Here is a 112,209-nt window from a genome sequence, read left to right as displayed (position 1 = left end):
CCACTACACCAGGGCTTACATCCACCACCTGTTCAAGGCGAAGGAGATGCTGGCGTCCACGTTGTGCACGATTCACAACGAGCGCTTCACGATTCGCCTGGTCGATCAGATTCGCGACAGCATCGACGGCGGTTACTTCGACGAGCTGGAACGAGAGACGCTAGCGCGCTTCTACTAGTGCGGCTATGCCACAGGTGAGCGTTTAGTTGGTGCCTGGACCAATTAAGCGCTCACCTGCGCCGGCGGCGCATACGTTGGTTCGCGCTTCTTGATGTAGGCGATGACTCGGTAGGTGATCGGCATGACCATCACCTCGACGAGGGTCTTCCAGACGAAGCCGACGATCACGTAGTTCACGAAATCGCGCCAGGTGCTGATGCCGATGGCACCGGCAGCGATCGAGCAGAAGATCAGCGTGTCCGCGAACTCGCCGACGACCGTCGAACCGACCAGTCGCATCCACAGGTGCTTCTCCGCTGTGCGTTCCTTGATCAGCACCAACGTCTTGGAGTTGAGCAGCTGGCCGACCAGATACGCCACCAAACCCGCCGTGACGAGACGAGGCACCACGCCGACCACCGACTGGAACGCCGGTTGATTGTCGTAGAACTGCGCGGACGGCAGTTCGGTCGCAATCCAGAAGCAGAATGCGCCCATAAGTAGCGCGCCGAAGCCCAGGTAGATGGCGCGTTGGGTTGCCTTGAAGCCGTACACCTCGCTGAGGACGTCGCCGCATACGTAAGCGAGGGGAAAGAGGAAGAACGCGCCGTCGGTGTTGATGGGCAGGACCTGCAGTGGTCCGAGCGACACGTCGAAGCCGCCGAGAAATGCCACGCCCTTGGTGGCGCACACGTTCGAGATCAGCAACGTGGCGGTGAACAGCGACACGATCGCCGGGTAATAGCCCCGACCGATGTGCGCGTACGCAGCCTGTTCGGTCCTGTCTTCCAACTCTTTCGACTCTGTCACGCGCTACATCCAAGCAGGTCTGCTCCCCGCGCCGACGCGGTGGCGGCTGCTTTACGCTTGCAGGCATGACCAATCCGGACGATCCGTACAGCCAATATCCGGCCCACCCCGGCGGCGAATCGGGCCCGATTCCGCCGTATCAGGGTCAGTATCAACAGCCGGGTGGGTATCAACAGCCGGGTTTTGAGCAGCAGGGTTATCAACAGCCCAGCTACCAGCAGCCCGGCGGATACTCGGTTCCGCCCTATCCGCAACAGCAGTACGGCTATGGCTACGGGGGCTACCCGCAACCGGTAGGTACCAACGGCCTTGCCATCGGTTCGCTGATCGCGTCCATTGCCGGCCTGCTGTGCGGGGTCGGATTCATCGTGGGGATCGTGCTCGGTGTGATCGCCCTCGGTCAGATCAAGACCACGGGGGAGCAAGGCAAGGGGATGGCGATCGCCGGCGTGGCGATCGGCGGTGTTGCGGTGGCCGCGATCGTGATCGTGGTGATCATCGCCGCTGCGGCAGGAGCGTTCGCCAACTAGCCGCGCACGATCCACGGTTCTCGCGGCAGCGCAGTCGGATCGAACGACGCGAGCAGGTCGTGCGGTGAATCGCCTTGCAGGCAGAGCGATTGCGCCAGCATCTTCAGTACGTCGACGGCGGTGTTGCCCTGCGCGAGCTGATCGGCCAGCGTGACGGCACCGTCGCGTTTGGCGAGTCGCTTGCCGTCGGTATTCAGCGCGAGCGGCACATGAGCGTAGTGAGGGATCGGAATGTTCAGTAGCGTCGCGAGGTAGGCCTGTCGGGGACTCGACGACAGCAGGTCGTCGCCGCGGACCACCTGATCGATACCTTGGGCGCCGTCGTCGACGACGACGGCAAGGTTGTAGGCAGGAATCCCGTCGGAGCGGCGGAGGACGAGATCGTCGACGACACCGGTGTAGTCGCCCAGCAGGGTGTCGGTGACGGTGAACTCCACGACGTCCGCGCGCAGCCTGATCGCGGGATCCCTACCTGTGCTGCGCCTTTCGGCTCGTTGGTTCGGCGTCAGGTCCCGGCAGGTTCCCGGATACGCACCCTGAGGAGCGTGCGGTGCCGAGGCGGCGTTCAGGATTTCCTTTCGAGTGCAGAAGCATTCGTAGGTGCGACCGGCGTCGGTGAGATCCTGGATCACCCTGTCGTACAGCGGGATCCGCTGCGACTGGTGGACTACGTCCCCGTCCCAGTCCAGCCTGATCGCAGCGAGGTCGGATAGCTGGGTGGCTTCCGCTCCCGGTCGTACCCGGTCGAGATCCTCGACGCGCATGAGAAACGCGCGATCGGTCGACCGGGCGAACAGCCAGGCCAGGAGCGCGGTTCGCAGGTTGCCGAGGTGGAGTTCGCCGGATGGGCTGGGTGCGAACCGTCCTGCGCCGTCAGTCATTTCCGATCACCAGCCGAATCTGCTCGGTGAGCGCGTCGGTCAGTTGCGCGGCGTCGTAGAGACCGGAACTGCTGAGTGCGTCGAGCGTCAGCCCATCGACAATGGCCAGCAGCAATGTGGCGCGCAGCTCTGGCTTCGCAATGCGCGCAGCGCGCAGGATGTCGGTGAGCTCGGCTCGGATGGCCGCCAGTGTGTCGCGTTGGACGCTGCCGAGCGTGTCGGAATTCGCTGCCCGAACCGCGAAGGCGGTCATCACCCGGGCTTCGCGATCGCGTTCGTCGTCGAGTGGCAGCAGCTGAGACAGGGCGTCCGTGAGACGGTCTGTGAGCGTGCCGGTGCTGTTCCCGGTGTCGATGCGTGCCCGCACCCGATCGACCACGTGGGTGAAGGCGAACAGGAACATGTCGTCCTTGGTGGCGAAGTGGTGTTGCACCGCGCCGATGGAAACGCCTGCGCCCGTGGCGACTTCGCGCACGCTGGCCGCGTCGAGCCCTCGCGTGGCGGCAATATCGAAGAGGGACTCGGCCAGCTGCTCCCTGCTGGTCGACGAATATTTCCGCGTGCTCACCTGGCGAACAATACACTCGTATGGAACAATACGATCGTATGGAAACCTTGAGCAGTGTTCGCCGTCGGGCGGTCGTGACGGGCTCGATCGGCGCAGCAGTCCTGTCATGGCTGCTGTGGCGGATCGATCCGACGGCGGGCAATTCGCCGGTGCAGCCGATGGTTGTCTCGGCGCTGCTGGTCGCGAATGTCGTGCTTACCGTTGTGCGGCCGGACCTCAAGCGTGCGGTGGTTGCCGCGGTGCAGCGGGCGGTGGTGAATCCGATCGTGGGTGCGTTGTTTCGGATCGGCGTCGTACCGTTCGGTTACGCATTGCTCGAGACGACGGGACGTAAGTCGGGGCTGCCGCGTCGTATTCCAGTCGGAAACGGGCTGTGCGGCAACACTTTCTGGATCGTCGCCGAGCACGGTATCGATGCCGGTTACGTACGGAATCTGATCGCCGATCCGCATGTTCGGGTGAAGCTGCGACGCGGCCTGCGGTTCGTCTGGGTCGACGGCGTCGCAACGATGACTTCCGACGACCCGTTGCGGCGGCAGCGAGAGCTGTGCGGATGGCATCCGCTGCGATGGCTGAACGCGATCACGGTGCGAACTCTCGGTACCGATCTGGTCGCTGTTCGCGTCGACCTTCAGACGCTGCGACCGAGGTAGGCGAGCAACTTGGTCTGGTCGTCGGCGTCGGCCGTGGTCTCGACCTCGGGTCCGAACGCTCCAGGACCGCGCATCATGTCGGCGATCCCCTCGATGAAATTGGAGACGAACGCGATGTCGTCGGGTGGGATGGTCTCGTCGCCGCCGGTGGCGCGGGCGATGTCCCAGCCGTGGACTACCAGGTCGACGCAGAAGAACGAGCCGATACTGGCGCCGAGGGTGCTCTTGCCCATGCCGCCGTCGTACTCGATCTCCGATTTGGCTGGGTCGTCGAGGATGGCCTGAATGGTCGTGCGGGTGTACTCCCAGGCGGCAACCGGATCGTCGTCGACGGACGGGCCTTTCGGTAGCTCGATGCCGACCTTGCTGGGGAATTCCAGTTGGCCGTCGACCACGTGTCGCAGGACTTCGCGCGCTGTCCATTCCGAGCAGGGCGACTGGGCGTCCCAGCTGTCGGCGGGAACGGCGGCGACGCGCTCCGAGAATCCGGTTGCGAGGCGACGGTAGCGATCAGCGATTTCTGTTGTATTCATGCCGTCAACTTTCCTCGGTAGGCGGGTCGGCGGATTGAAGGTTTCGGACAAGTCGGGGCTTCAGGTCGTCGGGGGAGGGCGTACTGCCGCTCGTCAGGTCGGTGATCAGGCCGTCGGCGTAGGTGACCAGGCCCTTCGCGTCGATGTCGTAGGGCGCCGAGGACCCGATGCGTTTGGCTGCGCGTTCCAGCAGCGTCAATGCGCCCTTGGGGTTGCCGCGCTGGATGTGGGTGATGCCGACGGCCAGTTGCGCGAGTCCCTGCCACAGCGCGCGCTCGTCGTCGGGACAGCTCTTCCATGCTCCTTCGAGCACTTCGTGAGCGTTGAATGCCAGCCCGCGATCGAGCAGGTCCTGCGCCCAGGCCAGCGATTCGGCGGGCGGCAGATCGAGGTCTTCGGGTATCCGTTCGACGCCGACGCTGCCCATCGGCAGCGGTCTGCCGAGTTCGTCGCGGGGGCGGGAATTGCGCGCGCGGCCATCCTCATCGCGATCCCGCTCGATGTCCGCCATCGCCCGATCCTCCCACCGCCCGCTTTGGCGGAGTGAATGTACCGTTCGTTCGGCTGAACGCAACGAACGTGCCGTTCACCCATCGCGAGTGCGGAAACCCTCGCACTCGCTCTAGCCACTATTCGTCGGCCGGCGGGTTCCCGAGCAAATCATGCAGAGCCTTCTTGGCAGTGACTGCGTCTGGATCGCTCGTATAGGGGCGAGCAGCTTCGTCCGCTTTGCGACGTGCTTCGCCTTGTGCACGTTGGATCGTCTCGAGCATTACCTGGCTGAGTCGTGCGTCGCCGACGCGCAGTCCTTGTGGGGTCAGCCGGACGTTCGTGACGTTGCCCTGTCCATCGACCGTTACGCCTATTTCGCCATTGGGTGAAGTAGTACGGACTTCGATGGCGGCAAGTGCGGTTCGCAGATCCGCATTCTTGCGCCGCCACTTAATCGCCAACTCGCGCTGCTCGGCGTTCCAGTCGTCCAGGTAGTCCACGAGTCCTCCAGTGGGTGCTTGAATTACTCGGCAAGCTTGATATCGGCGTCGCCGAGTGTGAGCAATGCGAGTGTCGAGCCGTCAGCAGCAACGAATTCCACTTCATATTCGTGGTTTGACTCATCTCCGTAAGCCGCTACGACCGCGCCGATCAGTCCGCTGTGCAGAGGTCCACTCGGCGTGCCAGGCCATCGAGTCCCTGTTTCGGCGGGAATGTCGTGGACGAGTGCGACGATGTCGTGTTCGTGAAGCATTGTCCTCTATTGGCTGTGTTGGATCGTTTGGTCGCACCCGGACTTTTCGAATTCGGGTTTGTATCCGCGAATCGCCTTCCATTCCTACGCTTCGATGTCCGCTAACGGGCGCTCGTTCACAAAGTTGGCCCGCTTTTCGTCGAGCAGCCAACGAACCAGCTCAGCGAACACTGGATACTTTGATGTTTCGGTCACCTAATCTGCGAGGAGTGCCACCTCGTAATCGAGCGAAGGCTCCAGAACTGTTTCGTCATCGATGAAGGCTGCAAAAGCGGCGAGTTTGTCTACGGGTACATCATGTTGGCCGTACTCGACGGGGAAATCGCTTTCGTCGACGTCGATAATCTTTTTCAGAGTGCTAGCGTCCATTCCGCGCAACAAGAATTGACCGATGCCGAGTTTGGTCGATCTGTCGAAAGATTCCAAGTACCACATTATCGTCCCTCTGGTTTACGTGTTGGATTGGGTGGTTTGTGTGCCAGTGTTCGCATCGAACACGCCCTGGTTCTTTCCGCTTTGCTGCATCTTTCAACGGTACGTGTGCGACTCGCCGATCAAGACTGATCGCAGTGCACCTTGTGTTGCCAAATGAACTACTGCTCCCGGTAGAAATCGATCTGGTAAAGGAAGCCAAGGTTTACAACGACGGGATCGCTGACGTATGCAGCGATGATCGGTACGTCGTCGATGGAAACGTCGCAGCCATATTGCTCGATCGCTGGATCTATTTTAATCAATTCTTTTAATGCTGCGAGTTCAATTCCCTCAATTAGGTAGTCACTAACGAGTTGTTCCGACGCCCTGTCGAATACCTCCAGGTACATGAGCGTTACCTTCCTGGCTTGCGGCCGGCTACCGGCGGTTTAGTCTGCGTCCCGGTGCTCGGGTCGTACTCACCGAGGTGCTTGTCGTTTTTGCTGTATTTCTCCACAGTGCCGTGCTGGTAGTCCCATTCGTATAAGTTGCCGTCGCTGTCTTTCCATCGCGCCCGATATCGTGGCCCGACTTTAGGAGCATTGCGTGTCCCTGGAATCCCCGGGAGGTCTTTTGGTGGAGTGACGTAATGATGGTCGCCACCACCGCCGCCCGAATTCGCATTGAACGTCGTTGGGGTCGATTCGAGGAGAGGCTGCAAATCCGTCGCGACGCCGGCTGCTGCAACCCCGGCAGCAGCGGTTGCTCCGACCGCAACAGCGGCTGCCCCGTCGAAAGCAATAAGCACTGTGACGATGCTCGCCCCCGCAGCACTTCCTGCTGCACCGGCAGCAGCGACGGCGCCCGTCCCAGCGGTGAAGAATCCGGCTATACCGCCGATGATCAATCCCGCACCGAGAGCGCCCGCAAGGATGTGCAATATCTTGCGGTGCGCATCCTCGATCTGGCCTGCCCATTCGTCGCATGCAGCGGCCAGACTTTCGTACTGGGTGGCGACGGTCTCGACGTCTGTGAACACCAAGTCCATTTGTGCAAGCACCTGTGGCATTTCACCCGAGACGATGTCCTCGAGGCTCAACCATGCCGGACCCGTCCCGGCGCTCGCGTCTCGGAGTCCCTTGGCTGCGGCTCGCCAACCGGTGCCGAGTGCTCGCAGTTTGTCGGGATCGCCGTTGGGCCACGTGTGTCCTTGAAGCCAGCTGCTGACCAAACTCCATCCGAACGGCTCGTCGGTGTCGCCGCCGAATGCGCCCTTGAAAGGGGGCAACGTGGCGGCTGCTAGCTGCGCCGGTGCCGCGTCCGGTGCTTCGGGCGGATTCTTGTTGGACTTCTCTGTGTTCGAGTGGTTGACCGACGTGGCCGCGAGAAGGTCGTGCATCTTGGCGAACGAGTTGGTGATATTGGTTCCCGCGCGAACGGCTTCGAAGGCGGCCGGGTCGTAGCTGTCGGCCCATTTCTTTCCAGCGCTGTCCGAACCGGCGCAGCCCCAGTTTGCATCGAGGACTCCGGCAAGGGTCTTGATGACACCGTCGCCCGCCGATTGGGCGGTGCCGTACGGGGTCGCTGCGCCAGTGAGCACCGCCGGATCCATCGTGATCGGAGCCATTACGGCCACATCCCCACGTTGTGTTCGACGTTCGCTACGTAGCGATCGTGGGCACCCTTCGCCGCGTTGCTCAGCTCGGACAGAGCAGACCGCATGTCACCCATCTCGCGAGTCCAAGTCTCGTGGTTGGCTCGATGTGCGTCCGCAGCGCTGCCTTCCCAGTCCACTTGCAGCGCAGCTACTTCGCGTTCGACCTCGGCAATTCGTTCCTCGATCTGCCGGCCGATCTGGGCCGCCCGCTCGACGAAAGCAAGGATCTGATCGGTATTCGCAACGTAGCGCGACCTCACATGTCCAGTCGAATGTCGGAAATGGCGTCGGCCGACCCATCGTCGGTGGCGGTATAGCTGTCCGCAGCCTGGTGCAGCAATCCGGCGTCGTTGCTCAACGCGGTGGTGACTTGGCGAGCCGAATCGACCCACTCCGCCCACAATGCTGCGTGCGTGTTCGCTGCATCGCCCGTCCAATCGGACTGCATCAGTTGTTCGGCGTCGCGCCTGAGGGTCTCGACGTCATTCCAGAAGTCGTCGGACAGGGCCGCAGTTCGGTCTGCTGTGGCATGGATCTGGTGTGGATTCCCACGCATCACGCCCCCTCGCGCAAGCATTGGTAAGAGTCGAGCCCCCGATCAGCTTTGCACTGATCAGGGGCTCGATCTCCTGGCGGAGGATAGGGGATTTGAACCCCTGAGGGCGTTAACCCAACCCGCGTTCCAGGCGAGCGCCATAGGCCACTAGGCGAATCCTCCGTGGGTGAGCATACCGGCCGACCCCCACCGCCCAGCAAATCGCGTCCGGCTACACTCGTCCATGGATCCCGCGCGGCGCGCATCCTGTGAACTCCCCCAGGGCCGGAAGGCAGCAAGGGTCAACGGGCTCTGCCGGGTGCGCGGGGTCCCCTTAATCCAGCGGTTTCGCCGCAAAATGCAATGTCGCGTTCAGCAGGCCGCCGGGTAACGTCTCTCCCCGAGACTCCCGTCGAAAGGCCGCCGAAGGATGCCAAGTCAAACTCAGCTCGGATTGATGAGCCACGATGAGCTCACCGCCGAACATGAGCGTCAGTCCGAGAACTATCGACGACTGAAGACCGAGAAGCTGACCCTCGACCTCACCCGCGGCAAGCCCTCGCCCGAGCAGCTCGATCTGTCCAACCGCCTGCTCGATCTGCCCGGCGCCGACGACTTTCGCGACGCCAACGGCACCGACTGCCGCAACTACGGCGGGCTGACCGGCCTGCCCGAGCTGCGCGCCATTTTCGGTGAGCTACTGGGTATTCCGGTGGACAACCTCCTCGCCGCGAACAACGCGAGCCTCGAGATCATGCACGACCTGCTGGTCTACTCCGTGCTGTTCGGCAACGTCGACTCGGACCAGCCGTGGTCGGCCAAACCGGTGAAGTTCCTCTGCCCCAGCCCCGGCTACGACCGGCACTTCGCAATCACCGAGGCCCTCGGTTTCGAGATGATCGCGGTTCCGATGGGACCTGAGGGCCCGGACGTCCACGCGATCGAGGAGCTGGCGAAAGATCCGCAGGTCAAGGGTTTGTGGGCGGTTCCCAACTACTCCAATCCCACCGGCGCTGTGTACTCCGAGGCGGTGACGCGGGCCTTGGTCACCATGCCGACCGCCGCCGCCGACTTCCGCATCTTCTGGGACAACGCCTACGCCGTGCACCCCATCGTGGAGCAGGCCGCGCCGATTCACGACGTGCTCGGCTGGGCCGCGGAAGCGGGAAACCCGAACCGCCCCTTCGTCTTCGCGTCGACGTCGAAGATCACCTTCGCCGGCGCGGGGGTCAGTTTCTTCGGCAGCTCGACTGCGAACCTGAAGTGGTATCAAGGCCACGCCGCGCAGAAGAGCATCGGCCCCGACAAGGTCAACCAGCTTCGGCACGTCCGCTTCTTCGGCAACGCCGACGGCGTGCGCGCGCACATGGCGAAGCATCGTGAGTTGATCGCACCGAAATTCGCGCTCGTTCTGCAGATCCTCGAAGACCGGCTCGGCGCGTCGAAGGTGGCGTCGTGGACAGAGCCGAAGGGCGGCTACTTCATCAGCCTCGACGTGCTGGAGGGAACTGCCGCTCGGGTGATCGGCCTGGCGAAGGATGCGGGTATCGCGTTGACCGCCGCCGGATCGGCCTTCCCGTATGGCAAGGATCCTGAGGATCAGAACATTCGCATCGCGCCGACTTTCCCGTCGACCGACGACCTCGGCAAGGCCATGGACGGCGTCGCGACCTGCGTGTTGCTTGCGGCCAGCGAAAAGCTGCTCGCGGAGTAGCCAACCAGCGCACAATGAGCCCATGATCCTCGGCATCGACGTCATCGGCCTCATTCCGGCACTGATTCCGCTGCTACCGGATGCGCTGAGGGGCTTCATCCCCGCGCTGTTCGGCGGCGTCGGCGAGTGGGGTGGGTGCGTCGCGCAGAACGGTCTGCTCGCGGCGCAGTGCCAGGGCTTGTAAAACCGAGCCTGTAACTAAGCTGTTTCCATGGCGCTCACACTCAACCTTGTCGGTGAAAAAGAGGCGGACAAGCTGCTCGCCGACGACCCGTTGGCACTGCTGATCGGAATGCTGCTCGATCAGCAAGTGCCGATGGAGACCGCGTTCCTCGGCCCGAAGAAGATCGCCGATCGCATGGACGGCCTCGACGTCCATCGCATCGCCGAAGCGAACGAGGAGGAATTCCTCGCGCTCTGCACCAAAACACCTGCCGTGCACAGATTTCCTGGCTCGATGGGCAAGCGCATCCAGTCGCTGTGCCAATACATCGTCGAAAAGTACGACGGCAGAACCGAATCCATATGGCTCGAGGGTGATCCCGACGGGCGCGAGGTGCTGAAGCGGCTCAAGGCGCTGCCCGGCTACGGCGATCAGAAGGCGCGGATCTTCTTGGCGCTGCTGGGTAAACAGATCGGCGTGCAACCCGACGGCTGGCGTGAGGCCGCGGGTGCCTACGGCGACGACGGGTCACGACGTTCCATCGCCGACGTGGTCGACGGCGAATCTTTGCTGCAGGTGCGGGAATTCAAGAAGCAAGCAAAGGCTGCAGCGAAAGCAGACAAGCCCTGACCCGTGGTCGGATCGTGACGTGACTATGTTCGCCGATTGATCAACAACGTCTGCGTCGATCGGCCAACCGGCCCCTGCTGATCGAACACCGCCGCTTCCGTCATTCCGATTCCGTGTGGCTGCGGGTACGTCACCGCGTCGAGGCACACCCATTCGCCGACTGGATGACGATGCAGCGTGACGGTGAGATCGGTATTGATGAAGATGTACTCGTTCCAGTCGAGTGTTGCGCTCACGCCGCTCGACGAGTCAGCGGCCGCCATCGTCCGTTCCAGCGGGCTGGGATCGGTGCCGGCGACAATCGGATGCTTCAGTCGAATCCAACACACTGCCGGACCCGGCTCGGTGAACGAACCTTCGACGAACCGGTATTCGATGGCGGTATGGAAACCGACCTTCTGCGTCGTCGGGAAGTTCACATCGGCCGATGCCAACTCCGGTCCGGGGCGGGTGCCGGTCGGCAGTATCGAGTCGGGTAGCTCGAGCGGCGGATCGGCGAGATGTATCCGCCAAGCGGTCGCCTTCATCACCGGCCCACGGTCGCTGCTGAGCTGTGCCTCGATCATCTCGACGTTGCGTCCGGGCCGAGCCACCTTTGCCTCGACCGTCAGCGGGGCAAGCGGAACGGGGCCCAGAATCTCCACCGATACCCGACCCACCTGGAAACCGTCGCGCGGTTCGCAGCGTTCGATGGCATGGGCGAGCAGGCCTGCAGGCGGACCGCCGTGCTGCGCATCGGGGGACCAGGGACCGCGAGTCAGTTCGGTCGACTCGAAACGGTTCGGATTCGACGGGTCGGGAAGGTAGAAGGCGTCCACGGATCGACCCTAGCCCGGTGCCATGCCCGCCAACCATGTGACGAACTGTGCGGGCGTCGGATCGCCGAGTCTGTCCGTCACGGCGTGCCCGACGGCGGCCGACCGCAGTACTCGATCGGCAATGTCGTCCGGGTTTCCCCACGGCAGGAACGGCTTGGAAATCTGCAGTGACGCAACACCGTGCGCGGCCGCCCAGAATTCCAACGCGATCGGTAGCGGGTCACCGGCCACGAAGATCTGTGCCTCGATGCAGTCCTGAATGCTCTGCGCGAAATCCGTGAATGCGCCGGAGCCTAGTACATGATCGACGTCCATTGCTGCCGACGACGGTTGCGTGGTGGCGAGCCGATACTGCTCCGGATGCTCGCGGGCGAACCGGACGTAGGCGAGTCCTTGCTGTCGCAGTCGTTCCAGCGGGGCGTCGATACCGGCTGCAACGGAATGCATCTCGTCACCGAGCTGGCTGAACACGTCGGCGACGACGGCGTCGATCAGCGCCTGCTTGTCCGCGAAGTGGCGGTAGATCGACGGCGCTGTCACGCCGACCTTGTGGGCGACCGCACGGATGGAGACGCCGTCCTCGCTGCCGGTGTCGGCCAACAAACCCTTTGCCGCATCGACTATTTCGGTCCTCAGCACGTCGCCGGAACCGCGTGCGGATCGGGTACGACGAGCCATCACGTACGCGCCGGGACTCTGTCGTCGGGTGCCTCTTCGAGCCCGATCTTCTCGTGCAGCAACCGAAGCGGTCGCGGTGCCCACCAGTTGAATCGCCCCATCAGTCGCATGATCGACGGCACCAGCAGGCAGCGGATCAGTGTCGCGTCGACAAGCACCGTGATCGCGAGTCCGACACCGAACAGTTGGATGAACGACACCTTCGAAATCGCAAGTCCACCAAGCACGATGGCCATCAGAATCGCGGCGGCGGTGACGATGGGGCCGGTGCGGGTCAGGCCCATCGCCACCGCGTGGGAGTTGGCGTTCGTCGTTCTGTCCGACGCCAACCATTCCTCGCGGATGCGAGACAACAGAAACACCTCGTAGTCCATGGACAGACCGAAGGCGAGGCAGAACATCAGGATCGGCATGTTCGCGACCAGGTACCCGGACGAGGTGAAACCGAGCAGGCCGGACAGATGCCCGTCCTGGAAGATCCACACCATGGCCCCGAATGCCGCGCTCAACGACAACGTGTTGACCACCAACGCTTTCAGCGGCAGCACAACGCTTCCGGTGAACAGGAAGAGCAGGACCAGCGTGGTGACGGCGATGAGGATTCCTGCTAGTGGCAACTTGTTGCCCAGCCCGCTCAGCAGGTCGTCGTTCTGGGCGACAGCACCGGTGAACAATGCCGGTCCAGGCTTCGCGACGTCGCGCAACTCGCGCAACTGGTCGGATCCGCGGTCGGAGAACGGGTCGACCTGGGTGGCGATTCGTAGCGCCGCGCCGGATTGGTTGTTCATGCCGGGAATCGCGGGTCCTACTTGCTGACCCTTCACGAACACGCCTGAGCCGGACAGCACCGCGGCAACGTCGTCCACCTTGGACAGTGCGGCGCCGTACTCGGCGACAGTGCGCGGATCGCCCCGGAAGTCCGGGAGGACGACGGAGACTCCGCCACCGGCGTTCTGGTCGAAGTCGGTACGCAACGTGTCGCCGACTTGCCTGCTTTCCGCCACCGACGCTTGGATCACGCGGTCGTCGGGATAGCCGAATTTCACGCCCAGGAACGGCGATCCCAGGAAGAGCAAGAAGATGACGACGGCGATCGCGATGGGAACCGCGCGGCGCGTGACGTACGAGACCATCCGATACCAACCGCGGGCTTCTGCAGCGACGGCGACGCGCGGCGGACGTCCGAGCATGCGTCGAATCGGGGCGCGTAGGTCCAGCGAATTGATCCGGGTTCCCAGCAGGATCAGTATTGCGGGCAACACCAGAATGGACGCGAGCGCAGCCGCCGCGACGACCGCGACTCCGGCGTAGGCGAAGGACTTCAAGAAGAACATCGGGAAGACCAACATCGCCGAGAGCGACAGGGCGACCGTGATGGCCGAGAAGAGCACCGTTCGCCCGGCTGTCTGCACGGTGCGGATCACCGCAGCCTCGATGTCGAGACCTCTACCCAATTCTTCGCGGAACCGGCTGACGATGAACAGGCTGTAGTCGATCGCCAACGCCAGCCCCAGAGCGGTCGTCATGTTCAACGCGAAGATCGACACGTCCGTCACCAACGTCAATGCGCGCAGGATGGCGAGGGTCGCGACTATCGCGAAGAGGCCGATGGCGAGCGGTAGGCCCGCGGCGATGACACTGCCGAACACCACGATCAGCACAAGGCCCGATATCGGAACAGCGACGGCCTCGGAGATCGTCAGGTCTTTGGTGATCTGGTCGTTGATCTGCGAAATCGCCGCCGCACCACCGCCTTGCTTGATGATCACGCCGTTCGGATGGGGAAGCGATTCCGCGATCGACGCCGCAACCTTCTGGGTCTCGCTGTCGTCGCCCTTCGCGACGGCGACGACGAGTCCGCTCTTCTTGTCCCGGCTGGCGAACCCGGCCTTGAGCCCATCCGGAACGGTCCAATACGACTGGATTCCTTCGACGTCGCCGCGCGACTCCAACAGCGCAACGACGCTCTCGCCCGCGTCCTTCGCCTGCGTGCTAGCGACGCCGTCCGGGGCTGTGACCAGGAAGATCAAGTTCGGCTGGGTGCCGCCGAACTTGTCGTTGAGCAGGTTGTCCGCGCGCGTCGACTCGGCGTCCGATGCGACGAACCCACCGCCCTTGAGGTGACCCGCAACCGGTGCGCCGAAAATCCCGCAAACTACAGCAAGCAAGAGCGTGGCGGCCAAGATCGCCCGAGGGTGACCGACAGCGAATCGAGCGATACGTAGCAGCATTCCGGGCCCCCGATGGCTTGAGTAACGCCGTTATCGTAACGACGTTACCTTAGCTGGCGCAAGCCCCTGTTTCAGTGCAGTCCGAAGCCGGGCTGCCCCGGGCGTTTCGGCGAATGTCCGTGCACACCTTCGGAGTACGCGGTCTCGGCGTGTTGGGCGAAGTCGATGCCCGCGGTCTCGTCCTCAGCGGTGACGCGGAATCCGATGGTCTTGTCGATGAGCTTGCCCAGCAGGAACGAGACGCCGAATGCATAGCCGGCAACCACGGGAACCGCCACCAACTGCTTGCCGAGCTGGCCCAATCCGCCGCCGTAGAACAGGCCCTGCGGTCCGCCGGTCATGATGTCGGCCGCAAAGAACCCGATCAACAGCGTCCCCACCACGCCGCCGACGAAGTGCACGCCGACCACGTCGAGCGAGTCGTCGTAGCCGAACCGGAACTTCCAGCCGATCGCGAACGAGCAGACCAGGCCTGCCAGCAACCCGACCACCAGCGCGCCGAGAATGTTGACGGTGCCACACGACGGCGTGATCGCGACCAAGCCTGCGACGACTCCGGAGGCCGCACCGAAAGTGGTCGGCCGTCCGTCGCGCACCTGCTCCACCACCAACCAGCCGAGCATGCCCAGGCAGCCGGCGATCAGGGTGTTGAGGAAGATCGCTGACGCCTTGCCGTCCGCCGCGAGCGCCGATCCCGCGTTGAAGCCGAACCAACCGAACCACAGCAGTCCGACACCGAGGAGAACGAACGGCAGGTTGTGGGGGCGCATCACGTCGTTCTTGAAGCCGAGACGCGGCCCGAGCACCAATGCGAGCGCGAGAGCCGATGCGCCGGAGACGATTTCGACGACCAGGCCGCCCGCGTAGTCGAGGACGCCCATATCGGCGAGCCAGCCGCCCGGTCCCCAGACCCAGTGCGCGACCGGTGCGTAGACCACCAACGCCCACAGCGGAACGAAGACCATCCACGCGGAGAACTTGGCGCGGTCGGCGATGGCACCGCTGATCAGGGCGGCAGTGATGATCGCAAACGTCAATTGGAAGGTCGCGAAGAGCATCTCGGGTACCGAGCCGTGTGCGGTGTTCGGGTCGATGCCCGCCATGCCGAAGTGGCTCAGCCCGCCGATCACGCCGGAGCCCTCGGTGAACGCCAGGCTGTAGCCGGCGAGGAGCCAGGTGATGGTGACCAATGGGATCGAGATGAAGCTCATCATGATCATGTTGAGGACACCGGTGGACCGGACCATGCCGCCGTAGAAAATGGCCAGACCGGGAGTCATCAGCAGGACGAGAGCGGTACTCGCGAGCAGCCAAGCAGTGGCTGCGGGATCGATCGCGTGAGGCACGTCGGGCTCCTTCTTGGCCCCGGCGGGGGCTTGGGGGTGCTCGGACGAGAATGTCCGCACTCCGTTTCTACTGCTATGCGCTTGTGTTTCGGATTTGTTTCGTGTTTCCGCCGCGTTACTGGAATCTCACGAAGATCCAGGCCGAAAAGTGGTTGTCGGGATGTCGGTGCACGACCGTAGGCTGCCGAGAATGACGACCGGTGTACGGGTGGGGACCGATTGGCGGGCGCTGGCAGCGGTGTCGACGACGGTGCTGGCCTGGGCGTCGGCGTTCGTTGCGATCAGGTGGGTGGGGGAGAGTTTCTCGGCGGCGCCGCTGGCGGCCGGACGGCTGATCGTCGGGAGTGTGCTGCTGGGCGCGGCGTTGGTGTTGAAAGGCAGGTGGGTAGCACCGACCAGACGGGAGTGGGCGCTGCTCGCGGTCTGCGGATTGGCCTGGTTCGCCGTCTACAACGTGGCGCTCAACGCTGCGGAACAGCGGATCGATGCTGGTACGTCGGCCATGTTGGTCAATATCGGTCCGATCCTGATCGCCGTTTTCGCCGGGCTGTTCCTCGGAGAAGGCTTCCCGAAATGGTTGGTGATCGGGGTTGCCGTGGCGTTTGTCGGAGCTGTGACGATCGGTGCGTCGACGGCGAACACCGACAACGCCGACCTGGTGGGCGTTGTGCTGTGCCTGCTCGCGGCGTTGACCTACGCCATAGGCGTGTTGGCGCAGAAGCCGGTGCTTGGCAGGCTTCCCGCCCTGCAGGTGACGTGGATTGCCTGCACGATCGGCGGTGTCGCCTGTCTACCTGCGTTGCCGCAGTTGGTCACGGAGGTCGACGACGCGGCGGCCATTCCCGTCGCCGGGCTGATCTACCTGGGTGCGGTCCCCACCGCACTCGCCTTCGGCACCTGGGCTTATGCGTTGGCACGGATGAACGCGGGGAAGTTGGGGGTGAGCACCTATCTGGCTCCGCCCCTCGCGGCGCTGATGGCGTGGGTGTTGCTCGACGAGGTTCCGCCCGCGCTGGCTTTCGTCGGTGGTGCGATCTGCCTGATCGGCGTTGCGCTGTCGCGACGTCGTTAGCCGCACTCGTTGGGGGCGGGCTGGCCGTGTAATCGTTGATCCAGCCAGGTGAGTGCCTCGGGGAGTCCGGTGAGAGCGGCGATGCCGTGTTCGCCGAGCACTTCGCGGTACGCGGCGTTGGCGCCGAGCGCGCATTGCTCGTTGTAGAGGTTGCGGGCACCGGCCGCGGGTACCCAGAACTCTTGGGCGCCGTTGTAGATGTAGATCGGCGTTCCCACCTTCTTGTCCGCAAGTTTGGTCGCAGCGAAAACGTGCTCGGCGACGGGCGAGTGGAACGGATCGGGATCGTTCGCCATCAACTGCATGGGCATGAACGTGCCGCCCATCGCGGCAAGCGGAATCGTGCAACCGTTCTTCAGCGGTGACGACGCCAGCCAGCGCGCGGCGTTGTTCATCATCGGCAGCATCTCGGTGCGCTCGCGTGCGACTCCCAGGGTTGCCGCGTGCAGCAGCCCTGTCGCGAGGTTCGCGTTCATGCTGCCGATCAGCATGTGGAAGTCGGCGGGAACACCACCGATGGCGACCCCGACCAGCCGCGGCTGCAGTTCCGGGGCATATGTGGCAACGAGTTTCGCGGCGCCTGCCGTAGCGATCGCGCCGCCGGAGTAGCCGGACATCGCCACCCGACTCTTGCCGTAGAGCGCCGGCTCCACGCGGGCGACAGCTCTTATCGAGTCGAGCACAACGTGCGCGGCGACCACCGGTTCGGCGTACGCCATCCGCGGTCCCTCATGGTCGGGAATCAGCACCGCATAGCCGTTGGCTGCGGCCAATTGCGTTGTGGGCGGCAACAAATCGGTGGGATTGGTCGCGATGTTAAAACCGTGTGCAAGGGAGTAGCTGGGCGTGCACGCCTCGCCCAGCGAATCGATGGGCAAGTTGTTGACCAGAATCGGGCGCGGGCCACCGCCGCGCCAGGGGGTAGTCGGCTCGATCAGCGTTGCGGTGCCGATCATCGGGTTGCCACCGACGTCGTCGGTACGGAACTTGACTTGTCGTATGCGGGTGACCGGCGCAGTTACCAGGATCGCCGCGGCGGCCGTCACATCGCGTTCGGTGATGATGTCGCCCGGCGTCAGCGTGCCCAGGTTCGACGGCCAAATGTCGAAGAAACTGTCGCCGGTGGGTGACGGCAGCACCGATGCCCGCAGGCGAGCGATCTGGGGGTCCAGTCGCGCCGCGTCGACGATGGGCATAGATGTGTCTGCGTCGGGAGGTGGCGGTGGGATCGCCGCATCGATCGCCTGCGGAATCTGCGGTGGAATCGCTTGGTACTGCGGAGGTTCCGGTGGCGGCGCGGGCTGCGCAAACGCTGTTCCAGGTGCACCGACCAGCAGGGCGACCGTTGCACACACGCACACGTACCGGCGTAGCGACATTTCGAACCCCCATGTTCGCGCTGGCTCGAATCTAAGGACGTTGTCGGTGCGGTGGAGCACTTTTCGCGAAATGGAACCGTTCTGCGCTCGGCTGCGTCGAACACTGGTGAGAGCACTGACGGGGGAGCGACATGAGACGAGCAATTGCGGCCGACGATCGGCCGATCGACCAGGCCAAAGTGGAGCGCTACATCACGTACACACGCTGGATCTGGTTTGTTGGGACCGCGATCAGTTTGATCGGTGCAGGCGTGGCGTTGTTGTCGTCCGCGGACTCGGTGGTGATGGTGCTGCTGGCAGTGACACTGGTGCAGGCGGCCATCGCGATTCCCGCGGTGCTCGTGCTGCCGCAGCGCGGAAAATGGGCGCGCATCGTGGTGATGGTTCTCGGCGCACTGAGTCTCGGCGGCATGTCGTCGGCACTGCAGATGCACGCGTGGCCGAGCCTGCTCCTCAACCTTGCGTTGGGCTCGACGTTCGCCCTGATGGTCGATCGTGACGTGAAGGCCGCGTTCAAGGAGCAGGCGAAAGTGGCGGCCTAACTCGTGCTGTCCGCGTAGAGCCGGCCGACGGGGTACGGCGCCTGAATGCCTTCTGCGGCAAAGGCGTCGAGCACGGCGTGATGCAGTGATCGTTGCACCGCCCACTGCCGTGCGGGCTTCACCTTGACGGTCAGACGTAGGACGACGCCATCGGCGCTGACGTTCTGCACGCCCAACATCTCGGGCGGTTCCAGCACGTCGCTCGCGAGATCGTCGACGGCCCTGGTTGCCGTCCGGGATGCGACGGCGCAGGCCTTGTCGATATCGGCGGTACGGGCGATGGGGAGATCGAGCACGGCGACGGCATAGCCCTGCGACATGTTGCCCACGCGGACGATCTCGCCGTTGCGGCAGTACCAGAGCGTCCCGCTGACGTCGCGCAGTGTGGTGACACGGAGGCCGACGGTTTCGATGGTGCCGGTGGCTTCGCCGAGGTCGACCACATCGCCGACGCCGTACTGATCTTCGAGCAGCATGAAGATGCCGGACAGGAAATCCCGCACCAGGTTCTGGGCGCCGAAACCGATCGCGACACCGGCGATGCCCGCCGAGGCCAGGAACGGTCGAACGTCCATTCCGATCGCCGACAGAATCTGGAGCACACACCAGACCAGCACGGCGACCGAGACTGTGGACTTGAGGACGGAGCCGATCGTGCCTGCCCGTTGCAGCCGTCGTTCGTTGAGCAAGGCACCCTTCACCTGCGGTGGGGTGCGCTCGCGGAGGGGCTTGACCAGCGACGGCCCGCCCGGTCGGGGCTTGGTCATCCGATCGATCGCGCGATGAGCAAGAAAGCGCAGGACGAGCGCGAGGACGATGTAGGCGGCGATCTCGATCGGCCGGTGGATCAGCCAGTCGCGGTTGGTTTCGGTCAGTTCGAAGGCGCGTAGTTCAGGTGACACGTGCCCGAGGGTACGGATCGGTGGTGCGGTGATGCCACCGCCGATGACCTGCAGTTTCTACGAATAGCGCTGCCCAGCAGGGGTTTTCGTCGCACCTCGCGGACCTTGTCGGCACTTCGCCCACCCGATAGGGTGCGCGAAGTGGGTAATAGGTGAGCGAAGTGCGGTTTCAGCGGTCGTCGACCCAGTTCGGGTGTTCCGCCTTCCACTTTTCGACGGCAAGAACGGCGGGGAATTCGCGAGGCGTGTACTTCAAGCACACCACCAACAGGGCTGCGAGAAGGTCGCCGTAGATGAAGACGGCGGCGACAGCGAGAAGGGCGCCCAACGCGTCGTTGCCAGCCGCTGCACCGGCGCCAGCTGCCGCGCCGGCACCGATCAACGCCTTGGAGCGGCCAGGGGTTGCCGACTTCGCGAACACCGAGCTCGACTTGTAGGCAGCACTCAACGGAAGGTGAATTCCGCCGTTCTGGGCTGTTCGTACCGCATTGAATGCGCGAAGCCCGCGAATCAGGCTGAGCGTGACAGCAGCAGTGGCGAGAACGAACAAGATGACGCGAAGCCACAGATTCGGAATCTGCAGAATCGCGCCGAACACGCCTACGACAAAAAGAGTTGCGATTGCCAAGATGAAGACAAACACTGCGATGGTGACCGAACGGCGAAGCCAGTAGCGGACGCCGCGCCGATACCAATTTGTACCAAGCCCACGAAGGCTCGGAATGGGTGGACCCTCGACTGACGTAAAGCCTTGAGAGTTCATTTTTTAGTCATCGCTCCCCAAATGGCTTTGCCCACGTCGGTGATTGTTTCCAAACTATTCTTGCCGGCGGTTGCCGTTGCATTGCCCACGCCGGCAACTATCCCTTGCGTCCCGCCATGCTCCCCCAGGTCTTGCTGCCAATGCTCGTGCCAGAGTGCATTCGAAAACTCGCCGACGTAAACGGCGGCAAGTCCGGCTCCCGCAGCGGGAAGTAGCACCGGGCCTCCCTCGGTCAAACCAGTCGCGGCTTCTGCACCGATTGCCGCACCGGTAATGACGCCGACGGCGCCGGACGAATAGTTCGCCGCTCGCGCATGCTCCGGCGACCAGCCTTTTTCCATGTCATCGTGTGACTGAAATTCTGCACCGACCGCCGAGGCGACCACGTCCAGTACCGGTATCTCCTTCATGAATTTCAGCGACTCGGGCATAGCGGCCGAGTACATCGCTCCGGTTGGGGATTTGGTCAACAGATCGTCGAACTTCGTTGCGAACAACCGGGCGCCGGGGCCCTCACCTTTTCCGGCCTCGGCAGCGGCGAGCGATTCACGCAGATTCACGAGATTCTGGTGCGCAGCGATGTGCGCTAGCCGCGCGTCGTTGGCAGCAGGCAGCCGCATGCCTCTTTCTGCGTAGTCTGCTTTCGCCGCGTCGAGATGTCGGCGGGCGTCGCGGAAAGTGTTCTCGGCGTCGTCGATCGAAGCGGGCAGCGTGCCCTCTGCCTTCAAGTTCTCGTTGGCGGGAACCGAGTAGAGGCCTGTGATGTATGAACCGACAGTCGTCCATTTGTCGACCGACGGACCCTCGTCGTTGTCGGGATGCGAGTCGATCTTGCCGAACACGGCCGACAAATCGTCACCGGCCTTGAGGCGAAGCCCATCTGCGAGGTGCATTGCTTCGTTGTAGATCGCAACGTACTTCGCTTGTTCCTCGCGAAGGGTAGCCGCAGCGGAGTCGCCTGGTGTTCCCGACGTGACGATCGGCAACGGTTCACCGCGTGGTCCGATCGGGACGCCGTTGCTTCGAGCCGCGTCCGCAGCGTTGTACAGGTTGGCCTCGACCTCGGCGAGGTTGTTGCCGAGCGTGCCGACGATCGCCCCGACCGCAGCAACAGATTCCGCGAGTGCGCCGACTTGAATCGAGTTCATCGACCATTTCTTGCGAAACTCGTCGGCGGCGCCACCGCTCCATCCGGCGTCCGCCGCAAGCTTGTCCGATCGTGCGCCGAGGATCCGAACGATGTCTTTCATCTTTTCCGGCGCTCCGGACATCGTCAGCGCCATGGCCTGCAAGCCGACAATGTCGCCACCGACCCAACTGGTACTCATAGGTCTTCCACGATCTCGTCGAACAGGAAGCGGTTGTCTATTTCGCGGTCCTGGTAGGAGTCGTGCGCGTCGTACAACTTGTCTGCGTGGTTTTGTATTGAGGTCGCCAACTTCTCGTGCAGCACGGCGAAAGCCTCCGTAATCGAGCGGAGCACAGCATTGACGTCGCCGTTGCCAGTATCAGCGGCCGGCGGAGAGACCTGCCTGGCGAGTCCTCGGTAGACCTCGGAGTTCTGGTCGAAGTCGTTTGCCATGAGCTTCAGATCGTCGAGAACAACTTTGAAGTCAGCCATTGAGCGCCTCCGAAAGTGAGCGAACAGCGGAATCCGACCACCGCTTACGCAACAGATTGTCGACCGGGTCCAAAACGATGCCTGCGATGCCGGCTCGAATGACGGAACGCTGGAAGTTGATAGATGCGAGTCCGATCCATGGCTGTGCGTCACCCAGTCGCTCCACGAGGAGGCGGACGTCAGAGAACGCGACGGCGATGACTTCGGTACCAGACCTGGTCGTGAACAGTTCGATTTCGATGGCGCCCCCCGGTTTGTCGATCGCCGGATGGGCGGGGACGACAACGAAGTCCGGCAGCCCGTCCAGACGCTGCCCGCTCTGCTCGCGACGATCGGCGCGTTCGCTCGCCCGCGGTCGCGCACCGAAGGTCGGCTCCAACCATGACTCGACTTGCATATCGATCCCCCCTCGCCACGGCCCCCGCCATGGCAGTACTGCACTCTAACAACGGCAACTCGGAGCGACAGGTTTCGTGTGGTTCGGTCGGGTCACACCATGTCTCCCCTCGCCGGTACCCTCGCCCAGTGGCCCTGTACCGGAAGTATCGCCCGGCGACCTTTGCGGAGGTGGTTGGGCAGGAGCACGTCACCGAGCCGCTCAGCACTGCACTCGATGCTGGTCGCATCAATCACGCTTACCTGTTTTCCGGGCCGCGCGGCTGCGGTAAGACGTCGTCGGCTCGCATCCTGGCGCGCTCACTCAACTGTGAGCAGGGGCCGACGTCGACGCCGTGCGGTGTGTGCGGATCGTGCGTCGCGCTGGCGCCCGGTGGGCCCGGCAACCTGGACGTGATCGAACTCGACGCGGCCAGTCACGGCGGCGTCGACGACACCCGCGAGCTGCGGGATCGCGCTTTCTACGCGCCTGCCGAGTCGCGCTACCGCGTGTTCATCGTGGACGAGGCCCACATGGTCACCACCGCGGGCTTCAACGCGCTGCTCAAGATCGTCGAGGAGCCGCCCGAGCACTTGATCTTCGTGTTCGCAACCACTGAGCCGGACAAGGTGCTCGCGACGATTCGCTCTCGCACCCACCATTACCCGTTCCGTCTGCTGGCGCCGACGGTGATGCGCGGCTTGCTGGAACGCATCTGCGCGCAGGAGAGCGTCACCGTCGACGACGCGGTGTACCCCTTGGTGATTCGCGCCGGTGGGGGATCGCCGCGCGACTCGCTCAGCGTCCTCGACCAGTTGCTCGCCGGTGCGGGCAGTGAGGGCGTCACCTACCCGCGAGCGCTTGCACTGCTGGGCGTCACCGATATCGCGCTGATCGACGAGGCTGTGGACGCTCTCGCCGTCAGCGACGGCGCAGCCCTGTTCGGCACCGTCGAGAAGGTGATGGAGGCAGGCCACGATCCGCGCCGCTTCGCCGTCGACCTGCTCGAACGCTTCCGGGATCTCATTCTGTTACGCGCGATTCCCGATGCCGGTGAGCGCGGAATGGTCGAAGCGCCGGGCGACGTCCTGGAGCGGATGCGCGACGAGGCAGAGCGGATCGGGCCTGCAACGCTGGCCCGCTACGCCGAACTGGTGCACGAGGGCTTGGGCGAAATGCGCGGTGCGACAGCTCCGCGGTTGTTGCTCGAAGTGATGTGCGCCCGCATGCTCCTGCCGTCGGCATCGGATGCCGAGTCGGCGGCGCTGCAGCGGATCGAACGGATCGAGCGTCGACTCGACGTGACGCGTCCGGCGGGGGAGCAGGAGGCCGCCGCGGTGCACGTCGAGGCGCCCAAGCAGGTCGCGAGTCAGTCGGCTCGTGAAGCTGCGGTCCGCTCGATTCGGCGCCCGGAGCCAAAGGTCGAGCAGGCTGCCCCTGTTCCACCCGCAGCACCCACAGCACCCGTCGAACCTGTTGTTCCCGTCGAACCAGCGCGAGTCCGGGACACCCCACCCACGCCAGACGATGTCAGGGGACCCCTTGCTCAGCCGGAAGCGGAGCCCGTCGCAGCTACACCAGAACCCGAGCCCGCCGACCCCGGCCAGCCCGATGCCGCAGCAGTACGCGCCGTGTGGTCGGAGGTTCGGTCGAAGGTGCGTGAACGCAGTCGTACGGTTGAGGTGATGCTGTCCGGCGCATCGGTGGCTGCGGTGCGAGACAACACGATCGTGCTGGCACACGAATCGGCGCCGCTGGCCAAACGGCTCGTCGAACCGCGCAATGCCGAGGTCATCCGCGACGCTTTGAAGGATCTCTTCGGCGTCGACTGGGACGTGCAGTGCGACACCGGCGCCGCAGCGCCCGCCCCGCCGCCGAAGCCGGCTCGTCAGCAGCAGCAGAAATCGACGGACGGTCCGCCGCGGTTCTCGCGTCCGAGCAAAGGTCGCGTCGAGCAGCCACCGGCACGCGCACGGGATTCTCAGGCCGACGATGTTCCGCCACCGGAGGCACCCGACTATCCGGACGACCCAGGGCCGCCAGATCCCGACGCCGCACCCGTCACCACTGCGCAGGACGAAGAGGAGATGTTGGCCGACGCCGCGGAGCCGGTGCCGCCAGGTGAACGCCGCGATCCGGACGACGTCGCGCTCGAGCTGCTACAGAGCGAGCTCGGGGCGAAGAAGATAGACGAGTCGCAGCAATAAGTTAACGACGATTCGCGCGAATAGCGGAAAATTTGATGCCCCCCTTTCGGCTGGGTGGGGGTAGGTTCTATGGTGGGTGGGCCGAGGCGTGCTCATATGCCGAGGTCGACGTTTACACAGCATCATGACTGGTGTTGGACTCGCCGCATCAGGCGCGGTGAGCTGTGGCTGATTCTCGGACCGGGCAAACGTCGCCCGGCGAGCGTTCGAAACGGTACGAACGAGCGCGCAGTCTGTTGACGCAGACGCGCACATTAGGAAGGAAGTTGTCACAGTGACGACAGAGGCGTTCATCTACGAGGCGATTCGCACTCCGCGTGGTCGGGGCAAGAAGACCGGGTCGCTGCACTCGGTCAAGCCGATCTCGCTGGTCACCGGTCTGGTCGACGAGCTGCGCGTGCGTTTCCCTGACCTCGACGAGGACCGGTTGTCCGACCTCATCCTCGGTGTGGTGTCCCCGGTCGGCGATCAGGGTGCCGACATCGCGCGTACCGCCGTGCTGGCAGCAGGACTGCCGGACACGGTCGGCGGATTCCAGCTCAACCGTTTCTGCGCATCCGGCCTGGAGGCCGTGAACCTAGCAGCGCAGAAAGTTCGTTCCGGCTTCGACGACCTGGTCATCGCCGGTGGCGTCGAGTCCATGTCCCGTGTCCCGATGGGCTCCGACGGTGGTGCCTGGGCGATGGACCCGGACACCGCCTACAACACCTACTTCGTTCCGCAGGGCGTCTCCGCCGACCTGATCGCCACCATCGAGGGTTTCAGCCGTGAGGACGTCGACAACTACGCCGTTCGCTCGCAGGATCTCGCTGCCAAGGCAACATCGGGCGGCTACTTCGCCAAGTCCATCGTTCCGGTCAAGGACCAGAACGGGCTGACCATCCTCGACAACGACGAGCACATGCGTCCGGGTACCAAGCTCGAGGACCTTGCCAAGCTCAACCCGTCCTTCGCCGCGCTCGGTGAGATGGGTGGCTTCGACGCCGTGGCGCTGCAGAAGTTCCACCAGGTCGAGAAGATCAACCACGTCCACCACGGTGGCAACAGCTCGGGCATCGTCGACGGTGCTGCACTGCTGCTGATCGGCTCGGAAGAGGCGGGCAAAGCCAGCGGCCTGACCGCGAAGGCTCGCGTCGTCGCGACCGCCACCAGCGGTGCCGACGCCACCATCATGCTCACCGGCCCCACACCGGCCGCAAAGAAGGTTCTCGCCAAGGCGGGTCTGACCATCGCCGACATGGATCTGGTCGAGATCAACGAGGCGTTCGCGTCCGTCGTGCTGAAGTTCCAGAAGGATCTGCAGGTTCCCGACGAGAAGCTCAACGTCAACGGCGGCGCCATCGCGATGGGCCACCCGCTCGGCGCCACCGGCGCGATGATCACCGGCACCATGGTCGACGAGCTCGAGCGTCGCGATGCCCGCTACGCGCTGATCACCCTCTGCATCGGTGGCGGCATGGGCGTTGCCACCATCATCGAGCGCGTCTAACCGATCCGACCGAATTCATCCGAGCATCAAACCAGGAGACCTAAAGCAGTGACTGACAACATGATCGGTTGGGACAAGGATTCGGACGGCATCGTCACCCTGACGATGGACGACCCGAACCAGGGCGCCAACACGATGAACGACCTGTACAAGTCGTCGATGAAGGCGACCGTCGACCGCCTCGAGGCCGAGAAGGACGACATCACCGGTGTCGTCGTCACCTCCGCGAAGAAAACCTTCTTCGCGGGCGGCGACCTGAAGAACATGATCAAGATCGGCCCGAACGACGGCCAGGCCGTCATGGACGAGCTCGGTCAGATCAAGGGCGACCTGCGTCGCCTGGAGACCCTCGGCAAGCCGGTCGTCGCAGCCATCAATGGTGCGGCGCTCGGTGGCGGCCTGGAGATCACCCTCGCGTGTCATCGCCGCATCGCGGCCGACGTTCGTGGCAGCAAGATCGGCCTGCCCGAGGTCACCCTCGGCCTCCTCCCAGGTGGTGGCGGCGTCGTCCGTACCGTGCGTCTGCTCGGCCTGCAGGGCGCGCTGATGCAGGTGCTGCTGCAGGGTCAGCAGTACGTGCCGTCCAAGGCGAAGGAAGTCGGCTTGGTCCACGACCTCGTCGGTTCCGTCGACGAGCTCGTTCCCGCAGCCAAAGCGTGGATCAAGGCGAACCCCGAGGGCGGCGTGCAGCCGTGGGATGTCAAGGGCTACAAGATCCCAGGCGGCACCCCTTCGAGCCCCGCATTCGCAGCCAACCTACCGGCCTTCCCGGCAAACCTGCGTAAGCAGATCAAGGGCGCGAACATGCCTGCGCCGCTTGCGATCATGTCCGCAGCTGTCGAGGGTTCGCAGGTCGACATCGACAACGCAACGCTGATCGAGTCGCGCTACTTCGTCTCTTTGGTGACCGGCCCGGTCGCGAAGAACATGATTCAGGCGTTCTTCTTCGACCTGCAGTCGATCAACAACGGCAAGTCGCGTCCGGACGGCATCGAGAAGACCGCTCCCAAGAAGATCGGCGTCCTCGGCGCAGGCATGATGGGCGCCGGTATCGCGTACGTGTCGGCGAAGGCCGGCTACGACGTCGTCCTCAAGGACATCACGATCGAGGCTGCCAACAAGGGCAAGGCGTACTCGGAGGCCATCGAGGCCAAGGCGCTCTCGCGTGGCAAGACCACCGAGGAGAAGTCCGCGGCGCTGTTGGCGAAGATCACCCCGTCCGCAGATCCGAAGGATTTCGCGGGCGTCGACTTCGTCATCGAGGCCGTGTTCGAGAACGTCGAGCTGAAGCAGAAGGTCTTCGCGGAGATCGACGAATTCGTCGAGCCGACAGCGTTGCTGGGCTCCAACACGTCGTCGCTGCCGATAACCGGCTTGGCCGAGGGAATCAGCCGTCCGGAAGACTTCATCGGCATCCACTTCTTCTCGCCCGTCGACAAGATGCCACTGGTGGAGATCATCCGTGGTGAGAAGACCTCCGACGAGGCGCTGGCCCGCGTGTTCGACTACACGCTCGCCATCAAGAAGACCCCGATCGTCGTCAACGACAGCCGCGGCTTCTTCACCTCGCGGGTCATCGGCACGTTCATCAACGAGGCCATCGCCATGCTGGAAGAGGGCATCGAGCCCGCGACCATCGAGCAGGCAGGCCAGCAGGCCGGTTACCCGGCGGCACCGTTGCAGCTCAGCGACGAGCTGAACTTCACCACGATGCAGAAGATCTTCAACGAGACTGCAGCGGCGGCGAAGGCCGAGGGTCACGAGATCACCGGTGCCGCAGCCGCTTCCGGCCGCGTCATCAACAAGATGGTCGAAGAGCTGGATCGCAAGGGTAAGTCGGGCGGCGCAGGCTTCTACGATTACGCGGACGGCAAGCGCACCGGGATCTGGCCCGGTCTGCGGGAGACGTTCGGCACCAAGCCCGACCTCGAGGTGCCGTTCCAGGACCTGATCGACCGCATGCTGTTCGCGGAGGCCTTGGAGACGCAGAAGTGCTTCGACGAGGGCGTGCTCACCACCACGGCCGACGCGAACATCGGCTCGATCTTCGGTATCGGCTTCCCGGCCTGGACCGGTGGCGTGCACCAGTTCATCGTCGGTTACCCGAACGGTGGCCAGGCTGCGTTCGTCAAGCGATCCGAGGAGCTGGCAGCCAAGTACGGCGAGCGGTTCCAGGTTCCGGATTCGCTCAAGGCATAGCTGAAAACCAAAGGCCGCGAACCAGTTTCGACTGGTTCGCGGCCTTTGCCGTACTAAAGCTGCCGCTCGGCGAGCAGGTCGACAACCGCGTCGATCTCGACTGCGAGGTGCCGGTCAGGACCCGGGCCGGGTACACGCTCTCGCACCTTTGCCACTGCTGCACCGGTGACGGGACCGGGCTGTAGAGGTGACCGGAAGTCCAAAGCCCGCGCCGCGGTGAGAATTTCGATGGCGAGCACGCGTCGCACGGCGTCCACTCCGCGCCGCAGCTTGCGGGCAGCGTGCCAGCCGAGCGATACGTGGTCTTCCTGCATCGCCGAACTCGGGATGGAATCGACGGAGGCTGGAACGGCAAGCCGCTTGAGCTCGGCCACCATCCCTGCCTGGGTGTACTGCGCGATCATGTGACCGGAGTCCACGCCCACCTCGTATGCCAGAAACGGTGGTAGTCCACGGGATCTCGCGGGATCGAGCATCCGGTCCGTGCGCCGTTCGGAGATCGACGCCACGTCGGCGACGGAGATAGCGAGAAAGTCGAGCACCGCGGCGACAGGTGCGCCATGGAAGTTGCCGTTGCTGAGCACCCGGCCGTCGGGTAGCACGACGGGATTGTCGATGGCACTGGCCAATTCGCGGCTTGCGACGGCACTCGCGTGCGCCGTGGTGTCCCGGGCCGTGCCGTGCACGGCGGGCGTACAACGCATCGAGTATGCGTCCTGCACCCGGTTGTCGCCGGGCCCCGCGTGCGACGCGACGATGGGAGACGTGGCCAGCATTGCCGCGATCGCGGCCGCGCTGTCGGCTTGACCGAGTTGCGGACGCAACGCCTGCAATTCGGGGAGGAACACCTGATCCGTTCCGAGGAGTGCCTCGATCGACATCGCCGCTGCGAGATCTGCTGTGTCCCAAAGGTAGTGCAGATCGTGCAGGGCCAGGCAGAGCATCCCGAGCATGCCGTCGGTGCCGTTGACCAGCGCCAGGCCTTCCTTCTCCGCGAGCACGACCGGCGTCAGGCCGGCAGCGGCGAGCGCATCGGCCGCGGTGCGCCGTACAGCAGTCGTACCGGTGACCACGTCGACGTCGCCCTCGCCGATCAAGGCCAGCGCCACCGCCGAGAGCGGTGCCAGGTCGCCCGAGCAGCCGAGTGAGCCGTATTCCGGCACCACCGGCGTGATGCCCGCATTGAGCAGGCCCACCATCAGATCGACTGTCGCAGGACGGATTCCGGTTCTTCCGGTTGCGAGTGTGCTGAGCCGCAGCAGCATCATCGCCCGGACCACCTCGGTCTCCACAGGTGTGCCGGTGCCCGCCGCGTGCGATCGGATCAGCGACGTCTGCAACGCAGCCCGTCGCTCGCGCGGAATATGCGTGGTCGCCAACGCCCCGAACCCCGTGGAGATTCCGTAATGCGGGTTCGGGTCCTCGGCAAGGGCCTCGACGACAGCGCGCGACTCCGCGATTGCCTGAACCGCCGCCGGGGCGAGAGACACGGTCGCGAAGTCTCTCGCGACCGCGACGACGTCCGCGGCGGTTACCGGACCGATATCGACAACGACGGGATTGCTCATCCGCCCATTGGACGCCGCAGCTGCCCGTTATGTCCAGAGCCGGCTACGCCACCCACCACGGCCGCAGCGGCAGACCGACGTTGCCACCGGCAGGCACCTTCACCGACAGCACTTGGTGCAGCTGAATGACGTTGCGCTCGAACCCGAGTCGCGATCCCGCGAGGTACAGGCCCCACACCTTCGCGGTGCCGATACCCACTTCGGCGACGCACTCGTCCCAATGCTCGACCAAGTTCTTGTTCCACTCCGCCAACGTCAACGCGTAGTGCTCACGTAGGTTCTCCTCGTGCCGCACCTCGAGACCGACGTTCTGGATGTCGGTGATGATGCGACCCGACCCGATCAGCTCGCCGTCGGGGAAGACGTAGCGATCGATGAACCCGCCGGCCTTGGTGCTGCGCGTGTTGTCCGGGCGGGTGATGCAGTGGTTCAGGAACAGGCCGCCGTCGCGCAGCTTGGACTGAATGAAGCCGAAGTACGCCGGATAGTTCTGCACCCCGATGTGTTCGGTGAGCCCGATCGACGACACGGCGTCGAAACCGGTCTCCTGAACATCGCGGTAGTCGGAGTGCCGCACCTCGGCCAGCGCGGACAAACCTTCCTCGGCGATCGCCTTCTGTGCCCACTCGGCCTGCTCTGCCGACAACGTCGCACCGATCACGTGCACACCGCGGCGGGCGGCGTAGCGCACCATTCCGCCCCAGCCGCAACCGATGTCGAGCAGCCGATCACCTTCTTTCAGCCGCAGCTTGTCGAAGACAAGGCGGTACTTGTTCTCCTGCGCCTGTTCGAGGGTGCGATCCGCGTCTTCGTAGGCAGCACAGGTGTAGGTCATCGAGGGTCCGAGGACCTTCTCGTAGAACGCGTTGGACACGTCGTAGTGATGGTGGATCGCTTCCGCATCACGGGATTTCGAGTGCCGTAGGCCTTCGGCGATACGACGCCACCGCGGCAACGTCTCCTGCGGCGGTGGCGCGACCGGGCGCAGCGTCTCCCAGCCGAGCGAGCGCATGACGCTGGCCAGCGTCATGGCGTCCGGCCGACTGAAGTGCAGCTCTTCACCCATGACGCGCAGGATCTCGTACGGATCGCCGGGATGCACGCCGACGGCCTCGAGGTCGCCAGAAACGTAGGCGCGGGCCATGCCGAGATCGCCGGGTGCCGTCACCAGGTAGGTCGTACCGCGGGGCGTCTTCAGATCGAGGCCGTACTTGGCGTCCGCGGGCCCGGCGGTGCTGCCGTCGTAGGCGCTGAAGCGCAGCGGTAGGTCGCCGTTGGTGAAGATCTCGAGGATCTCGGCGATGGTGAGCTTTTGTCCTGTGTCCCAGCGGGAATCGGCTTTGTCTTTGAAGGTTGTCATTTACGTCGCACCGCCTTTGCGTATAAATCGAGCAATCGTGAAGTTGGGTCGTACTTGGTCTTCAATTCGGCGTAGTCCGCTCCGCCGTACAGCTCGGCGAACTCATCCTCTGAGTAGTAAGCGTCGGAGTACAGCGATTTATGTCCGTCCAGCTCGCTGACCTTGTTTTCGATCAGCCGGTTGGCCGCACCTTCGGGCTGACCGGGCACGATCGGCACCGACGACCAGAAGCCGACGTTGACGTAGGTGCGCTTCGGCGCCAGCGGATACAGCGGCCACCGCCGCTCGACGTCGCGACCAGGTTCACGTAACTGCAACGGGCACAACCAGATCGGCTCGATCGGGATTTCGCGCAGGAACCACTCGATGAACTCGGCGGTGCGGTCGATCGGCACCTCGATGTCCTGGACCACGCGTTCGCGCGGCGGATTGCCCTTGCGTGCTTCGAGGCGATCGGCGATGTCGTATTTCTGATCGAGCCCGATCAGCTTCCAGTAGAAACTGCTGCGGCGATACTTCTTCGGCCAGAACCGACGGATCCGCGGGTTCTGCGTACCGAAGGCGCGCGAGCACCAGAACCAGTCCGTATCCCAACGCCACAGATAGTCGTGGATGGTGAGCCGGTCGGTCTGCTTGCTCTGAATCGACCGGTAGTAAACGTCCATATCGGTGTAGTCGCTGACCGGACCGGGCTCGTCGGTCTGCCGCCCGAGCGTCAGGTAGCTCTCGTCGGCGCTGAACACGACGCCGTCCAGGTAGTCGACCTGCTGTCCGTCGTAGCTGCGCTCGACCACGATCCGATCCATCGTGGCCTGCAGTTCGCGTACGTCGCGGAAGCGGACATGGCGGAGTGCGACGAACGGCTGCACCGTCTCGAGCTCGATTTTCAGCCGCGTCGAATAGCCGAGCGTGCCGTAGGAATTAGGGAACCCACGAAACAGATCTGCGTGCTCGCCGTCCGGCGTCACCGTGACGATCTCACCGCTACCCGTCAGCACATCGATCTCGAGCACCGACTCGTGCGGCAGGCCGTTGCGGAACGACGACGATTCGATGCCCAACCCGGTCACCGCGCCGCCGAGCGTGATGGTCTTCAACTGCGGCACCACCAGCGGTGCCAAACCGTACGGAAGAGTGGCCGCGACCAGGTCTTCGTAGGTACACATCCCGGCGACGTCGGCGGTCTTCGCGTCGGGATCGACGCTGATGACCGAGTCCAATCCGCTGACGTCCAATCCGGGTGCGGTCGCCTTGGCGCGCGCTCGGAACAGATTGGACGTCTTCTTCGCCAACCTGACAGTCGCGTTTGCTGGAATTGCTTGGTAACTCGCGAGCAAACGATCGACTCCCGCTCGGTGCGCGGCAACCCCCGTTTCTCGGCGCTCAGCAGTGCGTCGAGTAAGCCCGTTCACAGATACAGCCACCCTTCGACGCTATCGCTAGGTTGTTCGTCTTGCTACAGAGAGGTACCCCTTGACCGGGAACTTCACGCAAATGTTGCGCCCGCTTCAGCGGCTGCGTGACACCGGTCACAAGTCGGATACCTTATAGGGATGGTGGTCCCATGGGGAATCGACGAACGTTCCTGATCCGCGATGACCGATGCCGATCCGCCTCCCACGCAACGTGATCTGACCCCGACCATTGCCGACGAACTCGATGCCGCAGGTCTCGAGAATGCCCAGGAGATCGGGCGCGGTGGATTCGGTGTGGTGTACCGGTGCGAGCAACGCTCGCTCGGTAGAACCGTTGCGGTCAAGGTGCTCTCCGCAGATCTCGACGACGAGAACCGTGAGCGTTTTCTCCGCGAAGAGCACGCGATGGGCAAGGTCAGCGGGCATCCGAACATCGTCGACATCCTGCATGTCGACGTGACTCTGACCGGTCGGCCGTACATCGTGATGCCGTTTCACGCGCGGGGTTCGCTGGACACGGTGGTGCGTGACGACGGTCCGCTCGGCTGGGCTGCGACGCTGCGGATCGGGGTGAAGCTGGCGGGCGCTGTCGAGTCCGCCCACCGGGTCGGCATCCTGCATCGCGACGTGAAGCCCGCGAACGTTCTGGTGACCGACTACGGCGAACCGCAGCTCACGGATTTCGGTATCGCACGGATGCCGGGCGGCTTCGAAACGTCGACCCACATGATCGCCGGTTCGCCCGCATTCACCGCCCCTGAAGTGCTGAAAGGTCTACCGCCGACACCTGCGTCGGACATCTACGGACTCGGCGCAACACTGTTCTGCCTGATCACCGGGCACGCGGCGTTCGAGCGTCGCACGGGGGAGAAGGTGGTCGCACAGTTCCTGCGCATCACCACCGACCCGTTGCCGGACATGAGCGCCTTCGACATCCCGTCCGACGTCGCTGCGGCGATCGAAGCGGCGATGGCTTCGGAGCCGGCGAACCGGCCCGCGACGGCCGCCGATTTCGGGCAGTTGCTCGCCGGTATCGAAGCGACCAACGGGTTGGCGGTCGACGACATGGCGTTGCTCACCGGCAGACCCGCAGCGCGTGCGCCGACGACCGGCGTCGCGACATCTGCCACGAAGTTTCGGCCGCCGCCGCCGACCCGGGTACAACTACCGCGGACCAGACTGCTGGATCAGCTTCGGGCAGGACGCGCGCGTCGGCTCACCTTGATTCACGCTCCCGCCGGCTTCGGCAAGAGTTCGCTGGCCGCGCAATGGCGCGAGGTGCTGACCGGTGACGACGTTTCGGTCGGCTGGTTGAGCATCGACAGCGACGACAACAACGTGGTGTGGTTCCTGACGCACTTGGTCGACGCCATCACTCGGGTGCGGCCCGACATCGGTTCTGATCTCACGCGGACCCTCGAAGAGGGTGGCGAGCAATATGTGCTCGGGGCGCTGATCGAGCAGGTGCACGTGAGCGGCCGACCGGTTGCGATAGTCGTCGACGACTGGCATCGCATCACCGACGACGGTGTTGTGCACGCGATGGAGTACTTGCTGGACAACAGCTCTCGACAGCTACGGCTGATCGTGACCAGTAGGTCGCGCAGCGGTCTGCCGCTGAGCCGCATGCGAGTTCGCGACGAGATCGTCGAAATCGACACCGATGCACTGCGTTTGACCGAGGACGAATGCTCACAGTTCTTGATCGACCTGCATGGGTGCGCCGTGACCGATGCTCAGGTCGCCAAGATCTTCGCGGCAACCGAGGGGTGGATGGCGGCGGTGAAGCTGGTCGCGCTCTCGTTGCACAAGACCTCCGATCCGGTCACGTTGATCGACCGACTCTCCGGCAACCACCGCGAGATAGGCGAGTATCTGGCCGAAAACGTCTTGGACACAATCGAACCGAAGATGCTCGAGTTCCTGATGTCGCTCTCGATCGTGGAACGTGTCTCCGGCAGTCTTGCCGCAACACTGTCCGACCAACCCGATGCGCTGACCTTGTTGGAAGAAGCCGATCGGCGAGATCTCTTTCTGCACAGGATCGACGAGGATCCCGACTGGTTTCGCTTCCAGCTGCTGTTCGCCGAATTTCTGCGTACCCGGCTCGAACGTAAACACCCGGGGCGGACTCGGATCCTGCACCTGCGTGCGTCGGGTTGGTTCGCAACGCATCAGATGTTGCGCGAGGCCGTCGATCATGCCGTTGCGGCAACCGAACTCGATCTCGCAATGGATCTGATCGAGTCGGGTGGAAACGATCTGATCGAGCATTCGCGGATCGGCACATTGCTCGGAGTCGTCGGAAAGCTGCCCGTGCAGAAGGTAGCGGCACGATCGCGGCTGTTGATGACCGTTGCCCGCGCCAACGTGGGTCTGCAGCATTCCAAGGCGGCGCGATCGGCGCTCGATCGGATCACCAACGCGTTCACGGCGTCCACCTCCAACGATGCGGAACAACGCATCGAAGCGGACGTGCTCAACGGCGCAACCGAAGCCATAGCCGACCGTACCGATGGCGTCGATGCCCTTGTTGCCGAGTGCCTTTCGCAACCGGACGACGTACCGGCCTGGGTGGTCTCGTTGGCCGCGAACACCCGATCGTATGTACTGATCCACGACGGTAAGTTCGTCGAAGCGCGAGAGTTGCAAACGTGGGCCGTCGACTACCACGCGCGATCCAACGACCCCCTCGCCGCTGTCTACGGACACTGTCTCGCCGGGATGGCCGCGCGCGAACAGCTCGACATCGCCGCGGCTGCAGCGAGCTTCCGGGCAGCGAGGAAGGTGGCGCCGGATCACCACTCGCACGCGATGCGACTCGCGAGTGCCATGCTCGGGCAGCTCGTCTACGACCAGGGCGACCTCGTCGCCGCGGAACGCCTGCTCGACGATAGTCATCGACCTGGAACGGATGTCGGTGCTGTCGACTTCCTGATCGCAACGCTCGTCACCGGTGCTCGGATCAAGGCACTCCGCGGTGACCTGACTACGGCGACAGCTCGGTTGGCGCAGGGCGCCGCGGTCGCAGAGCAGCATGGACTACCGCGATTGGCTGCCTGGGTCGACTACGAGCGCGCACGCTGGCGACTGCCACGCGATGTCGTTGCACCGTCGTCGGATCGGCGCACAGCCGCGGTGGTCGAAGCCGCAACGATCGTCGCACTGCTGGACGAGCACCGACTAGACAGCGACGAGGAGGCGTGCCGACGCGCCCGCGCGTTGCTGAAACGGACAACCGGCCCGTTTGCAGCTGTGCAAGCGACGCTTCTGCTGGCTGCGAGCCTCGCCGCCGCCGGCTGGACGGGCGAGGCGAAGGACGTGGTGGTGCCTGCTGTCGGCATCTGCGCCGAGCTGGGATTACCGCAAGTTCTGCGCGACGGCGGTGCCCGCGTCGTTGCGCTCGTCGCGTCGCTTCTCGAAGTCCGTCGAAACGGACAGTGGCCGTCCGCATGGCCCGACGTGCCGCAGACGTTTCTCGCAGACGTGTGCGAACTCGACCGTTGACCCAGGTAGTGGCTCTGCTCACACGTGAGCGAAGAGTCATCGCAAAGTCGAGGCAGTCCAGGAACAATTGCCACAACAACGTCGTAGTGCACAGAGGAGATTCACGTGGGACAGGTCAGTGCCAGCAGTTCGATCACAGTCGCAGCGGCCCCGGAAGCGGCGCTCACGGCGTTGTCGGACTACGAGACGGTGCGACCCCGCATCCTCCCCGAGCAGTACCGCGACTACCGGGTGATCTCGGGTGGTCAGGGCGACGGCACCGTTGCCGAGTGGACGCTGCAGGCAACGTCGAAGCGTTCGCGCAACGTCAAGGCGAGCGTTGCCGTTGCGGGTAACACGGTCACCGAGCGTGACGCCAACTCGTCGTTGGTCACCCGCTGGACCGTCGAGCCGAGCGGTACCGGTTCGCAGATCACGACCACCACCGAATGGGTAGGCGCGGGCGGCATCGGCGGCTTCTTCGAGAAGACCTTCGCGCCGTTGGGGCTGAAGAAGATTCAGGCGCAGACGCTGGAGAACCTGAAGCGCGAGCTGGGGTAGTCGCTACGGATCGACGAGGACGCCGGGGTTGAGAATCCCGGCGGGATCGAGCGCGCCCTTGGCTGCCCGGAGTGCGGCGGCGAACACGTCGGGCCGCTGCCTGTCGTACCACGGGCGGTGGTCACGTCCCACCGCATGATGGTGAGTGATGGTGGCGCCCGCGTTCGCCAAGGCTTCGGATACCGCCGCTTTGATCTGGTCCCACTGCGCAAGTGTGCTGCCCCAACGCCCGGCCGCGTAGATCCCGAAATACGGTGCGGGACCGTCCGGGTAGACGTGTGTGAACCGGCACGTCAGCACACCCTGCGCGTCGACCGAGGCAAGCGCGTCGTTCGCGGCTTTGCGCACCGACGCGTGCAGGTCGGCGAATGTGTCCCAGGTACAGGCGGTTTCGAAGGTTTCGACGATCATCGACCGAGCCGCGAGGGCGTCGCGCTGATATGGCATCCGTAAGAAGCTGGAGCGCCACGCATCGGAGACAGCGGTGGGCGCGGGAGCGTCGGCGCTGTCCGTGCGCCGCGGCGGTTCGGGCAGAGTTCCGCCGTGGTCGCGGCACAGTTCGACAACCCGATCGAGCCACGGACCGACCGGATGATCCGCGGACTCGAACGCGAGTACCAGCACACCGCCCGATGACGCCGTGCCTGCATTGATGAACGCTTCGGCAGGATCGAGTAGTCGACAATTCGTCGGAAAGATCCCCGCTTGTGCGATCGCGCGAGTAGCCGACACAGCAGCCTCGAAGTCCGAGAAATGCACGGTTGCGTTGCCGCGCCAGCGGGGGCGATCTTGCAGCCGCATCCACGCCTCGGTGATCACCCCCAAGGTGCCTTCTGAGCCGAGGAAGAGGCGATCCGATGACGGGCCTGCACCCGAGCCCGGCAGCCTGCGCGATTCACTGATGCCCGCCGGGGTCACCACCCGCATCGATTCCACGAGGTCGTCGATGTGGGTGTACAGAGTGGCGAAATGCCCGCCCGCTCGGGTGGCCAGCCAGCCGCCGAGCGTCGAAAACTCGAACGACTGCGGGAAGTGGCGCAGGGTGAGGCCTGCCGGACGTAGAACGTCTTCCAATGCGGGCCCGAACACTCCAGCTTGGATGCGTGCGGCTCGGCTTGTCCGGTCGATCTCCAGTACTCGATCGAGTGCTGCGAGATCCATGCTGATCGTCCCCGCGTAACCGCCGTCGAACCTCGGCTCGATGCCGCCGACCACGGAACTTCCACCGCCGTAGGCGATTACCGCGATATTCGAGCGACTGCACCAATCCAGGATGTCGACGATCTCGGTTTCGCTCGACGGGCGGACAACCACGTCGGGGACATTGCGTAGATCGCCGTGGAGATTGCGAACCACATCTCGAAACGCCTTACCGTGCGCATGAGCGGCGCGATCTACGAGATCGTCCGAGCCCAGGTGAGCAAGCGATGCGGGCACGGTGACTCTGGGTCGACGGATGTCCAGCGAGCGCGGGTCAGGGGGTTCATGTGCGCGCAGATCGGTGTCGGGCAACATCGCCGACGTTCGACGCGTCAGCTCGGCAAGCTCGACGCCGTGGACCGCGTCTTCGACGTTGCCCCAACCCCACCATGACCGTGTCTTGTTCATCTACCGATCCTTCGTTCGTGTCGACGTGCCGAGTTCTTCGGCGGCAACCAGGGCGCCGAGGATTCGTGTGCACCGCGCGGTCATCGCCGATGCCGACTCATCGGGGTGATCGAGCCACCACTGCACAGCCGACGTGACGGTGTTGAGCCACAGATGGAGCGTGAGCGAGCGGTCGAGGAGGTCCGCGCTACCGGCCGTCGCGAGCACCTCGGCGGTGCCCGTCGCACCCAGATCGGACAGTGCGCGTCGGTAGCGTCGCGCCTCTTCGCGCACCACGGACTCGGCGGGCAGGCTGTGGTCGTTGAGGATCAGCCAGTCGTGTCGGCGAGGCTCGAGGGCTGTGAAGATGGCTTCCAGCGTGTCGAGCGCCCGAAGAGCGGTGACGCTTTTCTGCGCTGCCGCGACCGACTGGACCAGCGCGTCACCTGCCCGTCGCAGGCACGCGAGGTAGAGGCCGTCCTTCGATTCGAAATACACGTAGATGAGTGGTTTCGAGATGCCTGCCCGGCGCGCGATGTCGGCAATGGACGCCCGCGCGTAACCGCAGCGAGCGAACTCTTCCGCCGCGATGTCGAGGATCTGAAGCTCGCGATCGGCGCGTGGCACGCCCTTGGTCCCCGCATTCGATGAAGCCATGCCAGCACCGTACCCGATAACTGAACATGTGGTAATTTACCCATTAGTCAATTAACGATCGCGATCGGATCGCGATGGCCTGGGAGTAATGGAGTGCACATGCTGACCACCGTCTGGCACCAGATCCAGAACCCGGTGCTCTACGCCCTGCCGATCTTCGCGCTGTTCATCGGCGTCGAGTTCCTGCTGGAAAGACCCACGACCACGACGAGGAGTCGGACAGCCGCTACCTCGGCCGCGATACGGCAACGAGCTTGGCAATGGGCTCGGGCGCGTTGGCCTTCATGATGGCTTTCAAGCTGCTGACGCTGGTGCTGTTCGTCGCGATGAGCGTCTATCTCGCGCCCTGGCACATCCCCGTCGACACGTGGTGGAGCTTGGTGCTGCTGTTCGTCGTGGTCGACGTCGCCTGGTACTGCAATCATCGGTTCTCGCATCGGGTGCGGATCGGATGGGCGGCGCATCAGGCACATCACTCCAGCGAGTACTTCAATTTCGGTACCGCGTTGCGGCAGAAGTGGAATCCGTGGTCCGAGGCGATCTTCTGGGCGCCGTTGCCCTTGCTGGGGTTCGAGCCGTGGACGATCTACGTGGCCTTCGGCGCCAACCTCGTCTACCAGTTCTTCAGCCACACGGAGTCGATCGGCAAGCTGCCCGCCCCGATCGAGTTCATCTTCAACACCCCGTCGCATCACCGCGTGCACCACGGCAGTGATCCCGAATACCTGGACAAGAACTACGGCGGCATCCTGATCGTCTGGGATCGCATGTTCGGTACGTTCCAGCCCGAGCTACACCGGCCGACCTATGGCTTGACGAGCCCGGTGGGCACGTACAACGTGTTCAAGCTCCAGTACCACGAGTACGGCAACATCGCCCGCGATGTTCGACGGGCCGTCGGCTGGAAGAACAAGCTCGGCTACATCGTCGGACCGCCCGGATGGAAGCCTGCCGACCAGCAGGCGGACATTTCGGAGCCTGTGCGGGCAACCGCGTGACCGGCTCGTCGGTTCGGGTGATTCGGATCGGTCAGCCCCAGGTTCGCAACGCGGTCGACTCCGAGACCGCAGCGCGGTTGCACGACGAATTCACCGCATTCGACGCCGACCCGACCGCGAAGGTTGCCGTGCTCACCGGCGACACGGCGGCGTTCTGTTCCGGCGCCAATCTGAAGGACCTGCCCGATCTACGGGACGACGGTCCGTTGGGTCCGACGAGGCGGCAGCTTTCGAAGCCGGTGGTCGCTGCCATCGACGGCTGGTGCGTTGCGGGCGGGATGGAGTTGGCCGCGTGGTGCGACTTGCGAGTGGCAGGCGATACGGCGCGATTCGGCTTCTTCGATCGCCGTCACGGCGTGCCCTTGGTCGACGGTGGCACGTATCGCCTACCCAAGCTGGTCGGGCTCGGACGCGCGCTGGATCTGATCCTGACCGGGCGTGAGATGTCGGTCGCCGAAGCACACACCATCGGGTTCGTCGATCGGGTGGTTCCGGCGGGGACCGCACTGGACGCGGCTGTCGAACTCGCGGAGCAGATTGCCGCGCACCCGTGGCGCTGTGTGCTCAGCGATCGTGCGGCCGTGTACGCCGGACTCGAGCTCGGCACCAGGCAAGCCCTGGCCGCCGAGGACGAACTCGGACAGAGCACCATCTTTTCGGTCGACTTCATCAGCCAGCTGGCTCGCACCACGATGCGCGGTGCGCTGAGACGGGTCAAGTCGGCGATCGGATAACCGACCGCTTCCGGCGCGGGCACCAGTCGTGCCGCGACGTCAGCGTCTAGGCTGGCCTGGATATCTGCATCGATCGGCGCTGACGGCGCCGCGAGAGAGGACGGCCCGTGCAACCCGGTGGACAGCCCGATATGCAGCAGATTCTTGCTCAGGCGCAGCAGATGCAACAGCAGCTGATGGCCGCGCAGGCAGAGATCGCGCAGGCGGAAGTGACAGGTCAGGCCGGTGGTGGCCTGGTGACCGCAACGGTCAAGGGCACCGGCGAGATCGTGTCGCTGGTCATCGACCCCAAAGTCGTCGATCCGCAGGACGTCGAAACACTGCAAGACCTCGTCATCGGCGCCATCAGCGACGCATCGGCAAAGGCTCAGGAAATCGCGTCCACCAAGCTCGGCCCACTGGCGGGGCTCGGTGGCGGTGCGCTTCCGGGCCTGCCCGACTTCTAGCGAGCCTGCGTGTACGAAGGTCCGGTTCAGGATCTGATCGACGAGCTCGGCAAGATGCCCGGAATCGGTCCGAAAAGCGCGCAGCGCATCGCTTTTCATCTGTTGTCCGTCGAGCCGCCGGAAATCGACCGGCTGCAGCGAGCGCTGCAGAAGGTGCGCGACGGGGTCCAGTTCTGCATCATGTGCGGCACAGTCTCCGACAAGGAGCTGTGCCGAATCTGCTCGGATTCTCGCCGTGATCGCACCCAGATCTGCGTCGTCGAGGAGCCCAAGGATGTGCAGGCGATCGAACGCACCCGCGAGTTCCGCGGCCGCTACCACGTGCTCGGCGGTGCACTCGATCCGCTGAGCGGCGTCGGACCCGACCAGCTGCGGATCCGTGAGTTACTGGCGCGGATCGGCAACCAGGAGGACGGCATCGACGTCGGTGAGGTGATCATCGCGACCGATCCCAACACCGAGGGCGAAGCGACCGCTACCTACCTGGTGCGGATGCTCCGCGACTTTCCCGGACTCAGCGTGACCCGATTGGCGTCGGGACTACCGATGGGCGGCGACCTGGAATTCGCCGACGAGCTGACCCTCGGCCGGGCGCTGTCCGGTCGGCGGGCAATGTAGTTCGGCAGGCGGGTAAATCGGCTACGACGCTCTTCGGGCGGCGATCAGATCCAGGCAGCTGCAACCGCCTGCCAGATCGAAGCAATCGACGACGAATGCGTGGCGCAGCCGGTCGAGTTCGACGCAGCCGTCTTCGGTGCACTCGGCGATGTTGCCGGTGTGCACGATCAGTGTTCCGTGGCAGTGGTCGGTTGCCGTATCGCATGACGAACAAGCCATGACCCCGGTCTACCACCGTGTGACGACAGCTGCGGGGAGATCACCGGGTGTGTCGGCCCGCGATGTACAAGATCGCATCGGCCCCGTCGAGCACGGCCTGATCGAGGGGAAAGTAGCCCTTCCTCGGATCCGTATCGGTGCGAGTTCGTCCGGTGGTGGGGGGTTCGGTGATACCCCAGGTGGTGAGCACGGGGTCGAGCGTGCCCTCGTAGGTATCCGCGGCGGGCGCGCCGAGTTCGAGAGCGTCGCTGCGGCCGAGGCTGCCTGCGACAAAGGTGTAGTCCAGCAGCGAACCGACGATCGATCCTCGGTTCAGATGAAAGTTGTGCGCGAAGACGAATGTCGCACCACGGCGGTCCTCGATGCTGCGGATATCGCGAAGGTTCTGTGCCATGATCGCGTCCCGCACGGCTCCCAACACCCCGTACCGTTTGCTCTGTTCGATATCCTGCGCCGCCTGATTGTGATAGCGCAGCAGTCCGATCCCGGCCGTGAGATGCGTTGTGGCCCTGGTCCACTCGTTGCGCGAAGTCTTCGCGATCAGCTCTGGGGCACGCTCGTGCAGCTCGGCGAACATGTCGTGGGCGAGCAATCGCAGCCGCTGCGCCTCGGGCGTGGCGCCGAGCGACTCGGCGGGATTCAGGACCGCTTCCGCGCGACTCCATCTTTCGTCGTCACCCGCAATGCTTGCGAGATCGACGTCGAGACCCAGGTAGTCGCGGCTGTATTCGAGATAGCGACGCGGACTGGGCGCGCAGGGGATCTCCGTCTGCGTATCGAAGCCGTGAAAGGCCAGTCGGTCTGCGGGGGAGCGGTTCTGGTTGTACTCGCGCATCCACTCGACCAGCGCCCTGTTGGCTGCGAAATCGCCGAAGTCGTGGGAGAAGCCATCGCGCATGACGGCGTAGAGGCTGCCGACACCGTCGCGGACGTAGTCGTCGACTTCGAGTGCGGCGACTCTGTCGGTTTCGAGCGCAATGGAGCGAAAGCCGCGTTCGACGAGTTGTCCGAACAGCGTGTTGCGGACCGACCCGAAAGCCGGCTCCCAGTGTGTCGGCTCGCCCAGTGCCAGCAGGTCGCAGGACGAAGGGACGAAGTCTCGAATGTCTTGGCTCATGTGCCTCAATCGTATCTTTGAAAGAACGGTTGAGACTTGTGCTGGAGTGAAGTGGTTTTCTCCAGGTAAAGTATCAAAACGATGATCACCCTGCGCCCATCCGATCTTGCGCAGGAACATTCTCTCTCGACCCAGGCGGTTCGCAATTACGAACGCGACGGATTCATCCCGCCTGCCGAGCGCACCGGCAGCGGCTACCGCATCTACACCGAGATGCACAGGAACGCGCTGCGAACCTATCTCGCGCTCGTTCCCGCCTTCGGGCATACGGCTGGTGGTCAGATCATGAATGCAGTGCATCGGGGCGATCTCGATGCTGCCCTGCGCATCCTCGATCGCGGTCACGTCCAGTCGGTTCACGATCGGCAAACGCTCGACACGGTACGGAAGGCGGTCGATCATCTGGTGGCGGAGTCCGACTCCGATTCCGGGGCAACGGATTCTATGACGGTCGGCGAACTCGCAGGCCGACTTCGGGTCACGTCGGCGACGCTTCGCAACTGGGAAGCGGTCGGGATCCTCACGCCCGCGCGAGATGTGGCCACCGGTTATCGCGTCTACCGAGCAGTCGACATCCGTGACGCCGAACTCGCACATCTCCTTCGGCGCGGACACTACCCGTTGGAGTCGATCGCGGACGTCGTGCGCCAGATCCGTTCGGCAGGCAGCACCGATTCCCTCGCGCGGGCACTCGACGGCTGGCAACGCAGCGTGACTGCTCGCGGCGTGGCGATGCTCTTTGCTGCCGGTGAGCTCAGTCGCTACCTGAGCGCGCGGGAGTGATCGAGAGCAGTCGCCACTGCCTGACCTGACCTGCGACTCGCGCAGCACAGGTGGTGAGGATAGGGGCCGACAGCTCTTCGGCCAATCGCACTTCGATGGGACCATCCGCGCCGTCGAGGACGATCGTCGTTTCTGGCGGCGATTCGACGATCGACAGCGGCGCGAGCGCGTCGATGCGATCCTCGCCTGTCAGCAGTCGAGCGTGATGCTGAGCCGCTTGCACCGTGTTGGGGAGCGAACTGCGGCCGCGGAAGTAGCGTTCGTCGAGTCTGCCGTCGGCATAGAGCCGGACCAGCTCGGCGGGTTCCGCGGAATCGACTCTGCCGTAATACAATCCGTGCGGCAGCAGCAGCATGGTCGCCGCAAACCGGTCGCCACCCAGATGCGAGCACTCCCACGTCCACTCCGGATAGCGCTCGGCAATGGTGGCGGCGACGGCGCGACCCCGGACGGCACAGCACTGGTCGTGCTTGCCGTGCGCACACACTGCGACCAGCGGATCGGCCGATGCGATCCCGGTCGATCCGTCCAGCGGAATGCCCAGTAGTTCTTCGGCGGTGTCGACTTCGCCCCAATGCACCGACTCGCTACCGGGGGTGGAATCGGCTATCGCCCAACGGTATCGGTGTTCGGCAAGGCGGCGCCCGGACCGTCTGATCGCAACGATCCGCATGCCCGCACCTTCGGCACGGCGAACCAGCGCGCGTCCGATGTGTGCGTCGATCGCCAACGGCGATTCCAGGAAGGCGGAGTGACCCCACGGCCCAGACAGTTCGACGAGCAACCAGCGCAGCCCGCGAGATCCGGTGCCTTCCATGGGATCACCCCTGTGCAGCGCAACGTTGCTGCAGGGCTCCCAGTCGGGTGCGCTCACGCGGGTGCCACGACGACGGCCTCACGGAGCAATCTACGTACCACCACCAGTCCATCTTCCTCGGTCAGTCCGGGGAGCGTGCCTGCGGTCGCGGGTCGGCCCGCGCGGATGGCGTCGAGAGCGTCGGCGCAGACGTCGGGAAACGTGATGGTTCGACCAGGCAGCGACAGCTCCACCGTGCCTGTGCGACGCCGAACCGACCCGATCAGCCCGTGTCGCCATTGCACCGGTGTTGCAGCGGTCAGGTTCGAGATAGTGGCCAGTGTCTGCAGCGGGCGAACGGCAGCGGGTCGCGTCAGCTCACCGAACCGATCACTGATCGACTGTGCGACAGCGTCTTCCGGTGCGGCGATCTTCAAGGTGTCGAGAATTCGCTCGACGGTTTTACGCACCTCGGATCCCACCGCGTCGTGGTCGGTGAGGTCGAGATTCATCGGCAGCGACGCCCGAAGGTCCGCGTCGTCGGCCAGGCTGGTCAGCACGCGGTGCGCGATGTCGTAGCGCGTGAACGGTGCGACGCCCACGGTGAGGTGAATCGAGGTGTCGCCGAGTGCCATTGCCGAATGAATCCACCCGCGCGGCAGATAGAGGGCGTCGCCTGGGGCCAGCACGGCATCGATCACCGGCCGGTCGTGGGCGAGGGCGCCGATCGCGTCCCGGTGATCGGTCCATGGTTGGTTCGGCAACGGATCGCGGTGCACGGGAGCATGGACAGCCCAGTGCTTTTCGCCACTCACCTGGAGCACGAAGACATCGTGCACGTCGTAGTGCGGATCGAACCCGCGATTGCTCGCAGGCGTGATGTAGGCGTTGGTCTGAGCGGGATGACCGAGGTCGTCGACCATCGTGCGCACGAAATCGATGATCGGCGGCCAGAGCCGGTGCAGACCTTGGAGAACGATGGTCGCACCCGCGGCGAACTCGGCGAGCACCTTCGCGGAATCGACCTGATCCGGCATCTCGGCGCCGAAACCGGCTGAGCCTGCGAAACATTCGCGGTCGAGAACCGAACCGTTGCGCGCAAGTCGGATGAACGGAGTACGCACTCCCCGCTCGGCGATCAGCTCGTCCACCGCGTCAGGAGAAAGCAGGTCCTGAAAGTCGCGCGGCAGATCGGCTGACCGGCTGAGCAGGGGAGCGCGCCCCCAATGTTCGCGTGCGAACTCGGCTGGATCGACCGCTACGCAGCGGCTGATCAATGCCGAAGATCAGGCAGTGCCGTCGGCGCCGCCGTCATGGCCGGACGGGTTGGAACCGCCGTCTGCAGTGCCTTCGCCCGCAGTGCCATCGGCACCGCCGTCGTGACCGTCCGGGTTCGAGCCGCCGTCAGCCGTACCTTCGCCGGCCGTGCCGTCCGCGCCGCCGTCGTGGCCGGAGGGATTCGATCCACCATCGGCTGTGCCTTCGCCGCCGGTGCCGGTCGAGGTGGTGATGTCGTCATCATTGATAGCCATCGTCGATTCCTCTCCTCGCGTGGGTCGCCCAGTGCGGCCCCCTCGGACAACTATGCCCCGAGTTGCGTTGGGTGTGCCCGGAATCGGATTCGACGAAACACAGGTTGGTGCTCACAGCCTGACCGCGGCAGCGAACAGCGACGTCATGGCGACCAGGGTGATGGCGATCATGCAGCAATGCTCCGCCGCGCGTAGCCCACCCCCGGCGATATACAGGCTGCCGAGCACCGCGACGCCGAAAGTGCTGCCCAACTGTTGGACCGCGTTGAGCAGACCGGCCGCCGATCCCACTTCCTTCTGCGTCACCGAATGGAGCGCTGCCATGAAGAACGCAGGCGTGAAAAGTCCGACTCCGATGCCGAGCACGGCCAGTGCTCCGAGTAGCGGTACCGGAAACTCCGTCGGCACGGCCGTTCGGTACACGAGCGCGGCGGCCGCCAAACCTGCGATGGCGAAAGCCGCACCCACGAACATGATTCGATGTCCGTATCGGGGAACCAGATAGCTGCCCGCGATCCATGACGACACCGCCATGCCCACCGACCACGGCACCAGCGTCAACCCCGGCGGTGCGCACGTCGGTTCCCAGCCCGAGCTGAAGCTGAAGTACGACGACCAGTGTCATTCCCGCGGTCATCGCGAAGAACAGCGTGGACGTATGTGTCCAAATCCAGAGGCGTTGTACCGATATCTGACGACCCGGCTTGCCGAGCATCCGATCGCAAGCATCGAAACAGCGCCGGTGCTGCGCACGCAGAAGGCGGTTGCGCCGATTCGACCAGTGTGACCTATTGCACACTCCGGTCATCCGCGCGTACGATCAAGATGCGGAACGAGGTTGTAAATCGGTTAACGGTAGAACCCCGCGAAACAGAGATCCGGCCGAGAATGCGCAAGCGTTCCCGGCCGAACCCCTGTCTGGAGTCTTTACGCGGCCTTGTTCAAGACACTGGGAATTCGATCTCGGTCATCCGCTCGGAGAGCGTCCAGACCCGCACGGCGTCGTCGGTGCTTCGAAGCGGGGAAAATAGCTTCTGCTCCGCAGGCCCGCCGCCCAAATGGCCGGGTCCGCTGGGGCCGTAGAACGCGCCGCGCGTCGCCTGGGGATCGGTGGCAGCCATCAACGCGGGTAGTCCGGCGGTCGCGACGGTGCCCAGCATGATGCCGCGAGCCGACAACAACCGGATGATCCGAACCTCGACGGTGTCGCCGCTGCGGCCGATCTCGGGGCGTGCCGCGAGCAGGTTGGTCGGGGCGATGCCGGGGTGCGACAGGTTGCTGGTGATGCCCCAGCCGTGTGCCTGGCTGCGGCGGTCCAGCTCCAAGCCGAACAGTCCGAACGCGATCTTCGATTGGCTGTAGGCCTTGCTTCCGCTGTAGGAGTTCTCCCAGTTCACGTCGTCCCAGTTGATCCGACCTGAGCGCGCAGCAACGCTGACCTGCGAGGTGACGCGCGCCTGGCCCGCACGCAGGAGCGGCAGGAGGTGACCGACGAGGGCGAAGTGGCCCAGGTGGTTGGTGCCGAATTGCAGCTCGAAACCGTCGGCCGTGGTCTGCCGTTCCGGCGGCGTCATCACGCCGGCGTTGTTGACGAGGATGTGGATGGGCGCGCCCTCGGTGCAGAGCGTTTCCCCGAGAGCCGCAACGCTTTGCAGGGACGACAGGTCGAGGTCGCGCAGGGAGACATCGGCATTGGGAACCTGCGCGCGAATCTTGGCGACGGCGTCGTCGCCCTTGCGTCGGTTGCGAACGGGCATGATCACCTCGGCGCCTGCCGCGGCCAATCGTTGCGCAATGGTCAGGCCCATGCCGTCACTGGCGCCGGTGATCAGCGCGCGTTTGCCTGCAAGATTCGGGACGGTGATGTCGATCGGTGTGCGCGACATTGCGGTGCTCCTCGAAATATTGGGGGTAGCTCCATGATCCGGCGCGGCCGCGTCCGCATCCAGGACCTCGCGATCCGTGGCTACGAACCGTTCCGAGCGGTAGGCATGACGTAGCAGACCACACATGGAGGACCACCGTGATCGATCGCGCAGGCCTGGCCCTGTTCTTACGTAATCGACGGGAGGCTCTGCAACCAGAAGACGTGGGCCTTCCGCGGGGTGCCCGCCGTCGCACGTCCGGTCTTCGGCGCGAGGAGGTTGCGGCGTTGTCGCACATGTCCGCCGACTATTACGCGAGGCTCGAACGCGAACGGGGACCGCAGCCGTCGGAGCAGATGCTGGCCTCGATTGCGCAGGGACTGCATCTGACGCGCGCCGAACGCGATCACCTGTTCCATCTCGCTGGGCACACGCCCGCCGATCGGGGAGTGACCGGCGAACACATCAGCCCGGGATTGCTGCGCGTTCTCGACCGTCTCGACGATACGCCTGCCGAGATCGTCACCGAACTGGGGGAGACGTTGCGGCAGAGTGCACTCGGTGTTGCGCTGACCGGAAACACTGCGGCGCTGGAAGGTTCGGCGCGCTGTATCGGCTACCGGTGGTTCACCGATCCGGCGGCACGGGGGTTCTACGCACCGGAGGAGCACGAGTTCCTGAGCCGACTCTTCGCTTCCGGTCTGCGCGAGATCATGGCGCTGCGGGGTCCGGGTTCGCATGCCGCCGAACTTTCGGAACAGCTGCTCGATCGCAGCGAAGAGTTCCGGCAGGTGTGGGCGAAACACGAAGTCGGCCTACGACCTCGTCAGGTCAAACAGTTCGTCCACCCGGAAGTCGGTGCGCTGGAGCTGAATTGCCAACGGCTGATCGATCCGGACTGCGCGCACTCGCTGTTGGTCTACACCGCCGAGCCCGGTAGTGAAAGCTACGAGAAGCTGCGGCTGCTCGCCGTCATCGGAACGCAGTCGCTCCGATGAGCTGTCGATCAACGCCGACCGGCAGCCAACCTCTCACGACGCAGCTGGTCCACCTCGCCCAGGTCGAGCGGCGGCAGCGAATCGACGCCGAGCGCGCGGGTCAGTAGCAGGTCTGCCAGTTCGGGATTGCGTGCCAGTGCAGGTCCGTGCATATAGGTTCCGATCACCGAACCCTGCACTGCGCCCTCGGTTCCGTCGCCGACGCCGTTGCCGACACCGTGCGTGACGCGGGCGAACGGCTTGGCGTCCGCGCCGATGGTCGTTCCGCCACGGTGGTTTTCGAAACCGGACAGCGTTGACGTCAACCCGTCGATCGCGGGTGTGGTGAGCACTTCGCCGATGGAACGGGTCTCCTGTGGGGCAGTGGTGACGTCGAGCATGCCGACGCCGTCGACACGCTCACCACTCGACGTCTCGTACCAGTTGCCGAGCACCTGGATGGCCGCGCAGATCGCGAGAACGGGCGCACCACGTTCGGCGGCCTGCTGTAATCCTGGGTATTGCAACAGGTGTCGCGTTGCGAGCCGCTGGGCGTAGTCCTCGGCGCCGCCGAGGGTGTAGAGGTCGAGCGAGTTGGGGACCGGGTCTGCGAGGGTGATCTCGACGATCTCCGCGTCGTAGCCGCGCAACCGCAGCCGCTGCCGGAGAATCAGCGCGTTGCCGCCGTCGCCGTAGGTGCCCATCACGTCGGGCAGGACGAGGCCGATGCGAACAGTCGATTCAGGCCGTCTCGATTCAAGCACTGCGTGCCTCCTTCGCCATGGCGGTGTTCAGGTCGCGGAACGCCGTGTAGTTCGCCAGCACCTCGACGCGTCCCGGCGGACAGGATGCGATGGCCGCCAACGGATCCGGAACGAGGGAATGCTCCACACTCGCGTAAGTGAGGCGCACGGCGAGGTCGGTGCCACGCTCGCCCGCGGCCACCACCTGCACGCCTTCGAAGTGCTCGAACCGCACGTCCCACAACCACGACAGGTCTTCGCCGTCGGGCACCTGACCGTTGACGGCGATGACCAGCCCGTCGACGGTGGGGTCGATCATCGACAGTGCTTCCTGCCATCCAGCGGGGTTCTTGGCCAACAACATTCGCACCGAATGCGCGCCGACCTGCACGGTGCTGTAGCGGCCTGCAACCTCGCTGACGGCGGATGCGGCCGCGACGGCGGCAGCGGGATCGGCCCCCATCGTCACCGCGGCGGCGACAGCCTGAGCGGCGTTGCCGCGGTTGGCCTTTCCGGGCAACGTCAGCGTCATCGGCAGTTTCAACCCGTCCGGGCCGTACAGGTGTTCGTCGTCGATCCACCAGTCGGGGGTTGGTCGCGCAAAGTCGGAACCCGTACTGCGCCAATGCCCGTCGGGACCGAACTCGATGGGCTCACCGGTGCGCGGACAACTCGTCGCGTCGTTGGCCCAGCCGCTACCCGCGGCGACCCAGACGACATGGGGAGCGTCGTAGGCGGCGGACGTCATCAGTACGTCGTCGCAGTTGGCGATCACGATCGTCGCGGGATGCCGGGTCAGGCCTTCGCGAAGCCGCCGTTCGATCATGTTGATCTCGCCGACGCGGTCGAGCTGGTCGCGGCTGAGGTTCAGCAGGACCACGACGTTCGGGTTCACCGCGTCGCACACGTGCGGAACGTGCAGCTCGTCGACCTCGAGTGCGGCGAGCGGTGCCGTCTGGTTGGCGGTGAGTGCGGCGACGATGCCCGCATCCATGTTGGCGCCGTCGGCCTGAGTGGCGACGTCGTCGATGGTGGCGAGCGCCGCCGCCGTCATCCGCGTTGTCGTCGACTTGCCGTTGGTGCCGGTCACCACCACCGTGCGCCGGTTGCGGCCCAACTGCGCCATGATCGATTTGTCGATCTTGAGCGCAATCAGGCCACCGATCATCGAACCCTTACCGCGACCCGCCTTCTGCGAAGCCCAGGAGGCGGCAGAGGCGGCTCGGAGAGCGAGTCGTCCGCGTGGGGAAATGCGCTTGGTGTCGTCGTCGAGCATGCGCCGAGTTTGGCACAGCGCTCCACGTTCGGCGCCACGGGCGGCGACGCCGCAGTCGCGCCGAGGATGACGATCACGCCGCCGACGATCGACAGCACGCTCGGCTGCTCACCCAGGACCAGCCAGGACACCGCGATCCCCACGACCGGCACCAGCAGCGAGAACGGTGCCACCATTCCCGCTGGATAGCGGCTCATCAGGGCAGTCCAGATGCCCGAACCCGCGATGGTGCCCAACAGCACCACATATGTGAGGCCGACCAGTGCGGGCAGGCCGTCCATGTTGAAGGAGTCGGCCAGCGCCGACCAGCCCGCCGTCGGACCTTCGACGGTGGCCGAGATCACCAGGAACGGGATCGGCGGCACCACCGTCATCCACAGCGTCAGGTGCAGCGCATTCGGCGGCTTCGCCAGCCGGGAACCCAGGTTGCCGAACGCCCAGCCCAGGCCTGCCAGCAGCGTCAGCACGACCGGCAGCAGTGTCGCGTGCTGAGCCCGGTCCCACCCGATTGCCACCATGCCGAGCACGGCCACAGCCAGGCCCGCCAACTGCCGACGGGTCACGCCCTCGCCGAGCAGCACCGCGCCGAGCACCACGGTGAACGGCGCCGACGACTGCAACACCAGCGACGCCAACCCCGTCGGCATGCCCGTCTGCATCGCCATGAAGAGGAAGGCGAACTGTGCAATGCCGAAGCCGACGCCGTAGAGGAGCAGCCACCGCACCGGCACGTTCGGCCGCGGCACGAACACGACCACCGGGATCGCGATCAGCAGAAATCGCAGGGCTGCGAAGAAGAACGGCGGGAACCGGTCCAGTCCCGCCCGCAGTGCCAGGAAGTTGACGCCCCACAGCAGCACGACGGTGAGGGCGAGCAGGCGGTCACGAGTGGTCATGAGGTCAATCGTGTGGGCGAAAAAGCATCAGTTCAATCGAATAAAAGTGCATTATCAATGTAGTTTTGCTACATGGATGTGCATCGATTGCGAGTCCTGCGCGAGTTGGCGGATCGGGAAACCGTTGCGGCCACCGCCGCAGCGCTGTCGATGACCCCGTCGGCGGTGTCGCAGCAGTTGAAGGTGCTGGCCCGCGAGGCCGGTGTTGCGTTGTTGGAGCCCGACGGGCGTCGGGTACGACTGACCGATGCCGGGCACGCGCTGGTGCTGCGCGCCGAAGCCGTGTTCGCGGCGCTCGACCGCGCTGCCGCCGAGATGGCGTCGTACAGCGGATCGCCGCACGGTCGGGTTCGAGTTGCGATGTTCCCGTCCGGCGCTGCCATGCTGCTGCCCTCGGTGTTTGCGGCGATGGCGGGTACCGGTGTGGAGATCGAAGCGTCCGATGTCGATCTGCCGTCGTCGGAAGTGCCTCGGCTGCTTGCCGATTACGACGTCGTGCTCACCCACCGCGACGATCGGGCGCCGTCGATCGCAGGCAATCGGGTGGTGTCGCGAGCGTTGCTGCGCGAACCGATCGACCTGGTGTTGGCACGGTCGCATTCGCTGGCGGGCAAGTCGTCGGTGGCGCTGTCCGAGCTCGCGGACGAAAGCTGGATCAGTGTACGGGGTGGCTTTCCCGTCGACGACGTACTGCAATCCGTCGCGACGGTCACCGGTGTGCAGCCGCGGGTTGTGCAGCGGCTCAACGACTTCGATGTGATGGAAGCGGTGGTTGCCGCAGGCTACGGGATTGCGCTGATGCCGCGATTCGCTGTGCGACACCCTGGTCTGGCGGTGCTGACGCTGTCCGGCGTGCGGGCCGGTCGGGTCTACGAATTGGCGACGCGGCCGCATGCCGATCAACGTCCCGCTGTCGCAGCGGTAATGCGCGCGTTCGAGACTGCGGCTGCAACGGCAGGTGCCCGGTATCGCTAGACAGTCCGGTCAGGCCAGCACGCATTTCGTGGTGCTGTAGATCGTCGGCATGCATTTGTTGCAGTGCGTACATTTCGATGTCGTTGTCCGATCGGCCCCGATCCTGCGCAACAGATCGGGCTCGCGCAGCAGAGCGCGGGCCATTGCGACGAACTCGAAGCCTTCCGTCATAGCCAGATTCATCGTCTCGCGGCAGGTGATTCCGCCCAGCAAGATCAGCGGCATCGTCAATTGCCGACGAAATTCGCGAGCGGTCTCGAGCAGGTACGCCTCGTGGAATGGATACTCCCGCAAGAAGAATCGACCACCGGCGCGCATGCCCAAGCGCAGCGGATTCGGAAACGCGGCGGCGAACTCGCGGCGTGGCGCGTCGCCGGTGAACAGGTACATGGGGTTGAGCAGCGAACTGCCTGCCGTCAGTTCCAATGCGTCGAGGGTGCCGTCGGCTTCCAGCCAGCGTGCGACTTGGACGGACTCTGCGGGTCGTAGGCCGCCGACGACGCCGTCGTCCATGTTCAGTTTCGCGGTGATCGCCAACCTGCCGCCGACGGCGTCGTGTACGGCGGCGGCAACCTCGCGGGCCAGTCGCGCGCGGTTGGCGAGGCTGCGGCCGTAGCCGTCATTCCGCCGATTCAGCAGCGGACTCAGGAACGAGCTGATCAAGTAGTTGTGGCCGAAATGCATTTCGACGCAATCGAAACCGGCGTCCTCGGCGAGCCGGGCGGCGTTGGCGTGCGCCTCGACGATACGGGCGATCTCGGCAGCGTCGGGACGAATGGTTCGCGCCATCCCCAGTGGGCTGAACAGCCTGCCTGGTGCGACGGCGGGCAACCGATTCGACGCCGCATTGGCGACCGGTCCGGCGTGGCCCAATTGTGCCGATGCCGCAGCGCCTTCGGTGTGCACCGCATCGGTGAGTTTGCGTAGTCCGGGCACCGCTTCCGGGCGCATCCAGATCTGATGGCGATCGGTGCGACCCTCGGGGGACACAGCGCAGTAGGCCACCGTCGTCATACCGACGCCGCCCGCCGCAAACTCGCGATGGAACTCGATCAGCTCGTCCGTGGCAAGTGCATCGGGTGTCCTGCCCTCGAAGGTCGCGGCTTTGATCACCCTGTTACGCAACGTGATCGGGCCAAGCCTGGCCGGTGCGAAAACGTCGGGGGTCATGCGACCGGTGCAGTCAGACCGGCGACGACGAACGATCGCAACGCCGCGGTGGCGTCATCGGAGACGACTCTGTCGCCGAACTGAAGAAGGATGAGTTCGAAAGCCAGGGCCCAGCGTCGACGAGCCGACTTGTCGTCCAATCTCGGTATGTGCGCGGTGAGCAGGTGCGACCACGACTCCATGCGAAACCAGCGGCTGTTCCCGTCGCCGTGGCGCCCTCCGAGCACCAGCCTGGCGAGCAGCGAGAGGTGCACAGCGCCAACCGGATTCGACGCCAGCTCGGTGAAAGGCGCAATGACGTCGTCGACGTACGACGCTATCGAGCGACGTTCGGTCGGCTCGTCGAGTCGCTGTGCCCACAGCGGCGCCAGGCGGTCCTCGAGCAACGCGGCGACCAACGCGTCCTTCGACCCGAAGTGATAGTGCACCGCAGCAGCATTCGCCTCTGCCTGTGTGCAGATGGCGCGGACGGACACCTTGTCGTACTCGGCGTCGAGCAACAGTTGTTCGGCGGCATCGAGCAAGCGAGTCCGAGTGCCAGCGATCGCGGTGTCCATCGCATCAGCACACCACAGTTCAAACAGTGATTCAAGTGGTGATTGAACGCTGCCAAATCGCTCGCTCGCAATCTGGGACTTGACCTCAACCGCAGTTGAGGACTGGAAGAGGGCGACAGCTCTCACAACGTCGTCTCCATCGTCAAATGGGAAAGCAGGGCTGCGCACGACGCTCAACAAACTGTCATGGCGCAGCGAGCGAAAGCCGTCGGATTCGACCGTGCGGCCTTTCGCGTGCGTCTCGGAATCGCAGCCGACCTGGGCCTGTACGCAGCTGCGTGAATCAGCCCGACCGCGCAGCCTCGGCGAGTACGTTCGACCGTTGCCGCCCATAGCCGAAGGTCGCGTTCGCGGTCGTTCCCGTGCTCGTTGGCGTGCCTGGACAAGTTTGCTAAGACGGTGCCGCTGATGTCGTGCGTAGGCGGCCACCCGGCGGATCGGGTGCAATTGCAATTTGCTCCTGATACTGTGACGCAAGATACGTGTGTGACTGAAGAGGCCAGTGTGACGATTGCGAGCTAAGAACTGAGGAGTCGAAGATGCGTAGACGGCGCGGGCGGTGGACAGCGATGACGGGCGGCCTGATGGCGGCTGGGACGGCAGCGTCACTCGCCTGCGGGGGCGGCGTCGCGCACGCGGAAGACCCACTTGCGCCGATTGTCGACGCAGGCTCCGCAGCTCTCGCCCCGATCATCGACACGGGCTTTGCAGCCGTTGGGCCGATTGTCGACACCGGCTCGGCAGCTTTGGGCTCGGCGGGCACCGGTTCTGCGAACACCGGATCAGCGGGCACAGGTTCTGCGGACACAGGTTCGGCGACCGTTGCCAACGGGCTGTTTTCGGGGCTCATTCCGCCGTTCCTTCTGCAAGGGCTTGCATTGGCCGTCGTTCCGCCCGATCAAATCGTGTCGTTCAACCAGATAGTCAGCAACGAGAGCAGCTGGAACATGTTCGCGCTCAACCCGTCCTCCGGGGCCTACGGCCTGGCACAAGCGCTGCCTGCGGGGAAGATGGGAGACACGGGCCCGGACTGGCTGATCAATCCGCTGACCCAAATACGGTGGGCGTACCAGTACATGAACGACCGTTACGGCAGTCCGAACGCGGCATGGGCATTCTGGCAGGCGAATCACTGGTACTGATCGCGGCGCCGCGACGTGGTCGTAGTTCAACCTGACACACTCGAAGGCATGGGTGCACACCGTTTTTCCGGGCGCGACGGGGTCGAGCTCGCATGGAACGAGATCGGAGCCGGACGGACGCTGATCCTGCTGCCCGGCTTCGGCGGCGTGGGCTCGCTCATGATCGAGTACGGCCCTGCCCGCGTACTGACCCAGCACGGCTATCGCGTCGTTGTTCCGGACTCCCGTGGCTCGGGGGACAGCGCGAGACCGGACGATGCGACCGGATATCCGCCCGATGTACTCGCCGACGACGGGTTCGCACTAGTCGAACATCTCGGGCTTCGCGATGGGGACTTCGACCTCGGGGGCTACTCGCTGGGCGCGCGGATCGTGGTGCGCATGCTTGCGCGAGGCGCCAAGCCAGGTCGTGCGATCGTCGCGGGGCAGGGATTGGCGAAGGTGAGTGGCCCCCAAGGCGGCGGATCGAGTCGCCGAATGGTCACGTCTGGCGCATTCGCGAGGGACGGTGCCAACCCCGAGGCGCTGTTTCACGTGCTGGACTCGCTGGTACCGACAACCGAGGATGCCCTGCGCGCGATCACTGTGCCGACCCTTGTCGCGATCGGCGATCGGGATGAACGCACAGACGCTGATCAGCTCGCTGCGCTGCTACCGAAGGCGCGGTTCGTCCGCGTCCCCGGCGACCACGGGAGCGCATTGGCAGCCCCCGAGCTGGCTGCCGCGATCACCGAATTCCTTGCCGGGCCTACCCAGCCGGAGTGAGCACGACGACCGGAATCTTGCGCGCGGTCTTTGCCTCGTACTTGTCGTAGTTCGGGAAGAAGTCGGTCAGCTTCTTCCATAACCGTTCGCGCTCAGGGCCTTCCGCGACCGTCGGCGTCACCTTGTGCTTCTTGCCGCCGACCTCGACCCAGCCTTCGCCGGCGTCGCGCAGGTTCAGCCACCACGCTGGATGCACGTCTTGCCCGCCGTAGGACGCAACGACCACGATTCGATCGTCGTCCTCGGTGAAGAACAACGGAACGGTCCGCTCCTGGCCTGACTTACGGCCGACGGTCGTCAGCAGCACGACCGGATTGCCCTGACTCAGTGCGGTACCGCCGGATTTCCGCTGCTTCCGAATGTCGTTGGCGGCAGCGGCTTTGACAACGAGCTTGAACAATGGGTTGGGCTTCTTGCCGGCCACGGTTTTACTGCTGCTCGCCGTTGGCGTGCCGTCCACCTGAGATCGCGAAATCGTCCGCCACCATGGCGGCCAATTCCAGGAATGCGCGACGGGTCGGCTTGCTGACCAGTTCGATGTCGATCTCGGCGCCCTCGGCGAGGTGATCGTCGAACGGGACGACCTGCACGGCTCGCGTGCGGTCGAGGAACAGCCTGCGCAGCTGGTCGAGTGCCAACGCATTCGATCCGCGATGCGACGAGTTGACGACGACGACGGTCCGCTCGACCAGGCGGCCGTAGCCGTGGTGCTCGAGCCAGTCCAGCGTTGCCGACGCGCTGCGCGCACCGTCGATCGCCTGACTTGTCACCAACACCAACGAGCTGGCCATATCCAGCACCCCGCTCATCGCCGAGTGCATCAGGCCGGTACCGCAATCGGTCAGGATGATGTTGTAGAACGACTGGAGTATGCCGACCGCCTTGCGGTAATCGGCTTCGCTGAACGCCTCCGAGACCGCGGGGTCCTGCTCGCTCGCCAGCACCTCGAGGCGGCTGGGCGCCTGCGAAGTGTGGGCGCGCACATCGGAGTAGCGCGAGATCGCCGCGTCGTCGAGCAGATTGCGCACCGTCGACGGCGTTTGCTGCGGCACCCGGTGCGCCAACGTGCCCAGGTCGGGGTTGGCGTCGATCGCGATGACACGGTCGCCGCGCAGCGACGCGAACGTCGAGCCGAGCCCGACGGTGGTGGTGGTCTTGCCGACGCCGCCCTTGAGCGACAACACGGCAATCCGGTAATCGCCGCGCACCGGCTGGTTCACGCGCTCGGTGAGCTCGCGGTATGCGGCATCGGCCGCCGACTCGCCGGGATTGATCGAGCCGCCCGACGCCTTGTGGACCGCGCGCCGCCAACCGCTGCGCGGCGGCCGCTTGGCTCGCTTGAGCAGGCTCAGGTCGTGGACCGATTGGCCGCCGCCCTGCTGCTGCGGCTGATCCTCGACGTGACGCTGCGGGGGCGGCGGTGCGTAACGGTTGTTCGCCTGCGGAGCCGCTGACGGCGGCGCCCAGGTGTATACCGGGCCGGACGGATTCTGCTGCTCCGGCGGCGCCTGATACTTCTGCGTGACGGGATCTTCTTGGACCGGCACCTGGCGAACCGTGCCGTTGGTGCTGATCTCCGGCTTGCGACGGTTGTCGAGCTCTTCGTAGTAGCGGTTGTTGCTGCTCCGCGGTGGCTGAGTGACGGGCGGCTGAGTGACGGGTGGCTGCGCGACCGGCGGCGGACCGGCAGGCGGCTGGAATTGCTGCTGGACCTGCGGGTACTGCCGATTCGGCGGAGCTGAAACGGGCGCCTGCTGCGGGCGCGGTGGCTGCTGTGCCGGCGGGACCTGCTGCGGCTCCGGCTGATAGTTCGCCGGCATCGGCGGCGGGCTGAACGTCTGCTGCGTCGGCTCGGGCGCAGGCTCGTTCATTCGGTGCGAACGCGGCGCTTCCTGTGAACGCGGTGTTTCCTGTAAAAGCGGTGGTTCCTGTAAACGCGAAGCTTCCGGCTCGGGGGCCTTTTCGGGTTCCGGCTTGGGTGCCGGCTGCTTACGAGGCGCAGGCTCGGTGGCAACGGGATGACCACCCGACTTGTCCGATGGCAGCGATTGCAGCCATGGCGGTGTGGACGGTTGGTTGTCGTTGCCGGTCAAGATGGATCCCCCGTTTGGTCACGCGTTCTATCGGTACAGATATTGCGGCGACCACGCTAGCACCCCGAACCGCACATAGCAGACCGAGCGGCTGCGAACGGGCATCGACACAGACCGATGCTCAGCTGATATCGAGCCGATATCAACGTCCGTTCACAGCCACCCGGCTGGAGCTCAAGACGCCCGGTTGACCGCCGAGACCACCGCGCGCAGCGATGCTGTCGTGATCGAGGTCGCGATGCCTGCACCCCAGACCACCTTGTCGCCGACGGCAACTTCCACGTAGGCGGCGGCCTGCGCATCGTCGCCGGAGGACATCGCGTGCTCGGAGTAGTCGAGGACCCGCACGTCGTAGCCGACATTGGTCAGCGCGTCGACGAATGCGGCGAGCGGACCGTTGCCGGTGCCGGTGATCTCATGCTCTTTGCCGTCGACCTTTACGGTTGCGGTGATCGAGTCGACGCCACCGTCCACCTCGGCGGCGGTGACCTTCTGGCGCATCCGCTCGAGCGGCCGAATCGGGGTCAGATATTCCTCGGCGAAGACGTCCCACATCTCCTTGGGACTCACCTCGCCACCCTCACCGTCGGTGATCTGCTGAATCGCCTTGGAGAACTCGATCTGCAGGCGACGCGGCAGCACCAGGCCGTGATCGGCCTTCATGATGTACGCGACGCCGCCCTTGCCGGACTGCGAGTTCACCCGGATCACGGCCTCGTAGTTACGGCCGACGTCCTTCGGGTCGATCGGCAGGTACGGGACCTGCCACGCGATGTCGTCGACGTCGGCATCCTGCTCGTCGGCGGACACCTTCATCGCGTCGAGGCCCTTGTTGATCGCATCCTGGTGGCTGCCCGAGAACGCGGTGTAGACCAGATCGCCGCCGTAGGGGTGCCGCTCCGGAACCGGGAGTTGGTTGCAGTATTCGACGGTGCGTCGGATCTCGTCGATGTTGGAGAAGTCGATCTGCGGATCCACGCCACGAGAGAACAGGTTCATGCCGAGCGTCACCAGGCACACGTTGCCGGTGCGCTCGCCATTGCCGAACAGGCAGCCCTCGATACGATCCGCTCCCGCCTGATAACCCAATTCGGCTGCGGCGACGGCAGTTCCGCGATCGTTGTGCGGGTGCAGCGAGAGCACCACCGAATCGCGCCGAGCCAGGTTGCGGCTCATCCATTCGATGGAATCGGCGTAGACGTTGGGTGTCGCCATCTCGACGGTGGCGGGCAGGTTGATGATGATCGGCTTGGTGGGCGTCGGCGCGATGATCTCGCTGACCGCGTCGCACACGTCCTTGGCGTACTCGAGTTCGGTGCCGGTGTAAGACTCGGGGGAGTACTCGTAGCGCCAGTTGGTGTCCGGGTACTTCGCCGCTTCCTGCAGGCATTTGGTCGCCGCGTCGGTCGCGATCTTCTTGATGGCGTCGCGGTCGGCGCGGAAGACGACGCGACGCTGCAGCACGGACGTCGAGTTGTAGAAGTGCACGATCACGTTGGCCGCACCGTCGCAGGCCAGGAACGTGCGCTCGATCAGCTCGGGGCGACACTGCGTCAGCACCTGGATGGTGACGTCTGCGGGGATCGCGTTCTCGTCGATGATCTCGCGGACGAAATCGAAGTCGGTCTGGCTCGCAGACGGGAACCCGACCTCGATCTCCTTGTAGCCCATGCGGACCAGCAGGTCGAACATGCGGCGCTTGCGGGCGGGGCTCATCGGATCGATCAGGGCTTGGTTGCCGTCACGGAGGTCGACGGCACCCCAGATCGGTGCGCGGTCGATGATCTTGTCCGGCCAGGTGCGGTCGAAAGGACCCGTCGCAGCGTCGAACGCCGGGCTGCCGCCCGGAATCTCGTCGGCGAAGGAACGGTAGCGATACGTCGGCATGGACGAGTTCTTCTGGGTGTTCCATGCGGGCTGGTCAGCGGGGGCAGGTCGCGACGGCGGGGTGATGGTGCGCGATCCGGATGTAAAAGCGTCTGCGGGTGACATTGCGATTCTCCGAGGAGTTGGGGACTGGTGGTCCAGTGTTCGGGATCGACCGGCGCGACGCTGTAGGACAGCTCAAATGGCCCGCGACGGGAAGCCGGTCTGGTTCAGACCCCGCCGCGGCGACCAAGAAGGAGCATCCGCTGCATGGCTGCGAGTTTACATCCGTGACTCGCGATGCCAAAAGGTGCTCTCCGCTCACGTTTTTTGCCTGGGTAACGGTAGGTTTCCAAGGCAGCTGTTGGAGGGAATGGGTAGACGGATGGACAGACGGAATTTCATCAAGGCCGCGGGGGTGGCCACAGCGTCGTTGGGCATCGGGATCGGCGGTGCGCTGACGGCGCCTGCTGTTGCGCGTGCCGACGGCCCGTGGGCGTCGCTGTTTCGCGGCTGGGTGCCGGAAATCTTTGCGCCACTGCCTGATCCGCCGGAGCATACGACGGCGATCGTGATCGGTTCCGGATTCGGCGGCGCCATCTCTGCGCTGCGTCTCGCCGAGGCCGGCGTCGCTACGACTGTTCTGGAGCGCGGCTCGCGTTGGCCCAACGACCCGTGGCGAGAAATCTTCACCGGCGACGACCTGCCCGACGGCCGCGGCTTCTGGCACCGCACCTCCTTCACCGGCGTCAACAAGGTGCCGATGCATTTCGAGGATTTCGGTGGCGTTCTGGACTGCACCGAATACCCGGGCATCGACGTCTGGCGCGCGGCCGCCGTGGGTGGCGGCTCGGTGGTGTTCACCGGCGCAATGGTGGAACCGCAGAAGCGGCACTTCGACGACCTGTTCCGCGGCACCGTCGACTACGACGAGCTGCACAACACCTACTACCCGCGGGTGCGGCAGATGCTGCGGCTCAGTCCGGTGCCTGCCGACATCTACGGCTCCGAATCGTTCACCCACTCACGCGCATGGGACGAGCAGGTCCGCAAGGCCGGCTACCAGCCGCAGGCCGTCGATTCCATCTTCAACTGGGACGTCGTCCGCGCCGAGATAGACGGCCGCAGCCGCCCGTCAGCGACGGCAGCGCGCAGCAACCTCGGCAACTCCAACGGCGCCAAGTTCGATCTGAACCAGAACTATCTGAAGTACGCCGAAGGTACCGGCAAGGCCCGGGTCTATCCCGGCCAACGCGTCGAGTCGATCGCGCAGGACGGCAGCGGCAAGTTCACCGTCGACGTCTCCAAGATCTCGCCGACCGGCGAGGTGTTGAGCAGGCGAACCCTGACCGCCGACCAGCTCTACCTAGGTGCCGGTTCGATCGGCACCTCCGAACTGCTGGTCGCCGCCCGCGCGACCGGTCGGCTCGGCAACCTCAACGAGCACATCGGACAGGGTTGGGGCACCAACGGTGACGTCGGATTGGCCCGTGGCGCAAGCGTTGTCAGCGGTACGGCTCAGGCGGCGCCGTGCGCGAGCCGGATCTTCGACGACACCGGACTGCCCGTCACCCTGGAGAACTGGTTCATTCCCGGCGTGCCACTCGATCTCGGTGCGTTGTCGTCGTTGGGCATCGTGATCGATCCGACGCGCGGCCAGTTCGGCTACGACGCCGCGAGCGGACGCGTCGGCTTGAACTGGCCTGCCAACGGCAACGATCAGGCGCTGGCGGCCGCGCGCGCGGTCGATCACAAGATCGCCCAGCTGGGTGGCTCGATGTTCGAGTACGGTGCCCTGGGCTACGACGCGCAGGCAGGCTTCACCGCCCACCCGCTCGGCGGCGCAGTTCTGGGACTTGCCACCGACGGCAACGGACGCGTGCACGGGCACCGTGGGCTGTACGTGGTCGACGGCGCGGCGATGCCGGGCAGCGCGGGTGCAGCGAATCCGTCGTTGACGATTTCTGCTCTTGCCGAACGCAATATCGAGGCAATCATTCGTTCCGGCGGCTGAACCTAGTAGACAAGGCTGTATGACTCAGCAACAGGCGCGATTGAGTAGACCGCCCGTCCGCAGCGTCGATTGGCTGATGCTGGCGTTGGCCGTGCTCTCCGTTATCTACCTGGTGTGGATCACGTTCTGGCATGTTTCGGCGAGCACGCTGAACACGGTTCACCGCGTCGACTACGTGGTGTGTGCGATCTTCGCGATCGACTTCCTGGTTCGGTGGCGACGCGAACGCACAGGTTGGCGATTCCTACTCCGCAATTGGTACGAGATCCTCGGCATGATTCCGATCGCGACGCCGATCGTGCGCAGTTTCCCCGCGCTGAAGATTCTGTTCGTCCTCGCTCGACTCGGCCGGGTGCTCGATCGCGCGTTCGGCGATCAGATCACCTCGAACATCCTCAACAGGTTCACCCGGGGTGTCGTCGGGTTGATCAAGCGACCGATCACGATCGCCGTGCTGGACGAGGTCGGCGGTGTGCTGCGCAGCGGTCACTACACCCAGAACATCGCTCGGGCCTTGGAAGAGAACCACCGCGAGCTCGACGACATGATTCTCGAGCTGATCAAGAACGATCCGCAGACCGGCAGGCTGAAGTTCCTGCCGTTTCACGACGACGTGGTTCGCCTCGCGGCCGACACCACGTTCCGGATCATCATGCAGATGCTCGCGGACCCGCGCACCGACGAGCTGGTCTCGGACATGCTTCGCGAAAACGTCGAGCAGATTCGGTCGTCGGTGCACGAGTTGTACCGCGCTGAAGGGCCTGCCGCGAAGATGCCGGACTTCGACCCACCCGACCGTCCCACCGAGAGGTTCCCTCGATGACAACCCAAATCGACGTCGCACGCGCATATCTGGATGCGCTGATATCGCACGACGGCGACTCGGTGGCGTTCGCGCCCGATGCGGTGCGCTACGAAAACGGGCTCAAGACCGGTCGCTCGGGCAAGCACTTGCGCAACAGCCTCACCCGCGGTCCGCAGTACCGAATCATCAGCGCGATACGCAAGCTCACTACGTCCGTCGATGGTGATGTGGTGCACACGGAGTATCTACTCGATGCGGCAGCATTCGGGCGGCGGCTGGCGACGGTTCGTGTCGTCGAGGACTTCGCGATTCCGCCCGCCGATCTGCTGATTCACCGTATCGACGCGAAAATCTCGTTCCGCCGGCGGTGAGTGGGCTCTGACGGTCGAAATTTCGGCCGATTTCCGCCCTGAGAGCCCGTTCGCCGTCACACCCACTGCACCCGTTTTGGATGGTTCTCGGTAGGCTGACAAGCTGAAATCGAAGAATTCGACACTATCCGGAGGTAAACCCGCGTGGCTCTCGTCGTCCAGAAGTACGGGGGATCCTCGGTGGCAACCGCCGAGCGCATCCGACGCGTCGCTGAACGGATCGTCGAGACGAAGAAGGCAGGCAACGACGTCGTTGTCGTCGTCTCCGCGATGGGTGACAGCACCGACGAACTGCTCGATCTGGCTCAGCAGGTGTGCCCTTCGCCGCCCGCCCGCGAAATGGACATGCTGCTCACCTCCGGCGAGCGCATCTCGAACGCGTTGGTGGCCATGGCAATCCATTCGCTCGGTGCGGAGGCGCGGTCGTTCACCGGCTCGCAGGCCGGTGTCATCACCACCAGCGCCCACGGTAAAGCGAAGATCATCGACGTGACGCCCGGCCGCGTGCAGGCGGCGATCGACGAAGGCTCGATCGTGCTTGTCGCAGGCTTCCAAGGCGTCAGCCAGGACAGCAAGGACATCACCACGCTCGGCCGCGGCGGCTCCGACACCACCGCAGTCGCGCTCGCTGCGGCGTTGAAAGCGGACGTCTGCGAGATCTACACCGATGTCGACGGCATCTTCACCGCCGATCCGCGCATCGTGCCGGACGCCCAGAAACTCGACACCGTCTCGTTCGAGGAGATGCTCGAAATGGCGGCTTGCGGCGCGAAGGTGTTGATGCTGCGGTGCGTCGAGTACGCCCGCCGCTACAACGTGCCCGTGCACGTCCGTTCGTCATACACCGACAAGCCCGGCACCATCGTGTCCGGATCGATGGAGGACATCCCCGTGGAAGAAGCGATCCTCACCGGAGTTGCGCACGATCGCAGCGAGGCCAAGGTCACCGTCGTCGGCCTGCCCGACTCGCCTGGCTACGCAGCCAAGATCTTCCGTGCAGTGGCCGATGCCGAGATCAACATCGACATGGTGCTGCAGAACATCTCCAAGATCGACACCGGCAAGACCGACATCACCTTCACCCTGCCGAAGACCGACGGTCCGCGTGCCGTCGAGAAGCTGACGAAGATGCAGGACGATATCGGCTTCTCCGCGGTGCTCTACGACGATCACATCGGCAAGGTGTCGCTGGTCGGCGCGGGCATGAAGAGCCACCCCGGCGTCACCGCCACCTTCTGCGAGGCGCTGGCGTCGGCGGGCATCAACATCGATTTGATCTCCACCTCCGAGATCCGGATCTCCGTGCTGTGCGGTGACACGGAATTGGACGAGGCTGTCCGCGCGTTGCACAAGGCATTCGACCTCGGCGGCGACGAGAAGGCCGTGGTCCACGGCGGTACGGGGCGGTAATGGGCGAGCGAAGCGACGGGGAAGTGTGACAGCCATGGGCGTACGGGTGGGAGTTGTCGGAGCGACCGGTCAGGTCGGCGCTGTCATGCGCAAGCTGCTGGAGGAGCGCGAGTTCCCCGCCGACGAAGTGCGGTTCTTCGCATCCGCACGTTCGGCAGGGAAGAAGCTGCCGTTCCGTGGCGGGGAGATCGTGGTCGAGGACACCGAGACTGCCGATCCGTCCGGCCTCGATATCGCGTTGTTCTCGGCGGGCGCGACCATGTCGAAGGTGCAGGCGCCGCGCTTCGCGGCTGCCGGCGTCACCGTGATCGACAACTCGTCGGCCTGGCGCAAGGATCCCGACGTCCCGCTGGTGGTCAGCGAGGTCAATCCGGAGGCGACGCAGAATCTGGTCAAGGGCATCATCGCCAACCCGAACTGCACCACCATGGCCGCGATGCCGGTGCTCAAGGTGCTGCACGACGAGGCGGGCCTGCAACGGCTGATCGTCTCGAGCTACCAGGCTGTGTCCGGCAGCGGTCTCGCCGGCGTCGAAGAGTTGGCGACGCAGGCGCGGGCCGTGATCGACGACGTGGAGAAGCTGGTGCAGGACGGCAGCGCCGTCGACTTCCCGGCGCCGAACAAGTACGTCGCGCCCATCGCGTTCAACGTGTTGCCCTTGGCGGGGTCGATCGTCGAGGACGGCTCGTTCGAGACCGACGAAGATCAGAAGCTGCGCAACGAGAGTCGCAAGATCCTCGGCCTGCCCGACCTGCTGGTGAGCGGCACCTGCGTGCGCGTTCCGGTGTTCACCGGGCACTCGCTGTCGATCAACGCCGAGTTCGAGCGCCCGCTTTCGGTCGAGCGTGCCAAGGAACTGCTCGGTGCCGCGCCGGGTGTGAAAGTGGTCGACGTGCCGACCCCGTTGCAGGCTGCCGGCGTCGACGACTCGCTGGTCGGCCGGATTCGCCAGGATCCGGGTGTGCCGGACGGTCGTGGGCTTGCGCTGTTCGTCTCCGGCGACAACCTGCGTAAAGGTGCTGCGCTGAACACGATTCAGATCGCCGAGGTGCTGCTCCGCAGCAGGTGAGCGGAAAAGTGGTCTCTGGACCAACTAAACGCTCACCTGCGCGACAGCGCAGTCACCGTGCTGGTCGAATCGGTAGCCCCACTTGGCGATCGGCAATCCGAAACTGGTGACCTCGAACGCGAACTCCTTGTTCGGCTCGGCCGTCACCACCTTGCAGGTGGTGAACCACAGGTAGCGCTGGCGGTTCCAGCCGACGAACTTGGTACCGACGTCGGCCGGGCCGTCGGAGGGGTCCAGACGCCGATGAATTCGGGGCTCCAGTCGGGCATGCGTTTCGGATCGGCGACGGCGCGATACGCATCCGCAGGAGTCGTGGGGATGTGGATCTGCTCGGAAATGTTCCATTCGCGCGACATTCCAAGGATCCTGTCGGGTCGCGAGTTCGATGGCAATATCGATGCCTATGGGCATCGATCAGTAGTAATGCCGCCGCCCGCCGACCGCACGCCCCATCGAACCCAACAAGAACAGCACCGCTCCGATGACGAGGACGATGATGCCGATCGTCCAGAGGATCGGGACCTTCAGCAGAAAACCGATTACCAAGAGCACTATGCCGAGAATGATCATGTCTAGCTCCTCACCTGGGCCGACGATACGAACGACGCCCGCATCTCGGCAGGTGAGGAGTACCCACGATCCCTACTTCGGAATCAGCTGGCCGCTGCCACTGTCGGAGAGAAACTGGAAGATCTGTGCGTTCGGACCGGTGAAGACCGAAGGCCGCCAACCGGGGGTGGTGGTGGGCGGCCTTCGAGGTCGACGTCCCACAGGCGCCTCTCGGCGGTAGGCCGAACGTATCGGCAAATGGGGTGGGGCCCGGGGCTTGTCCGGACGCCGACAGAGGGTCCAACCGCGACTGTCGAGGGTCTATTCCCCGACCTCCAATTGAACGCGAAACCAGCGCGCTCGGCGGGCGGTGCGCGGCTTGTTTCGCGTTGGGAAGCGTTGGTCGAAGGCATCGCCGTCGAGTACTTGGTTGTCCGCGGATGTGCCTGCCACCCAGTGGCCATCAGACAGATCGTCTGCGGCGGACAGGGTCTCGTCGACGAGGTAGGTGGTGTCGCACGACGGGACCGTCACCGTGTCCGTCGTCCCGGCGATCGCAACCCAGTGCCCGCCGTCGAGGAAGTATTGGGTGCGGACAGCGTCGATGCTCGCAACGGTGGCTCTGGTGACGACAGGGCTGGTCGTGAGCGCGAGATATCGGTCGTGGGTGAGGACTCCGGCAAGTCGGTGCCGACCAGCAGCGAGGTCGGCCGGGTCCTGCCAGACGGCGGCAAGTCTGCCGGCCCGCACGACAGCCTGCTCAGCCGACCGGTAGTCGACCGCGAACAGTCCGCTGACGAGCAATGGTTCGACGTCGTCTTGTCCCCAGGCCGTCGGTTCCTGTGTCCACGACAATTGGGCGCTGACCGTGTCGCCGACGTGCCAGGTCAGGTCGTCGGGAAACGGTTCATCGTCGACCACCACTGGCCAGATCACGGGCTCAGTATGGCAAGCGAATGGGCGGTGCCGAACTCGCGGCGCCACCGGGACTTTCCCGAAACTCCTCCGTAGACGCGGCATAGTCAAGACAATCGAATTGACGCATTGGGGTTCGTCCGAGCCTGCCCGCTCGGAATCTGCTACAGCCAACCAGCCTAGGAGGCTTCGTGATGACCAAGCCGACAACCACGAACACCGGCATTGCCGTAGCGAGTGACGACGAGTCGCTCACCGCTGGACCACAGGGTCCGATCCTGCTGCACGATCACTACCTCATCGAGAAGTTGGCACAGTTCAACCGGGAGCGGGTTCCGGAGCGCATCGTCCACGCCAAGGGTGGCGGCGCATTCGGCGAGCTGGAGATCACGCACGACGTCAGCAAGTACACCAAGGCCAAGCTGTTTCAGCCGGGCGCGAAAACCGAATCGCTGGCGCGCTTTTCGACCGTCGCGGGCGAGCAGGGCAGCCCGGACACCTGGCGCGATCCGCGCGGTTTCGCGATGAAGTTCTACACCGAGGACGGCAACTACGACCTCGTCGGCAACAACACTCCGATCTTCTTCGTTCGCGACACCATCAAGTTCCCCGACTTCATCCGATCCCAAAAGCGTTTGCCTGGTTCGGGATTGCGCGATCATGACATGCAGTGGGATTTCTGGACCCTGCGCCCCGAGTCGGCCCATCAGGTGACGTGGTTGATGGGCGACCGCGGCATCCCGAAGACCTGGCGCAACATGGACGGCTTCGGTTCGCACACCTATCAGTGGATCAATTCCGCAGGCGAGCGCTTTTGGGTCAAGTACCACTTCAAGACCGATCAGGGGATCGAGTTCCTGACCCAGGACGAGGCGGACACGCTGGCGGGCAGCGACCCCGACCATCACCGCGCGGATCTGTACAACGCCATCGACCGGGGCGAGTTCCCCAGCTGGACGGTGAAGGTGCAGATCATGCCGCTCGACGAGGCCGAGGGCTATCGCTTCAACCCCTTCGACCTGACCAAGGTGTGGTCGCAGAAGGACTACCCGTTGATCGACGTCGGCAAGTGGACGCTGAATCGGAACCCGGAGAACTTCTTCGCGCAGATCGAGCAGTCGTCGTTCGAGCCGTCGAATCTTGTTCCAGGAATAGGCTTTTCGCCCGACAAGATGCTGCTGGGTCGAGTCTTCTCCTACTCCGACGCGCATCGCTACCGCATCGGCACCAACTACGCGCAGCTGCCGGTCAACGCGCCGAAGGTCGAGGTGAACTCCTACTCCAAGGAGGGTCCGATGCGCTACACGTTCAATCCACCGGACGTGCGCCCCTACGCGCCCAATTCCTACGGCGGTCCCCACGCCGATCCGGAACTCGCTGGTGACGAAGGCCTGTGGGCCTTCGACGGCGAGGCAGTGCGGGCGGGCTACGTTCAGCACGCCGAGGACGACGATTTCGGTCAGGCGGGCACGTTGGTTCGCGAGGTGCTCGACGACGCGGCGCGCGAACGACTGGTCGACAACATCGTCGGTCACGCATCCGACGGCGTCTCCGAAGCCGTGCTCGTGCGAGTATTCGACTACTGGAGCAAGGTGGATCCGGACCTCGGCAAGAAGGTCGAAGAAGGAGTGCGTGCCGGTCAGAAGAAATAGGCACTTCCGGAGAGGGTCGGCGTGATTCTGAGCGCGGGTGTGCTTGTGTACAAGGTCGAGGACGGTGCTTTGCGTGTGCTCATCGCGCACATGGGCGGTCCGTTCTGGGCGCGCAAGGACGAGCACGCATGGTCGATCCCCAAAGGCGAATGCGATGACGGCGAAGATCCACGGACGGCCGCGGCCCGGGAGTACCGAGAAGAGATCGGTTCCCCGGTGCCTGCGGGTCAGCTGGTCGATCTGGGTGTCTTCAAGCAGTCGAGCTCGAAGAAGATTGCCGCCTACGCCGTCGAAGGTGACGTCGACGTAGGCGGCATCGAAAGCAATACCTTCGACATGGAATGGCCGCCGCGATCGGGCCGCACCCAGAGTTTTCCCGAGATCGATCGGGCTGAGTGGGCCGATTGCGCGACGGCGCGGACAAAGCTGGTCAAGGGGCAGGTTCCGGTACTGAACAGGCTGGTCACGCTGCTGCGCGACACCGGTGTCGTGTTCGACGAGTGACGTACTTACGCAACGACTACAGCAGGCCGAACCAGTAGACGACGCAGGCCAGCGCAAACACTATGAGAGTTTCCATTTTCCCTCCTCTTACTTAGATCATCGGACCGCGAGCAGCATTCGTCACGCAACATTTTCGTATCGCATGTTGCTACAAGATCATCCTTTTGCCCCGCGGCTCCGAATCTTAAATGGATCGCAGTCGGGGAGGTCTCTGAGGAGGGTCGCAAATGGGAAAGTCGACACGTCTCGTCGCAGATGTCCGGACGCATTACGATCCGCCGGACGACTTCTTCGCCCTGTTCCTCGACCCCACCATGACCTACACCTGCGCCTACTTCGCGGAACCGAACATGACGCTCGAGGAAGCGCAGCTTGCCAATATGGATCTTGCGTTCGGCAAGCTCGAACTCGGTTCCGGCAAGCGACTCCTCGACATCGGTAGTGGCTGGGGTTCCGCGATGCTGCGAGCCATTGCCGAGTACGACGCCCACGCGTACGGCTTGACGCACAGTCGCAATCAATACGAGTACACGCGTCGAGCACTGCGCGGAGTGCCGCCGTGGCGAATCGCGGAAGTCGAGTTCGCCGACTGGGATCAGTTCGGCACGCCGGTCGACGCTGTTCTGGCGATCGGAGCGATCGAGCAGATCCCTCGCGAGCGCTACGACGACTTCTTCGTGCATTGCTTCTCACTGCTCCCCGAGGGTGGGCGCATGCTGGTGCAGACGGTCATCGGCTTCGATCGCTTCGCGCTGCACGATCGAGGGCTGCCCGCCGATCACGAGTACAAGCTGTTCGGCGAATTCCTGCAGGACGAGGTTTTTCCCGGCGGAGTCGTGCCGGAGGCGAAGTGGGTACAGGACAGCGTCGATGCCGCCGGATTCCGAATCGAGCATATGCAGAGCCTGCGCACCCACTTCGCACGGACGCTGGATATTTGGTCGGCCGCATTGATGGAGCACCGTGACGAGGCGATCAGCATCACGTCAAGCGATGTCTATCAGCGCTACCTGCGCTATCTCACCGGCTGTGCGGAAAGATTTCGGCGCGGCTTTTTCGATCAGGTGCAATACACGCTGGTCAAGTAGTCGCCGCGCCTGGCAGCGCCGCGCGCAACACGTCCTTCACGTCCTCGACCAGGTCGTCGGCGGCTTCTGTTCTGCCCGAAAGGAATTCGAGCAGACTGTGCTGAAACACGCCGTCGAACATCGCGTAGGTAACGCGCGACGACAGCACGGGTTGCACCTCGAGAATTTCGGCGTAGCGCGTGACGATCCGCCAGATCATGTTCTCCAGGCTGGCATTGATATCGGCGACGTCGTCGCGAAACGATTCCTCGAACATCGACTGTGCACGTAGGTCGTACCAGAGGCGGTGCATTGTCGCCTCTTCGCGCAACGTCGCCGACATCGCCGCGCCGAACCCGTCTTCCAGATCCGACGGAGTTTGCGCGGTAGCGACGACGTCGTCGTACCGGGTGACGCACCGCGCTTTGTAGAACCGCACGCAGTGCGTGATCAGGTCGACCTTGTCGCGGAAGTAGTAGTGCAGAACGCCGTGCGAGAACTCCGAGTTCTGCGCAATCTCACGCAAGCTGGTTCGCGCGTAGCCGAGTTCCGACAGGGTGTGCAACGCCGCCTCGGCAAGCTGATCTCGCCGCTCGGCGAACTTGTCGACTCGGCGGCGCGCGATCCTGTCGAAATTGGTTTCCGCGACCGACATACAGCGTTGCTTTCCGTCTCGAAGGGGTGGAATGTCACCCCCGTGCGGGCTCAGTGTACCGCCGGACGGCACGGCTCGAATCGGCCGTCTTGACAGCTGCCCAATAAAAGCTTGACAGTCGTCCAACAATGTTAGGCTGTGAGCCACATCACTTCTCATCCTGGAGGAAAGTCGCATGAGTGTCTTCGATCTGGCCGGCCGCAAGGCGCTAGTCACCGGCGGTGCCCAAGGTTTGGGAGCAGGCATGGCCGAGGCGCTCGCCAATGCGGGTGCCTCGGTGATGATCGGCGACGTCGCCGAAGAAACCGGCAAGGCCACCGCAGAGGCAATCGGAAAAGACGGAGCGACAACAGGATTCGTCAAATTGGACGTCACCGACGACGCCGCGTGGGAGGTCGCGATCACGGCCACGGTTGCCGAACTCGGCGGCCTCGACATTCTGGTCAACAACGCCGGTATCGAGATTTCGGCGCTGGTGGTGGACATCGACGCGAACGACGTTCGGCGCATGTGCGAGGTGAACATCGTCGGCCCGATGCTCGGTATGAAGCACGGCCTCCGCGCAATGCGTCCCGATGGCCCGGCGGGCAAGGGCGGCGCCATCATCAACGTATCGTCCGTTGCTGCGACCATCCCGTTCCCCGGTATCGCGGGATACTCGGCAACCAAGTCGGCGGTGGATCGGATGACGCGTGTGGCCGCTCAGGAGAGCGGAAAACTCGGCTACGGCGTGCGCGTCAACTGTCTGTACCCGGGTCTCGTTGCCACCGAGATGGGCTTGGGCCTGGCGTCGGACATGGCGAAGCTCGGACTCTGGCCGTCGGCCGAAGCCGCCGTCGGCGACGTCATCGGACTGACGCCGCTCGGCAGGCTGGGCGAGGTCGCCGACATGGCCGACGCCGTCGTGTTCCTCGCATCGGATGCGGCGCGGTTCGTCACCGGCATCGGCTTGCCCGTCGACGGCGGCATGGGCATGTAGATGCGCCTGGCCGACTATCTCGACAAGGGCGCATCGCTGGGCCGCGATGCGCCGTGCCTCACGATGGGCGAGCGCAGCTTCAGCTACGACGACGTTGCACGGCTGAGCGGTCGTGTCGCAGAAGCGTTGCGGTGCTCCGGGGTTCGGCCCGGCGACAAAGTGGCAATCTTGTCCGGCAACGATCCGATCGCGTTCAGCTGCGTCTTCGGGATCAGTCGAGCGGGTGCCGTGTGGTGTCCGGTCAATCCTCGCAACGAGGCCGCCGAAAATCGGGAACTACTGGACCTTTTCGACTGCCGCTGCCTCATCTACCAGGGTTCGTACCAGGCGCTGGTGGACAAGATCAGACCCGAACTGCCGAAGCTGAAAACCGTCGTCTGCCTCGACGGGCCCGGTGCGGATGCGCTCGAGTTCGATCAGTGGCTCACCGCCGCCGAAATCGAGCTCGTCGAAGAACCGGTGGACGACGTCGCACTGCTGGTGGGAACCGGTGGGACGACGGGAAAACCCAAGGGCGTCATGCTGACCGGGCGCAACATCGAAACCATGTCGGCGCTGACGTTGATGGGCTATCCGTTCGAAGGCAGGCCGGTCTACCTTGCGCTCGCACCGCTGACCCACGCTGCGGGCGTCTTGTGTTTTCCGATCATGGCGCTCGGCGGCCAGGTGGTGATCATGCCGAAGCCCGACCTCGCCGAATTCCTCCGTCTGGTTCGGCAGCATGGCGTCACGCACACTTTCCTCCCGCCGACACTCATCTACATGCTGCTCGAACACGCAGATCTTGTGGATGCGGATCTCTCGTCGCTGCAATGCTTCTGGTACGGCGCGGCGCCCATGTCACCGGCTCGGCTGGAGGAAGCGATAGGCCGGATCGGACCGGTGTTCGCGCAACTCTTCGGTCAGAGCGAAGCGCCGATGATGATCTCGATGCTGCCGCCGAAGGAACACTTCGCGTCGGACGGATCGATTGCCGTGCAACGACTCTCGTCCGCCGGTCGGCCTGGTCCGTTGGTGACGGTCGCGATCATGGCCGACGACGGACGGTTGCTGCCGGCGGGGGAGCGCGGTGAAGTGGTGGTGCGGAGTTCGCTGGTGATGGCCGGTTACTACAAGAATCCGACGGCGACCGCGGAGGCGTCGAAGTTCGGTTGGCACCACACCGGCGACATCGGCTACCTCGACGAGGAGAACTATCTCTACATCGTCGACCGTGCGAAGGACATGATCATCACCGGTGGGTTCAACGTCTACTCGGTCGAAGTGGAACAGGCACTGCTCGAGCATCCCGACATCCAGGATTGCGGAGTGATCGGGCTGCCGGATGACAAGTGGGGCGAGCGCGTCGTCGCCGTCGTGCAGCCGCACGCAGGCCGCACCGTGGTGCCGGACGAGGTGATCGCATTCGTGAAGTCGCGGATCGGAAGTGTGAAGGCGCCCAAGGAGATTGTCACCCGACCTGATCTGCCGCGCTCCAAGGTGGGCAAGATACTGAAAAACGACATGAAGGCGGAACTGCTGGCTCGATGAGCCCGTCTGATCGGGCAGGTGTCGCAGCACTGTTGCTGTGGAAGCCTTGAAGGCATGATCGAGAATGCGTACTACTCGCACGATACGCACGGCGACTACGACCTGATCAGCATCGGTTCGCTCGACCTCGAAGAGGGCGGGACCATTCCGGATTGTCTGCTCGCGGTTGCCACGTTCGGCGAACTCAATGCCGACAAGGACAACGCGATACTCGTGACCACCTGGTATTCGGGCACGCACCAGATCTTCCGCGACGTCTACATCGGACCGGAGCACGCGCTGGACCCGACGCAGTACTTCATCGTCTGCGTCGATCAGATAGGCAACGGACTGTCCGTGTCACCGCACAATGCGGACGGCGCCAATGCCTCGATCTCGATGTCCGCGTTCCCGAAGGTGCGCATCGGCGACGACGTTGTAGCCCAAGAGCGTTTGCTCCGTGAGCATTTCGGGATCGAGCAACTTGCGCTGGTCGTAGGCGGGTCGATGGGCGCGCAGCAGACCTACGAGTGGGCGGTGCGATTTCCGGACAAGCTGCTCCGCGCCGCAGCCATCGCGGGCACCGCGAAGAACACCCCGCACGACTTCCTGTTCACCGACACGCTGAACGAGGCGATCCAGTCCGACCCGGGTTGGAACGGCGGCGAATACGCGTCGAACACTGACGTCGCAGCCGGGCTCGCCCGACATGCCAAGATCTGGTCCGTCGTCGGGTACTCCACCGAGTTCTGGAAGACCGAGGCGTGGCGACCGCTCGGGTTCGACAGCATGGAAAGCTTTCAGACCGGATTCATGGAGGCGTACTTCGGCGCGATGGATCCGAACGACCTGCTCGCCCAAGCGTGGAAGTGGCAGCGCGGTGACGTGTCACGTCACACCGACGGTGATCTGACCAAGGCGCTCGGTCGGATCACCGCGACGATGTTCGTGATGCCGATCGACGAGGACATGTTCTTCCCGGTTCGCGATTGCGCCGCCGAGCAGGCGCTGGTGCCGGGCAGCGAGTTGCGTGTCATCGCGAACGTCAGCGGTCACCTCGGCCTGTTCGGCCTGCAGCCCGAATACATGGCGCAGGTCGACAAGCATCTGAAAGACCTGCTCGCTACGCAGTGACAGTGGTTCGCGTCGAATTCTTCCGGCGGAAGAGCGCATCGACGGCGAAGCGGCCGCCACCGAAGGCCGCCAACAGCAGTGATGCGATCGCGAGGACCAGCACCAACTCGTAGCCGCCGTCGGAGACGAAGATGCCCTTGTCGATGTGCACCGTGAAGAACGCGCCGACCATGTCGAGCAGCAACAGCACGCTGACGATGGACGTCAGCACGCCGAGGATCAGAGCTGCGCCACCGACCAACTCGACGAACGCGGCGTAGTACGCCGACAATGCCGGAGCCGGCACGCCCATTCCGGTGAAGCCGGTCTTGGTTGCGTCGAGTCCGTTGGTCACCACCTTCTGCCAGCCGTGGGCGATGAAGACGATGCCGAGGCCGATGCGAGCGATCAGCAGTGCGATGTCACGCGAGGTTGTCGAAGTCATGGCTCCAATGTGCCACGTCTAGGTTGAAGCTTCAAGTTAAGTTCGAATTGTTCGCAAACAAAATCGGCCCCGACCTAGTGAAAGGTCGGAGCCGATTGTGTCCGTCTCAACACGAGTCGGGGTGGCGGGATTTGAACCCACGACCTCTTCGTCCCGAACGAAGCGCGCTACCAAGCTGCGCCACACCCCGTGTTGAAGCCTGCTGCCTCTTGCGAAAGCAACCAGCGAAGTCTAGCGCACCACCGCTTCCGAATGCGAAACGCCATGGTCGGCATCGGTGTGCGGCTCGCGACGCGGAGCGGGCACCAGCGTGAGCAGCGTGGCTTCGGGCCTGCAGCAGAATCTCGCAGGCGCCCACGGCGACGTTCCGATACCCGCCGAGACGTGCAACTGCATGTGCTCGCCCCACTTCGACGGGCCCTTGACCCGCGACCGATCGATGTTGCAGTTGGTCACCAGCGCGCCGTAGAACGGCAAGCACAGTTGGCCACCGTGGGTGTGCCCGGCGAGAACCAGGTCGTAGCCGTCGTCGGCGAATTGATCGAGCACGCGCGGCTCCGGCGAATGTGTGAGCCCGAGCCGCAGATGGGCCAACGGGTTGGGCACGCCCGCGATCGTGTCGTATCGATCGCGCTGCAAATGCGGATCGTCGACGCCGGCCGTTGCGATCCGCACGCCCGCGACCTCCAGCTCACGTCGGACGTGCGTGATGTCGAGCCAGCCGCGCTCGGTGAACGCTGCCCGCAGGTCCCGCCACGGCAGCGGGTCACCATGCGTGCGCTTGTGATCCTTCTTGAAGTACTTCAGCGGGTTCTTGGGGATCGGTGCAAAGTAGTCGTTGCTGCCGAACACGAAAAGCCCTGGGCGAGCAAGCAATCCACCCATCGACTGGACGACTGCAGGCACGGCCTTCTGATGCGACAGGTTGTCGCCGGTGTTGATCACCAGGTCGGGTTCGAGCCGATCCAGCTCGCGCAACCAGTTCTGTTTGAGTCGTTGCCCTGGCGTCATATGGAGATCGCTGACGTGCAAGACGCGCAGCGTGGAGGTCCCCGGTTCGAGCACCGGGAGCGTCTCCTCGCGCAGCGTGAAGGCGTTGCGTTCGACGAGCGAGGCGTACCCGATACCGAGGGCTGCGGCGCCCGCGGTACCCGCGGCGGTGCGCTTCAGAACAGTGCTGGATATGGCTGACACCTAGTCAGGATACGGGCCACGCGAAAAGTCGGCGCATCAAATACCGCCCGGCGCGTAGCGTTTTGCCCATGGCAGAACTGAAAGCACAACTGCGCACGGACATGACAGCTGCGTTGAAGGCGAAGGATGCGCTGCGTTTGGCGACGCTGCGAATGCTGATCGCAGCCGTGCAGACCCAAGAGGTCGCAGGCAAAGAGTCCCGCGAACTCAGCGACGACGAGGTCCTGAAAGTGCTCGCGAAGGAGTCGAAGAAGCGCGGCGAGGCAGCCGAGGTGTACACCGAGAACGGTCGCGGTGAGTTGGCTGCGAAGGAACGCGCCGAGGCGCAGATCATCGACGAATATCTGCCGACGCCGCTGACCGACGCCGAACTGGCCGACGTCGCCGACACCGCCATCGCGCAGGTCTCCGAAGAACTCGGCGAACGGCCGAGCGTCCGTCAGATGGGCCAGGTCATGAAGGCCGCCAACGCATTGGCGGCAGGCAAGGCCGACGGCTCCCGAGTCTCGGCAGCCGTCAAAGCCCGCCTGTAACCGCTACCGAGGTCTGGTCGGCTCCGCCGGCGGTGCTGCCGGTGGCGACGCAGGCGGTGACGCCGGCGGGGCACCAGGTGGTGGCGGTGTTCCCGACGGGCGCGGTGCCGAACTGGGGCGCGGTGCCGGAGCCGACTTCTGGCTGCCGTCGCTGACATAGATCGTGACGGTGGAACCCGGCACGGCCGAACCCGCCGGTGCCGATCCCGTCACGATGCCCTTGGTCTGCGCACCGTTGACAGTGACCTCGTTGACCTGGAATCCGGCGCCCGCCAGCTCGGCGGTCGCGGCACCCTGCCCCATGCCGGTCACATCGGGGACTTGTGCGTTCTGCGAACCGCGGGCGTACTTCTGATCGATCGGCGGCAGTGCGGGCGGTGGACCGAGCGGAATCACCGGTTTGATCGCGCTGTACCAGGTGCGGGCGGGTTCGTTGCCGCCGAACAGGTCGCCGTCACCACAGTTGCGCAGTGGGAACGAGCAGATCTCGCCCGGTGTCGGCGTATCGCCGTAGATGTAGGCGCTGCCCGCGTAGGCGTTGGTGAAGCCGAGGAACGCCGACGACCTGTGCGTCTCCGTCGTACCGGTCTTCGCCGACACCGGGTAGTTCCAGCCCGTGGCGCCTGCGGAGCCGGCCGAAGTGCCGCCGCCCTGGTCGTCCTTGCTGAGCGCGTTGGCGAGCGTGTTCGCCAGACCCGGATCCAGTACCTGCTCGCACGCCTGCTGCGTCAGCGGGACCGGCTTGCCCTCACGGTCGAAGATCGAGTCGATCGGGTTCGGCGGGCACCACTTACCGCTGGACGCGATGGTTGCCGCCACGTTCGACAGTTCCAACGGATTGATCGCTGTCGGGCCGAGGGTGAAGGAGCCCAGGTTCTGCTCCTTGATCATGTCCGCCAGGCTCTGATCGCCCTGGCCGGACGTGCCGGGCGCCGCATACGAGCGCATGCCGAGCCGGACCGCCATGTCGACCGCCGGTGTCACGCCGACCGCCTGGATGAGCTTGACGAACGCCGTGTTCGGTGACGTCGCCAACGCTTGCGTCACCGACATCGTCGACGCGTACTTGCCCGCGTTCTCGACGCAGTAGGTGGCGGGCGGACAGTTCTTGGCGCCGCCGTTACCCATCCCCTTGGCTTCGAACCGATAGGGAACGTCGAGAGTTGCGTTGGTGCCCAAGCCTTTTTCCATCGCCGCGGCGGTGGTGAAGATCTTGAAGATCGATCCCGCGCCGTCGCCGACCATCGAGAACGGTTGTGGCTGAACGGTTTCCTTGGCGTCGCCGTTGAGTCCGTAGGTTCTGCTGCTTGCCATCGCCAGCACCCGGTGCGAATCCTGACCGGGCGCGATCACGTTCATCACTTCGGCGATGTCGTCGAGATTCGGGTTGGTGTTCGAGACAACGGCCGAATGCGTCGAATTCTGCACGGCCGGATCGAGGGTGGTCTTGATCAGGTAGCCGCCCTTGTCGATCTGCTCGCGACTGATGCCGGCATTGACCAGATATTGCAGTGCGTAGTCGCAGAAGAAGCCGCGGTCGCCTGCTGCGATGCAGCCGCGCGGGAGGCCCTGCGGTTCCGGCAGCACGCCGAGTGGCTGAGTCTTTGCCTGACGAATCTCGTCGGCACGGCTCGGAATGTTCTGGATCATCGTGTCCAACACGGTGTTGCGGCGTTCGGTGACGCCCTGCGGGTTGGTGTACGGGTTGAGCTTGGAGCTGCTCTGCACCATGCCTGCGAGCATCGCCGCCTGCGTCAACGTCAGCTGCGAGGCGTCGACGCCGAAGTACGTCTTCGCCGCGTCTTGAACGCCGAACGACGAGTTACCGAACGGCACCAGATTGAGGTAGCGCGTGAGGATTTCGTCCTTGGTCAGTTTCTTGTCCAGCGTCAGCGCCATCCGGATCTCACGGATCTTGCGGGCGGGCGTCGTTTCGATCGCGGCCCGACGCTCGGCGTCGGTCTTGGCCACCACCAGCAGTTGGTAGTTCTTCACATACTGCTGATCGATCGTCGATGCGCCCTGCTGCACCTCGCCACTCGAGGTGTTGGTCAGGAACGCGCGCAGGGTGCCTTGCCAGTCCACGCCCTGGTGCTCGGCGAAGCGCTTGTCCTCGATGGAGACCAGCGCCAGCTTCATCTCGTTGGAGATCTTGTCGCTGGGGACTTCGAACCGGCGCTGCTCGTAAAGCCACGCGATCGGATTGCCCGCCGCGTCCACCATCGTCGAGACGGCGGGGACTGTGCCCTCGACCAACTCGGCGGAGACGTTGTCGACAGTGTCGGCCGCTCTGTTGGAGAGAAAGCCGAACCCGCCGGCTATCGGAAACAGCAGACCAGCGAGGAGGACCGCTGCCAGCAGGCAGCAACCGGCCAGCTTCGCAATCGTATTAGGCACCGACACGCTAGACAGAGTACGTGTCCGCCCGCTGGTGAACGAGAGCCGCCGGGTGTGGGCCGTGTTCCGAGCTCGGGTTCCTCGGGCCCTATGGACGGGCGTACCAAAAATTCCGCCCACGGACTTGCGCACGCGGCTACCGATTACTTAGATTGTGGGCAGTGTGATACAGCTAACACTGAACACGGAATGTGGTGTAGCTCGCGGGAGGGTCAGATATGAGCCCGCTTGCTATGCGTACTTTCTTGGAGCGCCGTGAACTCGGTGTTCGGACTGCAAAGGGGCAAACCGAATGCACATGACCACCCCGATCGCTCGACTGGACGTAGAGGAAGCCGAAGCCCGTATCGCGTGGGTTGCACAAGCTAGATGCAGAGAAGTAGACCCTGACCAGTTGTTCGTCCGAGGTGCAGCGCAGCGGAAGGCGGCCACCATCTGCCGCCATTGCCCTGTTCTGATGCAGTGTGGCGCAGACGCGCTCGACAATCGGGTCGAGTTCGGCGTGTGGGGTGGAATGACCGAACGGCAGCGTCGCGCGCTGCTCAAGCAGCATCCAGAAGTCGAATCGTGGTCGGACTTCTTCGAGTCCCAGCGCCACCATCAGCCTGCGATGTAATCGCCGCGCGTCGATCGACGCGCAAGTCCGGAACCTGTTCGAAATGCGCATTTTTCACACTGCAGGCCTTTTAATTGCCTGCAGCGCATAACAATTCTGTACCTATCCGCGGGTGAGTTGATCGCCGACGGCTCGCAACGCCGCCAGGTCGGATACCTCGAACGGCAGCGACGGCACACCCACGATCGGAACGCGAGGGTGTGCGCTCGTGAACCGCTGCAGCAGATGCAATTCGCGCCGTGCCGTCACCGCTCGTTGTGCGTGCACGCGCAGCACCGCGGCGGTCACGTCGTCGTCCTGCTCGGCTTCGAGTCGCTCGGCTGCGCTCAGTGCGTTCTCCGACGACAGCGACAGCAGCGTCGGATGGGTGCGGTTGAGGACCAGACCGGCCAGCGGCATCTGCTCGCTGGAGAGTCGGTCGACGAAGAACGACGCTTCCCGTAGCGCATCCGGCTCGGGAGCGGCGACGACGATGAAATTCGTGCCCTCCCTGGACAACAGCTCGAACGTCTTGGTCGCTCGCTCGCGGAAACCGCCGAACATCGAGTCCAGCGATTGCACGAAAGTCGATGCGTCGGTGAGCATTCGACCACCGACGACGGTGGACACACCCTTGAGTGCCAATCCCATCGCGCCGGTGACCAATCGGCCGACGCCGCGACCGGGAGCGGTGAAGAGTCGAATCATCCTGCCGTCGAGAAACGTTCCCAGGCGCTTCGGCGCGTCCAGAAAGTCGAGTGCGTTTCGCGACGGCGGTGTGTCGACGATGATCAGGTCCCAATCCTGGTTCGCCGCAAGCTGACCCAGCTTCTCCATCGCCATGTATTCCTGCGTGCCACCGAACGACGACGCCACAGTTTGATAGAAGGGGTTGGCGAAGATCTGCTCTGCCTTCTCCGGCGTCGTGTGCTCGATCACCATGTCGTCGAAGGTGCGCTTCATGTTCAGCATCATCGCGTGCAGCTCGCCGGGAAAGTTCTCGCCGAGAGCGACCGGCTGCGGTGTGTTGTCCAACGCTTCGACGCCGAGCGCCTGCGCAAGCCGCTTGGCCGGATCGATGGTGAGCACCACCACCTTTCGGCCTTCCTGCGCGGCACGCAAGGCCAACGCCGCCGACGTCGTCGTCTTACCGACACCGCCCGAGCCGCAGCAGACGACAATGCGGTTGCGCTTGTCTGCCAAGATCCCCGCTACGTCGAGCACCGGTGTGTTCCTGGTGGTCATCGCACGCCCTGTTCGCTCAAGATGGCTGCCAATTCGTACAGCCCGCCAAGATCCACGCCCTCGGGCAAGGCAGGCAGATACATGCGCGCCGCGTCCACCTTCGCGAGGTCGGCCGCGCTGTCGTCCTGTGCCTGCAAAGTTGCCGAGTGCTCGATGGTTTCGGTGATCAAGCCCGCAAAGTCGTCCTCCGACAACGCGATTCCGACCTTGTCGAGACCCTTGCGGATTGCCTCGACGTCGACGTTGCCCTTGGCGGCCTCCGCGCGCGCGTCCTTCGGAAGGAAGCCGTTGTTCGCGCGGTTCACCACGACGGTGCCGACGCGCAGGTCGGCTGCTTGCAGTTCGGCGATGGCGTCGGCGGTCTCCTGGACCGGCAGCGCTTCGAGCAGCGTCACCAGATGCACCATGGTCTCGTCGGAGTGCAGCAGGCTCGACACGCCCTCACTCTGTTTGGCGACCGGCCCGCCGCGGGCCAGCTCGGCCATCGCCTTGGTCACGTCGAGGAAGCTGGCGATACGACCGGTCGGGGGAGCGTCGACCACGATCTCGTCGTAGACGTTGCGGCCCGACTTGTCGACGCGGATCACGCACTCCTTGATCTTGCCGGTCAAGATCACGTCGCGCAGACCGGGTGCGAGCGTGGTCGCGAATTCGATCGCGCCCATTCGCCGCATCGCGCGGCCTGCGAAGCCGAGGTTGTAGAACATCTCGAGGTACTCGAGGAACGCCGTCTCGGTGTCGATGGCGAGGGCGACCACTTCGCCGCCGTCGTCCGCGGTTGCGATCTTGGTTTCGGTCGGCGGCAACGGTGGAACGTCGAAGAGCTGCGCGATTCCTTGCCTGCCCTCCACCTCCACCAGCAGCACACGACGGCCACCTGCCGCGAGTGCGAGCGCCAAAGCGGCGGCTACCGTGGTTTTTCCGGTGCCACCCTTGCCGGAGACATAGTGCAGGCGTGCCTTGTCGGCGCGCTCCGGCCACTTGTCCTCGCGTGGACTATTCGGTGCAGACACGGATCCGAGCCTATAGGTCGACGGCTACGCACGTACGCGGGATACGCTCACCGCATGAGTGAACTGACCCGCTGGGAGTACGCGACCGTGCCGCTGCTGACCCATGCGACCAAGCAGATTCTCGATCAGTGGGGCACCGACGGCTGGGAGCTGGTCAGCGTCCTTCCAGGACCGACCGGTGAGCAGCATGTCGCGTACCTCAAGCGGCCGAAGGACTGAACCGATGAGCGACTGGAAAGCCAACCTCGCGGAGTTGGGCATCGAACTGCCTCCGGTGACGAAACCCGTTGCGGTGTATGTCCCCGCGGTGCGTTCCGGCTCGTTCGTCTACACCTCGGGGCAGCTGCCGATGATCGACGGCAAGCTTCAGTTTTCCGGCAAGGTCGGTGCCGACGTCAGCCCCGACGACGCGAAGGCGGCAGCACAGACGTGCGCGCTGAACGCGTTGGCCGCGGTGCACGACGCGGTGGGTCTCGACGCCGTCGTTCGGATCGTCAAAGTGGTCGGCTTCGTGGCGTCCGCGGAGGGCTTCACCGGGCAGCCACAAGTGATCAACGGCGCATCGGAGTTTCTCGGTTCTGTCTTCGGTGACGCGGGTGTGCACTCACGCTCGGCGGTCGGTGTCTCGGAACTGCCCCTCGGTGCACCGGTGGAAGTTGAGCTGATCGCCGAAGTGCGCTGACGCCGCATACGCTGGCGGCATGGCTATCGCTCACCCCGCATACGAGCAGTTGCGACAGGTCACCCCAACGGCAAGCGTTCTGCTGGCCGACAATCCGGGGAAGATGACCCTCGACGGCACCAACACCTGGATTCTTCGCGGGACAGGTAGCGCGGAGTGCGTGGTCGTCGATCCGGGCCCGCGGAACAAGGCGCACATCGACAAGATCGCCGAGTTGGCGGGTCCGGTCGCGCTGACGCTGATCACGCACCGGCACTTCGATCACACCGCAGGCTTGAAACGCCATATCAAGCGGACCGGTAGCCCGGTGCGCTCGGCCGATCCGAAATTCCTGCGCGACTCCGACCGGCCCCTCGAAGACGGCGAGGTCATCGAGGCGGCGGGCCTGCAGATTCGGGTGCTCGCCACCCCCGGTCACACCAAGGATTCCGTCAGCTTCGTTCTCGACGACGCCGTGTTGACCGGTGACACCATTCTCGGCCGAGGCACCACCGTCATCGATGCCAGCGACGGCACGCTCGCCGACTACCTGGCGTCGATGGATCGCCTGGTCGAGGCGGGCGCCGGTAAAGCGCTGCTACCCGCGCACGGTCCCGACCACGCCGATGCCGCCGCCGTGGCGAAGATGTACATCGCGCACCGCCAGCAACGACTGGACCAGGTGCGCGCCGCACTCGACACCCTCGGCCAGGACGCGAAGCCGATGAAAGTGGTGCGGCACGTCTACGCCGACGTCGACAAGAAGCTGTGGCCCGCCGCGCGTCAGTCGGTCAAGGCCCAGCTCGACTACCTCAGGAGCTAGCGGGCGCGCCGCGCCGTAACTATCGGGCGCGCCGCGCCGTAACTATCGGGCGCGCCGCGCCAGGCGCTCGGAGTCGACGATCAGCACGCTCTTGCCTTCGAGACGCAACCAACCGCGATGCGCGAAGTCCGCGAGCGCCTTGTTGACCGTCTCGCGTGAGGCACCGACCAGTTGGGCGATCTCTTCCTGCGTCAGGTCGTGCGTGACGCGCAGGGAGCCGGCCTCCTGCGTGCCGAAGCGCTGTGCGAGCTGGAGCAGCTGCTTCGCGACACGGCCGGGGACGTCGGTGAAGATGAGGTCTGCGAGGTTGTTGTTCGTCCGGCGCAGTCTACGAGCGAGAACGCGGAGCAACTGCTCGGCGATCTCCGGTCGATCGGTGATCCAGGACTTGAGCGCGTCGCGGTCCATGCTCACCGCGCGGACCTCGGTGACGGTCGTCGCCGTCGAGGTTCGCGGGCCGGGATCGAAGATCGACAGCTCACCGAACATGTCGGACGGACCCATGATGGTCAGCAGGTTCTCGCGGCCGTCCGGGGAGCGACGACCCAGCTTGACCTTGCCCGACACGATGATGAACAGCCGGTCACCGGGCTCACCCTCGTTGAAGATGACGTGGCCGCGCGGAAAATCGACCGGCTGCAGCTGCTTGGTGAGGGCGGCGACCGCCGAGGGCTCGACGCCTTGGAAGATGCCGGCTCTGGCCAGGGCCTCGTCCACTTGTGCTCCTTCAGGGAAATGTTTCGGTCCGACGACATGCGACCCGTATTTATTCGCGCGTTCATGTCTGTTTCGCGCGAGCTGAACCGGGCAGCGAAGTTTGATTGACAGTGAAGTCTACTTCGCACTGCTCTCACAGTAGTGACAGAGGCCACGTGGTGCGGCGAGAATTGGCCGCGCGGTGCGATTGTGTCGCGGGGAATTCGGCGCTCAACTGGCCTTACGGGCGCTCAGTTCGCGGTCGTCGTCAGCTTCGAGGGACTTGTTGCTGCCGGGATTGCGGCGGCGTTGGAATCGGGCGAGCGCATCGGGCATGCTGCCCTGCGCGAGTGCGGCGACCTCGGCTGTATTGGCCCTGTCGAGGAACTCCTGGACCTCTTGTTCGCGCACGTTCAAGCGGCTGAGACGTGACTCGACCCGTTCCATGGCGAGTGCAAACAGAATCAGCAGCACTGGAAAGAGCACCACAGCGAGTCCTTGCATACCGGTGAGTAAACACGGCGAAGGTCTCAGAAGGAACACGGTTGGAGATTCTTTGTCGGTGGATGTCCGTACAGTTGTGAGGTGCCAGCGAAAGAATCAGGCGAAAAGGGCAGCGAAACACGCGGTAGGACTGCAACTTCCCGCAGCGACGAGACGCGGCTGGGTTTGGTCCGACGCGCCCGTCGCATGAATCGCCGCCTCGGGGAAGCATTTCCGTATGTCTACTGTGAGCTGGACTTCACTACTCCGCTCGAATTAGCCGTTGCCACAATCCTTTCCGCGCAATGCACGGACAAGAAGGTCAACGAAACCACGCCGGCGCTCTTCGCCCGTTACCGCTCGGCCCGCGACTACGCCGAGGCCGAGCGCACCGATATCGAAGAGCTGATCAGACAGACCGGGTTCTACCGCAACAAGACCAACTCGCTGATTGGGCTCGGCCAGGCCCTGCTGGAGCGCTTCGATGGTGAGCTTCCCAACACCCTCGACGACTTGGTGACGCTGCCCGGTATCGGTCGCAAGACGGCCAACGTCATCCTTGGCAACGCCTTCGACATCCCCGGCATCACCGTCGACACGCATTTCGGTCGCCTCGTCCGCCGGTGGGGGTGGACCACAGAAGAAGATCCGGTCAAGGTCGAGCACGCGATCGGCGAGCTGATCGAGAAAAAGGGCTGGACCATCCTGTCGCACCGGGTGATCTTCCACGGCCGACGCGTGTGTCATGCCAAGAAGCCTGCGTGCGGGGTATGCGTGTTGGCCAAGGATTGCCCGTCCTACGGGATCGGTCCCACCGAACCCGAAGCCGCCGCGAAGTTGCTCCGGGGACCGGAGGTCGAGCACCTGCTCGAACTGGCCGGTCTGTGAGATGAGGATTTCCAACACCGCTCGGTGGAGTCTTGCTGCCCTCGTTGTCGTGATCGCGTTGATCGTGGCGATCTGGCCGCGCGGCCACGACCAGCCCGATCGTGGCGCCGACGTCCGGGCCGATACGCCGTCGGCCCAGGTGGAGCCCGTCGATCCGGCATTGGCGGCGCAGCTCGCGCCGTGTCCGCAGCCTGCCGCCGGTGCGAGACCGGCGAACGGTCCGCTCGCCGGGCTGTCCCTGACCTGCCTGCACGACGGTGTTCCGATCGACCTCGGATCGGCACTCGCGGGCAAGCCTGCACTGATCAATCTGTGGGCGTACTGGTGCGCACCGTGCGCCCAGGAGCTGCCGATTCTGGCTGACTTTGCGGCGCGCACAGGTGGGGCGGTTAACGTGCTGACGGTGCACTCCGATCCCAGCGAGGCGAAGGCCCTCGCCCGACTTGCAGATCTGTCCGTTCGGCTGCCCGGCTTTCAGGACGGCGACAGCCGATTGCGAACAGCGGTGTCCGCGCCGCCGGTACTGCCGGTCTCGGTGCTGATCAGGGCCGACGGCAGCGTCGCCGAGGTGGTGGCGCATCCGTTTGCCAGTGTCGACGAGATCGCCGCGGAAGTGCAGCGCACCCTTGGAGTGAGCGTATGAGTGCCTCGACACCGCAATGGTTGCGTCGGGTCGCGGAGATCGTTCCCACCGATACCACCGGTACCAACCCGGTTCTCAGCCGCTATCCGACCCCCACCCAGGATGCGCGGCGCGCCGCCGTCCTCGTCTTGTTCGGCGGCTCGGCCGAGTCGGCCGCGCTACCCGCCGATGCAGAAGTCCTTCTTACCCAGCGCGCGTCGACCCTGCGTCAGCACAGCGGTCAGGTCGCGTTCCCAGGCGGCGGTGCCGATCAGGGCGACGACAGTCCGATCGCGACGGCCCTTCGGGAGGCGCAAGAGGAGACGGGCCTGGATCCGTCGGGCGTCGAGCCGCTTGCAGTGCTGCCCGGAATTTTCGTGCCGCCGTCCAAATTCGACGTCACCCCCGTCGTCGCGTACTGGCGCACCCCCAGCCCGGTGGGAGTGGTCGACGCCGCCGAAGCCGAACGTGTGGTCCCGGTTTCCGTGCACACCCTGCTCGAGCCGGCGAATCGCTTCGTCGTCCGTCATCCGCTCGGTTACCGAGGTCCCGCGTTCATGGTCGAGGGAATGCTGGTGTGGGGGTTCACCGGTGGCATCCTTGCCGGACTGCTCGCCGTCTCCGGCTGGGAACTGCCGTGGGACCACTCCGATGTGCGCGATCTGGAGTCGACGCTGGCCGAGGCAGGTATGACCGATAGCCTGTTGCAGTCGCCGGTGCCGGACTCGCCGTCACTGCGATCGGATTCCACCACGTTCGCCGAGGAAAAGAGCTCCCGACAGTGACCGGCTCCAGTTGGCTCGACCTGGGTGTTGTGCTCGTTGCGTTGCTCGCGGCGTCGTCCGGTTGGCGGCAAGGCGCTGTGGCGTCGGCGCTGGCCTTCCTGGGTGTCATCCTCGGCGCGGTTGCGGGCATCCTGATCGCGCCGCACATTCTGATTCACGTCTCCGAAGGCCGGGCCCGCGTGTTGGCAGGCGTGCTGCTGATCGTCACCCTTGTGATCGTCGGCGAGGTGGCGGGGATGGTGCTGGGTCGTGCGGCCCGCAGCGGAATGCACAGTCCCGCAGCACGTTCGGTGGACAGTGTGATCGGCGCCGTGTTGCAGGCCGTTGCCGTTCTGGTGGCAGCGTGGTTGTTGGCGGTGCCGCTGACCAGTTCGTCGCAGCCCGATGTTGCCACCGCGGTGCGAGGCTCGAAGGTCTTGAGCAAGGTCGACGACATCGCTCCGGACTGGATGCGCGAACTGCCCAAGGAGTTCTCCGCACTGCTCGATACTTCCGGGTTGCCGGACGTGATCGGCCCGTTCGGTCGTACACCGATCGCCACCGTCGAGCCACCCGATCCCAGTATTGCCGCCAGCCCGGTCGCTGCCGCGGTGCAGCAGAGCGTCGTCCGAATTCGTGGTGTCGCACCCAGCTGCCAGCGCGCGCTGGAAGGCTCCGGCTTCGTCGTGGCGCCGGAACGCGTGATGACCAACGCCCACGTGATCGCGGGAACGTCGGGCGTCACCGTCGACACCGCGGACGGTCCACTGGACGCCGATGTGGTCCTGTTCGATCCGTCCGTCGACATCGCGGTGCTGTCGGTGCCGGGACTGAAGGCCCCTGCCCTGACGATGGCGCCCGAGGCCGCGCAGACCGGTGCCAACGCGATCGTGCTCGGCTATCCGGGCGGTGGGCCGTACAACGCCAGCGCCGCGCGCGTCCGCGAGACACTCGATCTCAGTGGGCCCAACATCTACCGCTCCGGGACCGTCGAACGCGAGGTCTACACGGTGCGCGGCGAGATCAGGCAGGGCAACTCGGGCGGACCGTTGGTCGACGACCAGGGCCGTGTGCTCGGCGTGGTGTTCGGTGCGGCAGTGGACAACAGCGACACCGGATTCGTCCTCACCAACAAGGAGATCGCCAAGCAGCTCGCGGCAGCACCGCAGGTGCGCGACACCGTGGACACCGGCGCCTGCATCGTCTAGAACGCGAAACGCACGAACTCCGCGTTGACGTCGTCCGGCGCCTCTTGGTGGGCGTAGTGCCCGACGCCGGGAATGCTGTGCAGCTGCCGATGTGGCGCCCACTTCTTGCATCGCTGCAGGGTGGCGATCGAGATGTACGGGTCGTGGTCGCCGTGGATCTGCAACACGGGGATATCGATCGTGCGGTCCATGGTCGCCATGAATCGGCGCCCGTCCGGTCGCCATTGGCTACGAAATGCCCAGCGTTGATATTCCAGCGCCGAGTGTGCGACGCCCGGAATCTGAATGGCCGATCGCATCTTGCGCGCGGCCTCGGTGAATTCCCTGGTACGCGGCCACGTCGGACCCGATCGGGTCCGCAGCAGCCGTTCCACCTCGAAACCGTCACCGTCGGTCAGCCGTCGCTCGGGTAGCACCGGCATCTGGTAGCGCAGGAAGGTCGGTAGCCATTCCCGCCGCTGCGGGGCGTCGCGCAGGACGCCGCGCTTGAGCGCGATCGGATGCGGCGAGCTGATCAACGCGATGGACCGCACCAAGCGAGGGTGCAACACCGCTGTGCCCCAACAGACCAGACCGCCGTCGGCGTGGCCGAGGAGTGTGGCGTCGGCATGGCCGAGCGCGCGGATCAGCCCCGCGATGTCACCCGCGAGCGTCCAGCCGTCGTAGCCGCGTGGTGGTTTGTCAGTGTCCCCGTACCCGCGCAAATCGACTGCGACGGCACGGAATCCGGCATCGGCCAGGCCGATCAGCTGATGCCGCCACGACCACCAGAAGTCGGCGAAGCCGTGCAGCATCACCACGAGCGGGGCATCGGTCCGGGCGGGTCCTGCCTCGACGACATGGAAGCGGATGCCGTTGGCGTGGATGTCGCGATGGGTCCATGGCCCGTCGAAGCGGACCGTCGAGGGGTCGGGGTAGTCGGGCACTAACGCGTGAGAGCGCCGCCGGAGTGTTTACCTGCGATGCCGTTCTGAGTCGATCCGCCGGTGGGGAGAACCGTGCGCGCCTGCTTGAGCGAGTCGATGGTCTTGGCGGGAGCGCGCACCTTGCGAACACGGAGGAAGCCGAGCAGACCGAGCAGCGCTGCAAACAACACCATCGCGAGGAACACGATCAGGAAGGCGAGCCAGCGCGCCAACCACACGTCGAGCAGTTCGGCGAGAAAGAAGAAGAGGAAGAACGAGCTGAACAGCAGCACGGTCAGCGCGAGGATGAAGAAAATGCTGCCCTGCAGACCCTTCTTGACCTCGCCGGTCACCTCGGCCTTCGCCAGCGCGACCTCGGCGCGGACCAGCGTCGACACCTGGGCGGTCGCATCCTTGACCAGATTGCCGATGCTGCCCTCGCCGGGAACCTGGACGTCGGACAGCGGAATCGACGAGATGGTGTCGGGAGCGCCCACCTCGTGAGCGGCGTGCCGACCGCCGTCGTTGCGACTGTTGCTGCGATTGGTGAAGCTCACGTTGTCGACCCTCCGGTTGTCGTCGATAAGTCTTGCGTGCCGCGTCGCAACACTAACGCCGATCGCGGCTTCGACGTTGCCGAAGGCCCTATCGACATCGCCGAAGGCGCAATCGACATCGCCGCAGTTGGCTTCCGGTGTCAGGTTATCGGTGAACCGCGACGCCGCGGGCACCGACGGGCGAACAGGCCCGCACGACCGCGCGTGCAGTGTCCGCGATATCTATCGAATCGATCTATCGCCGTTGTTTCACGGGTGAAATAATGACATGTGTCATGGGAGAACTTCGCGAGCTCTACCTATCTTTGAGATACATACCGATCAAGCAATTGGCGAGGAGCACGACATGACACCGCAGAAGGTACCCACCGCAATGTTCAAAGGCCTGTTCTGGGATATCGGCTTGGTGCTGATCGCCTACTACGGCCTGCGAATCGCCGGAGCCGACGAGTACGTCGCGTTGTTGGCGGCAACGGTGATCGCGGGTCTCCGAGTGGTCATCGTCGCGATGCGCGAGCGCACCCTCGACCTGTTCGCCGGATTCTTGCTCGCCGTCTTCGGTATCGGGCTGATCCTCGCGGTGATCACCCACGACCCGTCGTTGGCCTTGATGGCGAAATCCGGGACCACCGGCGTCGCGGGTGTGCTGTTCACCGCCAGCATGGTTGTCCGGCGGCCGCTGTCCTATGCTGCGCTGCAGCGGTTCTCGACCCCCGACGAGCGCACCGCCTACGACCAGCTCTGGGCCGAATCCGCTGCCTTCCGCACCCGCAACTACCGGCTGACCGCGCTGTGGGGCTTCGGATTGCTCACCGACGCGTTGCTTCGCGTCCTGGTGGTCGTGCTGTTCCCGCTCGACGTCGCGGCCGGCGTCTCCAGTGCAGTCGAGATCGCGGTCATCGCCGTACTGGTCCTCATCACGCGACGGGTCATCATCCGCGCGAAGGCCGCGCAGAGTGCGGACGCGGTTACGGCGGCCGCGGTCGCATGACCGAAGACACCTGGAGTGGCCCGGCGATGACCGTTCTCGGTTTCGTCGGGCTTCGCGGTCCCGATCGCGCGATCAGCGGCTACGACATCAAGCAACTCGCCGAACGCAGTGTGCAACGGTTCTTTTCGCTCAGTTTCGGCCAGATCTACCCACTGCTTGCGAAGCTGGAGGGCGGCGGCCTAGTCGAGCAGCTACCCGATCCGGACAGCAATCGCGACCGCAAGACCTACCGCATCACCGCCGCGGGGCAAGCCGAACTACGTACCTGGCTGGACCGCGACGCCGAACCGATCGCCAGTAGGGATCTCGATCTCGCGCGAATGCTGCTTGTCGGCCACCTGGACCCGGCGCGAACCCTGGACCTGGTGCAGGCCAGACGGACGCACCTGGAGAGCGAACTCGCGAAAGTCCGTGCCGTCGTTGGTCTTCCGGATCTACCGCCTGGTGTGCGGACCTTGATCGTGGACAGCGTGGTCGACTTCGGTGTCGCCACGCTGACCGCTCAGATCGAGTGGTGCCACCGCACCGAGCAGCAGCTGAAACGAGCGCTCAGCGCGCGGCTCTGATGTCCTCGAACACCTTGGGGTCCACCAGAGTCGACGTGTCACCTAGCTCTCGACCCTCCGCGACATCGCGAAGCAACCGGCGCATGATCTTGCCGCTGCGGGTCTTGGGAAGCTCAGGGACGATGTGGATTTCGCGCGGTTTGGCGATCGGGCTGATGTCCTTGGAGACGTGCGCTTTCAGTTCGGTGACCAGTGCGTCTCCGGTGTTCTCGGTGCTGCCCTTGAGGATCACGAACGCGACGATGCCCTGACCTGTCGTCTCGTCCGATGCACCGACGACGGCGGCCTCGGCCACACCGCTGTGCCCGACGAGCGCCGATTCCACCTCGGACGTCGAAATACGGTGTCCCGACACGTTCATCACGTCGTCGACGCGGCCGAGCACCCACAGCGCTCCGTCCTCGTCGTAGCGGGCGCCGTCGCCCGCGAAGTACCAGCCCTGCTCCGCGAACTTTTCCCAGTAGGTCGCCTTGTAGCGCTCCATGTCGCCCCAGATGCCGCGCAGCATCGCAGGCCACGGCTGGTCCAGGACCAGGTAACCGACGTGAGCGGAGCCTGCGGAGCGAACCGAAAAATCAGCTTCTTTCTCCGAATCGGTGACGTCGTTACCCTCGTCGTCGACGATCTTCACCGAGATACCCGGCAGCGGCGCCATCGCAGCTCCCGGCTTCGTCGCCGTCACCCCGGGCAGCGGGGAAATCATGATCGCGCCGGTTTCGGTCTGCCACCACGTGTCGACGATCGGTGCCTTGTTCGCCCCGATCACCTCGCGGTACCAGCGCCACGCCTCCGGGTTGATCGGCTCGCCGACCGAGCCGAGGACCCGGATCGACGACAGATCGTGCGCCTGCGGAATCTGGCGGCCCCACTTCATGAACGTGCGGATCAGCGTCGGCGCCGTGTAGTAGATGCTGACGCCGTACTTCTCGACGATGTTCCAATGCCGGTGCTCGTCAGGCGAATTCGGCGTTCCCTCGTAGACCACCTGGGTTGTCCGGTTGGACAGCGGGCCATAGACGATGTAGGTGTGCCCGGTGACCCAGCCGATGTCGGCGGTGCACCAGTAGACGTCTTTGCCAGCCTTGTGATCGAACACGTTGTGGTGCGTGTACGACGCCTGCGTCAGGTAGCCGCCGGTGGTGTGGACGATGCCCTTCGGCTTACCGGTGGTGCCGGAGGTGTAGAGGATGAAGAGGGGATGCTCGGCGTCGAACGGCTGTGCTTCGTGCTCGGTCGACGCCTTCGCGACGGTTTCGTGCCACCACACGTCGCGGCCGTCGGTCCACTCGATCTCGAGGTTCGTGCGACGCACCACTAGCACGTGTTCGACGGAGTGCGGGGTGCCGCCATTCGCGTACAACGCTTCGTCCACGGCTTCCTTCAGCGGCGCCGCCTTGCCGCGCCGCCACTGCCCGTCGGTGGTGATGACCAGGCGGGCTTCGGCGTCGTCGACGCGTTGGCGCAGCGCACTGGGAGAGAAGCCGGCGAACACGACCGAATGTGTGAGGCCGAGGCGCGCGCAGGCGAGCATCGAGATGATCGCCTCGGGAATCATCGGCATATAGATGGCGACGCGGTCGCCCGCTTCGAGGCCGATCTCGGTCAGGTAGTTGGCGGCCTGGGACACCTCGGCCAGCAGCTCCGAATACGTGATGTTTCGGCTGTCGCCGGGCTCGCCCTCGAAGTGGATGGCCACCTGATCGCCGTGTCCGTCGAGGACGTGCCGATCGACGCAGTTGTATGCGACGTTGAGTTGTCCGCCGACAAACCACTTCGCGACATAGCTGGGTCGCTCCGCAGGCTCCGCTCCTGCGGCGCCTCCGGACCAGTCCAGAACCTCGCTCCATGGCTCGTGCCAGTGCAGCCTCGCCGCCTGGTCTGCCCAGAACGCCAGTCGGTCCTTGTCGGCGGCTTCTTGGAGTTCGGGACCGGCGTTGGCATCGGCTCGGAACTCGGGGCTCGGCTCGAAAAGTGCGGTTGCCGTATTGCCGGAGTCGGGACTGGAGCCGGTCATGTAGCTGCCTCTTTCGTCGCGTCGTGAGCTCTGGGTCACGACCGTAGTCCATGTGATTCAAATCCCATCACCGTTGCATCCCCGTTGCATCCGGTTACACACTGACCAGCAATTTTCCGGTGATTGCGCAGATGGACCGTCGTATTTCCCGTATTACGGCCATGTTGCCCAATCGGACGGAGTTAAACGAACATGCCTCAAATCGGTGACAAGGCTCGTTCGAGTGGCTAATGTCACCGACATTCACTCGGGCAACTGTGTCGGCCCGCGCTGCCAACAGAATTTTCGAATCAGCGCCGACGACGGCTGTTTGTCCGTGTCACGAAAATTACTATGCGTCGGGAGCAGAACTTGAGATTGAGAAGAACGACCGCCCTCGCGGCGGCCTTGATACTGGCCGGGGGGATCGGGCTTTCGGCTTGCTCGTCCGATTCCGGATCCAACAGTGCATTGGTCACCGTCAACGGTTCGGAACCGCAGAACCCGCTGGTTCCGACGAACACCAACGAGAACGGTGGCGGTCGCATCGTCGATCGTCTCTTCGCCGGATTGAAGTATTACGACGCGAAGGGCCAGCCGCACGACGAGATGGCTCAGTCGATCGACACCACCGATCAGAAGAACTTCACCATCAAGATCAAGCCCGACTGGAAGTTCACGGACGGCACACCTGTCACCGCCAAATCGTTCGTCGATGCGTGGAACTACGGCGCACTCGCGACCAACGCCCAGCTGCAGAGTTACGTGTTCACGCCGATCCTCGGTTTCGACGACGTGCAGTCGGATCCGCCGAAGGCCCAGACAATGTCCGGTCTGACGGTCGTCGACGACACCACGTTCAAGGTGGAGCTGAAGGATCCGTCGATCGACTTCGAGTTCGGACTCGGCTACGCGCCGTTCTATCCGCTGCCGGAGTCCGCGTTCAAAGACATGAAGGCGTTCGGTGAACACCCGATCGGCAACGGTCCCTACAAGTTCGCGAGCGACGACGCGTGGCAGCACAACGTGAAGCTCGACGTGGTTCCGAACGGTGACTACAAGGGCGGCCGACCGGCGAAGAACGACGGCCTGTCCTTCGTCTTCTACCAGTCCTTCGATACCGCGTACTCGGATCTGCAGGCAAACAACCTGGACTTCCTGGACACGATTCCGGACAGTGCGCTCGGCACCTACAAGCAGGATCTCGGTGATCGGGTGCTGGAGGCCCCGACCGCTCAGAACCAGTGGATCGGCATCCCCGGCAACCTCGCGCACTTCACAGGCGAAGAGGGTGTACTGCGCAAGAAGGCGATCTCGGAGGCCATCAACCGGCAGCAGATCGCGGACAACATCTTCAAGGGAACACGTAAGCCCGCAAAGGATTTCACCTCCAGCAGCCTGCCGGGATTCAACGGCAACCTGGCCGGGTCCGAGGTGCTGAACTACGACCCGGACGGCGCCAAGAAGCTATGGGCGCAGGCGGATGCGATCGCTCCGTGGAGTGGTCAGTTCCAGATCGCCTACAACTCCGACGGTGGCCACCAGGCCTGGATCGAAGCGGTCGCGAACAGCATCAAGAACACGCTCGGTATCGAGGCTGTGGGTGCGGCGTACCCGACGTTCAAGCAGGTGCGTGACGAGATCAGCGGACGGACCATCAACAAGGCGTTCCGCTACGGCTGGCAGGGTGACTACCCGACCATGCTGCAGTTCCTGACGCCGAACTTCCTCTCGACTTCGCCCACCAACGATGTCGAGTACAAGAGTCCGGATTTCGACGCGAAGTTGAATGCGGCGTTGCAGGCGAAGACTCCGGAGGAGTCCTACGCCCAGACCGCGCAGGCTCAGGAAATTCTGCTGCGCGACCTGCCGACCATCCCGATCTTCGACTACATCGCCTCGGCGGGTAAGTCGGAGAACGTGACCAACGCCCAGCTCGCCTGGAATGGGCTGGCGGACTTCGAGAACATCACCAAGTAGGCCCCCCGCCCCGTGAGTCTTTCCCGACGGCCATGACCAGAGGGAACGGCTCACGGGGTGAGTCGCGCCTTCTCTAAGGAGACCCGAATGCTTTGGTACATCGGGCGGCGTCTGCTCCAGATGATCCCTGTGTTCATCGGTGCCACCCTGCTCATCTACGCGATGGTCTTTCTGATTCCAGGCGATCCCATCCAAGCGCTCGCCGGCGACAAGCCGCTGACTCCTGCTGTGGCAGCACAACTTCGGGAGCGCTACAACCTCGACAAGCCGTTCATCGTGCAGTACCTGCTGTACCTGAAGGGCATCGTCACCTTCGATTTCGGCACCTCGTTCTCCGGCCGTCCGGTCGCCGACGAGATGGCCCGCGCGTTTCCGGTCACCCTCAAGCTGTCGGTGATGGCCCTCGCCGTCGAAGGCATCTTCGGCGTGCTGTTCGGCGTTGTCGCCGGACTGCGCAAGGGCAAGCTGTTCGACTCGTCGCTGCTGGTGCTGAGCCTGATCATCATCGCTGTCCCGATCTTCGTGATCGGCTTCCTCGCACAGTTCATCCTGGGCGTGAAATGGGGGATAGCCCCGGTGACCGTGGGCGGCAACGCATCGTTCGGGCGATTACTCGTCCCGGCGATCGTGCTGGGCCTGCTCTCGTTTGCATACGTGCTGCGGCTGACTCGAAATGCCGTGGCGGAGAACAAGAACGCCGACTACGTCCGTACCGCAACGGCAAAGGGCCTGAGCCGACGACGCGTCATCACCGTGCATATTCTGCGTAACTCGCTGATTCCGGTGGTCACGTTCCTCGGCACCGACCTGGGCTTCCTGATGGGAGGTGCGATCGTCACCGAGGGCATCTTCAACATCAACGGTGTCGGCGGAACGCTCTATCAGGCGATCACGCGAGGTGAACCGCCCACGGTCGTGTCGTTCGTGACCGTCCTGGTGGTGATCTTCCTGCTGGCCAACCTGCTGGTCGATCTGCTCTACGCCGTGCTCGATCCGAGGATTCGCTATGTCTGACTCAACGCCGGCAGCACCGAAAGCCCGCCGCGGGCGCCAAGAATATTTCGTGGCGCCACCGGACGAGGTGGAGGTGCTCGCCACCGACCGTGTTGTCGAAACCGGTGCGCCCATGAGCATCTGGGGCGACGCGTGGCGGAACTTGCGACGCAACCCGCTGTTCATCGTCGCCGCGGTGCTGATTTTGTTCATTCTCGTCGTGGTGATTCGGCCGTCACTGTTCACCAGCGTCGACCCGACCTACTGCAACGGCGACTTCAGCATGAAGAGCTCCGGGTCGGGGCATCCATTCGGCTTCGACAAGCAGGGTTGTGACATCTTCGCTCGAACCGTCTACGGGGCAAAGGCTTCCGTGCTCGCCGGTGTCGGTGCCACGATTCTGTTCCTGGTGATCGGCGGCCTACTGGGTGCGCTGTCCGGCTTCTACGGTGGCTGGCTCGATTCGATCGTGTCGCGCATCGCGGAAGTGGTGTACTCGTTGCCGCTGATGCTGGCCGCGATCGTGCTGATGCAGCTGTTGTCGTCGCGCACGATATGGACGGTGATCATGATTCTGGCGTCGTTCACCTGGCCGCAGGCTGCTCGCATCGCCCGCGGCGCGGTGATCGAAGCGAAGAACAACGACTACGTGATGGCGTCGAAAGCCTTGGGAGTCTCCAGCTTCCGTACACTGCTGCGCCACGTTGTGCCCAACTCGATCAGCCCGCTGATCGTGGTGACGACCATTTCGCTCGGCTCGTTCATCGTCACCGAGGCGACGTTGTCGTATCTCGGTGTGGGGTTGCCGCCGACGGTGGTCTCGTGGGGTGGCGACATCGCTCGCGGGCAGAAGGAGCTCCGCTCGGGCTCGGGCATCTTGTTCTATCCGGCAACGGCATTGGCGATCACCGTGCTCAGTTTCATCATGCTGGGCGACGCGATTCGCGACGCTCTCGATCCAAAGGCACGTAAACGATGACGGAACCGCAACCCCTGCTCGACATCCGCGATCTCAACGTCTCCTTCACCTCCGGCGGCAAACAGGTGCCTGCCGTGCACGACGTGAATCTCACTGTCTACCCCGGACAGACGGTGGCCATCGTCGGCGAGTCCGGCTCCGGCAAGTCGACGACGGCGCACGCGATCATCGACCTGCTGCCGGGCACCGGCAAGGTGACGTCGGGATCGATCTTCTTCGACGGCAAGGACCTCACGTCCGCATCGAAGAAAGATGTGGTGGCCGTCCGCGGCACCGGCATCGGATTGGTTCCGCAGGACCCGATGTCCAACCTCAATCCGGTGTGGAAGGTCGGCCACCAGATCACGGAGACCTTGGCGGCCAACGGAATTGCCAAGGGGAAGGCCGCGAAGCAGCGCGCCGTCGAACTGCTGGCCGAGGCCGGCATGTCGGAGCCGGAGCGTCGCGTCGATCAGTATCCGCACGAGTTCTCCGGTGGTATGCGCCAGCGCGCTCTCATTGCCATCGGGCTCTCCTGCAGGCCGAAGCTGCTGATCGCCGACGAGCCCACCTCGGCTCTCGACGTCACGGTGCAACGCCAGATTCTCGATCACCTGGAAGGGCTCACCGACACCCTGGGCACCGCGGTGCTGCTGATCACCCACGACCTGGGGTTGGCCGCCGAGCGTGCCGAGCACCTGGTCGTTATGTATCGCGGCCAGGTGGTGGAATCCGGTCCGGCACTGCAGATTCTGCGTGAGCCGCAGCATCTCTACACCAAGCGACTGGTCAATTCGGCACCGTCGTTGGCATCGCAGCGTTTGTCGTCGGTCACTGAGCGCGCCGAGATTCGTGAGCATGCTGTGGAAATGGCGGAGCACGTTGCCGAGGTCGATACCGACATCACGTCGATCTCCAACGATGTGCTGGTCGCGGACGGACTGGTCAAGAAGTTCCCGGTTCGCGGCGGTGCTCCGTGGAAGACGTCGGAGTTCACCGCCGTCGACGACGTGTCGTTCCGCTTGCAGCGTGGAACCACCACGGCAATCGTCGGCGAGTCGGGCTCCGGTAAATCGACTGTGGCGCAGATGGTTCTGGGATTGCTGGAGCCGACAGCGGGCACGGTGACGTTCGAGGGCCAGAACGTGGCGAAGCTCGATCGCAAGGCGGAGTTGGCATTCCGTCGACGAGTGCAGCCGATCTTCCAGAACCCGTACGGCTCATTGGATCCGATGTACTCGATCTATCGGACCATCGAAGAACCGTTGCGGGCGCACAAGATCGGGTCGGCGAAGGAGCGTGAGCACGTCGTCCGCGATCTGCTCGACAAGGTCTCGCTCCCGACGTCGGTGATGCGTCGCTATCCCAACGAGTTGTCCGGTGGGCAACGGCAACGCGTCGCGATCGCGCGTGCGTTGGCGTTGAAACCGGAGGTCGTGGTATGCGACGAGGCGGTGTCCGCGCTGGACGTCCTCGTGCAGGCGCAGATCCTCACGCTGCTCAACGATCTGCAGGCCGAGCTGGGATTGTCGTACCTGTTCATCACCCATGACCTGGCCGTTGTTCGGCAGATCGCGGACGACGTCGTGGTGATGAACAAGGGCAAGGTGGTGGAAGCGGCGAAGACCACCGAGGTGTTCGACAACCCGCAGCAGGACTACACCCGTCGCCTGCTGGACGCGATCCCGGGACGGGACCTGCTGGTCGGGTAGCGGCACCCGGTAGCGTCGGCAGCCGTGACCGATCCGCTGCAACCGTTGCTCGACCTTCCCGGTGTTCACGATGCTGCCGACCTGGCACGCAACGCCCTCGCCGAGGTGCACCGTCACAAAAGCAACCGGCGAGGTTGGCCCATTACCGCGGCGGAGGCTGCGGTGCGGGCGGCGCGCTCGTCGGCCGCCATCGACGGCGGATCGACGGAACTGCCTGCGGAGGGCGGGGTCACCGACCCCGTTCTCGCCGGGGCGCTGCGGGTTGGGCAGGCGCTCGACGGCGACGCGCTGCCGACCATGATCACCACGTGGCAGCGTGCTCCGTTGCAGGCGTTGGCGCGGTTGCATCTGCTGGCAGCGGCGGATCTGGCGGACGATCAGTCTGCGCTTGGCCGTCCGCGAACCGGCGATGGTGTTGGGGAGCGGCTGGGCATGCTCGCCGACCTGGTGACCGGCGGATCGAAGGCGCCGGCGCCGGTGCTGGCCGCCGTCGTTCACGGTGAATTGCTCTCGTTGCGACCTTTCGGAAGCGCCGACGGTGTGGTGGCACGGGCCGCGTCACGTCTGGTCGCAGTGGCGAGCGGGCTTGATCCGCACAATCTCGGTGTGCCCGAAGTCAGTTGGCTGCGGCGTCGGACAGCGTACGAAGACGGAATCGCCGGTTTCGGATCCGGCGATCCCGCGGGAGTGGGTAGCTGGTTGATTCTGTGCTGCGGCGCATTCGAGGCCGGTGCACGGGAAGCGACATCGATCGCCGAGTCTGTCGGGGGCTGAGTTCGGGGGAGAAGAAACCCAGACATGCAAAGCGGGCGGCGCTGCCGATGTGTATCGACTTCGCCGCCCGCTAGCACGGATTACCCGGTTACCAAGCGTGCTAGGTGGGTTGTGTGTTTGGCCTCGGCGTCGGTTCGAATATCGTCGGTCCATCCCCGCAACCCGTGCGAGGTCCTCGCCAACGAAAATCTGAATCGCGCAGGCCCACAACGCTTTTGCCCTTGTCGCGGCGCGCTCCGCGTGGGTGCCTGATGTCCGTGCTGGGTGTCCCGGTCGGGAGACTGAACCTTCTCTTCCGGCTCCGCCTTGGCCTTCCGTTCTTCCCGTAAGTCCCTTTGTACTCTGTGACTCCCCTCACAGCAAGGGTTGATTTCGCAACTAAATTGGCGTGTCGGCGAGCCGCTTCAGCGCCGACGGCGAAGCAACCCGTACGTCACGGCGCCCGCCGCGAGGGCGCTGAAACCCACCGCGGCGGTGGCGGCCACGGTCGTCGACGACGGTGCTTGAATCCGCGCGCGCAGCGAAACCGGGTTGGAGAACGTGAGGATCGGCCAGCCTCGCCCGGCCGCTTCCTTGCGCAATCCGCGGTCGGGATTGACGGCTGTCGGATGCCCGACTGCCTCCAGCATGGGCAGGTCGGTGATCGAATCCGAGTAGGCGAAGCTGCGCGAGAGTTCGTAGTTTTCGGTGTCGGCGAGTTGCTTCATCGCCTCGACCTTGCCCTCGCCGTAGCAGTAGAACTCGAGCTCGCCGGTGTATTTGCCGTCCTTCGCCACCATGCGCGTGGCGGCGGTGTGGGTGGCGCCCAGCGCCTCCGCGATCGGTGCGACCACCTCTTCGCCGGACGCAGAGACCACCACGATGTCGTGTCCGCGAATGCGGTGATCGGCGATCAGATCTGCCGCTTCCGCGAAGATCAGCGGGTCGACGATGTCGTGCAACGTCTCCGCGACGATGCTCTTGACCTGCTCCACATCCCAGCCCGTGCACATGTTCGCGAGGTGCGCACGCATGCGCTCCATCTGGTCGTGGTCGGCACCCGACAGCAAGAACAGAAACTGTGCATAGCTACTTTTCAGCACCGCCCGTCTGTTCAGAAGACCCTGATCGAAGAACGGCTTGCTGAACGCGAGAGTGCTCGATTTGGCGATCACCGTCTTGTCCAAGTCGAAGAAAGCCGCGATGCGTCCGTTGCCGGGATCTGCCGAGGTCTGTGCCGTCACAGGTACAGGATAGGCATCCGCGGTTGCCGGCGGGCGCGCTGCCGGACGCGCCGAAACGAACGGGCGGTTGAAGTTGCAAACATTGCCATCGCCAGGTGTAGTATTGACCGCACCTGGACTAGTTCCAGGCGTGTTCAGCCCGACCCCCCGGGGCTGAACCCGACGGTCCCCGCCTCCTCCCCCCCTGGCGGGGACCGTCCTCTAACTTCTCCGTTTCGTCCCTCTGGTTTCCAGAGGTTTGCGCAATGAATGGTACGCCCGTACCGATTTTTATCCACAGGGCGTCAGTTGTCCACATTCGCCGCATTCCCACTGTCGAGACGTTCCGGATTGCGCCAATCTCGGAGTCATGGATTCCAGCACCGATGCCACGGCTCTCGTGTCGGTCGACGACGCCGCATTGCGTGAAGATGTTCGTCGAACAGCAGCGGCGGCCGACTGCGCACTCGCCGAACCGACAGGTGAGATAGACCGAACCAGTTGGACGCGCGCCCAACTGGTTGTGCTGGATGCTGTTGCGGCGCAACGATGTGCGCGTCTCGGGCTGCAACGCAGGCACGGTGTGGTCGTCGTGTGCAATGGCGAGCCGACACTGCCCGATTGGCAGTCCGCGTCGGCGATCGGCGCGGAGAGTGTGCTCGCGTTGCCGCACGACGAAGCGCGCCTTGTCGACGTACTCGGCGCACAGCCGGAGGCGGGGTCGGGCGAAGGAATCGTTGTCGCAGTGGCGGGTGGGATCGGCGGCGCGGGTGCGTCGACATTCGCTGCCACGCTCGCGTTGCTGGCAGACGCGACAGAGGTACGGCCTGCCACGTTGTTGGTCGACGGTGACGGGGCAGGCGGCGGTATCGATCTACTGCTCGGCGTCGAGGAACGCGGGGGATTGCGGTGGCCGGGCTTGGTGCTCGAAGGTGGCCGGGTAGCGGCGTCGGCGTTGCACAACGCGCTGCCTCAGGTGGGTGATCACCTGGCCGTTTTGGCATGTGGGCGCGGCGAGTCGGCCGGTGACCCGGGCCACATCGCGATACAGGCTGTGCTCGAGGCCGCCCGTGGTGCAGGCGATTTCGTTGTCTGCGATGTACCGCGGCGCCACCGCGGTGAGACCGACGCCATGCTGGAGGCTGCCGATCTGGTCTTGCTGACGGTGCCTGCCGAATTGCGCGCAAGCGCGGCGGCCGAGGCGGTGGCGACCTACATAGGGGAGCGAAATGCCAATCAGGGGTTGATAGTTCGAGGTCCGGCGCCGGGTGGGCTCAGTGGTGCCGACATCGCGAGCGCACTCGGGTTGCCGCTTCTCGCTGCAATGCGCCCGGAGCCCCGGCTCGCCGACACGGTGGAGTTGGGTGGCTTGCGGTTGCGTCGACGCGGGCCACTGCGTACCGCCGCGCAGTCCGTACTCGACGTGATCGCAGCCCGTCCTGCAACGAGGCGGTGGGTCGCATGAGTTCGGTGGTCTCGACAGACCTATTGGACCGGGTACGGGATCGACTTGCGCAAACATCGGGCGAACCTACGCCGGCGACCGTCGCGGCCGCGATTCGCGCGGAGGCGGGTGGCGTGCTCGGCGATACCGATCTGCTCGGCGCATTGCGATTGTTGCAGACCGAGCTGACCGGAGTCGGGCCACTCGATCCACTTCTTGCCGATTCGACGGTCGCCGATGTGCTGGTCACCGGACCCGACGACGTGTGGGTCGATCGCGGGCAGGGTTTGCAGCGAAGCAACGTGACCTTTGCCGACGACGCCGCGGTGCGCCGCCTCGCTCAGCGTCTCGCGTTGTCGGCGGGAAGACGTCTCGACAACGCGCAACCCTGGGTCGACGGCCGACTCCCCGGCGTCGGGAACTCCAGTTTCGGTGTTCGGCTGCACGCGGTGCTCGCTCCCATCGCTCACGGCGGGACCTGCCTGTCGTTGCGGGTGCTGCGGCCTGCGACCCAAGGCCTGGACGTGCTGACCGCGAGTGGTGCGATCGCAGCGGATGCCCGCGAGCTGCTGCTTCGGATCGTCGAAGCCAGGCTGGCATTTCTGGTGGTCGGAGGTACCGGTGCAGGCAAGACCACCCTGCTCGCAGCGCTGCTGGCGCAGGTGGACCGTGCCGAGCGGATCGTCTGCGTGGAGGACGCCGCCGAGCTGGCTCCGCAGCACCCGCATGTCGTGCGGCTGGTTGCGCGCGCGGCCAACGTCGAGGGTGTCGGTGAGGTGACCGTTCGCGATCTGGTGCGTCAGGCGCTGCGAATGCGTCCCGATCGGATAGTCGTCGGCGAGGTGCGTGGCGCCGAGGTGATCGACCTGTTGACGGCATTGAACACCGGACACGACGGTGGTGCGGGCACAGTTCACGCGAACTCGCCGGAAGAAGTGCCCGCCAGGTTGGAGGCGCTGGCTGCGTTGGGCGGGATGGATCGTGCCGCGCTGCACAGCCAGTTGGCTGCAGCCGTCCAAGTGGTCCTGCACGTGCACAGACGCTCCGACGGACATCGCAGCCTGGTGGAAATCGGAATGGTGCAACGAGATACGCGCGGACAGGTGACGATTGCGCCTGCGTGGCGTTCCGACGGCCATGCGAGTGCGGCAGCTGCGCTGGAAGCGTTGCTGGAGAGGCGGTCTGGGCGGTGAGCGCCGCCCTGCTGTGCGTCGCGGCGGCACTGGTGGTGTTGCCGGGATCGACCACTCGACGTCGGTTCTACCGAGTGCACGAGTCTCGGCGGTCGCAGTCGCTTCGCCTGAACAGGCGTTTCTTGCCCGGATTGGTCTGTGTACCAGCATTTCTGGCCGCAGGTGTGTGCGGGGCGATTGCATGTGCTGCGTTGGTCGCAACGGTCGCAGTGCGGATGCGTAAGTCGCGACTCGATCGCGAACAACAGGCCCAGCGGCGCGGGCTGACGGACGGCTTGGAGATCGTCATCGCCGAGTTGCGGATCGGCGCGCACCCGGCCGCCGCCTGCGACGCGGCATCGGCAGAGTGCAGTCGGGTGTCACAGTGCAGTGGGATGTCACAGTGCAGCGGGGTGGCAGCCACGGCGTTGGCTGTTGCGTCTGCGCGCAGCCGGTTGGGCGGATCGGGAGCCGATGCGTTCCGGGATGCGACGTCGGTCATTGCACCCGAACTCGATCGGATCGCGACAGCGTGGGACGTCGCCGAGCGAGAAGGCATTGCCCTTGCCGAATTGCTCGACGCCGCGCGTGTCGATCTGTTGGGCCGCTTGCGGTTTCGGAGCCGAACGGAGTCGAGCTTGGCTGGTGCACGGGCTACGGGCACAGTCCTCGCTGGACTGCCGGTGCTCGGAATAGCGTTGGGGCAGTTGATGGGAGCAGCGCCGCTGCACGTGTTGTTCGGCGGTGGACTCGGGGGTGTGCTGCTGGTACTCGGCACGGTGCTGGCCTGTGCGGGTCTGTTGTGGACGGATGCGATCACGGCTCGGGTGACGGCGTGATCAGCGCGGGTCTCGGACTGCTGGCGGCGGCCGTGGTGGTGTCGCCGAGACCGACTTCGACGCCGCGGCTGTCGAGATTGCACGACGTTGTCGTCGACGTCGAGGATCCAGCTCGACCGACCGACGATCCCCTTGCGGTCGCCACCGCATTCGACCTGCTCGCTGCATGCCTTCGTGCGGGCCTACCGATGGCGACCGCAGCTGCAGCAGTGGCTGTTTCGGCACCGGCACCGCTGTCCGACTCGCTGCGGCGAGGTGCGGATCTACTAACATTGGGCGCAGATCCTGCCGTCGCGTGGGAGGCCGCAGTGGCCGATCCTGCGACCGAATCGCTGGCTCGGATGGCTCGCCGGTCGGCGCGGTCGGGCTCATCGCTCGCGGGCGCGATGACCGAACTCGCGGCGCAGCGGCGGGCAGAGGCCGAGGACGCTTCGGCTGCGCAAGCAGAGCGCGCAGGGGTGTTGATCAGCGGTCCGCTGGGGCTGTGCTTTCTGCCTGCATTCGTGTGCCTGGGTATCGTCCCGGTGGTCGTCGGGCTGGCAGGTCGCGTGCTGGGCGGTGGGCTGCTGTGAGGGCTGTGCTGCAACAACTTCGACGCGGACGTTCCGCGCCGGACGACAAAGGGGGATCAGATGGTGAAGTCGGTGCTTCGGGAGATACAGGTTCGGTTGCTGCTCGCGGCGGTCGAGGACGACGGCATGTCGACCGCAGAATATGCGGTGGGCACGATCGCGGCAGCCGCGTTCGGGGCGGTGCTGTACACGGTAGTCACCGGCGATTCGATCGTCGGTGCACTGACCAAGATCATCGACAAGGCACTCAACACTACCGTGTAAACCGCTGCAGCCCAGTGGGAGTGGCTCGCGACGATCGCGGGATGGCAACCGTCGAGGCGGCGATTGCGATCGCGTCGATCATCGTGGTGGTCGTGCTGTGCCTCGGTGCGGTGGTTGCGACGTCGATGCACATCCGATGTGTGGATGCCGCCCGCGAAGGAGCCCGGTTGGCTGCACGCGGCGACGACGCGAACGCCGTTCCGACGGCACAGCACGTCGGACCGAACGGTGCCGTCGTCACGATCGGCACCGATGGTGACTTCGCCGTCGCCACAGTCACCGCACGACTGCCGCTGTTGCCGCTACTCGACATCTCGGCTCGGGCGGTGGCAGCACGAGAACCGGAGGCCGGATGAGGCGGATTGCGGACGAGCGCGGTGGCGCAACGGTTTTCGCCGCGTGCGCCATGTGCGGGTTGCTGGTGGTCGCGCTGCTGATCGTGCAGTTCGGAGCGGCGGTGTCGGCACGGCACAACGCGCAATCGGCGGCGGACCTGGCGGCGCTCGCTGCGGCAGGAGAATTGGACCGCGGCGACGAGGCAGCCTGCACGGCCGCCTCGGCTGTTGCAGATCGGATGCACGTGCGGGTTCGCAGTTGCGAGGTGCAGAGCTGGGACGCGGTCGTCACCGTGGTGGGCCGGGTGCTGCTGTCCACGTTCGGTGCCAAGGACGTCGTCGCAGTCGCCAGAGCGGGGCCTGTCGACGAGTAGGGCGTAAAGAAATCTTTACGGCGACCCCACCGCAGAAATACGGCGGACCAGCGAGGTCGGTGGCAATATCCGGCGCAGGAGTGCCCGTTTGGCCGACTTGCCCGAGGAGACACGTGACGAGCACCGAGCTGCGCCCACCTTCCCGTTTGCGGGGGTGGTTGCTGGCGGACATCACCGAAGCGCCGTCGGGACACCGCGGACCGTTCCGCGAACCGCAGCACGAGGAGGAAGCAACCCATTCCTGGTGGCGGGTGATGTGCCTGACGGGTGTCGACTACTTCTCCACCCTCGGTTACCAGCCGGGCATTGCCGCTCTGGCCGCGGGCGTGCTGTCGCCGATGGCCACGGTGGTGTTGGTGGCGTTGACGTTGTTCGGTGCATTGCCCGTCTATCGACGGGTGGCGAGGGAGAGCCCGCGTGGCGAGGGTTCCATCGCAATGCTCGCGAAGTTCCTTCCGCGGTGGGGCGGCAAGCTGTTCGTCTTGGTGCTGCTCGGTTTCGCTGCCACCGACTTCATCATCACGATGACGCTGTCTGCGGCCGACGGCGCGGCCCACCTGGTGGAGAACCCGTTCACGCCGAGCTGGCTGCACGATCACAACCTGTTGATCACCCTGGTCCTGCTGGCACTGCTCGCCGCGATCTTCCTGAAGGGCTTCACCGAAGCGATCGGCATCGCGGTGACGCTGGTCGGCGTGTTTCTGGCGCTGAACCTGGCGGTGGTGATCGTCGGGCTGTGGCACGTGATCACCGCGTCGTCGCTGATCACCGACTGGACCGGCGCCATGACGGCGCAGCACGGCAACATCTGGGCGATGATCGGCGTCTCGCTGATCGTGTTTCCCAAGCTGGCGCTGGGGCTGTCCGGATTCGAGACCGGCGTCGCCGTGATGCCGCAGATCGAAGGTGATGCAACCGATACCTACGCGAAGCCGACCGGACGCATTCTCGGTGCGCGCAAGTTGCTCACCACGTCGGCACTGATCATGAGCTGTTTCCTCATCGCGACCAGCTTCATCACCACCGTGCTGATTCCCGAGAAGGAATTCCAGTCGGGCGGCAAAGCCAACGGCCGCGCGCTCGCCTACCTCGCGCACGACTACCTGGGCAACGCCTTCGGCACCGTCTACGACGTCAGCACCATCGCCATCCTCTGGTTCGCAGGTGCCTCGGCGATGGCGGGACTGCTGAACCTGGTGCCCCGTTACCTACCGCGGTACGGCATGGCGCCGGAGTGGGCGCGCGCCGTCCGACCGCTGGTGTTGGTGTTCGCCGTGATCGCGTTCGGTATCACCTGGTACTTCAAGGCCGACGTCGATTCGCAGGGCGCCGCATACGCGACCGGCGTGCTGGTGTTGATCACGTCCGCGGCAGTCGCCGTCACCCTGTCTGCTGCCCGACACAGAGAGCGGAAGAAGGCAATCGGCTTCGGCATCGTCGCTGCGATCTTCTTCTATACGACCATCGCGAACGTCTTCGAACGACCCGAGGGTGTGCAGGTTGCGGCGCTTTTCATCCTGAGCATTCTCGCGGTCTCGTTCGCGTCGCGGGTGGCGCGCGCCTTCGAATTGCGGGCCATCGAAGTCGATTTCGACGAGACGGCGATGCGGCTGATCGACGAATCGGCGAAGCACGGTGCGGTGCGGATCGTGACGCACGACGTCGACCGCCTCGACACCGACGAGTACCGCGACAAGGAAGCCGAGCAGCGTCGCGAGAGCCGCATCCCCGGCGCCGAACCGATCGTGTTTCTCGAGGTGAACATCAAGGACGCCAGCGAGTTCGGGACCGAGCTGCACGTGCACGGCCGCGAGCGCGACGGCTACCGCATTCTGTGGGTGGACAGTGCCGCGATCCCCAACTCGATCGCTGCCATTCTGCTCAAGATTCGCGACATCACCGGCAAGAACCCGCACGTCTATTTCGAATGGACAGAGGGCAATCCGTTGATGAACCTGCTCCGGTTCCTCTTCATCGGCGAGGGCGAGGTAGCGCCGGTCACCCGCGAGGTGCTGCGTCGAGCCGAACCGGACATCACCCGCCGCCCCCACGTCCACGTGGACAGCTGAACCGTGCGTGAAGTTGGGTGTTCCAACACCCAACTTCACTCACGGGGAGCGCAGCTCCAGCAGTACCGCCGTCAAGAGCAGAACGGCGCCGTCCTTGTCCAGCGGATGATTTCCGTTGCCGCACTTGGGTGATTGGACGCACGACGGGCAACCTGCCGTGCATTCACACGAATCGATCGCCTCGCGCGTCGCGTCGAGCCAGCGCACGATCTCCGCATGTCCACGATCGGCGAACCCCGCGCCACCCTGGTGTCCGTCGTAGACGAAGACCGTCGGCAAACCGGTGTCGCGATGCAGCGCGGTGGAGACCCCGCCGATGTCCCACCGGTCGCAGGTGGCCACCAACGGCAGCAGACCGATCGCGGCGTGCTCTGCCGCATGCAGCGAGCCTGGGAAGCGATCCGGCGGAATCCCCGCCCGCATAAGCAGTTCCGGTGTCACGGTATACACGACTGCTCGGGTGTCGAGCCGCTGCACCGGCATGTCCAGATCGACCGCATCGACGATCTCGCCGGAATGCAGCTTCCGTAGGTAGCCGATCACCTGGTTGCTCACCTCGACGCGAACCAGCCCGACGGTGACCTCACCGAACGTGCTCTGCTCCAACCAGTCCTCGATGACGATGTCGGTGACTTCCCGAGCCGACGTGGTCCAGTCCGGATTCTCCGGGTGCACCAACGCAATTCCGTCGTCGAGGTCCAGCTCGTCCACCACGAACGACTCGCCTTGGTGAATGTGGACCGCCCCCGGATAAACGGTCGACGGCGCTTTCGCCGCATCCGACGTCCCCAGCATGCGACCGGAACCGCCGTCGACTATCGCGACCTGCATCCCGATCCCGCCGCGAATGTTCAGTGCCGCATGCGGATTGGTCTCCGCGCCGACGAACCAGCCGTGCCCGCGTCGCCGAATCAGTCCATGCTCGGCCAACTCGGTCAGCACGTCCCACGCGCCGAATGCACGTACTTCGTCATCAGAAAGCGGCAGTTCCATTGCGGCGCAGAGCAGTTGCGGTCCCAATACATAGGGATTGGTGGGGTCGGTGACGGTCGCCTCGACCGGCTTGTCGAGCAGCGCGGCCGGGTGGTGCACCAGATAGGTGTCGAGCGGATCGTCGCGCGCCACCAGCAACACCAGTGACCCCTCGCCGCGGCGGCCCGACCGGCCCGCCTGCTGCCAGAACGACGCGACCGTGCCCGGAAAGCCCGCCACCACAACGGCGTCGAGCCCGGCGATGTCGACACCCAGCTCCAGCGCGTTGGTCGTCGCCGCGCCCAGCAGCGTGCCGTCGGCCAGTGCGGCCTCCAGCTCGCGGCGATCCTCGGCCAGATATCCGGCCCGGTAGGCGGCGACACGTTCGGGTAGGTCGGGGTCCACCTCGGCGAGCAGGCGCTGCGTGCCCAGAGCGGTCAGCTCGGCGCCGCGTCGTGATCGGACGAAGGTCACCGTCCGCGCGCCCTCGACCACCAGATCGGCCATGATCCGCGACGCCTCCGAACCGGCGGATCGTCGAATCGGCGCGCCGTTCTCGCCGGTCACGTGCTGCAGCAGCGGCGGCTCCCACAGGGCGACCGTGCGCGGACCGTGCGGCGATCCGTCGTCGACCACCTCCTCGCACGGCGCCCCGATCAGCCGACTCGCGGCCGCTCCCGGCTCCGACGTCGTCGCGCTGGCAAGCACGAACACCGGATCGGCTCCGTATCGGGCGCACAACCTGCGCAGCCGCCGCACTACCAGCGCAACGTTGGATCCGAAGACACCGCGGTAGTAATGGCATTCGTCGATCACGACGTAACGCAGGTTGCGCAGGAACGGCGCCCAGCGTTCGTGGCCGCGCAGAATCCCGACGTGCAGCATGTCCGGATTGGTGAAGATCCAGCGCGCGTTCGCCCGTGCCCACTGGCGAACCTCGGTCGGGGTGTCACCGTCGTAGGAACAGGGGTAGATCGCGCGGAGGTCGTTCTCGCTGTCGGTGAGCTCTTGCGCGGAGCGCAGCTGATCTGCGCCCAACGCCTTGGTCGGGGCGAGATACAGAGCGGTTGCCCGTGGATGTACGGCCAGCGCCGTCAGAATCGGAAGTTGATAGCCCAACGACTTGCCCGACGCCGTACCCGTCGACACCACCACGTTGCGTCCGGACGCCGCGATCGACGCAGCCTCGGCCTGATGGGTCCACGGCCGCCGCACTCCTGCCTCGTCGAGCGCCCGGACAGCGGCCGGATGGGCCCACTGCGGCCAATCGGCGAAGCGTGCCGCACGCGCGGGAAGCTCGGCGTAGTGCGTCAACGGATCTTCGTTGGCCGGTGTCCCGACCAAGACGCGGTTGAGCAACGACCGACCATAGGTGAGGGTGCCGTGGCCGTCGGACGGGGTCGATCGGGACGGCGTGGTCACTCGATGCTCCGAAACGGGGGTTGTCGATGTGCTCGAAGACCTCCGATCATCGGAAGTCGAGCTGCTCCGATGCTATACGGAGACTCGCGTCACACACTTTTTGCTGGACGATTCTCTGGTTATCAGTCAGCAAACAGACCGCATGTTCAGTTTTCTTGGCATAGCCCCTCACCTGCGCATACGCATGATCAACTATTTGTTTAATTGTTGGCGTCTCGACTGTCGCACTCGCCGAACTCATGGTTGACTGGGCCTTGGTCGCAAGCTTCTGTGTTCGTAGGCTCTTCATGTGCAAGCGCTTCGCAGGATCGTTGTTGCGGGCGGTGTGCTTGGTGCTTTCCTGGGGGAAATCAAGAAGTACAACGGTCGGAACGGGCCCGGTGGACTAGTAAGTGCTGTCCACCGATTCCGGTAAGAAAGAGAAGGAAAAGCATGGCACAGGGAACCGTGAAGTGGTTCAACGCGGAGAAGGGCTTCGGCTTCATCGCTCCGGAGGACGGCTCAGCTGACGTCTTCGTCCACTACTCCGAGATCCAGGGCAGCGGCTTCCGCACCCTCGAGGAGAACCAGCGCGTCGAGTTCGAGGTCGGCCAGGGCACCAAGGGCCCGCAGGCCACCGGCGTTCGCGCGGTCTGATTGACAGTCCGCTTCTAGCGAACGGACAAACTCAAGGGTCCGATTCATAGAATCCGCCCTGCCCGTCCCCCATCTCCGTTTCGACGGGGGTGGGGGACGAGTCCGTTTCTGGGCACCTGTGTTCGTGTCCCTGCCAGCACAACCGACGTCGTGACATTAGTGTCCGAGTGTGGGTCAGCTGTCCTTCTTCTCTGCAGAATCGGTGCCGCCGGCGGTCACCGATCTCAGTGGACTGCTTGCGGGGCCCGGCCAGGTGGTCACCTCAGCGGGGCGGGCACGCATTTCGGCGGTGGTCGACGCGCAGTGGCGCGCCCGTGCTGTTGCGGCGGCGATCGAAGAATGCGGACTGACGGCCGAGATCGCCCGCTCCGAAGAAGGGCATCCGCTCGTCCGCACGGACGCCGTCCTTGCGCTGGCCCCACTCGCGTCACAATGGACAAAGGGTGCAGTCAAGGCAGCGCCGCGGGGTTGGGTACCCGGACCGCGAGAGTTGCGGATCTGGGCCCTTGCCGCCGGATACGGCGAGAACGACGGCGAACGTTTTGTCCTCGGCCTCGATCCGCACGCATCGGACACGTACTCCGCACTCGCAGAATCCCTGATCCGGGCCGGAATAGCGCCCACCCTGATCGGCACGCGGGGCAACAGTCCGGGACTGCGAATCGTCGGTCGCCGACGCCTGACCCGGCTCGCCGAAAACATCGGCGAACCCCCGGCGGACATCGATCCCGAGGTGCATTGGCCGACGTTCTGACGGGGCGTAAAGGTACTGAACTGCGAGTATGCGCGTACGGTGTGGGATTCTGTACGTAATTCGACTCGGTAACGACGGGTCGACACCGGCACGTGATGCACCCTGGAGGTGCACACGGAGCACAAAGGAAAGGCACGGCACAGGTGGCCACACGAGACAAGACAGCGTCAGGGGATACGTCCGCGACGGGACGAAACCCGCGTCGCCTCGTGATCGTCGAGTCGCCGA

118 protein-coding genes, 2 tRNA genes, 1 other RNA gene and 1 pseudogene (2 of these 122 running past the window's edge) are annotated in these 112,209 nt (G+C 64.5%); 62 read left to right on the top strand and 60 right to left on the bottom strand.

The features are described from left to right. Positions 1–178, top strand: partial view of a tRNA guanosine(34) transglycosylase Tgt gene (gene tgt / locus FOY51_RS00875; RefSeq protein ID WP_149428323.1) — the final stretch only. The gene continues 1,007 nt to the left of window position 1, outside the view; 178 of the gene's 1,185 nt are visible here — the last part of the coding sequence; its start codon lies off the left edge, out of view; it ends in the stop codon at positions 176–178. A gap of 44 nt (positions 179–222) precedes the next feature. Here the strand turns inward: tgt and FOY51_RS00870 are convergent, their stop codons facing one another. Beyond that, a complete protein-coding gene (locus tag FOY51_RS00870) occupies positions 223–969 on the bottom strand; it encodes a queuosine precursor transporter (RefSeq protein WP_149428322.1) in 747 nt (248 codons plus the stop codon). Positions 970–1,034: 65 nt separating this feature from the next. Between FOY51_RS00870 and FOY51_RS00865 the strand changes: the two genes are divergently transcribed. After that, positions 1,035–1,499, top strand: coding sequence for a DUF4190 domain-containing protein (locus tag FOY51_RS00865; protein WP_149428321.1), 465 nt, complete (start codon positions 1,035–1,037; stop codon positions 1,497–1,499). Here the strand turns inward: FOY51_RS00865 and gluQRS are convergent. Further along, complete coding sequence (gene gluQRS, locus FOY51_RS00860; protein WP_149428320.1) at positions 1,496–2,380, bottom strand: tRNA glutamyl-Q(34) synthetase GluQRS; 885 nt, start codon at positions 2,378–2,380, stop codon at positions 1,496–1,498. The two genes, FOY51_RS00865 and gluQRS, sit on opposite strands and share 4 nt — an antisense overlap. Continuing rightward, on the bottom strand, positions 2,373–2,948 hold the full coding sequence (locus FOY51_RS00855) for a TetR/AcrR family transcriptional regulator (RefSeq protein WP_149428319.1): 576 nt from the start codon (positions 2,946–2,948) through the stop codon (positions 2,373–2,375). Before FOY51_RS00855 ends, gluQRS begins: the two co-directional genes overlap by 8 nt. Positions 2,949–2,968: 20 nt before the next feature. On the opposite strand from FOY51_RS00855, the gene FOY51_RS00850 reads away from it, so the two are divergent. Then, the gene (locus FOY51_RS00850) at positions 2,969–3,601 is read left to right on the top strand and encodes a nitroreductase/quinone reductase family protein (protein WP_235916015.1); all 633 of its coding nucleotides are present in this window, start codon (positions 2,969–2,971) and stop codon (positions 3,599–3,601) included. Here FOY51_RS00850 and FOY51_RS00845 read toward each other — a convergent pair. From FOY51_RS00845 to FOY51_RS00800, 10 genes are all read right to left on the bottom strand, one after another. Next, entirely contained in the window at positions 3,580–4,134 is a 555-nt protein-coding gene (locus tag FOY51_RS00845; protein WP_149428318.1) for a TIGR03086 family metal-binding protein, read from the bottom strand. The genes FOY51_RS00850 and FOY51_RS00845 overlap by 22 nt on opposite strands. 4 nt (positions 4,135–4,138) lie before the next feature. Beyond that, complete coding sequence (locus tag FOY51_RS00840) at positions 4,139–4,645, bottom strand: DUF309 domain-containing protein (protein ID WP_149428317.1); 507 nt, start codon at positions 4,643–4,645, stop codon at positions 4,139–4,141. 118 nt (positions 4,646–4,763) lie between these two features. After that, on the bottom strand, positions 4,764–5,126 hold the full coding sequence (locus FOY51_RS00835) for a YbaB/EbfC family nucleoid-associated protein (protein WP_187776124.1): 363 nt from the start codon (positions 5,124–5,126) through the stop codon (positions 4,764–4,766). 23 nt (positions 5,127–5,149) lie between these two features. Beyond that, the gene (locus tag FOY51_RS00830) at positions 5,150–5,380 is read right to left on the bottom strand and encodes a DUF4926 domain-containing protein (protein ID WP_149428315.1); all 231 of its coding nucleotides are present in this window, start codon (positions 5,378–5,380) and stop codon (positions 5,150–5,152) included. A gap of 195 nt (positions 5,381–5,575) precedes the next feature. Then, entirely contained in the window at positions 5,576–5,806 is a 231-nt protein-coding gene (locus FOY51_RS00825; RefSeq protein ID WP_149428314.1) for a DUF7683 domain-containing protein, read from the bottom strand. A 167-nt stretch (positions 5,807–5,973) separates the two neighbouring features. Further along, complete coding sequence (locus FOY51_RS00820) at positions 5,974–6,204, bottom strand: DUF7683 domain-containing protein (RefSeq protein WP_149428313.1); 231 nt, start codon at positions 6,202–6,204, stop codon at positions 5,974–5,976. 5 nt (positions 6,205–6,209) lie between these two features. Then, complete coding sequence (locus tag FOY51_RS00815; RefSeq protein ID WP_214633038.1) at positions 6,210–7,421, bottom strand: colicin E3/pyocin S6 family cytotoxin; 1,212 nt, start codon at positions 7,419–7,421, stop codon at positions 6,210–6,212. After that, on the bottom strand, positions 7,421–7,711 hold the full coding sequence (locus FOY51_RS27060) for a WXG100 family type VII secretion target (RefSeq protein WP_187776123.1): 291 nt from the start codon (positions 7,709–7,711) through the stop codon (positions 7,421–7,423). The genes FOY51_RS00815 and FOY51_RS27060 overlap by 1 nt, the downstream gene beginning before the upstream one ends. Further along, on the bottom strand, positions 7,708–8,007 hold the full coding sequence (locus FOY51_RS00805) for a WXG100 family type VII secretion target (RefSeq protein WP_187776122.1): 300 nt from the start codon (positions 8,005–8,007) through the stop codon (positions 7,708–7,710). The genes FOY51_RS27060 and FOY51_RS00805 overlap by 4 nt, the downstream gene beginning before the upstream one ends. A gap of 74 nt (positions 8,008–8,081) precedes the next feature. Beyond that, positions 8,082–8,169 (bottom strand) — tRNA-Ser (locus tag FOY51_RS00800). A gap of 60 nt (positions 8,170–8,229) precedes the next feature. Between FOY51_RS00800 and ffs the strand changes: the two genes are divergently transcribed. From ffs to FOY51_RS00785, 4 genes are all read left to right on the top strand, one after another. Further along, positions 8,230–8,324, top strand: an RNA gene (ffs, locus tag FOY51_RS00795) — signal recognition particle sRNA small type. 92 nt (positions 8,325–8,416) lie between these two features. Then, positions 8,417–9,700 carry an aspartate aminotransferase type Ic gene (locus FOY51_RS00790; protein ID WP_149428310.1) on the top strand — a complete coding sequence of 428 codons (1,284 nt, stop codon included), beginning with the start codon at positions 8,417–8,419 and terminating at the stop codon, positions 9,698–9,700. A 22-nt stretch (positions 9,701–9,722) separates the two neighbouring features. After that, entirely contained in the window at positions 9,723–9,884 is a 162-nt protein-coding gene (locus FOY51_RS27055) for a hypothetical protein (RefSeq protein WP_187776121.1), read from the top strand. Positions 9,885–9,911: 27 nt separating this feature from the next. Then, positions 9,912–10,493, top strand: a complete 582-nt coding sequence (locus FOY51_RS00785) for an HhH-GPD-type base excision DNA repair protein (protein ID WP_149428309.1) — start codon at positions 9,912–9,914, stop codon at positions 10,491–10,493. Positions 10,494–10,516: 23 nt separating this feature from the next. Here FOY51_RS00785 and FOY51_RS00780 read toward each other — a convergent pair whose 3' ends face one another. The 4 genes from FOY51_RS00780 to FOY51_RS00765 all read right to left on the bottom strand — a co-directional run bounded on the left by FOY51_RS00780 (position 10,517) and on the right by FOY51_RS00765 (position 15,566). After that, positions 10,517–11,311: a thioesterase family protein gene (locus tag FOY51_RS00780; RefSeq protein WP_149428308.1), complete on the bottom strand. Its 795-nt coding sequence runs from the start codon at positions 11,309–11,311 to the stop codon at positions 10,517–10,519. A 9-nt stretch (positions 11,312–11,320) separates the two neighbouring features. Beyond that, entirely contained in the window at positions 11,321–11,950 is a 630-nt protein-coding gene (locus FOY51_RS00775) for a TetR/AcrR family transcriptional regulator (RefSeq protein WP_235916014.1), read from the bottom strand. Positions 11,951–11,988: 38 nt separating this feature from the next. Further along, a complete protein-coding gene (locus tag FOY51_RS00770) occupies positions 11,989–14,172 on the bottom strand; it encodes an MMPL family transporter (RefSeq protein WP_353961347.1) in 2,184 nt (727 codons plus the stop codon). A gap of 119 nt (positions 14,173–14,291) precedes the next feature. Continuing rightward, complete coding sequence (locus FOY51_RS00765) at positions 14,292–15,566, bottom strand: ammonium transporter (protein ID WP_187776120.1); 1,275 nt, start codon at positions 15,564–15,566, stop codon at positions 14,292–14,294. A 190-nt stretch (positions 15,567–15,756) separates the two neighbouring features. Here FOY51_RS00765 and FOY51_RS00760 point away from each other — a divergent pair, with 190 nt between their 5' ends. Continuing rightward, positions 15,757–16,638 carry a DMT family transporter gene (locus tag FOY51_RS00760; protein WP_149428304.1) on the top strand — a complete coding sequence of 294 codons (882 nt, stop codon included), beginning with the start codon at positions 15,757–15,759 and terminating at the stop codon, positions 16,636–16,638. Here FOY51_RS00760 and FOY51_RS00755 read toward each other — a convergent pair. Beyond that, complete coding sequence (locus tag FOY51_RS00755; RefSeq protein ID WP_149428303.1) at positions 16,635–18,017, bottom strand: lipase family protein; 1,383 nt, start codon at positions 18,015–18,017, stop codon at positions 16,635–16,637. The two genes, FOY51_RS00760 and FOY51_RS00755, sit on opposite strands and share 4 nt — an antisense overlap. Before the next feature lie 131 nt (positions 18,018–18,148). On the opposite strand from FOY51_RS00755, the gene FOY51_RS00750 reads away from it, so the two are divergent. Then, positions 18,149–18,559 (top strand): hypothetical protein, encoded by a 411-nt coding sequence (locus tag FOY51_RS00750; RefSeq protein WP_149428302.1) that lies wholly within the window; start codon positions 18,149–18,151, stop codon positions 18,557–18,559. On the opposite strand, the gene FOY51_RS00745 is transcribed toward FOY51_RS00750, so the two are convergent. The 5 genes from FOY51_RS00745 to FOY51_RS00725 form a co-directional block, all read right to left on the bottom strand. Then, the gene (locus FOY51_RS00745; RefSeq protein WP_149428301.1) at positions 18,556–19,461 is read right to left on the bottom strand and encodes a mechanosensitive ion channel family protein; all 906 of its coding nucleotides are present in this window, start codon (positions 19,459–19,461) and stop codon (positions 18,556–18,558) included. The genes FOY51_RS00750 and FOY51_RS00745 overlap by 4 nt on opposite strands. Before the next feature lie 169 nt (positions 19,462–19,630). Next, positions 19,631–20,059: a hypothetical protein gene (locus FOY51_RS00740; protein ID WP_149428300.1), complete on the bottom strand. Its 429-nt coding sequence runs from the start codon at positions 20,057–20,059 to the stop codon at positions 19,631–19,633. Between the two features lie 161 nt (positions 20,060–20,220). Further along, the gene (locus FOY51_RS00735) at positions 20,221–21,552 is read right to left on the bottom strand and encodes a hypothetical protein (RefSeq protein WP_149428299.1); all 1,332 of its coding nucleotides are present in this window, start codon (positions 21,550–21,552) and stop codon (positions 20,221–20,223) included. After that, positions 21,549–21,845: a DUF6317 family protein gene (locus tag FOY51_RS00730; RefSeq protein ID WP_149428298.1), complete on the bottom strand. Its 297-nt coding sequence runs from the start codon at positions 21,843–21,845 to the stop codon at positions 21,549–21,551. The genes FOY51_RS00735 and FOY51_RS00730 overlap by 4 nt, the downstream gene beginning before the upstream one ends. Then, the gene (locus tag FOY51_RS00725; RefSeq protein ID WP_149428297.1) at positions 21,838–22,242 is read right to left on the bottom strand and encodes an SAV_915 family protein; all 405 of its coding nucleotides are present in this window, start codon (positions 22,240–22,242) and stop codon (positions 21,838–21,840) included. The genes FOY51_RS00730 and FOY51_RS00725 overlap by 8 nt, the downstream gene beginning before the upstream one ends. A 128-nt stretch (positions 22,243–22,370) precedes the next feature. Here FOY51_RS00725 and FOY51_RS00720 point away from each other — a divergent pair, with 128 nt between their 5' ends. The 3 genes from FOY51_RS00720 to FOY51_RS00710 all read left to right on the top strand — a co-directional run bounded on the left by FOY51_RS00720 (position 22,371) and on the right by FOY51_RS00710 (position 28,116). Continuing rightward, complete coding sequence (locus tag FOY51_RS00720) at positions 22,371–24,428, top strand: DNA polymerase III subunits gamma/tau (RefSeq protein ID WP_149428296.1); 2,058 nt, start codon at positions 22,371–22,373, stop codon at positions 24,426–24,428. A gap of 274 nt (positions 24,429–24,702) precedes the next feature. After that, positions 24,703–25,917: an acetyl-CoA C-acetyltransferase gene (locus tag FOY51_RS00715; protein ID WP_149428295.1), complete on the top strand. Its 1,215-nt coding sequence runs from the start codon at positions 24,703–24,705 to the stop codon at positions 25,915–25,917. 60 nt (positions 25,918–25,977) lie between these two features. Further along, complete coding sequence (locus FOY51_RS00710; protein ID WP_149428810.1) at positions 25,978–28,116, top strand: 3-hydroxyacyl-CoA dehydrogenase NAD-binding domain-containing protein; 2,139 nt, start codon at positions 25,978–25,980, stop codon at positions 28,114–28,116. A gap of 53 nt (positions 28,117–28,169) precedes the next feature. Here FOY51_RS00710 and hutH read toward each other — a convergent pair whose 3' ends face one another. Genes hutH through FOY51_RS00695 form a run of 3 tightly spaced genes read right to left on the bottom strand, consistent with a single transcriptional unit; the run spans position 28,170 to position 32,468 of the window. Beyond that, complete coding sequence (gene hutH, locus FOY51_RS00705; RefSeq protein ID WP_149428294.1) at positions 28,170–29,684, bottom strand: histidine ammonia-lyase; 1,515 nt, start codon at positions 29,682–29,684, stop codon at positions 28,170–28,172. Between the two features lie 43 nt (positions 29,685–29,727). Beyond that, complete coding sequence (locus FOY51_RS00700; RefSeq protein WP_149428293.1) at positions 29,728–31,044, bottom strand: class I SAM-dependent methyltransferase; 1,317 nt, start codon at positions 31,042–31,044, stop codon at positions 29,728–29,730. Next, positions 31,041–32,468, bottom strand: coding sequence for an FAD-binding oxidoreductase (locus tag FOY51_RS00695; protein WP_187776118.1), 1,428 nt, complete (start codon positions 32,466–32,468; stop codon positions 31,041–31,043). The genes FOY51_RS00700 and FOY51_RS00695 overlap by 4 nt, the downstream gene beginning before the upstream one ends. Positions 32,469–32,639: 171 nt before the next feature. Between FOY51_RS00695 and FOY51_RS00690 the strand changes: the two genes are divergently transcribed. Continuing rightward, positions 32,640–35,966: a serine/threonine-protein kinase gene (locus FOY51_RS00690; RefSeq protein ID WP_149428292.1), complete on the top strand. Its 3,327-nt coding sequence runs from the start codon at positions 32,640–32,642 to the stop codon at positions 35,964–35,966. Positions 35,967–36,071: 105 nt separating this feature from the next. Next, positions 36,072–36,506, top strand: a complete 435-nt coding sequence (locus tag FOY51_RS00685) for an SRPBCC family protein (RefSeq protein ID WP_149428291.1) — start codon at positions 36,072–36,074, stop codon at positions 36,504–36,506. 3 nt (positions 36,507–36,509) lie between these two features. Here the strand turns inward: FOY51_RS00685 and FOY51_RS00680 are convergent, their stop codons facing one another. Together FOY51_RS00680 and FOY51_RS00675 are read right to left on the bottom strand one after the other, a co-directional pair. Beyond that, a complete protein-coding gene (locus FOY51_RS00680) occupies positions 36,510–38,114 on the bottom strand; it encodes an FAD-binding oxidoreductase (RefSeq protein WP_149428290.1) in 1,605 nt (534 codons plus the stop codon). Further along, on the bottom strand, positions 38,115–38,750 hold the full coding sequence (locus FOY51_RS00675; protein WP_149428289.1) for a TetR/AcrR family transcriptional regulator: 636 nt from the start codon (positions 38,748–38,750) through the stop codon (positions 38,115–38,117). It lies immediately after the preceding gene. A gap of 99 nt (positions 38,751–38,849) precedes the next feature. On the opposite strand from FOY51_RS00675, the pseudogene FOY51_RS00665 reads away from it, so the two are divergent. The 4 genes and pseudogenes from FOY51_RS00665 to recR all read left to right on the top strand — a co-directional run bounded on the left by FOY51_RS00665 (position 38,850) and on the right by recR (position 41,546). Then, positions 38,850–39,748, top strand: a pseudogene (locus tag FOY51_RS00665) (sterol desaturase family protein). Further along, positions 39,745–40,482 (top strand): crotonase/enoyl-CoA hydratase family protein, encoded by a 738-nt coding sequence (locus tag FOY51_RS00660; RefSeq protein ID WP_235916013.1) that lies wholly within the window; start codon positions 39,745–39,747, stop codon positions 40,480–40,482. Before FOY51_RS00665 ends, FOY51_RS00660 begins: the two are co-directional and overlap by 4 nt. A gap of 107 nt (positions 40,483–40,589) precedes the next feature. Continuing rightward, positions 40,590–40,928: a YbaB/EbfC family nucleoid-associated protein gene (locus FOY51_RS00655; RefSeq protein ID WP_149428285.1), complete on the top strand. Its 339-nt coding sequence runs from the start codon at positions 40,590–40,592 to the stop codon at positions 40,926–40,928. A gap of 9 nt (positions 40,929–40,937) precedes the next feature. Beyond that, a complete protein-coding gene (recR, locus tag FOY51_RS00650; protein WP_149428284.1) occupies positions 40,938–41,546 on the top strand; it encodes a recombination mediator RecR in 609 nt (202 codons plus the stop codon). Positions 41,547–41,567: 21 nt separating this feature from the next. Here recR and FOY51_RS00645 read toward each other — a convergent pair whose 3' ends face one another. Both FOY51_RS00645 and FOY51_RS00640 read right to left on the bottom strand, forming a co-directional pair. After that, entirely contained in the window at positions 41,568–41,765 is a 198-nt protein-coding gene (locus FOY51_RS00645; protein WP_149428283.1) for a hypothetical protein, read from the bottom strand. A gap of 40 nt (positions 41,766–41,805) precedes the next feature. Then, positions 41,806–42,882, bottom strand: a complete 1,077-nt coding sequence (locus FOY51_RS00640; RefSeq protein ID WP_149428282.1) for an erythromycin esterase family protein — start codon at positions 42,880–42,882, stop codon at positions 41,806–41,808. An 81-nt stretch (positions 42,883–42,963) separates the two neighbouring features. On the opposite strand from FOY51_RS00640, the gene FOY51_RS00635 reads away from it, so the two are divergent. Then, a complete protein-coding gene (locus tag FOY51_RS00635; RefSeq protein ID WP_149428281.1) occupies positions 42,964–43,665 on the top strand; it encodes a TioE family transcriptional regulator in 702 nt (233 codons plus the stop codon). Here FOY51_RS00635 and FOY51_RS00630 read toward each other — a convergent pair. From FOY51_RS00630 to FOY51_RS00615, 4 genes are all read right to left on the bottom strand, one after another. Continuing rightward, positions 43,637–44,482, bottom strand: coding sequence for a ferredoxin family protein (locus FOY51_RS00630; protein WP_149428808.1), 846 nt, complete (start codon positions 44,480–44,482; stop codon positions 43,637–43,639). The two genes, FOY51_RS00635 and FOY51_RS00630, sit on opposite strands and share 29 nt — an antisense overlap. Positions 44,483–44,535: 53 nt before the next feature. After that, complete coding sequence (locus FOY51_RS00625; protein ID WP_149428280.1) at positions 44,536–45,738, bottom strand: cupin domain-containing protein; 1,203 nt, start codon at positions 45,736–45,738, stop codon at positions 44,536–44,538. Between the two features lie 9 nt (positions 45,739–45,747). Then, positions 45,748–45,993, bottom strand: a complete 246-nt coding sequence (locus tag FOY51_RS00620; RefSeq protein WP_149428279.1) for a BatC protein — start codon at positions 45,991–45,993, stop codon at positions 45,748–45,750. A 111-nt stretch (positions 45,994–46,104) separates the two neighbouring features. After that, complete coding sequence (locus FOY51_RS00615; RefSeq protein WP_214633037.1) at positions 46,105–46,527, bottom strand: MFS transporter; 423 nt, start codon at positions 46,525–46,527, stop codon at positions 46,105–46,107. Here FOY51_RS00615 and FOY51_RS27365 point away from each other — a divergent pair. After that, entirely contained in the window at positions 46,526–46,780 is a 255-nt protein-coding gene (locus FOY51_RS27365) for a hypothetical protein (protein WP_214633036.1), read from the top strand. The genes FOY51_RS00615 and FOY51_RS27365 overlap by 2 nt on opposite strands. 154 nt (positions 46,781–46,934) lie before the next feature. Here FOY51_RS27365 and FOY51_RS00610 read toward each other — a convergent pair whose 3' ends face one another. Continuing rightward, positions 46,935–47,879, bottom strand: coding sequence for an SDR family oxidoreductase (locus FOY51_RS00610; protein WP_149428278.1), 945 nt, complete (start codon positions 47,877–47,879; stop codon positions 46,935–46,937). Positions 47,880–48,016: 137 nt separating this feature from the next. On the opposite strand from FOY51_RS00610, the gene FOY51_RS00605 reads away from it, so the two are divergent. After that, a complete protein-coding gene (locus tag FOY51_RS00605) occupies positions 48,017–48,856 on the top strand; it encodes a helix-turn-helix transcriptional regulator (protein WP_149428277.1) in 840 nt (279 codons plus the stop codon). An 8-nt stretch (positions 48,857–48,864) separates the two neighbouring features. Here FOY51_RS00605 and FOY51_RS00600 read toward each other — a convergent pair whose 3' ends face one another. From FOY51_RS00600 to FOY51_RS00590, 3 genes are read right to left on the bottom strand one after another with little or no spacing between them, the layout of a single operon-like run. Further along, complete coding sequence (locus FOY51_RS00600) at positions 48,865–49,599, bottom strand: type 1 glutamine amidotransferase (RefSeq protein WP_290367865.1); 735 nt, start codon at positions 49,597–49,599, stop codon at positions 48,865–48,867. After that, positions 49,592–50,854, bottom strand: coding sequence for a Mur ligase family protein (locus FOY51_RS00595; RefSeq protein WP_149428276.1), 1,263 nt, complete (start codon positions 50,852–50,854; stop codon positions 49,592–49,594). Before FOY51_RS00595 ends, FOY51_RS00600 begins: the two co-directional genes overlap by 8 nt. Then, positions 50,743–51,750, bottom strand: coding sequence for an EamA family transporter (locus FOY51_RS00590; protein ID WP_149428275.1), 1,008 nt, complete (start codon positions 51,748–51,750; stop codon positions 50,743–50,745). The genes FOY51_RS00595 and FOY51_RS00590 overlap by 112 nt, the downstream gene beginning before the upstream one ends. Before the next feature lie 72 nt (positions 51,751–51,822). On the opposite strand from FOY51_RS00590, the gene FOY51_RS00585 reads away from it, so the two are divergent. Beyond that, entirely contained in the window at positions 51,823–52,725 is a 903-nt protein-coding gene (locus FOY51_RS00585) for a LysR family transcriptional regulator (RefSeq protein ID WP_149428274.1), read from the top strand. A gap of 9 nt (positions 52,726–52,734) precedes the next feature. Here the strand turns inward: FOY51_RS00585 and FOY51_RS00580 are convergent, their stop codons facing one another. Both FOY51_RS00580 and FOY51_RS00575 read right to left on the bottom strand, forming a co-directional pair. Continuing rightward, positions 52,735–53,895: an NADH:flavin oxidoreductase gene (locus FOY51_RS00580; protein ID WP_149428273.1), complete on the bottom strand. Its 1,161-nt coding sequence runs from the start codon at positions 53,893–53,895 to the stop codon at positions 52,735–52,737. Next, positions 53,892–54,452 carry a TetR/AcrR family transcriptional regulator gene (locus FOY51_RS00575; protein WP_149428272.1) on the bottom strand — a complete coding sequence of 187 codons (561 nt, stop codon included), beginning with the start codon at positions 54,450–54,452 and terminating at the stop codon, positions 53,892–53,894. The genes FOY51_RS00580 and FOY51_RS00575 overlap by 4 nt, the downstream gene beginning before the upstream one ends. A 539-nt stretch (positions 54,453–54,991) precedes the next feature. On the opposite strand from FOY51_RS00575, the gene FOY51_RS27435 reads away from it, so the two are divergent. Together FOY51_RS27435 and FOY51_RS00560 are read left to right on the top strand one after the other, a co-directional pair. Further along, positions 54,992–55,594, top strand: a complete 603-nt coding sequence (locus FOY51_RS27435) for an aggregation-promoting factor C-terminal-like domain-containing protein (protein ID WP_235916012.1) — start codon at positions 54,992–54,994, stop codon at positions 55,592–55,594. Between the two features lie 48 nt (positions 55,595–55,642). Continuing rightward, positions 55,643–56,359 (top strand): alpha/beta fold hydrolase, encoded by a 717-nt coding sequence (locus FOY51_RS00560; RefSeq protein ID WP_149428271.1) that lies wholly within the window; start codon positions 55,643–55,645, stop codon positions 56,357–56,359. Here FOY51_RS00560 and FOY51_RS00555 read toward each other — a convergent pair. The 3 genes from FOY51_RS00555 to leuA form a co-directional block, all read right to left on the bottom strand. Further along, positions 56,343–56,783: a nitroreductase family deazaflavin-dependent oxidoreductase gene (locus FOY51_RS00555; RefSeq protein ID WP_187776117.1), complete on the bottom strand. Its 441-nt coding sequence runs from the start codon at positions 56,781–56,783 to the stop codon at positions 56,343–56,345. The genes FOY51_RS00560 and FOY51_RS00555 overlap by 17 nt on opposite strands. Positions 56,784–56,787: 4 nt before the next feature. Further along, positions 56,788–58,455 (bottom strand): nucleotide-binding protein, encoded by a 1,668-nt coding sequence (locus FOY51_RS00550; protein ID WP_371830398.1) that lies wholly within the window; start codon positions 58,453–58,455, stop codon positions 56,788–56,790. Between the two features lie 171 nt (positions 58,456–58,626). Continuing rightward, positions 58,627–60,444: a 2-isopropylmalate synthase gene (leuA, locus tag FOY51_RS00545; RefSeq protein ID WP_149428268.1), complete on the bottom strand. Its 1,818-nt coding sequence runs from the start codon at positions 60,442–60,444 to the stop codon at positions 58,627–58,629. Between the two features lie 259 nt (positions 60,445–60,703). On the opposite strand from leuA, the gene FOY51_RS00540 reads away from it, so the two are divergent. The 5 genes from FOY51_RS00540 (at position 60,704) to FOY51_RS00520 (ending at position 65,987) form a co-directional block, all read left to right on the top strand. Further along, positions 60,704–62,332, top strand: a complete 1,629-nt coding sequence (locus FOY51_RS00540; protein WP_149428267.1) for a GMC oxidoreductase — start codon at positions 60,704–60,706, stop codon at positions 62,330–62,332. Positions 62,333–62,351: 19 nt separating this feature from the next. Beyond that, entirely contained in the window at positions 62,352–63,155 is an 804-nt protein-coding gene (locus FOY51_RS00535) for an ion transporter (RefSeq protein ID WP_149428266.1), read from the top strand. After that, positions 63,152–63,508 (top strand): DUF8021 domain-containing protein, encoded by a 357-nt coding sequence (locus tag FOY51_RS00530; RefSeq protein ID WP_149428265.1) that lies wholly within the window; start codon positions 63,152–63,154, stop codon positions 63,506–63,508. Before FOY51_RS00535 ends, FOY51_RS00530 begins: the two co-directional genes overlap by 4 nt. Positions 63,509–63,652: 144 nt before the next feature. Then, positions 63,653–64,918 (top strand): aspartate kinase, encoded by a 1,266-nt coding sequence (locus FOY51_RS00525; protein ID WP_149428264.1) that lies wholly within the window; start codon positions 63,653–63,655, stop codon positions 64,916–64,918. A 34-nt stretch (positions 64,919–64,952) separates the two neighbouring features. After that, positions 64,953–65,987 carry an aspartate-semialdehyde dehydrogenase gene (locus FOY51_RS00520; RefSeq protein WP_149428263.1) on the top strand — a complete coding sequence of 345 codons (1,035 nt, stop codon included), beginning with the start codon at positions 64,953–64,955 and terminating at the stop codon, positions 65,985–65,987. 24 nt (positions 65,988–66,011) lie between these two features. Here the strand turns inward: FOY51_RS00520 and FOY51_RS28105 are convergent, their stop codons facing one another. The 3 genes from FOY51_RS28105 to FOY51_RS00510 form a co-directional block, all read right to left on the bottom strand. After that, positions 66,012–66,398, bottom strand: coding sequence for a hypothetical protein (locus tag FOY51_RS28105; protein WP_187776116.1), 387 nt, complete (start codon positions 66,396–66,398; stop codon positions 66,012–66,014). A gap of 3 nt (positions 66,399–66,401) precedes the next feature. Further along, a complete protein-coding gene (locus FOY51_RS27045; RefSeq protein ID WP_187776115.1) occupies positions 66,402–66,557 on the bottom strand; it encodes a DUF6131 family protein in 156 nt (51 codons plus the stop codon). A 300-nt stretch (positions 66,558–66,857) separates the two neighbouring features. Further along, complete coding sequence (locus FOY51_RS00510; RefSeq protein ID WP_149428262.1) at positions 66,858–67,472, bottom strand: hypothetical protein; 615 nt, start codon at positions 67,470–67,472, stop codon at positions 66,858–66,860. 173 nt (positions 67,473–67,645) lie between these two features. On the opposite strand from FOY51_RS00510, the gene FOY51_RS00505 reads away from it, so the two are divergent. The 3 genes from FOY51_RS00505 to FOY51_RS00495 all read left to right on the top strand — a co-directional run bounded on the left by FOY51_RS00505 (position 67,646) and on the right by FOY51_RS00495 (position 70,695). Continuing rightward, the gene (locus FOY51_RS00505) at positions 67,646–69,103 is read left to right on the top strand and encodes a catalase (protein ID WP_149428261.1); all 1,458 of its coding nucleotides are present in this window, start codon (positions 67,646–67,648) and stop codon (positions 69,101–69,103) included. Positions 69,104–69,124: 21 nt separating this feature from the next. Further along, positions 69,125–69,607 (top strand): NUDIX hydrolase, encoded by a 483-nt coding sequence (locus tag FOY51_RS00500; protein WP_149428260.1) that lies wholly within the window; start codon positions 69,125–69,127, stop codon positions 69,605–69,607. Between the two features lie 227 nt (positions 69,608–69,834). Further along, positions 69,835–70,695 (top strand): class I SAM-dependent methyltransferase, encoded by an 861-nt coding sequence (locus FOY51_RS00495; protein ID WP_149428259.1) that lies wholly within the window; start codon positions 69,835–69,837, stop codon positions 70,693–70,695. On the opposite strand, the gene FOY51_RS00490 is transcribed toward FOY51_RS00495, so the two are convergent. Beyond that, complete coding sequence (locus tag FOY51_RS00490) at positions 70,688–71,329, bottom strand: TetR/AcrR family transcriptional regulator (protein ID WP_149428258.1); 642 nt, start codon at positions 71,327–71,329, stop codon at positions 70,688–70,690. The two genes, FOY51_RS00495 and FOY51_RS00490, sit on opposite strands and share 8 nt — an antisense overlap. A 175-nt stretch (positions 71,330–71,504) precedes the next feature. Between FOY51_RS00490 and FOY51_RS00485 the strand changes: the two genes are divergently transcribed. The 3 genes from FOY51_RS00485 to FOY51_RS00475 are packed head-to-tail and all read left to right on the top strand — an operon-like array spanning position 71,505 to position 74,951. Then, positions 71,505–72,308, top strand: a complete 804-nt coding sequence (locus FOY51_RS00485; RefSeq protein WP_149428257.1) for an SDR family NAD(P)-dependent oxidoreductase — start codon at positions 71,505–71,507, stop codon at positions 72,306–72,308. Further along, positions 72,309–73,838 (top strand): acyl-CoA synthetase, encoded by a 1,530-nt coding sequence (locus FOY51_RS00480; protein WP_149428256.1) that lies wholly within the window; start codon positions 72,309–72,311, stop codon positions 73,836–73,838. A 54-nt stretch (positions 73,839–73,892) separates the two neighbouring features. After that, positions 73,893–74,951, top strand: coding sequence for an alpha/beta fold hydrolase (locus FOY51_RS00475; protein WP_149428255.1), 1,059 nt, complete (start codon positions 73,893–73,895; stop codon positions 74,949–74,951). Here FOY51_RS00475 and FOY51_RS00470 read toward each other — a convergent pair. From FOY51_RS00470 to FOY51_RS00460, 3 genes are all read right to left on the bottom strand, one after another. Then, entirely contained in the window at positions 74,941–75,375 is a 435-nt protein-coding gene (locus tag FOY51_RS00470) for a DoxX family protein (RefSeq protein WP_149428254.1), read from the bottom strand. The two genes, FOY51_RS00475 and FOY51_RS00470, sit on opposite strands and share 11 nt — an antisense overlap. 116 nt (positions 75,376–75,491) lie before the next feature. Then, positions 75,492–75,565 (bottom strand) — tRNA-Pro (locus tag FOY51_RS00465). Positions 75,566–75,606: 41 nt separating this feature from the next. Further along, positions 75,607–76,569: a metallophosphoesterase gene (locus tag FOY51_RS00460; RefSeq protein ID WP_149428253.1), complete on the bottom strand. Its 963-nt coding sequence runs from the start codon at positions 76,567–76,569 to the stop codon at positions 75,607–75,609. 68 nt (positions 76,570–76,637) lie between these two features. Between FOY51_RS00460 and FOY51_RS00455 the strand changes: the two genes are divergently transcribed. Continuing rightward, a complete protein-coding gene (locus FOY51_RS00455) occupies positions 76,638–77,102 on the top strand; it encodes a GatB/YqeY domain-containing protein (RefSeq protein ID WP_149428252.1) in 465 nt (154 codons plus the stop codon). A 3-nt stretch (positions 77,103–77,105) separates the two neighbouring features. On the opposite strand, the gene FOY51_RS00450 is transcribed toward FOY51_RS00455, so the two are convergent. Beyond that, a complete protein-coding gene (locus tag FOY51_RS00450) occupies positions 77,106–79,487 on the bottom strand; it encodes a penicillin-binding protein (protein WP_149428805.1) in 2,382 nt (793 codons plus the stop codon). 304 nt (positions 79,488–79,791) lie between these two features. Between FOY51_RS00450 and FOY51_RS00445 the strand changes: the two genes are divergently transcribed. Continuing rightward, complete coding sequence (locus FOY51_RS00445) at positions 79,792–80,115, top strand: WhiB family transcriptional regulator (RefSeq protein WP_149428251.1); 324 nt, start codon at positions 79,792–79,794, stop codon at positions 80,113–80,115. 102 nt (positions 80,116–80,217) lie between these two features. On the opposite strand, the gene bagB is transcribed toward FOY51_RS00445, so the two are convergent. Together bagB and bagA are read right to left on the bottom strand one after the other, a co-directional pair. Then, on the bottom strand, positions 80,218–81,339 hold the full coding sequence (gene bagB, locus FOY51_RS00440) for an ATPase BagB (protein WP_149428250.1): 1,122 nt from the start codon (positions 81,337–81,339) through the stop codon (positions 80,218–80,220). Further along, positions 81,336–82,352 carry an ATPase BagA gene (gene bagA / locus FOY51_RS00435; RefSeq protein WP_149428249.1) on the bottom strand — a complete coding sequence of 339 codons (1,017 nt, stop codon included), beginning with the start codon at positions 82,350–82,352 and terminating at the stop codon, positions 81,336–81,338. The genes bagB and bagA overlap by 4 nt, the downstream gene beginning before the upstream one ends. A 54-nt stretch (positions 82,353–82,406) precedes the next feature. On the opposite strand from bagA, the gene sp36 reads away from it, so the two are divergent. The 3 genes from sp36 to FOY51_RS00420 are packed head-to-tail and all read left to right on the top strand — an operon-like array spanning position 82,407 to position 83,836. Next, a complete protein-coding gene (sp36, locus tag FOY51_RS00430; RefSeq protein ID WP_149428248.1) occupies positions 82,407–82,571 on the top strand; it encodes a Sp36 family protein in 165 nt (54 codons plus the stop codon). A 4-nt stretch (positions 82,572–82,575) separates the two neighbouring features. Further along, positions 82,576–83,034: a RidA family protein gene (locus FOY51_RS00425; protein ID WP_149428247.1), complete on the top strand. Its 459-nt coding sequence runs from the start codon at positions 82,576–82,578 to the stop codon at positions 83,032–83,034. A gap of 19 nt (positions 83,035–83,053) precedes the next feature. After that, positions 83,054–83,836: an MBL fold metallo-hydrolase gene (locus FOY51_RS00420; protein WP_149428246.1), complete on the top strand. Its 783-nt coding sequence runs from the start codon at positions 83,054–83,056 to the stop codon at positions 83,834–83,836. A 42-nt stretch (positions 83,837–83,878) separates the two neighbouring features. Here FOY51_RS00420 and FOY51_RS00415 read toward each other — a convergent pair whose 3' ends face one another. Beyond that, complete coding sequence (locus tag FOY51_RS00415; RefSeq protein ID WP_149428245.1) at positions 83,879–84,553, bottom strand: Crp/Fnr family transcriptional regulator; 675 nt, start codon at positions 84,551–84,553, stop codon at positions 83,879–83,881. Positions 84,554–84,763: 210 nt separating this feature from the next. After that, positions 84,764–85,036 carry a hypothetical protein gene (locus FOY51_RS00410; RefSeq protein ID WP_149428244.1) on the bottom strand — a complete coding sequence of 91 codons (273 nt, stop codon included), beginning with the start codon at positions 85,034–85,036 and terminating at the stop codon, positions 84,764–84,766. A gap of 186 nt (positions 85,037–85,222) precedes the next feature. On the opposite strand from FOY51_RS00410, the gene nth reads away from it, so the two are divergent. The 4 genes from nth to FOY51_RS00390 are packed head-to-tail and all read left to right on the top strand — an operon-like array spanning position 85,223 to position 88,497. Beyond that, entirely contained in the window at positions 85,223–85,903 is a 681-nt protein-coding gene (gene nth / locus FOY51_RS00405) for an endonuclease III (RefSeq protein WP_235916085.1), read from the top strand. 1 nt (position 85,904) lies between these two features. Next, positions 85,905–86,546: a TlpA family protein disulfide reductase gene (locus tag FOY51_RS00400; RefSeq protein ID WP_149428242.1), complete on the top strand. Its 642-nt coding sequence runs from the start codon at positions 85,905–85,907 to the stop codon at positions 86,544–86,546. Next, the gene (locus FOY51_RS00395) at positions 86,543–87,310 is read left to right on the top strand and encodes an NUDIX hydrolase (protein ID WP_149428241.1); all 768 of its coding nucleotides are present in this window, start codon (positions 86,543–86,545) and stop codon (positions 87,308–87,310) included. Before FOY51_RS00400 ends, FOY51_RS00395 begins: the two co-directional genes overlap by 4 nt. Then, a complete protein-coding gene (locus tag FOY51_RS00390) occupies positions 87,307–88,497 on the top strand; it encodes a MarP family serine protease (RefSeq protein WP_149428240.1) in 1,191 nt (396 codons plus the stop codon). The genes FOY51_RS00395 and FOY51_RS00390 overlap by 4 nt, the downstream gene beginning before the upstream one ends. Here the strand turns inward: FOY51_RS00390 and FOY51_RS00385 are convergent. Beyond that, positions 88,494–89,423 (bottom strand): alpha/beta fold hydrolase, encoded by a 930-nt coding sequence (locus FOY51_RS00385; RefSeq protein ID WP_149428239.1) that lies wholly within the window; start codon positions 89,421–89,423, stop codon positions 88,494–88,496. The two genes, FOY51_RS00390 and FOY51_RS00385, sit on opposite strands and share 4 nt — an antisense overlap. Beyond that, entirely contained in the window at positions 89,423–89,959 is a 537-nt protein-coding gene (locus tag FOY51_RS00380; protein WP_149428238.1) for a phage holin family protein, read from the bottom strand. Before FOY51_RS00380 ends, FOY51_RS00385 begins: the two co-directional genes overlap by 1 nt. A gap of 346 nt (positions 89,960–90,305) precedes the next feature. Here FOY51_RS00380 and FOY51_RS00375 point away from each other — a divergent pair, with 346 nt between their 5' ends. Together FOY51_RS00375 and FOY51_RS00370 are read left to right on the top strand one after the other, a co-directional pair. Next, entirely contained in the window at positions 90,306–90,950 is a 645-nt protein-coding gene (locus FOY51_RS00375) for a VC0807 family protein (protein ID WP_149428237.1), read from the top strand. Continuing rightward, positions 90,947–91,516: a PadR family transcriptional regulator gene (locus FOY51_RS00370; protein ID WP_149428236.1), complete on the top strand. Its 570-nt coding sequence runs from the start codon at positions 90,947–90,949 to the stop codon at positions 91,514–91,516. The genes FOY51_RS00375 and FOY51_RS00370 overlap by 4 nt, the downstream gene beginning before the upstream one ends. Here the strand turns inward: FOY51_RS00370 and acs are convergent. After that, positions 91,500–93,530 (bottom strand): acetate--CoA ligase, encoded by a 2,031-nt coding sequence (gene acs / locus FOY51_RS00365; RefSeq protein ID WP_149428235.1) that lies wholly within the window; start codon positions 93,528–93,530, stop codon positions 91,500–91,502. The genes FOY51_RS00370 and acs overlap by 17 nt on opposite strands. A gap of 333 nt (positions 93,531–93,863) precedes the next feature. Here acs and FOY51_RS00360 point away from each other — a divergent pair, with 333 nt between their 5' ends. From FOY51_RS00360 to FOY51_RS00340, 5 genes are all read left to right on the top strand, one after another. Beyond that, positions 93,864–95,489 carry a peptide ABC transporter substrate-binding protein gene (locus tag FOY51_RS00360; RefSeq protein ID WP_149428234.1) on the top strand — a complete coding sequence of 542 codons (1,626 nt, stop codon included), beginning with the start codon at positions 93,864–93,866 and terminating at the stop codon, positions 95,487–95,489. 87 nt (positions 95,490–95,576) lie between these two features. Continuing rightward, positions 95,577–96,503 (top strand): ABC transporter permease, encoded by a 927-nt coding sequence (locus FOY51_RS00355; RefSeq protein ID WP_149428233.1) that lies wholly within the window; start codon positions 95,577–95,579, stop codon positions 96,501–96,503. Further along, on the top strand, positions 96,496–97,461 hold the full coding sequence (locus FOY51_RS00350; RefSeq protein ID WP_149428232.1) for an ABC transporter permease: 966 nt from the start codon (positions 96,496–96,498) through the stop codon (positions 97,459–97,461). Before FOY51_RS00355 ends, FOY51_RS00350 begins: the two co-directional genes overlap by 8 nt. Then, positions 97,458–99,152, top strand: coding sequence for a dipeptide ABC transporter ATP-binding protein (locus FOY51_RS00345; RefSeq protein ID WP_149428231.1), 1,695 nt, complete (start codon positions 97,458–97,460; stop codon positions 99,150–99,152). Before FOY51_RS00350 ends, FOY51_RS00345 begins: the two co-directional genes overlap by 4 nt. A 24-nt stretch (positions 99,153–99,176) precedes the next feature. Further along, positions 99,177–99,926: a Fic family protein gene (locus FOY51_RS00340; RefSeq protein WP_149428230.1), complete on the top strand. Its 750-nt coding sequence runs from the start codon at positions 99,177–99,179 to the stop codon at positions 99,924–99,926. 404 nt (positions 99,927–100,330) lie between these two features. On the opposite strand, the gene FOY51_RS00335 is transcribed toward FOY51_RS00340, so the two are convergent. Further along, positions 100,331–101,149, bottom strand: coding sequence for an HAD-IB family hydrolase (locus tag FOY51_RS00335; RefSeq protein ID WP_149428229.1), 819 nt, complete (start codon positions 101,147–101,149; stop codon positions 100,331–100,333). Positions 101,150–101,498: 349 nt separating this feature from the next. On the opposite strand from FOY51_RS00335, the gene ssd reads away from it, so the two are divergent. From ssd to FOY51_RS00295, 8 genes are all read left to right on the top strand, one after another. After that, positions 101,499–102,593: a septum site-determining protein Ssd gene (gene ssd, locus FOY51_RS00330; protein ID WP_149428228.1), complete on the top strand. Its 1,095-nt coding sequence runs from the start codon at positions 101,499–101,501 to the stop codon at positions 102,591–102,593. Then, complete coding sequence (locus FOY51_RS00325) at positions 102,590–103,765, top strand: TadA family conjugal transfer-associated ATPase (protein ID WP_149428227.1); 1,176 nt, start codon at positions 102,590–102,592, stop codon at positions 103,763–103,765. Before ssd ends, FOY51_RS00325 begins: the two co-directional genes overlap by 4 nt. Then, positions 103,762–104,583, top strand: coding sequence for a type II secretion system F family protein (locus tag FOY51_RS00320; protein ID WP_149428226.1), 822 nt, complete (start codon positions 103,762–103,764; stop codon positions 104,581–104,583). The genes FOY51_RS00325 and FOY51_RS00320 overlap by 4 nt, the downstream gene beginning before the upstream one ends. Then, a complete protein-coding gene (locus tag FOY51_RS00315) occupies positions 104,580–105,155 on the top strand; it encodes a type II secretion system F family protein (RefSeq protein ID WP_149428225.1) in 576 nt (191 codons plus the stop codon). Before FOY51_RS00320 ends, FOY51_RS00315 begins: the two co-directional genes overlap by 4 nt. 60 nt (positions 105,156–105,215) lie before the next feature. Then, on the top strand, positions 105,216–105,419 hold the full coding sequence (locus tag FOY51_RS00310) for a DUF4244 domain-containing protein (protein WP_149428224.1): 204 nt from the start codon (positions 105,216–105,218) through the stop codon (positions 105,417–105,419). Between the two features lie 41 nt (positions 105,420–105,460). Beyond that, positions 105,461–105,775 carry a TadE family type IV pilus minor pilin gene (locus tag FOY51_RS00305; protein WP_149428223.1) on the top strand — a complete coding sequence of 105 codons (315 nt, stop codon included), beginning with the start codon at positions 105,461–105,463 and terminating at the stop codon, positions 105,773–105,775. After that, positions 105,772–106,128, top strand: a complete 357-nt coding sequence (locus FOY51_RS00300) for an Rv3654c family TadE-like protein (protein ID WP_149428222.1) — start codon at positions 105,772–105,774, stop codon at positions 106,126–106,128. The genes FOY51_RS00305 and FOY51_RS00300 overlap by 4 nt, the downstream gene beginning before the upstream one ends. A 254-nt stretch (positions 106,129–106,382) precedes the next feature. Next, complete coding sequence (locus FOY51_RS00295; RefSeq protein WP_235916083.1) at positions 106,383–108,197, top strand: APC family permease; 1,815 nt, start codon at positions 106,383–106,385, stop codon at positions 108,195–108,197. 39 nt (positions 108,198–108,236) lie between these two features. Here the strand turns inward: FOY51_RS00295 and FOY51_RS00290 are convergent, their stop codons facing one another. Beyond that, on the bottom strand, positions 108,237–110,528 hold the full coding sequence (locus tag FOY51_RS00290) for a DEAD/DEAH box helicase (RefSeq protein WP_235916082.1): 2,292 nt from the start codon (positions 110,526–110,528) through the stop codon (positions 108,237–108,239). Positions 110,529–111,023: 495 nt separating this feature from the next. Here FOY51_RS00290 and FOY51_RS00285 point away from each other — a divergent pair, with 495 nt between their 5' ends. From FOY51_RS00285 to topA, 3 genes are all read left to right on the top strand, one after another. Further along, positions 111,024–111,227 (top strand): cold-shock protein, encoded by a 204-nt coding sequence (locus FOY51_RS00285; protein WP_005248460.1) that lies wholly within the window; start codon positions 111,024–111,026, stop codon positions 111,225–111,227. Between the two features lie 169 nt (positions 111,228–111,396). Beyond that, a complete protein-coding gene (locus tag FOY51_RS00280; protein WP_149428220.1) occupies positions 111,397–111,981 on the top strand; it encodes a hypothetical protein in 585 nt (194 codons plus the stop codon). 143 nt (positions 111,982–112,124) lie between these two features. Further along, positions 112,125–112,209, top strand: partial view of a type I DNA topoisomerase gene (gene topA, locus FOY51_RS00275; RefSeq protein WP_235916008.1) — the 5' portion only. The gene runs 2,831 nt beyond the window's last position; 85 of the gene's 2,916 nt are visible here — the first part of the coding sequence; the start codon lies at positions 112,125–112,127; the stop codon falls past the right edge of the window.

This window comes from Antrihabitans cavernicola (assembly GCF_008297975.1).
In the GTDB taxonomy this organism is placed as follows: domain Bacteria; phylum Actinomycetota; class Actinomycetes; order Mycobacteriales; family Mycobacteriaceae; genus Antrihabitans; species Antrihabitans cavernicola.
Note: the sequence above shows the minus strand (reverse complement) of the source record. Positions and strands in the feature narration are given on the sequence as shown.

Excerpts from the sequence above, each read along its gene's own strand:
- FOY51_RS00535 (WP_149428266.1), top strand. The coding sequence starts at position 62,352 with ATGACTCAGCAACAGGCGCGATTGAGTAGACCGCCCGTCCGCAGCGTC.
- FOY51_RS00540 (WP_149428267.1), top strand. The coding sequence starts at position 60,704 with ATGGACAGACGGAATTTCATCAAGGCCGCGGGGGTGGCCACAGCGTCG.
- FOY51_RS00815 (WP_214633038.1), bottom strand. The coding sequence starts at position 7,421 with ATGGCTCCGATCACGATGGATCCGGCGGTGCTCACTGGCGCAGCGACC.
- FOY51_RS00730 (WP_149428298.1), bottom strand. The coding sequence starts at position 21,845 with ATGGCTGACTTCAAAGTTGTTCTCGACGATCTGAAGCTCATGGCAAAC.
- FOY51_RS00560 (WP_149428271.1), top strand. The coding sequence starts at position 55,643 with ATGGGTGCACACCGTTTTTCCGGGCGCGACGGGGTCGAGCTCGCATGG.
- FOY51_RS00755 (WP_149428303.1), bottom strand. The coding sequence starts at position 18,017 with ATGTCGCTACGCCGGTACGTGTGCGTGTGTGCAACGGTCGCCCTGCTG.
- FOY51_RS00495 (WP_149428259.1), top strand. The coding sequence starts at position 69,835 with ATGGGAAAGTCGACACGTCTCGTCGCAGATGTCCGGACGCATTACGAT.
- FOY51_RS00735 (WP_149428299.1), bottom strand. The coding sequence starts at position 21,552 with ATGAGTACCAGTTGGGTCGGTGGCGACATTGTCGGCTTGCAGGCCATG.
- FOY51_RS00480 (WP_149428256.1), top strand. The coding sequence starts at position 72,309 with ATGCGCCTGGCCGACTATCTCGACAAGGGCGCATCGCTGGGCCGCGAT.
- FOY51_RS00360 (WP_149428234.1), top strand. The coding sequence starts at position 93,864 with ATGCGTCGGGAGCAGAACTTGAGATTGAGAAGAACGACCGCCCTCGCG.
- FOY51_RS00845 (WP_149428318.1), bottom strand. The coding sequence starts at position 4,134 with ATGAATACAACAGAAATCGCTGATCGCTACCGTCGCCTCGCAACCGGA.
- FOY51_RS00445 (WP_149428251.1), top strand. The coding sequence starts at position 79,792 with ATGCACATGACCACCCCGATCGCTCGACTGGACGTAGAGGAAGCCGAA.
- FOY51_RS00620 (WP_149428279.1), bottom strand. The coding sequence starts at position 45,993 with ATGGCTATCAATGATGACGACATCACCACCTCGACCGGCACCGGCGGC.
- FOY51_RS00400 (WP_149428242.1), top strand. The coding sequence starts at position 85,905 with ATGAGGATTTCCAACACCGCTCGGTGGAGTCTTGCTGCCCTCGTTGTC.
- FOY51_RS00760 (WP_149428304.1), top strand. The coding sequence starts at position 15,757 with ATGACGACCGGTGTACGGGTGGGGACCGATTGGCGGGCGCTGGCAGCG.
- FOY51_RS00470 (WP_149428254.1), bottom strand. The coding sequence starts at position 75,375 with ATGACTTCGACAACCTCGCGTGACATCGCACTGCTGATCGCTCGCATC.
- FOY51_RS00840 (WP_149428317.1), bottom strand. The coding sequence starts at position 4,645 with ATGGCGGACATCGAGCGGGATCGCGATGAGGATGGCCGCGCGCGCAAT.
- FOY51_RS27045 (WP_187776115.1), bottom strand. The coding sequence starts at position 66,557 with ATGATCATTCTCGGCATAGTGCTCTTGGTAATCGGTTTTCTGCTGAAG.
- FOY51_RS00395 (WP_149428241.1), top strand. The coding sequence starts at position 86,543 with ATGAGTGCCTCGACACCGCAATGGTTGCGTCGGGTCGCGGAGATCGTT.
- FOY51_RS00310 (WP_149428224.1), top strand. The coding sequence starts at position 105,216 with ATGGTGAAGTCGGTGCTTCGGGAGATACAGGTTCGGTTGCTGCTCGCG.
- gluQRS (WP_149428320.1), bottom strand. The coding sequence starts at position 2,380 with ATGACTGACGGCGCAGGACGGTTCGCACCCAGCCCATCCGGCGAACTC.
- FOY51_RS00610 (WP_149428278.1), bottom strand. The coding sequence starts at position 47,879 with ATGTCGCGCACACCGATCGACATCACCGTCCCGAATCTTGCAGGCAAA.
- FOY51_RS00305 (WP_149428223.1), top strand. The coding sequence starts at position 105,461 with ATGGCAACCGTCGAGGCGGCGATTGCGATCGCGTCGATCATCGTGGTG.
- FOY51_RS00785 (WP_149428309.1), top strand. The coding sequence starts at position 9,912 with ATGGCGCTCACACTCAACCTTGTCGGTGAAAAAGAGGCGGACAAGCTG.
- FOY51_RS00285 (WP_005248460.1), top strand. The coding sequence starts at position 111,024 with ATGGCACAGGGAACCGTGAAGTGGTTCAACGCGGAGAAGGGCTTCGGC.
- FOY51_RS00420 (WP_149428246.1), top strand. The coding sequence starts at position 83,054 with ATGGCTATCGCTCACCCCGCATACGAGCAGTTGCGACAGGTCACCCCA.
- FOY51_RS00295 (WP_235916083.1), top strand. The coding sequence starts at position 106,383 with ATGTGCCTGACGGGTGTCGACTACTTCTCCACCCTCGGTTACCAGCCG.
- FOY51_RS00645 (WP_149428283.1), bottom strand. The coding sequence starts at position 41,765 with ATGGCTTGTTCGTCATGCGATACGGCAACCGACCACTGCCACGGAACA.
- FOY51_RS00630 (WP_149428808.1), bottom strand. The coding sequence starts at position 44,482 with ATGGAAGGCACCGGATCTCGCGGGCTGCGCTGGTTGCTCGTCGAACTG.
- FOY51_RS00615 (WP_214633037.1), bottom strand. The coding sequence starts at position 46,527 with ATGGCGGTGTCGTCATGGATCGCGGGCAGCTATCTGGTTCCCCGATAC.
- FOY51_RS00865 (WP_149428321.1), top strand. The coding sequence starts at position 1,035 with ATGACCAATCCGGACGATCCGTACAGCCAATATCCGGCCCACCCCGGC.
- FOY51_RS00635 (WP_149428281.1), top strand. The coding sequence starts at position 42,964 with ATGATCACCCTGCGCCCATCCGATCTTGCGCAGGAACATTCTCTCTCG.
- FOY51_RS00820 (WP_149428313.1), bottom strand. The coding sequence starts at position 6,204 with ATGTACCTGGAGGTATTCGACAGGGCGTCGGAACAACTCGTTAGTGAC.
- FOY51_RS00830 (WP_149428315.1), bottom strand. The coding sequence starts at position 5,380 with ATGCTTCACGAACACGACATCGTCGCACTCGTCCACGACATTCCCGCC.
- FOY51_RS00520 (WP_149428263.1), top strand. The coding sequence starts at position 64,953 with ATGGGCGTACGGGTGGGAGTTGTCGGAGCGACCGGTCAGGTCGGCGCT.
- FOY51_RS00595 (WP_149428276.1), bottom strand. The coding sequence starts at position 50,854 with ATGCTCGACGACGACACCAAGCGCATTTCCCCACGCGGACGACTCGCT.
- FOY51_RS00300 (WP_149428222.1), top strand. The coding sequence starts at position 105,772 with ATGAGGCGGATTGCGGACGAGCGCGGTGGCGCAACGGTTTTCGCCGCG.
- FOY51_RS00345 (WP_149428231.1), top strand. The coding sequence starts at position 97,458 with ATGACGGAACCGCAACCCCTGCTCGACATCCGCGATCTCAACGTCTCC.
- FOY51_RS28105 (WP_187776116.1), bottom strand. The coding sequence starts at position 66,398 with ATGCCCATAGGCATCGATATTGCCATCGAACTCGCGACCCGACAGGAT.
- FOY51_RS00710 (WP_149428810.1), top strand. The coding sequence starts at position 25,978 with ATGATCGGTTGGGACAAGGATTCGGACGGCATCGTCACCCTGACGATG.
- FOY51_RS00640 (WP_149428282.1), bottom strand. The coding sequence starts at position 42,882 with ATGAGCCAAGACATTCGAGACTTCGTCCCTTCGTCCTGCGACCTGCTG.
- FOY51_RS00805 (WP_187776122.1), bottom strand. The coding sequence starts at position 8,007 with ATGCGTGGGAATCCACACCAGATCCATGCCACAGCAGACCGAACTGCG.
- FOY51_RS00370 (WP_149428236.1), top strand. The coding sequence starts at position 90,947 with ATGACCGAAGACACCTGGAGTGGCCCGGCGATGACCGTTCTCGGTTTC.
- nth (WP_235916085.1), top strand. The coding sequence starts at position 85,223 with ATGAATCGCCGCCTCGGGGAAGCATTTCCGTATGTCTACTGTGAGCTG.
- FOY51_RS00725 (WP_149428297.1), bottom strand. The coding sequence starts at position 22,242 with ATGCAAGTCGAGTCATGGTTGGAGCCGACCTTCGGTGCGCGACCGCGG.
- FOY51_RS00790 (WP_149428310.1), top strand. The coding sequence starts at position 8,417 with ATGCCAAGTCAAACTCAGCTCGGATTGATGAGCCACGATGAGCTCACC.
- ssd (WP_149428228.1), top strand. The coding sequence starts at position 101,499 with ATGGATTCCAGCACCGATGCCACGGCTCTCGTGTCGGTCGACGACGCC.
- FOY51_RS00375 (WP_149428237.1), top strand. The coding sequence starts at position 90,306 with ATGACACCGCAGAAGGTACCCACCGCAATGTTCAAAGGCCTGTTCTGG.
- FOY51_RS00485 (WP_149428257.1), top strand. The coding sequence starts at position 71,505 with ATGAGTGTCTTCGATCTGGCCGGCCGCAAGGCGCTAGTCACCGGCGGT.
- FOY51_RS00425 (WP_149428247.1), top strand. The coding sequence starts at position 82,576 with ATGAGCGACTGGAAAGCCAACCTCGCGGAGTTGGGCATCGAACTGCCT.
- FOY51_RS00680 (WP_149428290.1), bottom strand. The coding sequence starts at position 38,114 with ATGAACAAGACACGGTCATGGTGGGGTTGGGGCAACGTCGAAGACGCG.
- FOY51_RS00580 (WP_149428273.1), bottom strand. The coding sequence starts at position 53,895 with ATGACCCCCGACGTTTTCGCACCGGCCAGGCTTGGCCCGATCACGTTG.
- acs (WP_149428235.1), bottom strand. The coding sequence starts at position 93,530 with ATGACCGGCTCCAGTCCCGACTCCGGCAATACGGCAACCGCACTTTTC.
- FOY51_RS00530 (WP_149428265.1), top strand. The coding sequence starts at position 63,152 with ATGACAACCCAAATCGACGTCGCACGCGCATATCTGGATGCGCTGATA.
- leuA (WP_149428268.1), bottom strand. The coding sequence starts at position 60,444 with ATGTCACCCGCAGACGCTTTTACATCCGGATCGCGCACCATCACCCCG.
- FOY51_RS00575 (WP_149428272.1), bottom strand. The coding sequence starts at position 54,452 with ATGGACACCGCGATCGCTGGCACTCGGACTCGCTTGCTCGATGCCGCC.
- FOY51_RS00585 (WP_149428274.1), top strand. The coding sequence starts at position 51,823 with ATGGATGTGCATCGATTGCGAGTCCTGCGCGAGTTGGCGGATCGGGAA.
- FOY51_RS00475 (WP_149428255.1), top strand. The coding sequence starts at position 73,893 with ATGATCGAGAATGCGTACTACTCGCACGATACGCACGGCGACTACGAC.
- FOY51_RS00675 (WP_149428289.1), bottom strand. The coding sequence starts at position 38,750 with ATGGCTTCATCGAATGCGGGGACCAAGGGCGTGCCACGCGCCGATCGC.
- FOY51_RS00690 (WP_149428292.1), top strand. The coding sequence starts at position 32,640 with ATGACCGATGCCGATCCGCCTCCCACGCAACGTGATCTGACCCCGACC.
- FOY51_RS00350 (WP_149428232.1), top strand. The coding sequence starts at position 96,496 with ATGTCTGACTCAACGCCGGCAGCACCGAAAGCCCGCCGCGGGCGCCAA.
- FOY51_RS00850 (WP_235916015.1), top strand. The coding sequence starts at position 2,969 with ATGGAACAATACGATCGTATGGAAACCTTGAGCAGTGTTCGCCGTCGG.
- sp36 (WP_149428248.1), top strand. The coding sequence starts at position 82,407 with ATGAGTGAACTGACCCGCTGGGAGTACGCGACCGTGCCGCTGCTGACC.
- FOY51_RS27365 (WP_214633036.1), top strand. The coding sequence starts at position 46,526 with ATGCCCACCGACCACGGCACCAGCGTCAACCCCGGCGGTGCGCACGTC.
- FOY51_RS00590 (WP_149428275.1), bottom strand. The coding sequence starts at position 51,750 with ATGACCACTCGTGACCGCCTGCTCGCCCTCACCGTCGTGCTGCTGTGG.
- FOY51_RS27055 (WP_187776121.1), top strand. The coding sequence starts at position 9,723 with ATGATCCTCGGCATCGACGTCATCGGCCTCATTCCGGCACTGATTCCG.
- FOY51_RS00750 (WP_149428302.1), top strand. The coding sequence starts at position 18,149 with ATGAGACGAGCAATTGCGGCCGACGATCGGCCGATCGACCAGGCCAAA.
- FOY51_RS00410 (WP_149428244.1), bottom strand. The coding sequence starts at position 85,036 with ATGCAAGGACTCGCTGTGGTGCTCTTTCCAGTGCTGCTGATTCTGTTT.
- FOY51_RS00700 (WP_149428293.1), bottom strand. The coding sequence starts at position 31,044 with ATGACAACCTTCAAAGACAAAGCCGATTCCCGCTGGGACACAGGACAA.
- FOY51_RS00455 (WP_149428252.1), top strand. The coding sequence starts at position 76,638 with ATGGCAGAACTGAAAGCACAACTGCGCACGGACATGACAGCTGCGTTG.
- FOY51_RS00490 (WP_149428258.1), bottom strand. The coding sequence starts at position 71,329 with ATGTCGGTCGCGGAAACCAATTTCGACAGGATCGCGCGCCGCCGAGTC.
- FOY51_RS00505 (WP_149428261.1), top strand. The coding sequence starts at position 67,646 with ATGACCAAGCCGACAACCACGAACACCGGCATTGCCGTAGCGAGTGAC.
- hutH (WP_149428294.1), bottom strand. The coding sequence starts at position 29,684 with ATGAGCAATCCCGTCGTTGTCGATATCGGTCCGGTAACCGCCGCGGAC.
- FOY51_RS00325 (WP_149428227.1), top strand. The coding sequence starts at position 102,590 with ATGAGTTCGGTGGTCTCGACAGACCTATTGGACCGGGTACGGGATCGA.
- FOY51_RS27435 (WP_235916012.1), top strand. The coding sequence starts at position 54,992 with ATGCGTAGACGGCGCGGGCGGTGGACAGCGATGACGGGCGGCCTGATG.
- FOY51_RS00355 (WP_149428233.1), top strand. The coding sequence starts at position 95,577 with ATGCTTTGGTACATCGGGCGGCGTCTGCTCCAGATGATCCCTGTGTTC.
- bagB (WP_149428250.1), bottom strand. The coding sequence starts at position 81,339 with ATGACCACCAGGAACACACCGGTGCTCGACGTAGCGGGGATCTTGGCA.